Genomic DNA, 81,160 nt, shown 5'->3' with positions numbered 1-81,160 from the left:
TTTTTTTAGCATCCCCCCTCCTCTTTATAAACCCTTTATTATGTTCGTGCCTTCTTTTTTTATTTAACCCCACTCTCCACACCGCCCTCTCATATCAAATTAATATCTCTGGCCCGCCTCCCGGGGCCCCCCCCCGACAGATGTTCCGGATGTGTGGACCAACAGCTGACGTGCGGGTTCCGTCCTGAAGACCGGGCGACGCAGGCCGAGGGCCGGCTTGACGGCCCAGCGCAACCACGCGTCAAAAACTTTTTGCCATCAGCGAGCCGCGGAGCTCAGGCACCACGCCGCCGCAATTGGACACTCGAAAACCTTGGACAACCAAGGTGATGCAGACCAGCCACTCGTACCGGCTCAGGCGAACACCGCGCTCATCCCGCAAGACACGAGTCACATGAACGCTCCGGCAATCGCGAGGGAATCTCGCCTCGCTGGTCGCTACCCTTCCAAACATCACGGGTGTCATTCAAACGGACGAGGACAGGCACCTGGTGTCCCCCTAGCGTGCACTCGGGCGGCATGCGCTCAGAGGTGATGAAACCGGGCCATGGCAGCATGAGAGCCAATCGGCCATGTGCGCTTGGGAGAGGCAGATGAACCCGCACCTGGTCTGCGTAGGAGGCGAGGATCACGCCTTGAGAGTTCCCTTCCTCATCGCGCTGCGAGAGAAAGGCTTTCGCGTTACGGCGGTCTCGAGCGGTTCTCCCGTACCGTTTTTACGGCATGACATTTCGCATCACAGGTTCTCCTTCGACCGCTTTGCAAGCGGAGGCGGGGAATGGCGCACCCTCGGAACGATGCGCCGCTTGATGCAGGAGCTTCAGCCTGACATCATCCAGAGCTTCGACACCAAGCCAAATCTGTTAACGCCCCTTTCGGTACGGGGAACTGTTCCGGTCATTCGCACCATCAACGGACTGGGGTGGACGTTCTCATCGCTGGAGCCTCGGGCCCTGGCGTTGCGTCCGGTCTATTGCGCACTACAATGGCTTGCGTCTTCCTGGACGGCTGCGACCGTATTCCAAAATAGCGACGACCAACTGTTCTTCGAGCGCTTTCGGCTGATCGGTCGCGGAAGTTCGCGACTGATACGCAGTTCCGGAATCGATGTCGACGCGTTCGCAACGGTGCGCCATCTCGGGTCCTCAGCAACGAAGATGCGAAAGGACCTCGGCCTTCAGTCCGCCGAAGTGGTGATCTTCGTCGGCCGTTTGACGCGCCAGAAAGGCGTGGCGACCCTTCTCAATGCGATCCCTCGCATCCTGTCCGCAAGGCCCGCGGCACGGTTTGTGCTCGTCGGCCCACGAGAATCCGAAGGCTCATTCGCAATCGACAAGTCGGAGCTTGATCGGCATGCACCTCATGTGCTGGCCTTGGGTCCACGACGCGATGTCGCCGATCTCCTTGGCATGGCCGATGTATTCGCCTTTCCCACTCAGTATCGCGAGGGGGTTCCGCGTGTATTGCTCGAGGCGGGGCTGGCGGGACTGCCCATCGTGGCCTCAAGGATGCCAGGCTGCAGCGACGTCGTCGAAGACGGATGGAACGGCTACCTGGTTGCGCCGCATGATGCCGAAGCCCTCGCCTCGCGAACAATAGACTTGCTGTCCGACCGCGCGGCGGCCAAGGCGATGGGCGCCCGTTCTGTTGAACTTGTCCGGAGGCGATTTGCCCTGCCACTGGTGGTCGACCAGTACTGCGACCTTTACGACAACACACTCCGCGCGGGGCACATGCGACCGCTCCCTGCCGTTGGGCTTGGAGGCGGCCTCGCAAATCACCGAGGCGGGGCACATCAATGATCCGGGACGCCTTGCTCGCCCTGGGGGTTGCTATGTCCTATGCGACGCAACTAGGCGTTCCGGGATTGCCGCTCGGCTATGGCGAATTGTTCATCGCGATCTGGATCGTGCTGGCGATTGGACGAATACTCGCTGGCGGTCGTCTCCAGCTCACACCCGCTTTTGTCCAACTGGCGAGCTTCTGGCTGCTCCTGTCGCTCGCTTTGGGGATCGGCACGATCGTCGGTTATCTGACCACCGTTCTTTATCTGACCGGGTTTGTACATGACGTTATGGCATATGTGTTGCTGGCAAGCTTTACGTGCCTGGCCGCGGCGGAGCCGGACGCCGATCGGCATCTGCGCCGCAGCGCATGGTACGTGGTCGCGTTTGCCAATGGAGCCTTTGTGATACAGCTTGGCTTGGCTTATGGTGCGATCCACCAATCCGGCGTCGATCCCTGGTATTGGGACCGGTTCCGTGGCTGGTCAGAGAACCCGAACCAACTCGCGCTCTATTGCGCGCTCTTTGGCCCGCTGGCTTTGCATCTTGCCACGACCACGCGCAACCCATGGGCTCGTTTGCTTGCATTCTCATGCCTGCTCCTGACGTTCTATGTCGGCCGACTGACGAAGAGCGACACCTATCTCTATACCAGCATCCTGAGCTGCCTCATCTTCATCGGATTGCGGCTTCGTGCATGGATAGCAACGAGCGGCCGCGCCAGCATGCCCCGCCTGGCGGCAATTATGCTGTTGGCAGGCTCCTTCCCTCTAGCGCTTGCAATGACGCCGTACGCGCTCACCGAAGAGACCAGCGTCGCCAATTTTGCGAAGAGCCTTACCAAAGACGAAGGCGGGGAAGCGACCGTCGAAACGTTCGAACTCCGGCTTTATCTGTGGCAGGAGGCTGTGGAAAAAGGATTGAAATCCGGGTCCCTGGGACTGGGCCCTGGCCCCCACCTCGAGCGGCCTCCCGTGGCCGACCGTCAATTTCTACAGCGACCTTTCGAGGCGCATAACACCGTTCTCGACCTTTACCTGCAGGGCGGATTGCTTGCCGTGATGGCGTTGGTCTGGATCGTGGGCGCCGCCATGTCCTCCGCCTGGCGAGCGGGATTCGACGCCCTGCTGGTGCTCGGGGGATCGACGATAATCTTCAGCATGCCTCACCTGATCATCCGCCACCCGATCGTGTGGTTTTCGCTGGCTTTCTGCCTCGTTGCCGGAAATCCGACCGCACTTCGGCGGCAGCTTGCTGAACCGAGGGTGGCCTAATGTGTGGGATCGCGGGAATTCTATTGGCTTCGGACGCTCTGGACATAAAGCCGCTTGGAGCGATCGGGCGGATGACTGCATCGCTGCGTCACCGGGGGCCGGATGGCGAGGGGCTCTGGATCGACCGCGAAGCTGGAATCGCACTGGGCCACAGGCGGTTGGCAATTGTCGACCTGTCAGCCGCCGGGCACCAGCCGATGCATTCCGCCAGCGGTCGGTACGTGATCACCTTCAACGGTGAGATATACAATTTTCGCGATTTGCGTAGCGAACTCGAGTGTGCGGGCCAAACCTTTCAAGGTGCTAGCGACACCGAAGTGATGCTCTGCGCAATCGAGCATTGGGGGCTTGAGGCCGCCCTCAATCGCTTTGCCGGTATGTTCGTCTTCGCATTGTGGGATCTCAAGACAAGAACCCTGCATCTGGCCCGCGACAGAATGGGCAAAAAGCCCCTCTATGTCGCATCGACCCGAGATGCGCTGGTTTTCGCGTCTGAGCTGAAGGCGATCAATTGCTTTCCGGGCTTTTCTCCCGACCTTGATCTTGATGCCGCCGCGGCAATGCTTTCGACGGGATGGGTGCCGGACCATCGCTGTATCTGGCGAAGCGTGTTCAAACTGCCGCCTGGTTCTGTCCTTTCCGTCACGGCGGCGAATTTTGCCGAAGACCGCAGCGCGGACCGTCTTTCCCGATGCATTCACCGCTGGTGGTCGCTGGCTGCCGTCGCTGCCGATGGGCGACGGAATCCCGCCATCGGCACCGACGAAGATCTGGTTGACGAACTGGACAACCGGCTTCGGCTGGCTGTGCGGGAACGTATGATCGCCGACGTGCCTCTGGGCGGCTTCCTGTCGGGCGGGATCGACAGCTCAGCCGTGATCGCCTTGATGCAGGCCCAATCCTGCAAGCCGGTTCGCAGCTTCACGATCTCGTTCGGAGAGGGCGGCTTTGATGAAGCTCCATACGCAGCGGCCGTTGCCCGTCATCTGGGTACCGACCACTCCGAACTTCACCTCTCGCCAAGCGCCGCACGTGACGTCATTCCCGAGTTGCCCCAGGTCTGGGATGAACCCTTCGCCGATGAATCACAAATACCGACCTTGCTCGTTGCCAGGCTCGCTCGTCAGCACGTCACCGTAGCGCTGTCGGGCGACGGTGGTGACGAATGCTTCGCAGGATACGGCCGCCACTTTATGGCGGAGCGGCTGAAACGGCACCTGCGCCTGCCCCGACAACTGCGCCGAACCTTGGCGGCAGGGGCAGGGTTTTTCGCACGCGCCGGACGTGACGATGCCGTTGGCAAACTGCCGCTCTCTGCGAGCGCGAGGCATTTTATCCGGAGCGACCGAATGGAACGCCTCGCCCGGCTGCTCACGGCATCGAACGAAGACGAATTGTTTCAGCGGCTGGCGCGGCCACAAGCTGAAAACCTTGGATATCAGCGGCCGACCGAACCAACCCACGGCTACGGCGGTCCGCCGCTTGACGACCTGCTCTCCCGTCTTCTGTACGATGACATGGCGGGCTACTTGCCTGGCGATATCTTGGTGAAGCTGGACCGTGCCACCATGGCCAACAGCCTTGAGGGTCGGTGTCCTCTGCTTGACCACCGCGTTGTCGAATTCTCCTGGCGGCTGCCATCCAACATGAAAGTTCGTGATGGCGCCGGCAAATGGATCCTTCGCCAATTGCTACGCCGCTATCTCCCGCAGCACCTGATCGAGCGTCCGAAACAAGGCTTCGATGTCCCTATCGCTGCATGGCTGCGGGGTCCGCTGCGCAACTGGGCCACCGATCTTCTCGCCGACATGCGAACCGAAAGCAGTGACGTATTGGACACCGCGAAGATCGACGCCTGCTGGCGCGATCACATTGATGGCCATAACCGCTCGCGCGAATTGTGGTCCGCGTTGATGTTCCAGGCCTGGCGGAGCAAGGCCAATCGGCAAGCACAGCAAACCGGCCCAACTCATGAACGCGACCTGGCAGGAGTGTAAGATGGTAGGTTCCGCAATCAGCCCGATCCAGCTGCCACGGGTCAATCAACTACCAGCACCGGTTCTCGAAGGCAGAGTGCCCGTGCGGTCATTGCGTGAGTATGTCGAGCCGCCCACCGCGTCGCGCCAACTCTTCGTGATTCTGGCAAGGAGAAAATGGTCTATTGTTGCCTTCGCTGTGTTGGGCGGCTTGTTGGCGGGGTTGCTGGGAAGCCTTCGACCAGTTCTCTACGAGTCAACAACCCAGCTTATCGTCGACGCCCCCTCGCGCGGTTCACTGCCCGTCGGCGCCCCGTCTTCGCAGGACCTCGTTGATTCAAGCATAGATGACCACATCACGATGTTATCGTCGCAAGATCACCTGCGCCGCGTCATGGCGGCACTGCGCAAGACAGGTGCGGCGGAAACCGGACAGGACAATTCCGCGAGCAGGAATTCCCGGCTTGAACCGTCTGCCACCCCTCCCCCAAGGACACGCTCACTTGCCGGCGGTCTACTGGACTGGCTGTGGCCAGGGGCGGACCAGGTAGCCAACGGTCCACAAGCCGAGGATGCCTCCGAGTTGAGAGCTTTGCGGCGAGGCATGCGGGTCGGGCAGGAGCTGCGATCGAGAGTAATCTCCGTCGCTTTTGCCGATGACAGCCCCGCGCGGGCGGCGCTCGTGGCCAACACATTCGCTCAGGTTTATGTCGACTCCCTAGCGAAGAAAAGGCAGGCATCCGACCAGCAAGAGCTCGATGCGATCACCGCCAGTTTGCCCGGGCTGCAAAATGATCTGCAGGCAGCGGCAGACCGCCTTGAGAAATATCGGCTGAGCCACGGAGCCATCGACCAAGGCTCGGCGGACAATGCAGCCAGGGAACGGGCCGACCTCAGCCAGCAATTGTCGATGTCAAAGGCGGACCTCGCCGCTGTGGAATCTCGGCTTCGATACGTCCAGGGGCTTCGAGAGCATGGGGCCTCTCTCACCGCCTTGGCCGAAGCTATTGGCGCGCCTGAACTTGCCGACCTTGCGGCTCGACAGGCTCTCGCGCCGGCAGACCAGGAACTCAGAGCCACGACGCAAAGCAAGATCGAACAAGGCGTCGACAAGATTGCTGCCGATGCAAACATTTTCCGTGCACAGATCGCCGCTCTTGAAAGCCGAAAGAACATCCTGGATGCGGTCATGGCCGACACCGCCAGCCGGCTTTCCGGTTTGCGGGCTCTCGAGCCGCAGGTCAGCCTGCTGACCCAGCGATATAACGAACTCCTTGGTCGACAACAGGATTTGACGCGGCGTATCGGAGTTCCCTCAGCTGGAATTTCCATCCTGTCCGCTGCTTGGCCGCCGACTATCCCGCAGACCTTGCCAGCCATCTTCCTTGTTCCCCCTGGGATGATCCTATTCGCCATTCTGGGGGCGATGTACGTCACGATGCGCAATCATTTCGACCGGACTTTCCGTGGCGAGGCCGAGGCAGAAGCGGTGCTCAAGGTTCCCTGTGTGGGGCAGATTCCCGAAGCAGGCGGAATGCATGCCAAACAACTGCGAAACCTCGTGCTGGGGGAGCGCAGGTCCGCATATAGCCGCGCCGTGACGTCGTTGCTGATTGCGGCGGCACCAAATGCGCTAAGGGCTCGTTCGTCGTACACGGCGCTTGTCACCTCCAGCGTGCCGCAGGATGGCGGGACCGAGCTCGCGTGGAGCCTGGCGCTCGCCGGCACGCGACTGGGCGGTCGAGTTCTGTTGGTCGATCTTGAACGCAAGGGCGTTCAGCTCACGCTCGAGTTCCTGCACCAGTTCAGCGAACGCAAGAACCGCCATTCCTTCGCTGACTATGTTTGCAATCGCTGCGACCTGGAAGGTGCCGTTGCCAGGCTGCATGAAATCGGGATCGACGTAATGACCGCCGCTCCGTCGGACGACCTGCTGGCGCTGCTATCATGCGAGGACGGAGGCAAAGTGATGGCGGATCTGCACGCGACCTATCGCATCGTGATCATAAACCTGCCGTCGGCGCTGGGGCAGCCGGAAGCCAAATTTCTGCCAGGATGGGCGGACGTGGTTCTTTTCGCCATCCGGTGGAGGAAAACGCCACGCACCCTCGCTCGCGGGGTGCTGGAACTCCTTCAGGGCAACGGTTCTCTTGCGATACCTGTTGGCAGTGTCCTCACGCGAGTGAATCTGAAAAAACATGCCGGATATCGGCTCGAGGACAGCGCTGACCTCTTGCGCGAGCAAATAGCATGACGGCCACAGGCTCGTCCTTGGGCTACGGACGATCCTGGGGCGGTTCATCCAGGGAGCGGCCAGGACGATTCACGGTGCAGCCTGTCAGCAGAGCGCGTCATTCAGGTGAATGATGGCAAGGTCCGGTGTGCATCGTAGGCTGCGGCAATCCCCGATATTTGCCTCCCTCGGAAGCGCGAACCGATGGCACCAAGCGACCTTCTGAGACCCAAGACGGTTCCTGCGGCAGGCACAGCCATCATCGTTGTTCGGCCGAGCCCGATCGGCTCGATCATTCGTGCAGCAAGCGGAGTGTCGGCAATGGCGATTGTCGGCCAGCTCACCCTTCTTGCCGCAATCCCGGTTTTGGCGCGGCTCTATTCGCCGGCCGATTTCGGCATCTTTACGATTTATCTGTCGATCGTGAACATACTCGCCGGGGTCGCGGCATTGCGCTTCGAGGCTTCGCTCTATGGGGTCAAGGGGAACGCGCAGGCCTATGTGACGGTCAAGCTTATTCTCTTGGCTGTGTTCGTGACGACCGTCCTGGCCTTTTCGGCCGGACAGATGCTGTCGAACCTTGCTCCCAATCGCCTCGGCTCGCTCGCCTGGCTCATTCCGATTGGAATGGGAGGCGCAGGTCTGGTCGAAGCCATGAACTGCTGGAGTCTGCGTGCCGGGCTTTTGCGCGATTTTGCTCTCGGGCGCCTGATCCTGCCGGCAAGCATGGCTGCACTGCAATTGGCTTTCGGCATCGCCGAACTCGGCGGTGAAGCGATGATCCATGCCCATATTTTAAGCCAGTTCGTCTTCATCGGGGTGATCGGCTATCGGGTGATGAGTTGGGAGGATTTGCGTGGCATCGCCTGGGCACCTTGGCGTGCGGTATTGGAAAAGGCTCGGCGGGAATACAAATTTCCTCTGTTCGATATTCCCGCAACGCTCGCGAGCATAGCAATCAACAATCTTCCAGCAGTCCTTGTCGGCGGGCTGTTCGGCACCGCATTTGCCGGATATTTGGGCGTGGCCGCGCGGCTGGTCACCGGTCCGGTGACGCTGATCGCCACACCGCTCAGCAATGTTTTTGTCGCCGAAGCAAACCGGAACAGCAATCGTGGACACCTGCTTGGTGTGGCGCGCGGGCTTCTCCTGCTGGCCGCCGCCTTTACCGCGGTGCCGATCTTGCTGCTCGGCCTCGCCGCGCCCTATGTGGTCGTTCCGCTTCTGGGCGAGCCTTGGATGCCCACTGCGGAAATCATGACCGCACTGGCGCTGATGGGCGCGGCACAGGCGTTGTCGACTCCGCTCAGCGACGTTCCCGCTCTGTTACGGCGGCAAGGAACAAGACTGGTCATCGACCTCGCACGGGCGGTTCTCGTGTTTGGCCCGCTGCTCGCCGGCGCCCAGGCGGGCTGGCAGCCAGTCACCGTCATCTATTTCATGGCCGCCGGCGGCGCGTCGGGTTTCGCTCTGAAAATGGCAGCATCACTGTATCTGTTGACCCACGACCCTCAACCAGCAGGCGCTGCAACGTGCATCCAACATGAATGTCTCGAGGAAAAAACACCATGAATTCGTCGTCGGTTGACAACCTTCAAGCGGCAGTTGCGGTCACCCAGCATGACCGGGCCGATCTCTCGTGGTCACGCCCTTTTATCTCGGTCGGGATACCAACCTTTCGTCGACCGGATACGATCCGCAGGGCGATCGACAGCGTCTTGGGCCAGGATTACTCCGATTGGGAGTTGGTCGTGAGCGACGACGAGGGGCCGGAGGGCGAGACCTGGGCTATCGTGACCGACTACGCACGGAGCGAACCTCGCATCCGCATCATCGAAAACAGTCGAGGTCGCGGTCAGGTGGAGAACACCAACAACGCTATGCTGGCTTGCTCCGGACGATGGATCAAGTTGCTACATGACGATGACTGGCTTGCGCCAGGTGCACTCAGGACATTCGCCGAAATTGCCAAACAGTACCCCTCAGTCGCCTTCATGACGTCAGCCGCAAACATAATCGAGGACAAGCGAGTGCGATTTCGCCAAGTCCCCAAGCAGCAGGAACCGATCTCGCTTTATTCCAGCCAGCAGTGCCTGATGGACCTCTATCTGGTGCGCGCGACACGCTGCCTGGGGATTATTCCATCCACATTGTTGATCAACAGCGACGTCATTCGTGCCGGCTGCTTGATGCGCACGCACAAAGAGATTCCGGCCGGAGTGGATCAACTGTTCTTCGTGGATCTAGCCAGCCATGGGGACATGGTGGCGATAAGCGATCCGCTTACCTTTTACGATGCAACGAACCATCCAAGCATTACAACGTCAAAGAGTTTCCGCGAGGTCGACGAAGTGACCCTCGCCGTCAAACAGCTTAACTGGAATCTCATCAAGGACCGCAACCATCTCCCGCCTCCCGAGACATTGCTGCGGGCATTGCGGGTTGCTCGTATTCCCATGAGGTTCCACCAGCAGTCCTGGTTGACCACGTTCCTGGACGGGATTCAGATCTTCCGGCCTTCCGTCATGAAGGTGGCGGGCTGGCACGTGCTTAACCACGTGTTTGCAATCCGCCCAAGATTGGGCCGGGTGCGCACACGACGGCGGTAGGGTGAGGCTGGCGGACAAGCACGCCGGCAACAGATTGCGCGCGCACAAGCCTGTTGCGCGCGCGCATGGTACGGCCGTTACCTCACGGCAAGACGCATATGCGCCCAAGAAGAGCTACCAGTTCCGCCTGGCGCCGTGTTTCGGTCTTGGCGAAGAGCGACGCCAGCTGTGACCTTATCGTGGTCCGGCTCAAGCGCCGCTTGCGGGCTATCTCCAAAGGGGCATCGCCCTGCGCCAAGCGCAGCGCGAGTTGCGTTTCGGCACTCGTCAGACCAAACATTCTTTGCAGCGTCTGGGGATTTGGCCCGGACCTGTTTTCACGATCCAGCAGCGCCACGATACTCGTCGCGTCAGGCGTTGCTATGCCCTTCTCGTTCAAAATCAAGGGCCTGTCGCCCATACCGCGGATCACCACCCATGAAAGCGTGCCAGGAAGAAAATTCCCCGGCACGTTTGCGATCAGCCGCCTCAGAGCAACCGACACCTTGCCGGCCGTATCAGCTGCCTCGCCCTCGCGCTCCAAGGTGTTTTGAGCGGCTGAATTCCACTCCATGACCTTCCTGTCGCTGTTCAGGATCAGATAGCCACACCCGATGCGATCAAGCATTCTCACAACAGATGCAAGGCTGCTCTGCTTTGGCTCGACAGCCACGCCGTCGAACCTTTGTGGTGCTTGGTGCCAGGCGGAACTATGGCCACCCTGCGTTCTCAAGGCCGAGACGGGCTTTCCCCCGAAACTTCCATATTGGCGACCAAGAATTCCATCATGCTGCCTACCAACCAGTGCCATTTTCTTACCTCCCGCAAAACGGCAACGCCTCCCTGTCAGGAGGTGCCTTAAACATGTCAGTCAGGTCGCTTGGAGAGTTGCGGTCCGATCCGCCCCCGACAACGGACAAAATGCGCGCTACAATCCCGGGGAACAATCCTGCGGTCGGACTAGTCTGTACGCTTTTCGGTCTAATCTCGACGGACTAGTCAGAAGGTTATAGTCTGGCACATGCGTTTGCATTCGCTCAGTTTGCATCCGAACAGCTCAGGCAAGTTGCTAACCCACCTTGCCTCGATGTCGCTCCTGGTCGCGACACTTGCGGTCGAGACAGCGCTGCCCGCCTCCATGGCATACGACATCGGCTTTTTTGAGTTTGTTCCCACCATTATTGCCATCTCATATCTCGAAGATCGCCTGATTGCCCTTGCGGCAACGTTTGTGATGGTGACTGTCGGCTTGTTGGCGCGGGATGTCCTTCACAATCCAACCGACGTCGACGTTTGGATTAGGGCCATCCTGCTGCTGGTTGCAGGGGGGATGATCGCCCTGACTTTCCACCGGCAGAGGCAGGACTACCGCACCCTTTTGCGGGTTGCAGAGGCTAGACTCGTGGCCTTGGAGGCGACCGAAAACAGTTATCGCTGGGCATTTGAACGTGCCGCTATCGGCTTTGCCAATATGAGCGAGAACGGAGAGTTGCAACGATCCAACAAACGTCTTTGTGAGATGACAGGGTATGCCGAGGAGGAGCTTTCTAGTTTGCCAGTCAGGGCACTCGTCCATCCTGACGACAACCACACTTTGGCGGAAGCATTGACTCGCCTCAAAGACACGACTTCGTTCGGCTCGGAGATCCGTCTCCTGAGAAAGGACGGCACGGTTTTGTGGACAAGATTGGCGCTGTCTTTGGCCGTGCCAGCTGATGCTCTCCCTCAAAGCATCTTTGTAATGGTGGACGACATATCGGGAGAGCGAACCGCCCGCGAGGCACTCCGGGCTCAGAAGGAATGGTTGGACCTGGCGCTGTCGTCCAGCCGGTTGGGAACATGGCGCATAGACTTCGAGAGCGGATCCGTGAACGGCTCGGCCGCGTTCTGGGAAATGATGGGACTGGCACCCGCGCCGAGCCGTCCGCTGCAGGAACTGGCTGCGGTCGTTCATCCAGCCGACTTGCCTAATTTGACGGCCCCGGGAGAGCTTGCATCCGGCGCCAACTATGACGCGGAGATCCGCATCAGGCGAGCTGGCGGACATATCCGCTGGATTGCTCTTCGCGGACGGGACGAATTGCGCGATGGTCGTGCACAGCGAATAGGAGTCGCCGCGGATGTCACCGATCGGCGCATAACCATTCTGCTGCGGGCTGCGGCGAAGAAGCGAGAGCGGGCCATGCTTGAACAGCGCCACAGGCTCAACAATCTGTTTCCGGTGATCACGGCGCTTGTGAATATGGTTAGTGCCCCCGACAACGATATCGCCCGCTATAAGCAGACACTGATCCAAAAAATCGGCGCACTCCAGGCGACGCATCTGCTTCTTTCACGCGATGGCAACCTGTCGGCGTCCTTGCGCGACCTCATCGTTCAGGAATTGCAGCCCTACATGGGGACGCACAACATCTCGATCAGTGGGCCCGAAGTAAAAATCGCAGAGGGTTCGGCTGAGAGCTTCGCAATGATCGTTCACGAGCTTACGACCAATTCCGTGAAGCATGGGGCTCTCGGCACTCCGGCAGGCCGGATCGAGGTCATGTGGCAATTCACAGCCCAGGAGCCCGGCGCCGACATCGTGTTTGAATGGTCGGAATCGGGAGAGCGCCGGGTCTCCACCTCGGCTCGGCGCGGTTTTGGGTCGTTGATCATTGGAGCCGACGGTGAGCCTATCGTGGGTCACTCTTCCAAGCTTGAGATGCTGGCTCACGGACTGAAATATTCGGTCCGGCTGCCGCCAAAAGCAATCGGCGCTAGTTGACGTCTCTGGCGGCCCATGTCTTCAGCAGAACCGCGGCCTCTGTCCGATTTCGTGCCCCAAGTTCGCGCAGGACGGCGGCGGCATGAATCTTCGTCGTCGCTTCTGCAATTTCAAGAGAGCGGGCAATCTCTTTGTTCGAGTAACCTTCGGCCATCAACCTGAGGACTTCCTTCTGTCTGGACGTAAGCCTGCCCAGATTGTTGACGCTGGTGGTCCTGTGGGGCATTCGCGTGGGAGCCTCGGATGGAAGGCGTACCGGCTCCTTGGACCTTTGTGAAAGAAGTGCCGGAACGTAAATACGGCCGGCCAGGATTTCCTTCACCGCCAGGACCACCTCCTCGTCCGTTTGGGACTTTACGATATAGCCATGAAGTCCAATCGAGAGGGCAGTTAGAATCTCGGCGCGTGAATCGGTCCCTGAAACAATTGCAAACCGTGTGTCGGGATGAGCCGGTAAGACGTCGCGAAGATCGTCCTGGCCGGACAGTCCTGGCATGTTCAGGTCGATGACGGCGAGATCAACGGGCGCCTGATCTTCAAGCAGGCTTATGACGGTATCAAAACACGCCGCTTCGAATATTTCCAAGTCTGGAATGCCGGCCATCAATGCCAGTCGCAGCCCACGACGATACAAGCCGTGATCATCGGCGATGATAATACGATACATGAACCACCCACCTTTTGGCAGCCCGCATGTGTCCCTAGCTGCCGAACCCTCCCTTTGGATGGACTGTACGGTGACCCAACACAGATCAGCCGCCCGCTGATCCCCCGTATGTCGACGCTCGTCGCCGCCCATCCGCACATTTCAACCTGCTAATATAGCTTACAATCGCACACATTTCAGGGCCAGATAGCAAAGTGTTTTTTTCGTACGAACGGTAGCGATGCCCTTCCGAGAAGGTCGTTACCGGCGCCGGACATGCGCACAGCAGTTGCCAATCGAGCGGCTACAGCTCCCAGCTCTGATTGACCGCCCTGCCGCGCCCATGCCCTGCCGGCTGGAATATTGAAATCAAAACGCCGGGAAAGTGCCATTCAAATGCACGACGACGCCTTCTCGGGCGCCACTTACCATCGCTGCACCCGGAGAGGCGAAACCAACACTGGCGTACCTTCCGGCCGGTGGGCTGGACCCATCACACCGCGACAGTCGTATCAATAGGAGGACGAGATGAAAGCGGTCATTCAGTGCGGTGGAATGGGAACACGCCTTCGGCCTTTCACATCCATCTTGCCCAAGCCTCTCATGCCGATCGGTGCTCGACCGGTTCTTGAATTGCTTTTGAAGTGGCTGCGACGGAACGGCATTCAGGAAGTCTACGTCACGACCGGCTATCTGGGGCACTTGATCCGCACCGTATGCGGAGACGGATCACAGTGGAATCTAAGGATACGCTATACCCAGGAGCTGGAACCTCTCGGCACTATCGGCCCGCTCTCCCTGATCAGGGAGGAACTGGACGAGCCGTTCATTGTTCTCAATGGGGACGTACTTACCGATCTCAGTCTCAGCCGGTTTGTGGCATCACACCGGACTCACACGGATCCAGTCACCATAGCCACCGCTTCCCGCGTCATCAAGATGGACTTCGGCGTCATCGACGAGATCGACAATACTGTTAAAGTATTTCGTGAAAAACCGACTCTATCTCATCTGGTAAGCATGGGTATATATTGCATGAACCCAGATGTTTTCCGTTTTATACCTGACGGTATCGCCTTCGGATTCGACGACCTCATGCTGCAGATGATGCAAAACGGCACGAATGTGCACGTCTACAAACATGATGGGCTTTGGCTGGATATCGGACGCGTTGAAGATTTTCAAAACGCACAAACCATTGCCTGGGAAGAGCAGTCCGCATCGATCGAGGTCTCGGCAGCGGCCGCTTGAGGGCCGAACGCTCGGTCGCGCCAACATGAGGAGGTCGTAATGCTCTTGGTCAGCGCTCCTATTCTTGGCTTTCCGGAAAAGGCGGCCCTGGCCAAAGTTGTCGACAGTGGGTGGCTGACGATGGGGGACCAGGTACGAGCCTTTGAAGAGGCCTTCGCGGCCGTGCATGATGCGGTCGATTGCGTCGCCGTCAGCTCTTGCACCGCCGCCCTGCATCTCATTCTCCATGCACTTGGGATCGGCCCTGGAGACGAAGTGCTGGTTCCCTCGCTGACCTTCGTGGCGACCGCGAATGCAGTGCTCTACGTAGGAGCAACACCGGTATTCGTCGACATAGAGTCGGCCGAAGTGCCACTGATGTCTCTAAGCGACGCGGAAGCCAAGTGCACCGGACGCACCAAGGCAGTCATTCTCGTCCATTTTGCCGGCTACCTCGCCGACCGGGAAGAATGGCAGAGATTTGCCCGTGTGCGAGGACTGCATATCGTCGAGGATGCCGCGCATGCTCCCGGCCTTAAGGAGGTGGGGACTTACGGTGCGGCCGCGGCCTTTAGCTTCTACGGCAACAAGAACATGACCACCGCGGAAGGCGGGGCCGTTATCGCCCGGGATGCACAGCTCCGTGAAGCGATCCGCCAGGCTCGCGGACATGGGATGACCAGTGGCACACATCAGCGGCTGAACAGCCGCACGCCGCAATACGACGTGACGATGCTCGGTTTCAATTATCGCATGGACGAATTGCGCGCCGCTATCGGCTTGGTCCAACTTCAGAACCTGCAGGAATGGAATGAAATCCGGCGCATATTGGTCGTCCTCTATCGGCGTCTGATCGCAGATTATTGCTCGGCTGTGACAGTCCCGTTCGGCAAACCGCGGACCTCGGCCTACCACATCATGCCTGTCCTCCTGCCGCATGACGTCGACCGGCAAACGGTAATCGACCATCTGCGAACGAAGGGTATACAGACCACAATCCACTATACGCCCGTGCACCAGATGACGCTTTATCGCCAGATGTTCACTGAAATCCATCTGCCGAAGACCGAGGACTTCGCGCAGCGGGAATTGACGATTCCACTACACCCGCAAATTACGGCAAGTGCGATCGAGTCGGTGGTTGTTGCGTTGGCCACGGCGATTGAAGGCAGCGGGCGGGCGGGAGCCGCGGCATGAACGCACTCGACGTGACGATGCATCGGCCCGCCGTAGCTGGCACCAGCCACGGAATTGCCAGACGCGCTATGGACATCATCCTCGCCGCAGTAGCGGGAATGGTACTCGCTCCACTGATGCTCCTGATTGCCGTTGCACTCTTTGTCGAGGGCGGTTGGCCCGTGCTTTTCGCACAGACGCGCCTGGGTGCCGGCGCAAAACCGTTTCGCATGTACAAGTTCCGCAAATTCAAGACGACAGCCGATCCTTTCGGCCTTGCGCTGACCATGAACGATGACAGCCGCATGACGCGGGTAGGCCGTTTTCTCGCGGCAACGAAACTTGATGAGCTGCCCCAACTGTGGAACGTTTTCACGGGGGACATGGCAATTGTCGGGCCGCGGCCGGAAAGCCTTGCCTTCGCCGATTGTTTCCGCGGCGGCAATGAAGCTGTCCTACAGTGGAAGCCTGGCCTGCTCGGCCCAACCCAGGTTCTCTTCCGTCACGAAGCCTGTTTTTACCCGCCCTCCCTTGATCCGCTCCTGTTTTATCGAGAGGTCCTGTTCCCGGCCAAGGCAACGATCGACCTCGCCTACTATCCGCGGCGCACCATTGCATCGGACCTCGTCTGGATAATGCGGGGCTTCAGGGCGGTTTTCGGCGTGTCCCTGCCTCCCGCGGCAAGTGGGTAGAGTTGGCAAGTGAGGAGAGTTTGGCATGAATGGATTGTTGTTCGTTCGCCAGTTTGACGGCTCACATGATCGAAGGAGTGCACGGTCGTGAACTATCACGGCAGGAAGGTCCTGGTCACGGGTGCGGATGGATTTATCGGATCCCACCTCACGGAAGCGCTGGTGCGCGAAGGTGCCGATGTCACGGCACTGGCCCTCTACAACTCGTTCGACAGCCATGGCTGGCTGGATGATTTGCCCGACCACGTTCGAAGCCAGTTGCAGTGCATTCGGGGGGACGTTCGTGACAGCGCCTTCATCAACCGGATCGTGCGCGGCCAGGCGGTGGTGTTTCATCTGGCTGCGCTGATTGCGATTCCCTATTCCTATGCGGCTGCCCAATCCTATGTGGAAACCAATGTGCTGGGTACCGTGAATGTCCTCGAAGCGGCACGCCACTGGGAAACCGAGCGCATTGTGCATACGTCCACAAGCGAGGTTTATGGCACCGCTCTGACCATGCCGATCCACGAATCCCACCCGTTGCAGGGACAATCCCCCTACTCCGCATCCAAGATCGGCGCGGACATGATGGCGGCGTCCTATGCCAGGTCCTTCGATGTGCCGGTGGTGATCCTGCGACCGTTCAATACATACGGGCCGCGCCAGAGCGAGCGGGCCATCGTGCCGACCATCATAAGGCAGGCTCTGGACGAGAACTGTTCGGCGATCATGGTCGGCGACACCAGCCCTATCCGCGACCTTACCTTTGTGGAAGACACTGCGGCGGCATTTGTGGCGGCAGGGGCGGCCAAGCTTGAATTTGGCCATGCCTACAATGCCGGCAGCCAGCGCGCCGCCAGTGTCTCGGACGTTTTGGAGTTGGTGCTCGAGTTGAGTGGCACCAGGAAACCGGTCCGCCGCGATGAAAGCCGGGTGCGGCCGCAGAACTCCGAGGTTCGTGCGTTGCTCGCCGATTCCTCAAACCTTGAAAGTAAAGTCGGATGGCGGGCACATACGAGCCTGCGTGATGGTCTGGAAAGGACCATCGAGTGGTGGCGCTCGCGCCTCAGCGAAGGCCGCGTCCGTCGTGAAATGAGCTATATGACATGACCTTTCCGCGGCTCATACCGGCTGTGCTGCTGATGGCCGCTCTGCTGGCGCTGCACACAGCCGGAAACCGGCCGAGCGGTGCGGCAGGCACGGAGCCGTCAATGGATCTGCCCGCTTACCTGAAACCTGTCACTGATCCGGCGACAGGGATCAGCTTTACTCGGATTACCCAGCCCGGAGCTCTTGGCAGCGGAATTGTCTGCGGCAAGATATATTGCAGTCACCGATACTCGAGCGCGCAAGCGTGGAATGCGGATCAGAGCCTCCTCGTCCTCATGAACGGCTGCAACGGCATGTGTTTCCTCGACGGGAAAACCTACCTCCCTTTGTTTCACCGCAACAAGTCGGGTGAGTGCGAATGGCGCCCTCGAAAGGCGGAGATGATGATCTGTGTCGACGGTCAAAAGATCTCGACTTGGGCTCCCCGCACCAATCGTGAGGACATAGTGTATGCCGCAACGAAATATCGGGATCTCGAATTCGGCCCGTCCAAGGGAAATCCTAGTCGTGACGGCAACCGCATTGCCGTACGCGCGACCCGCGATGATGGAGCTGCCGTCGTCTTCGCATACGACATCGACCGGCGTCTGAAATACCCGGACATCGATCTCGCCCAGGTTGCCGGAACGACCAGTTCCTGCACCATTTCTCCGCTTGGAGAAAACATCCTGTGTTTCCAAAACCTGGTCGACGGCACCGAGCAGCGAGCCATTTTCGCAGTCGACGGCACCCTGCGCCAGAGGTGGAAGGACCATCATCGGCCCGGCCATGGCGATTTGACTCTCGATGCGGATGGTAGCGAGATTTACGTCGGAACCAGCAAATCCGCTCCGGACGAATATCAGGTGATCAAGCGTCGGCTGTCCGATGGAAAGGTCACGTCGCTCACGAAGTACGGTGAGGCCGAGCATACGTCGCTGCGTGCTTTGGACAGGCCCGAATGGGCATTTATAAGTTACGGGGGCAATCCCGATGAGGTTCGGAGCCATCCAAACTGGGCGCCATACACGCGCGAAGTGATCGCGCTGCGTGTTGACGGTCGTCAGGAGGTCCGACGCATCGTGCAGACGCGAAACGCTCCATTTGACTATTGGAGCGAGACACATGCCTCACCGTCCCCTGATGGGTCGCAAGTGATCTGGTCGAGCAATTGGGGGGTGCCTGGTGGGCCGGTCTACGAATTCGTCGCCCGTCTCGATTGGCCGCAGCAGCCGAGCTTGAATTAAAGGGAGATTGCCATCAATGGCCTTCGTTAGCCGAATTTTCTTTGCAGCGCTTGCCGGCTGCCTGGCCCTGGATATCGCAGCCGCGGCTGAAGCGCCGGTGGCCTACAAGCTTTCCCCCGGCGACACGGTAGAGATAGGAATTGCCTCCATAGCGGAACGAACGCAACGCGCGATTGTCCAGATGGATGGCTCGATCGCGCTGCCCGAGTTCGGGATGATCCCAGTTGGCGGGTTGACGCCGGCTGAATTGCAGACGCGCATGGAAGCGGTGCTGCCAACCAAGATCGTCCACCAGCGTCTGCCTGATGGACGGGAGCAAATGATCGTCATCAAGCCGAGCGACGTCACGGCCGTGATCGCGGAGTACCGGCCGATCTACGTGACTGGCGATGTGCTGACGCCAGGGCAGCAGGCTTACCGGCCACTCATGACAGTCCGGCAGGCGATTGCGGTCGCCGGCGGTTTCAGCCTTCTGCGGTCGCGGGCAAGCCAAAGCGGACCTGATCCCGTTGATCTGCGACGCGACTACGAGTCGATCTGGGGGGATTATATCAGGGACTACTTTCATGGCGCCCGTATCCGCGCCGAACTTCAGAACCAGGCAGAATTTGACATGCAGCCGCCGCAAGGTTCGCCCCTGTCGAATGCATTGATATCGGCGGTCGCGCAGGCGGAAGCGGAGGGTCTCAGAATTTCGCTGAACAATTTTCAACAGGAGCAAAGCTATCTCGACAAGACCGCCAAGGATGCCGAGGCTGAGGTCGAGGTTCTGCTCAAGCGCGAGCAGACGGAAGCGGCCGCGGTGAAACAGGATGAGGACGATCTGGCGCGGGTCACCAAATCGTTCGAATCGGGCAACCTGACCAACAGCAGGCTCGCCGACGTCAGACGTGCCGTGCTGATGTCGTCGAGCCGGGCGCTCGAGACGTCGGTCGAACTCATGAGAACGCGACGCCAGCAGGAAGACTTCGTCAGGCAGCAGGAACGCAATGAAAATCAACGAAGGATCGGCCTTCTGAACGAGTTGAGGGACACCGACCTTCGCCTCGCCGAGACCACTGCAAGGCTCCACGCAGCCAGCCAGAAGCTTCAGCCATCAGGGGCGTCCGCTCTTCCACTGCCGGTCGCCGGCGAAACCTTCCAGGCCCGGATCACAATAACCGGCGGGGCCGGCGACGCGTCGAGAAGTCGACCGGTCGACCAGGACACTGAGGTCGCGCCTGGAGACACGATCGAGGTGAGGTTCAGCAGCGACCTGCAGAGTGCGGCGATCCAGTAGCTACGCGGACGTGAACCTAGCCGGGAACGATGAGGCTGATGCCTCGCCTCACAGCATGAAGACATGGGCGACCTGAGAAATCGAGCATGGGAAAATCAAGAAAGCGGGTTTGTCGTGATTGGTGAAATAGATGTCGCCAGCGCCTACAGCACCGGCCGCACCGACTTCATGGGACTGAAGTTGGTTGTCGCGCCCGGCGTGCTCGTCCCTCGCCCGGAGACGGAATTGCTCGGCTGCACCGCCCTCAATGTGCTGCGTGAACTTAATCGGCCGGTCCCGCGTGTCGTCGACATGTGCTGCGGGGCAGGCAATCTCGCCTGCGCCATTGGATACAAGGTCCCCACCGCGCGCGTCTGGGCGAGCGATCTCACTGACAGCTGTGTAGAAACCACGTGCCGGAACGTCGCCCATCTTGGCCTGGCCGGACGCATTTCGGTGCTGCAGGGCGACCTGTTCAATTCCTTCTCGGGTCTGGAGCTCGAAGGCACGATCGATCTGGTCGTTTGCAACCCGCCTTACATCTCCGAGAAGCGGCTCGAAAACGACCGCGCGCATTTGATGGAACTTGAACCACGTGAGGCGTTCGCTGCCGGGCCCTACGGCCTGAGCATTCACATGCGGGTGATCAAGGAGGCGCGGCGCTATCTGCGGCAAGGTGGTATGCTGCTTTTCGAGGTCGGGCTTGGCCAGGACCGGCAGGTCATGAGTTTGGTTGAACGTTCCAAAGGCTACGAGAGCATTCGCACGGTTGCGAACAATGCTGGTGAAGCCAGGGTGGTTTGTGCACGAGCCAGAACGCCAGCGTGAGCCGCGCCATGGGTTTGCGCGCTCGGTTGGGAAGACGCCCTTATTACCATCGCCCGGCGATCAGTTTTCCTTGCTCACCACGTAACGTGCAATTCCCTGGATGGAATCGAAATTCTCAGGCAGAAGTTCACTGTCCTCGACAGTGATGCCGAATGTCTCCTCGACGAAGCCGATAACTTCAAGCACTCCAGTCGAGTCTATGATGCCCTGGTCGAGCAACGACGTTTCAACCTCCAGGGCACGCGGGTCGGCCACGTAGAAATTTGACGCCAGAAAGGCGCGTATCTGATCGCTGTAGGTGTCAATTCTGTTGTTCGTGCTCAGCATTGAATTGGCCTCCGATCCAAATGATTTCCAGGTATCGCTTTATGACAGCGCTATTTTCTTGAGCTTGCCCGTGTCCGTCATCGGTAGACTGGACACAATTTGGATGGACTTCGGAATCATGAAGTTTTCCAACCGCTTCTGACATTCCATCCGCAGCTGCTTTTCGCCTATGATCGTTCCTTGCTCCATGACGACAAACGCTTTCACTGCTTGCCCCAGCAGGTCGTCGGGAACTCCGACAACCGCGGCTTCCCGTACTCCCGGGATTTCCATCAGCACGTTTTCGACTTCCCTAGGCGCCACCTTTTCTCCCCGCGATTTTATGATCTCATCGCTGCGGCCGACAAAATAGAGGTACCCTTCCTCGTCCATTCGGCAGTAGTCGCCGGTGTACAGAACCTGCTCGCCGGGCAAAGGGCCAGGCTTGAGCTTCCTCGCGGTAGCCTCCGGCTTACCCCAGTAGCCCTTCATGACCGTTGCTCCGCGGATGACCAACTGGCCGACGACATTGGGACCGACCTTTCGGTCATCCTCATCGACAATCCACATTTCGGTGTTCGGGATGGCGATCCCCACGCTCAACGGTTTTCGCGCAAGATCTTCCGGCGGAAGATAGGTGCAGCGTTTGCATTCGGTCAGGCCGTACATCGAATAGATCCGGGCATCGGCAAACAGTTCCTGGAGCAGGCGAATGTGCTTGAGCGGCAGTGCCGCAGCAGTGTTCGTGACATACCTTATGCTTGCAAAATCATTTGCCTTCAGCGTCTTGAGATCCGACAGCGCGGCAAAGATGGTCGGCACGCCGGGAAAGCCTGTAACTCTCTCCCTTTCGATGATCGCAAGTATCTGTGCGGGGAAGGCAAACGAGCGCTCGAGGACCAACCGCGCCCCGGTACGGAATGCCATTATCATCTGATAGAGGCCGTAATCGAAGGCCAGGGGCAAGACATTGAGGATCACGTCGTCTTCGCCAAGCTCGAGGTACGAGGCGATAGACGCGCAGGCTGCCATCATGTTCCTGTGTGTCAGCATCACGCCTTTGGGTTCGCCGGTCGAGCCCGACGTGTAGATGATGGCTGCGAGATCGATATCGATGCGGCGGCGGGCCGGCGCTTTGCCGTGGCCGGCAGCCGCCTCATCCCAGCGCACGGCATGCGGCAATCCCCGGAGCTCGGCGTCGTCCACCTGACCGGAGACGATGAGCCGCCGCAGCGACGGACAGTTACGCGCCGGCTCAGTAAAGATCGGCTGCAAATGTTTGTCGGTGATCAATGCCGCCGGCAGGCAATCGTTGAGCAAATACCCCAGCTTGTCGCTCTTGGTGAGCGGATTGACGACGCACACAACGGCGCTCGCCTTGAGAACCGCCCAGAAGCTGACCACGGTCTCGACGGTGTTGTCGGCGAAGATCATGACGCGGTCACCGGGGGCGACCCCGGACGTGACGAGATGATGGGCGACCGCGTTGGAACGTGTCTCAAGCTCATCATAGGCGAGCCGGTGCCCGCCGCACACCAGCGCCACCTTGTCGCCGAGCCGGCCGGCCGAATGGCTGAGGTAGTCGTGCAGCAGAGGGACGGCGCCATGCATCATACCAGCACCTCTTGCCTGTGCAGGTGATCGACATCTATCCTGAGGTCGACCGCACACCCGCTCGAAGGGCGGCTTGCGACAAACTGCTGATGGAGGAGCTGCGTCGACAGCACGCCGACCAACGCCATGTTGTCCGAGTTGGACAGATCCCCATCGCCGGTCTTGGCAGCGCATTTGTCCAGCAGGCGCGCGACCGAGTTCGGATCAAAGACATTCGCCGCGCGCAGGGCAGTCTCCGAGAGTGCTTCGCGGACATAGGCGGGTGCGCTATCGCCGATGAAGCAAAGTGCGTTGGGCGCCCGGTAGGGTTGCTTCTTGCGGGCCACGACTTCCGCGGGCACGATCGATTTCGCCACACGCTTCAGCACGTGTTTCTCATCCAGAATGCGCAGCTTGTAGTCGGCCGGTAGCGAATTCGCCAAGGCCACCAGCCTGTCGTCCAGGAACGGGAACCGCCCTTCGACGGAATGGGCCATCAGCATCCTGTCTCCCTGCGAGGAGAGCAGGTAGCCCGACATCAGCGTCCTGATCTCAAGATACTGGTCCTGCGCGAGAGGACCCCATCGTTGAAACTCTTCGGGCAGGCGGCAGAGCAGGTCCGCCACCACGTCGTGACGCGCCGTTTCGGCGTGCATGTCGGCCGAGAACAGCCGTTTGATGGCGCTGGTGGTGCGCCAGCGGGTATCATGCGCGAAGCCGGGCGCGCCAAATGCATGGATACCATGTCCAAAGAACTGGCGCGCCATCGCCTGCTGCTTGACCGGCGAGCGGCTCAGATAAGGGTAGAGGCGTTCCAGCAGTCGCGCGCGTCGGGCAGAGGCGGGCTGCCGCCCCCAGAAGCGGCGGACCTTGCCTTCCCGGAACAGGTCGTAGCCGGCGAACATCTCGTCGGCCCCTTCGCCGGTCAGCACGACCTTGATGCCATGTTCGCGCACCAGCCTCGAGAGAAGGAACAACGGCGCCGGCGCCGTCCTGAGAATCGGACGCTCGGCGTGACGGATCACATCTGGGAAGATGTCGGCGATGTCACTGCGCGAAACCATCACCTCGTGGTGCTCGCCGCCGCTCGCACTTGCAACCAGCCGCTGGTAACGGGTTTCATCATATTCGGCGTCAGCAAAACGCAACGAGAAAGTCTGGAACGGCGCGCCGGCGAAGCGCCTCCCGAGCATGGCGACAAGTGAGCTGTCGAGCCCGCCGGAAAGGTAGCAGCCGACCGGCACATCCGCCTTCACCATCCTAAGCGCCGTCGCGGCCTGCAAGGCGCCGCGCACTTCGTCCACCGCATCCTCCAGCGAGCCCCTGAAGGTGCCATGGGACAGGTCCTCGCTCTCGGGATAGCAAGGTTTCCAGAAAGCCTGCTCACGAACGCTGCCATTGTCGTAGATGCGGACATGGCCGGGGGTAAGTTCCTGTACTCCCTGAAATACGCCTTGCGGCGGTACGACGGTCCACAGCGTGAAAGTCTGGTCGACCCCCGCCGGATCGAAGGCCCGCGGTATCGCCGGGTCGGCTGCGAAGATGGCCTTAACTTCGCTGGCGAAATGCAGGCGGCCAGCGTGTTCGCACAAATGCAGCGGGCAGATGCCGAACCGGTCGCGCGACAGGACGAGGCGGCCTGTCAGCGAGTCCCAGATGGCGAGTGCCCACTGCCCGTTCAGCCGCTCGAACGCGCCCACGCCCCACGCGCGGTAGGCATGCACGACGACCTCCGTATCGCTGCGGGTGCGGAAACGATGTCCCAGGGCTATGAGTTGGTCACGCAACTCGACGTAGTTGAAGATCTCGCCGTTGAACACGATCCAGGTGGTATTGCCTGTGTCGGCGAGAGGCTGCTGTCCGGTCGAGAGATCGATGACCGACAGGCGGGTATGCGCCAGCCCCGCTCGCTTGTCGCGGTAAAGGCCGCTTTCGTCCGGACCTCGATGGGAGAGCGCGGCTGCCATTCTCAGAAGCGCGGCTCGTGACGGAGGCTCCGCAGCCGCTTTCAGCGCCACAATTCCGGCGATGCCGCACATGGGTCAATCCCTGTCCATCGCAGCGGACAGCTGCGGCCGTGCGTGAAGGTAGCGTGCGGCGCGGCGTTTGCTGACGATATCCTTATAGACCTTCTCGACCTGCTCGGCCGTGAGGCCGGCGGCGGCGGCGACCGCGCCGGCCGAAATTCCGTGATTCATGCCGTAGAGGCACAAATCCATTAACTGATAGGGCAAGGCGAAGTAGAACTCCTCCTGGGTTTGCGCCATGGAAAACGTGTCCGTGGTCGGCGGCCTTGTTCGGACCTCCGTGTCAATCCCGAGATATTCCGCCAGCTGGTAAACCTGGGTCTTGTAGAGATGGACGATAGGCATCACATCGGCGACGCCGTCGCCCTGCTTGACGAAGAAGCCCTGGTCGTATTCGAGCCGGTTTGGCGTGCCTGCCACTGCATAGTTGAGGCGGTCCGCATGATAATATTCGGTCATCTTGCGAACCCGCTGCTTGTAGTTGGTAGCAGCGACGATCTGCAGGTAAGCCGCCGGCGACAGACGCACGGTGTCGATCTTTCCGTCCGGATCCTCGACCGTAAGGCGCGTGATATTGAGGCCGCTGCTCTCCAGCACCGATGCCATGACCAGCTTGCATTTCCAGCCTTCGCCATATCCAGGGACGGCAGTTCGGATGGCCTCGATCTGTCGGGCGTAGGCGCCAATGCCTTCGAGCGCCGGCTCGATATCTTCAAGGATGGTGTCGATGCCAAGCTGCCCAGCGACGCTGCGGCCAAGCCTCAACGAGTCGCCTGACGAATCGCGCTCCGGCATGAACAGGCCCAGTACCTTGTACTTTCCGAACGCCCGTGCGCACACCGTTGCGACGACCGAACTGTCGATGCCTCCGGAGAGCCCGACGACCACTCCGCGACGCCGTTGTGTGCCGAGAACCTGTTCGCGCAAAGTCTCGACGATGCGATCGATCTCCAGCCGGGCATCGAGCGCCAGCACATCGCTGCTGAATTCGCCGATCAGGTCGATGACACTGCCTCCTGTTTGCGTGACTCGATTGAAGAGTAGGTCTCGGTCACAGCGTTTTCGATGAGTGGGCGATTGACGGTCAGATGAGGCTCCACGACCATGTCGATGTGGGTGCCGGCGATCGGAATGACGTCCAGATGGACGAATGCCCGATCCCACCCGAGTGCAAGGGGCATTCCGGGCCGCGCGCAACGGAACAAGGTGCCGGTGATCGGCAGTATCGGCCTAGGTTCTGTCAGCCATTGGAAGAAGGCCCGCGCCCGCAGAACCTCCTGCAGTTCCAGTTTGGTTCTGAAGCTCGTCGGATTGAACTGACCCTCGGCATAGCGGTCGAGGAAGCCGGCAAGCCGGGATTCGCAGTGCATTTTGACCGCGACCTTGGCAAGCGCGCGACACGCCACCCGACTAGCCGATATACGATTGGTTCGGATCCGGTGAAATGTCCGGGTAATGGTCTCCCAACGCTTGCTGCGCTCGCCAACCAGGCTGGTATCCAGAATGCCCGTGAACGCTACCGCTCGCCCTTGATCAAGCAGACGCGCGGCAACCTCAAAAGCGACCGCTCCTCCGAGCGAGTGGCCAAGCAGGCGAACACAGCCGGTCGGCTGCACGCGGTTGATATGATCAATTGCAGCTTCGACCATTGCGGCGACAGTGTTCTGACCTTGCAGGATCATGCCCAGGGCCGGATATCTGATGGGAGACACCCTGGCGACCTTGCTTATTGCTGATGCGAACGAAGCAAGGCTCGGACCATAGCCGACCGACCCGGGGAAAAGGAAAAGCAGCGGAGGCTCGTGTTTCCAGGCGGGCGCGTGCTCTCCGCCTCCTTGAGCGGAAATGACCGCTGCAACCATCTCATCGAAGCTCATTCCAACCGTGAAGGCTTCCAATCCGAGCTCTTGCCCGATCGCGCTTTCGATTTCCATCACGCAATGCAGCAGCTTCAGCGAATCTCCCCCCGCTTCATCCCAGCACCCCAGTGCGACCCGCGTTTTAAGGACCTTGGTCCAGGCACGCCGTACGATCTGATGAGCAGGAACTTCATTTCCCGCATGGGCGATTTGCGGTGGGGGCGTTGTTTCCCGCACCGAAAGGTCGATTGCAGCCAGCATTGCCATATCGATCTTTCCGCTGGCCAGCCGCGGTATCTCGGCGCTTGCATGGAGCCGCAGCGGGCAAAGCGCCGGCGGCAATTTTGTCCTGGCAAATTGGCGCAGCTCGTCGCAAAAACTGACTCCCGCCCTGCCGTGCGGTACGGCGAACGCAACCAGTTCATTCGCCGGGGTGACGATAACCACGGCATCCTTCACCGACGGCGCGCCACGCAGAACCCGTTCGAGTTCGGCCGGCTCAACGCGCCGCCCATTGACCTTTATCTGGCGCCCTTTGCGACCGATGATCCGCAACAGGCCATCACTCCCAATTTGCACAAGATCGCCCGTTGCAAAGATACGAAGCGTCTGGTCGGCGGGATCTATTTCAAACGGAACAACTGCCCCGTTTTCCCAATATCCGAGTGCGACATACGGGCTTCTGATCAACAGTTCTCCGATCTTGCCGGGCTGAACCGGGTAACCCTCTTCATCGACAATTGCGAAGCTGATTCCCGGAAGCAGCCAACCGACGGGAGCTGAGGAATCGAATTCCGGCCAATCGTGCGGCAAGAACCACTGCGATCCAGTCGTTTCCGTCGATGAATAGCCGATCTGCACCAGGCAAGTTGGCGGGACAGCCTTGCGCACCAGGCGGATGTCGGCCGAGGACACCTTCTCGCCTCCAATTCGGGCAACCCTGAGTGAACCAAAGGCGTCCGCGGGCTCATCCGCCAGGAGAGCGCGAAGCAATGCCGGCACCAGATACGTGATCGTCACGCCTTCCGATTGCATGCGGCCGCGAACCGAGCGCAGGCCGACGGCTTCGACCTCCACAAGCTGCAACGTAGCACCCGTAAGAAGAGCAGCAAGGATTTCCCGGCAACCGGCGATGGTTGCCGGGCCGGTCAGGGGCAGGAAAACATCCTGCGCATTGATGTGGCAGGCGTCGACATATTGCTGCACTCGGCACAGCAAGCTCCGCTGGCTGTTGACAATCCCCTTGGGGCGGCCCGTGCTGCCGGAGGTATAAAGCACCATTGCCGGTGCATCGACAGAAACGGTACGGTGTTCAGCTGGACGAAGCGTTGCCTGCAACGATTGCGCTATCTCGATCCGGGCAACGTGCTGGGGCAGATCAAGGCCATGGATGCCTTTGTCGCCAATTATGGCGGAGAGCCTCGCGTCGGCGACGATTTCGTTGATGCGCGAGTCCGGATCTCGCACGTTAAGCGGTACTGACGGTCGACCGGATGCCATGCTGGCCAGCATCGCAACTGTGTACCAGACCGAGTTGGCCTGAAGTATTCCAACCGCATTTCCGTCGGGAACGACGGCTTCAATCCGGCTGGCCAAGGCCTCGACCGCCCGAAAAAGCTCGGAATAGGTCAGTCGGTTGGTGCCGTCGCTGGCGGCTAATTTTTCGGAATAATGCCCGGCGATTTCCCTCAGGTGATCAAAGACCGGAATGTCGACGAAGCCAGTTCCCATCCGTTGATGCAGACGTAGAACGGGCCCGCCCTCGTCAAGAGCATGATCGGGAACTTTTGACCATCGACAAGAGACCACCGGTTGGTAGTCAGTCTGCACCGTTCGAATCGCCCTCGAAGATTCTAAATGCGCCAGAGACATAAGGGCCCCACGCTAGGATTGTTGCCGCTTATCGCCCCGCGGCATGATCTTTTCATCAATCATTCGGATGATGCGCCAGGCGGTCTTGATCGCTTGAATCGTTCGAAGTTGAGCATGCAAGCCTGCGCCCGCCCGGGCTGTGGGACTACCTTACCGAGGTGTCGGGCTGTGCGCTGCTGTCCGCTTCGCCGGCGCCTGAAACGAAGCAATATGCGAATACTTCTCCTCCAAGCTCATCCGTGACACGAACCCAGTTGTTTTCCCATGTCCGCAGGGTAACCTGGCGTCCTGTTGATATAGTCGCCGCCGTGAACGGGCTGGACGCATTGACATTACTCGCCGCAACTACGTCGTCCCCTTCCATTTGCTCTACCAGGTATGTTTGCATCACTGCTCCTGACTGCAGGGCATGGCCGGCTCAATTGCGTGTAGCTGGAGGCATGAACTCCCAACCGCAAGGAACGGATTTCGTTCCATGCAACAGGCAGCACTACCGCCGGCAGTCAGCGTTCAGACTGCCCTGGCAGGACCATGGCCTAGCCGCTGAATGACTTGGCCAGGACTGAGCTATGCTTTGGCGGAGATGGACCCTCGCGTTGCGAAGCCGCATACTTCTGGAATAGTGCAATCTTGTCGGGATAAGTGATCCGGATTTCGCTGTGACACCCCTCGCAGCGATATTTGGATGCAACCTGAAACCAGCGCCCGGGTTTCAGCAAAGCCAATCCGCAACGCGGGCATTTGAATGTCATTTCAAGAGGGCATAGATTCTGACACAGCGGCATTTCGCAGATTCCATAAGAGATAGCTAATGTTAGGCAACGGCAGCCGGCCGGAATCGTTCCTAGACGCCGTTCTTTTCGTTAGGCCGATGACCAACCCGGACGCCAGAGACTATTGGTTATCCGCGATGCCATATTCACTGACGCAGGCCTGAACTCAGGCGCATCCCGCTTTCATAGTGACGTCGAGCCTGAGCGCCGATCGAACGGTTGTCAGAAGGTTTTATGAGAACTTGTTCACCGGGCCTCGGCACCGAGCGTGATGGCCTCGGGGCGACGACGGGCCGCACGGTCGACGACACGACCTCTAATCCGGACGCTGAAACAACGCCGCGCGCCAGCATGTCGAACAGCACTACCGCGATCAGTGAAACAAGAAGGACGAAAGCAGCGCAACCAGGCGGCGACCCTTGAGCATCTCGCCTATATCGTTGTGCTCGGGAGCCGCGATCCCGATCGAACTTATGGATATGGATGCGCTGTTGAAAGCAACCGACGCATCCCTTGGCGAAATGCGTCGGTTCCAGAAGCTTATGCGTGGCGGATTTCCGTTCCCAGCACCTTCAGACATTCGCGGATGAACGCAGCAAGCGCCGTCCAGCCTTTGGCAGAAACCATTGTCCCGTCCACATAGGCCTCGGTCGGCGACAGGTCGATATAGGTGCCACCCGCCAGTGTCACCTCAGGCTCGCAGGCGCCGAGTGCTGCGACCTTCTTGCCACGCACCACGCCGTCAACAGCGATCAGGATCTGCACACCGTGGCAGATGGTGAAGATCGGCTTCTTGGCCTCGTGGAAATGGCGCACGATGGCCTGCACGCGCTTGTCGGTGCGGATGTATTCCGGGCCGCGGCCGCCCGCGCAGTAGACGGCATGATATTGATCGAGCTGCCTCTCGGCTTCCGAGAAAGTCTTGTTGATCAGCGCATAGTGGCCGAGCTTTTCGGTGTAGGTCTGGTCGCCCTCGAAGTCGTGCAGCGAGGTCTTGATCAGATCTCCGGCGTTCTTGTCTGGGCACACCACGTGGATGGTGTGACCGACGGCTTCCATGGCTTGCTGATAGACAAAGATTTCGTATTCTTCGGTGAACTCACCGGTCAGCATCAGTATCTTCTTGCCTGGCATGGCTCTTCCTCTCAGTGTTTGAGCTAGGCAGTGCGCGGACCGCGCCCTGCCTTTCGGTGAAATCGGATAGGGTTAGAATGGCGAGTCGGGGAAATAGTATTCCTTGGCGTTGGCTTGGGTGATCAACGGCGCGTCGAGCTTGACGGTGCCACGGACGGGTGCCTGGCCGATCAGGTTGGCGACGGTCATGTAGATCGCGGTCTTGATCATCGACGGCGGATATGGCGTCTCGACCGGCGTCATGGCGTCGCCGTCGATCACCTTCTTGACGATGTCCTTCATGCCGTTGCCACCGAGCGCCAGCTTGATATCGGTCCGGCCCGATTGCTTGACCGCTTCGAGCACGCCAAGCAGCATGTCGTCGTCATTGGCCCAGACCGCATCGATATGCGGGTACTTGGCCAGATAGTCCTGCATCAGCTTGAAGGCCTCGTCGCTGTTCCAATGCGCGTACTGGATGTCGAGGACTTTCAGGTTCGTACCCTTGATCGTGTCCTGGAAGCCCTTGATGCGCTCGTCGTCGATGACGGTCGGAATGCCGCGCAGCACAACGACGTCGCCCTTGCCGCCGAGCTTGTCGATCATGAACTTGGCTGTGTTGGTGCCAACCGCGATATTGTCGCCCGCGAGGTAAAGATCCTGGACGGAGGCGTCAGTCAGACCGCGATCGACGACGGTAATGAACGTGCCCATGTCCTTGATAGCCTTGACCGGCTGAGTCAGCTCTTCCGAGCTGTAAGGCAGGATCACCAAAGCATCCAGCTTGCGGCTGGCCGACAGGTCCTCAAGCGCGCTGACCTGCTCCGCCGCGGACGGCGACGTCTTCACGACCACTTCGACGTTCGGGAACGCGGCGTTGATTTCCTTGGCCGCCGCCTGTGCGTGATAGACGATGCCCGCCGTCCAACCGTGGTCGGCTGCCGGTATCGACACCGCGATGACCTTCTTGTCTTGCGCCATGGCCTGACCGGCCAGCAGCAGCGCGCCAAGTGTCGCCGCCGCAATCCATTTTCTACTGAACATTGTCTTCTCCCTTGGACCTATAAGAACGTTGATCCGCGTGGTCCGGACGCGGCGCTATTTCGAATTCGAAAACCGCTGGATGAGCATGGCGATGATGATGATGACGCCCTGAACAGCGGCAACGAGGTATTCCGAGACGAAGTCCGACAGCACCATGAGGTTGGCGATGAGCTCCAGGATGACGGCGCCGGCGACTGTTCCCCACACATGGCCCTTGCCGCCGCGCAGCGCGGTGCCGCCGATCACCACGGCTGTGATGACCTGCAGTTCCCAAAGCTGTCCGGTCGTCGGCGTTGCAGCGCCCAGGCGCGGCACGTAGCAGATCGCGGCAATGGCCACGCAGGCACCCTGGACGATATAGGCCACGGTCCGTGTCCTGATCACCGAGATGCCGGAATAACGGGCGACATCCTCATTGGCGCCGACCGCCGCGCATTTGCGGCCGTATTTCATCTTGTACAGGATGAAGGATGCGGCCGCGGCGACGGCGACGGATATGAGGATAGGAACCGGGATGCCGGCAACCGTGCCGAAATAGACAGGCCGGTAGGCCTCGCGCAGCGATCGGTCGATCGGTATCGTGCCGCCGTCGGTCAGATAGGTTATCAGCGCCCGGAAAATCCCCATCGTGCCCAGCGTGGCGATAAACGGTTCGATCCTGCCGACCGTGACGATGAGGCCGTTGGCAAGCCCGCACAGCAGGCCGACCAGGATCGCCACCGCCATGCCGGCGGGAATAGCCCAGATACCGGCATGCGGGGCCACCGTGTTCATGAACATGATGGTGATGCCGGTGATGAAGGCGGCCATCGAGCCGACGGAAAGATCGAGCCCGCCGGACGAGATCACAAATGTCGCGCCGACCGCGATAATGGCGATGAAGGCGCTGCGGGTGATGACGTTGGCGAGATTGGTGGCGGACAGGAAATCGGGGTTGATGAGGTAACCCACGACCAGGAGGGCCGCCAGCGCAAGGAAGGGCCCGATGTCGGTCCAACTGACATTGAGATCCAGGGGGCGACGCCTGGGTGCGGATTCGGTCATGACAGCCATTCTGTGCCTCCCTTGGCTTTTAGCCCTGGCTTGGGGCCACTGGTCGCCAGTACCGCCACGTTGCTTTCGGTCATTTCGGCGCCGCTGACCTCGCCGGTGATGCGGCCTTCGCGCATCACCAGGATGCGGTCGCAGATGCCGATCAGTTCCTGCATCTCCGAAGAGATGACGATGCAGGCCTTGCCCTTGGCCACAAGCTCCTGGATGAAGGCATAGATCTGCGCCTTGTTGGCGATGTCGATGCCACGCGTGGGCTCGTCGATAATGACCACCGAAGGATCGGTCAGCAGCACCTTCGCCAGCAGCAGCTTCTGCTGATTGCCCCCGGAAAGCTGGCCCGCCTTGGCGCCGAGGCTCTTCAGCCTGATGTCATATGTCTCCACGGCCTGTTCCAAGGCCTCCGCTTCGCGGCGCCGACCCATCGAGAGGCCGGGATGGAACAAACCGAGCGCCGACAGCGTCAGGTTAGGCGCCAGGCGCTCCTGCAGCAGCAGTCCCTTGCCCTTGCGATCCTCGGTCAGGTAACCGACGCCGGCGTCGATCGCCGCGCGCGGCGATTGGAAATGGATCGACTTGCCCTCAAGTTCGACCTTGGCGGCCGCCGGGCGCAGGCCGATAATGCCCTCGAAGAGTTCAGTTCGACCTGCGCCGACCATGCCGGCGAACCCGAGGATCTCGCCTTTGTGGACCGTGAACGACACGTCCTCCGCATAGCCGGGAACGGAGGCGTTCCTCACGCTCAGCATCGGTACATCCGAAGGCGCTGCGGTCCTTTCAGGATAGAGTGCGGCCAGTTCGCGACCGACCATCAACCGCGCCATATCCATCTGGCTCAGCGTCTTGCCGGGATAGGTGCCGACCATCTTGCCGTCGCGCAGAACGGTCACTTTGTCGGCGACCCGTTGCACCTCGTCCAACCGGTGGCTGATATACAGCACGGCGGTGCCGTGAGCCTTCAGTCGCAGGACGATCTCCAGAAGGCGCTCGACCTCGCCACCGGTCAGAACGGCGGTCGGCTCGTCGAAGATAACCAATTTATAGTCGTCAAGCAGAGCACGAGCGATCTGCACCATCTGCCGGTCTGCCAGCGAGACGTCTCGCACCAGTGCCCTTGGCGAGACCGCGCAGCCGATCTGCGCCAGTTTGTCGGCCGCCAGCCGGCGCATGGTGCGGTCATCCACGACAAGGCCACGCGAAAGCTCTCGCCCGAGAAACAGATTGTCGGTGACCGTGAGCCCCTCTGCGAGCAGGATCTCCTGATGGACCAAGGCGATACCGGCATCCTGTGCCTGGCTGGGCTTGGCAAATTTCACCGCGTGTCCGTTCATCGACAATGTGCCATGGCTTGGCTCGACATAGCCGGACAGCAGCCGCATCAACGTCGACTTGCCGGCACCGTTCTCGCCAATGATGGCGTGGACCTCACCGGGCAGGATGTCCAAAGTGACGTCCGACAACACCGTCACCGGGCCGTATTGCTTGGACAATTGCTGGGCGCGCAGCACCGGTTCGAGCGAACCATGCGCATTGCTGGACAACGTGCTCCCGCCCTCCCCGGCGATATTAGCGGCAATAGACATCCGTTCCGACCTCAATCGAATGCCGGGAGCAGGCGATCGCGCGAGTGCTCTATATGGATGCGCATCGCCTTTGCGGCGGCATCGGGATCGGCAGAGCCGAACGCGGCAAGAATCGCCTCATGTTCGTCAAGTGCCTCCTCGGTCACACGTGCATGAAACATCAGGCGGAAGATGTGGAAGTGCGTGTGCTGGTGGCCCAACGTCTCTCGGATGAGTTCGTTTTGAGAAAACTCCAAGATCTTGTCGTGGAAGATCGCATCCTGCCTGGCGAAGTTCGAATAGCGTACGCGATCATCCTTGCCGTCGCGGCGTGACATCACGCCGGCGGCTTCGAGCAACACATTGAACTTGGCCTCGTCCATCATTACGGCGGCCTTTGCGGCGCCATGCGGTTCGAGCAGCAGACGCATTTCGTACAATTCGTCGAAACGGCGCCGGGTGATCTGGGGTGCAGCACGATAACCGATCAAATGCGTCTTGAGGACGAGGCCTTCGCCTTCGAGCCGGCCAAGGGCTTCGCGGATCGGCGTGTGCGAGACGTTGAATTCCTTGACCAGGCTATCGACTGTAATACGTGAGCCTGGCGGGATTTTCAGCGCCATCAACTGCGCGAAGATGGCTTCATAGACATCTTCGACGAGACTGTTGGCGCGCTGGATGCGACCAACTCCAATGGTGGCGTCGCTTGGGTCGGGTAAGTTTGCGGTGTGCATATTTTGCCTCTTGACAGTCAGGACTGCTAACACGATGGTTCCGTCGATGCAATCCTATATCCTATACGATTTTAAAGCGGATATGTTTTAGGGGCGAGAGACACGCGCTTAGACCGTCCGATCCCAAGCCCAGTTCAATGCCTCCGTTTCCAGTCAGCCGCCGTCAAAGGACCGATCATGACCCTCTTCGCCGCCCTGCGGTTGCCGCGTGAAATCCTGTTCGGGAAAGGGCAGCGCCATGTGCTGCCGACGGTCGCCGCCCGGTTCGGCCAACGTGCGCTGGTCTGCACCGATGAGCGTTTCGCGGGCACAACGGTATTCGTCGACATCATCAAGTCCCTTCAATCAGCCTCGATCGAAGTCCTTGTGCATGACCGCGTTCTGCCCGACGTGCCACGCGACACGGTCGGCATCTGTGTCGAGGAAGCGAAGGGGTTCAGACCGGACATGGTGATCGGCATCGGCGGCGGCAGCTGTCTCGATTTCGCCAAATGCACCACGCTGCTTCTCAGCCATGGCGGCAAGCTCCAGGACTATTACGGGGAGTTCAAGGTGCCGGGTCCGACGCTGCCGCTGATCGCCGTACCCACCACGGCCGGCACCGGCTCCGAGGTGACGCCGGTCGCGGTGATTTCCGACCCGGACCGGACGCTCAAGGTCGGCATATCGAGCCCTCACCTTATCGCCGCAGTCGCCCTGTGCGACCCCGAACTGACAATGACCTGCCCCCCTGGCCTGACCGCGATCGCCGGCGCTGACGCTTTGACCCATGCGATCGAGGCCTTCACCGCCATGCGGCGCGGTGAAGACCCCAATCTGCCGCAACAGCATGTCTTCATCGGCAAGACTGACCTGACCGACCATTTCGCGTTGCTCGCGATAAAACTGCTTGGCCGGAGTCTGGAGAAAGCCTGCAGCGACGGCGCCGATGCCGACGCGCGTGCCGATGTCATGATGGGCGCTCTGGCAGCGGGCTGCGCATTCGGCACTGCCGGCACGGCGGCGGCGCATGCCGTGCAATATCCGGCAGGCGCCCTCACCCACACCGCCCATGGTTTGGGCGTGGCGACAATGATGCCTTACGTAATGACCTATAACAGCCGCGTCGCCGCTGACGAGATGGCAGAGATCGGCGCGGCACTTGGCTTGGAGACGAAGGCGAGAACCACCGCCCAGATGGCAGCCGCCACAATCGAGGAGATCAGGCGATTGTTCGCGGCGATCGGCATTACGCCAACACTGGCGGATCTAGGCCTCCCTGCCGATAAGCTTGACTGGACCGCCGAGCAAGCGCTCGGCATCGACCGCCTGATCAAGAACAATCCGCGTGCCTTCGATCTCGGCACGATGCGACGCCTCGTTCAGGCTGCCCATGACGGCGACCTCGCCGCCTGCGTTATGTGAAAACGGAACAAAGCGATGAATTTGAACGCTCAGCAGCTCGACCAGGATGGCTATGACGTGCGCGGTTTTTCACACGGACTCTACATCGACGGTACTTGGCGACCGTCCTCCGACGGTCGGCTCATCGATGTTGTCGATCCCTCCTCCGGGGCGGTGATCGCGGCGGTTCCCGATGCGACAGTCGAGGACGCCACCGCCGCCGTCGAGGCCGCGGCCAAAGCAGCTAAGGGATGGCGGGAGACGGCGCCGCGCAAACGCTCGGAAATCCTTCGGCGCTGTTTTGAGCTCATGGTCGAACGCTCCGAAACGCTTGCCATGCTGATTTCCCTGGAGAATGGCAAGGCGCTGCGCGACGCGCGCGGCGAGGTAGCCTATGCAGCCGAGTTCTTCCGTTGGAATGCTGAGGAAGCGGTCCGCATCACCGGCGAGTTCGGCACCGCGCCCTCCGGCAGCAATCGCATCGTGGTCGATTATGAGCCGATCGGAATTTGCGTGCTGATCACCCCGTGGAATTTTCCGGCCGCTATGGCGACCCGCAAGATCGCGCCGGCGCTGGCGGCAGGCTGCACTGTCGTCCTGAAGCCGGCAAGTGAAACACCGCTGACGGCCTATGCGCTGGCGGCACTCTACAGCGAAGCCGGCGTGCCTGCCGGTGTCGTCAACGTGCTGACCACGACCAGTCCCGGGCCGCTGACTTCGGCCATGCTCGCCGATCCGCGCGTCAGGAAGCTGTCCTTCACGGGGTCGACGGGCGTGGGCCGAACCTTGCTCGGCGAGGCTTCAAAGCATGTCATTTCCTGTTCGATGGAACTCGGCGGCAATGCCCCGTTTGTCGTCTTCGACGATGCCGATCTCGACGCCGCCCTCGACGGCGCGATGATCGCCAAGATGCGCAACGCCGGCGAGGCCTGCACCGCCGCCAATCGCCTCTATGTGCAATCGGGAATCTATGATGCTTTTGCCGACGGGCTCCGCAAGCGCATGGCGGCACTTAAGGTGGGAGCAGGCCCGAATGCAGACACAGAATGCGGGCCGATGATCACCAGAAAGGCTGTCGACAAGATCGACCGCTTGGTCAAGGACGCCGTGGGCCGGGGAGCCAAGGTGCTTTGCGGCGGGGCGATTTCGGAGGAAGAAGGATTCTTCTATCCGCCCACAGTGCTGTCCGATGTGCCGCCCGATGCGGAGATGGCGCACGAGGAGATTTTCGGCCCGGTGGCACCCATCACACGCTTCGACACCGAGGCCGAGGCGATCGCACATGCTAACAACACGGAATATGGTCTGGCCGCTTATATATACACACGCGATATTGGACGCGGCATGCGGGTGGCGTCGGGGATCGAGGCCGGCATGATCGGTCTCAACCGGGGACTGATGTCGGATCCGGCCGCACCATTCGGAGGCGTCAAGCAGAGTGGCCTTGGCCGCGAAGGCGGCCAGCACCACGGCATCGCCGAGTTCATGGAGGCTAAATATATTGCCGTCACCTTCTGAACCGGCAGTCATGTCAAAAGACCCTTTCCGCACCCGCGACCATGTGGCCGATTTTGACTATATTGTGGCCGACATAGTGACTCGCAGCGCGGAAACCCGGGCGAACCTGCCGATGTCGGCTGATATCGCCTATGGCGAGGGCGAGGCCGAAAGGTTGGACCTGTTCTTTCCGCCCGGCGAGCGCAGGGATCTTCCCGTGCACATCTTCATCCATGGTGGCTACTGGCGCATGTTCTCCAGAAGCGACTATTCTTATGTAGCGAACACAGTCACCAAAGCTGGGGCGATCGCGGTCATCGTCGACTATGCGCTGATGCCTGAAGTCAGGATGGCGGCAATCGTCGACCAGATCCGGCGTGCCAAACAATGGGTGCTGGACAATATAGCCGCCCATGGCGGTGACCCTGCCCGGCTAAGCGTAAGTGGTCATTCGGCGGGCGCGCACCTGGCCACATTCCTGTTCGAAAAGACGCCAATGCCATCGCGCATACGTGCGGCGCTGCTGCTAGGCGGCCTTTACGACCTCAAGCCCCTTCAGACGTCCTTCCTCCAGCCGCTAATCGGAATCACCGATGAGGAGGCAACTGCCTTCACCCCGATGACGCGGTGGCATGACCCGGAGACGGCAGCGACCATTCTCGTCGGAGATCAGGAAACGTCACCTTTTCACCAGCAGGCCGCCGACTTCGGAAAGCGCTTACGCGCGCAGGGGCACCTTGTCTGCGACCTCCGCCTGAATGACCGAAACCACATGAACAGCGTGCGTGATCTGGGCATCAGCGGCACACAATCTGGCGATTGCCTGATGGCGATGATCGAGGGAAACGGCCTATAGGACGGAAGCTGGGGAAAGTAGAGCCGCTTGACTGCCGGGCCAGACACTCCCGTCACTCAAGAAAGTACCGTCACGGGATCGCGGCAGCTACCGGCATCGGGCTGAGCTTTGCGGCAGGTGAAATCCGGCAGAGGACACAACCGACGATTCCTCATCGTCTTTCTCCACACTGCATGCGAGTGGTGCCGATCGACCATCGCGACGCCCACCGCTCCGTCGGCATCATCACCGCGGGGCTATGTGCACCAGTCCTTCTCCGAACAGCTGATGAACCTCATCCGCACCAATTTGCGAACTGGCAAACTGAGCATCGCGCCTTCGGACAGGCACCTTGCACGAGCGCCGAGAATGGTGCGGGACGCCGTCATTCGCAGGCCGGCCTCACCTGAATATCAGCGCACGCTCAGTCGGTCTGGATCCAGATCGACTTGGTCTCCAGATATTCATGCAGATGTTCGATGCCGCCCTCGCGGCCGTAGCCGGACATCTTCATGCCGCCGAACGGCACCGCCGGGTCGATGGCGTGGTACATGTTGACCCACACCGAGCCGGCCTTGATGCGGCGGGCGAGCTTGTGGGCGGTGCCCAGATGACTGGTGAAAATGCCGGCGGCCAGGCCGTAGGGCGTCGCATTGGCCCGCGCAACGGCTTCGTCGAGCGTGTCGAACGGCATCGCCGAAATCACCGGACCGAAGATTTCTTCACGCGCGATGGTCATCTTGTCCGACACCGCGCCGAAGACAGTCGGCGCGATGAAATTGCCGCCGTCGTAGATCTCGCCGGTCAGTCGCGAGCCGCCCGCTATCAGTTCCGCGCCTTCGTCGCGGCCGGCCTTGATATAGCCCACCACCTTGCCGGCCTGCCTGGCATTGATGAGCGGGCCGATTTCGGTTTCCGCCTCGATGCCATGGCCGATGCGAAGCCTGCCGGCAAACTCGGCTACCCGGCGCACGAATTCGTCATGGATCTCGCGCGCCACGAACAGCCGCGATCCGGCGATGCAGATCTGGCCCGAATGCACGAACACCGCCATCGCGGCGACAGGAACCGCCTTGTCGATGTCGGCATCACGGCAGACGATGATCGGCGATTTGCCGCCGAGTTCCAGGGAAACGCGCTTGAGGTTGATCACGCCCGCCCGCGCGATGGCCTGGCCGGTCAGCGTCGAGCCGGTGAAGACGATCTTGTTGACGTCGGGATGTTTAGCGAGCCACGCACCGGCCTCCGCCCCGGTGCCGGTGACGACGTTGACGACGCCGTCGGGAACGCCGGCTTCCTGCATCAGCCTGGCGATCAGCAACGGCGTCAACGAGGCATCCTCCGAGGGCTTCAGCACGATGGTGCAGCCGGTGGCGAGCGCCGGCGCGATCTTCCAGATCGAAGCGGCGGTCGGAGCGTTCCAGGGGATGATCGCGCCGACAACGCCCACCGGCTCGCGCCTTGTGAAGCTGACGATCTCGCCAGGGATCGAATTGTCTATGGATTCGCCATGCAGCGCGGTCGCCATGCCCGCATAGAAGCGCAGCATGCCGATGACGCGCCGCCGGTTGGCGAGCGTGCGCGTGATCGGCAGTCCCATGTCGAGAGTGTCCGAAACGCTGAGCTCTTCCCAATGGGTCTCGAAGAGATCGGCGATGCGCAGAAGCACGCACTGCCGCTCATAGGGCGAAAATTTTGACCATGGCCCTTCGAAAGCCGTGCGCGCAGCGGCCACCGCCGCATCGACGTCGGCCGCCGAGCCACGCGGCACGGTGGCCAGCACTTCGCCAGTCGCCGGGTTGAGCGCCTGCATCTCCTGGCCGGACCGTGCCGGAACCCACTTGCCGCCGACGAACATCGGCCGGAATTCGCCGTGGTAGAGCGCCGTGGCCTTCGCCCGCGGGTCGAAATTCAGCGTCATCCCTTCCTCCTCACAATTCCGTGGCGACTATGCCTCCCACGCCGGTCGACCTCAAACAAAGAAAGCTAAAAGGGCGTTCAGATAATCGGACTGTGCAATGTACGCGACTTCCCCGATGGTGCCGGCAATGGAGGAGCAGATATGAGACTTGCTGGCAAGGTCGCCATCGGCGGCAGACCTGGCCCGCTCGGCCTTTGGCGGTCTCGACATACTGGTCAACAATGCCGGCGTGGCCCAGCCGCCCTGGCGCTCGAGACGATGGACGAAGAGATGTTCGACCGGATCGCCAACGGCGGCGTCTCGCCTCGCCCGAATTTGACTTGGTGCAATGCTTCAAGGGCTGGGCGATTGCCGCCACCCGGGCCATGGCCGTGGAACTCGCACCGTTCGGCATCCGCGTCGTCGCCACCATTCCAAGCCTGTGCCATAGCGCCTGCCTGACGGCAGGCGGTTAGCCGCCGCCGCCCATGGTCACGGACATGAAGGCCCGGAAGGCCGCCGCTGCCGGTTCGATTGATCTGTCACGCGACCAGGCCAGGCCGACATCCATAGTGGGGATGGGCTCGACAAGCCCGCGCACTTCGATGCGCTGCCCCTCCAAGGACCAGGGGCGGTAAACCATGTCGGACAGGACAGTGACCCCCATGCCGGCAGCCACGAGCGACCGCACGGCCTCGACCGAACTGGTGGTAAGGACGGCGCGGAGCGAAAGCCCCGCGGCATCCCAGTAACGGGCGGCCGTCGTACGTGCCTCGTCAACCGTCAGCATGACATAATCTTCCGCCGCCACATCGGTGAGGCTGATTTCCTGTCGCGCGAGCAGGTGATGATCAGCCGAAAGCCAGAGCCGGCGGTTCGACCGCATCAAGACCTCCTGCGCCAACTCCTTGGTGTGCTCCAGGTTCGACACCAGCATCACGGCCATGTCGATGTCCCCGCACATCAACCCGCTTTCGAGAGCGTCTCGGGGCAGTTCCAGCACCTCGACCTCGATCTCGGGATAAGTCTTTCGAAACCGGGCGTAGTGGCGCGACATGTAGTAGCCGACGACCGTGTAGGTCATGCCCAGCCGCAGCTTGCCCGCCAGGCCTTTCCTATCGCGCAACGGGCTTCGGACGGCGGCAGCGACGGCCCCGGTGATAACCCGCGCATGTTCAAGAAACCGCGCGCCCTCCATCGTCAATCTTACGCCAGCGTGGTTACGCTCCAAAAGCCGTACGCCCAGGTCAGCCTCAAGCGTCTTTATCGCCGCAGTGACCGCCGATTGCGAGATGTTGAGTTCCACCGCAGCATGACTGACCTGTCCGCTCTCGGCGGTCGCGATAAAATAATCAAGCTGTTTCAAGGTGATGGTCATGGTGCGCTCCGGCCCAGAACCATTATCTGTTTTTTTGATATGACAATCAATAAACTACTATTTCACAAACGCCTTCGCATGCGCAAAAAATGCTGCAACGCCGCAAAGACGGCAGCTTCGAGGGGTAACAATGCGATGGCGGTGACGCTAAACTGCGACATGGGCGAAAGCTTTGGCCTCTACAAGGTTGGCGATGATATGGGCATGATGCCCATCATCGACGTTGCCAATGTCGCCTGTGGTTTCCACGCTTCTGATCCGGATCACATGCACGCCGCCGTCCGCAGCGCCAAGGCGAGTGGCGTCAAGATCGGCGCCCATCCAGGCTTGCCCGACATTCAGGGTTTCGGCCGGCGCGAGATGCGGATGACCCGCGAAGAAGTCAGGAACACCATCATTTACCAGGTGGGAGCGCTTGCCGGCTTCCTCAAGGCCGAAGGTGTGGAACTCCACCACATCAAGCCGCATGGCAGCCTTTACTTCATGGCCATGCAGCAGGAGGCAATCGCCCATGGCGTGTGTGACGCCGCAGAGGTTTTCGGCGTACCCCTCTTCGGCATGACGGGCACCCTGCATGAGAAGATTTATCAAGAGCGCGGTATCCCATTCGTCGCCGAGTTCTATGCCGATCTCGACTACGATGCCTCCGGCAAGCTGATCTTGACACGCGTTCATGACGCCAAGGACCCCGCAGAGATGGCCGAGCGGTGCGTACGCGCCATCAGGGAGGGCGAGGGCACGGCAGAGGACGGCAGTTTCTTCCCCGTACGCTGCGAAACCATCTGCGTGCATTCCGATACGCCGAACGCCATCGAAATAGCCAGAGCCGTGCGCACCGCAATCGCCCCCTGGCACTGAACTCGACCGAACCCGCCCGCGCGGGCGGTTCCAAATTAATCTGTCCGCAGTTTTCCGGAGCTTTTTATGGCCCAGATTCTTTCGCCTCTTCCCGGCACCTTCTATCGCAGCGCTTCGCCAGACCAGCCGCCCTACAAGGCGGATGGCGACGCGGTTTCCGCCGGAGACGTAATCGGTCTCATCGAAGTGATGAAGTCGTTCCACGAAGTGAGGGCCGAGACGGCCGGTACGAACATCCGCTTCATTGCCGACAATGAAGACCCCATCATGGCCGGCGCACCTATTGCGGATCTCGACTGATGCTGAAAAAGCTTCTGGTTGCCAACCGGGGTGAGATAGCGGTCAGGATCATCCGGGCCGCGCAAGATTTGGGGATCACCACCGTGGCGGTGTATTCGGCCGCAGACGCCGAGTCGCTCCACGTCCAGCTTGCGGACGAAGCGGTCAACATCGGCCCACCAGCGGCAAAGAAGTCCTATCTCAATGTCGAAGCAATTCTGAAGGCTGCCCGCGACACCGGTTGCGACAGCGTTCATCCAGGCTATGGGTTCCTTGCCGAGAATGCCGCGTTTTCCGACGCGGTCACAGGCGCTGGATTGGTCTTCGTCGGCCCGTCGGGAGATGCGATCCGGATGATGGGAGACAAGGTCTCGGCGCGATCCGCCGCCGCCGCTGCAGGTGTCCCTGTGGTGCCTGGCTCGGCTGGCCGGGTCGAGGGCCTCAAGGCTGGCCACGAGGTGCTGACCGCAACCGGTTTTCCGGTGATGATCAAGGCGGCGGCAGGCGGCGGTGGGCGGGGCATCCGCATCGCCAACTCGCTCGCCGAGTTCGAACAAGCCTTTCCTCAAGCCAAAGCAGAAGCCCTCGCCGCCTTTGGCGACGGTGGCCTCTACATGGAAAAGGTGATCGGCAAGGCCCGCCATATCGAGGTGCAGGTGCTGGCAGACGGAAGCGATGCCATCCACTGCTACGAGCGGGAGTGCTCACTGCAGCGGCGACGCCAGAAGGTTTGGGAGGAGGCGCCGTCGCGCGCACTTTCAGACAGGCTGCGCGAGGAGCTCTGCGCTTCGGCGGTCGCTTTGGCCAAGGCGGTCAAATACTCTGGTGCCGGCACGGTAGAGTATCTTTATGACGATGAAGCAGATCGCTTTTACTTCATCGAGATGAACACCCGTATCCAGGTCGAGCACCCGGTCACCGAAGCGATCACCGGCATCGACCTCGTTGCGGAGATGCTTCGCATCGCCGGCGGCGAGAAGCTGCGGATCCGGCAAGGCGATGTCTCCGTCAAGGGGCATGCGATCGAAGTCCGGCTCAATGCCGAAGACCCGGCGAAGGAGTTCGCTCCATTCCCGGGGCAAGTGGCCGAGCTTCGCATTCCCGGCGGTCCGGGCGTACGCTTCGATTCGATGCTTTACCAAGGCTATCAGGTGCCGCCCTTTTATGACTCGCTGCTTGCCAAGCTGATCGTGCATGCAGAGACGCGCGAGGCGGCGATAGTGCGCCTGATCCGCGCGCTCAACGAGTTGAAGATCGGCGGGCTCAAGACCACCAAGCCGCTGTTTCTTGCGCTGGCCGCCGATCCGGCGGTGCGGGCGGGAGACGTGCATACCCGCTGGCTGGAAGGCTGGCTCATCGAAAACGCCGCAGCTTTGGCGGGTTAAGGAGGACCGATGTCGATACGATTCAACTTCGGCGGTGACGAACATATCTTCGGCGAGGTGTCCGAGGAAATGTCGCTCACCTCCTTCTTTACCGGCCTTTCGATGACGAACGCGGTGCGTACGGCAGGCATCCGAGGTGTCACCGAGATCTGCCCTGCCAACGCCAGCTTCCAGATTCGCTTCAACCCCGACATCGTCAAGCCGCAGGATTTGCTCAGCGAACTGAAGTCGATGGAAGAGGCGGCCTCGAAGGCGGACCCGGTGCTGAAGACCCGGATCATCGAACTGCCGGTTTATTTCCAGGATCCATGGACGCGTGAAACCTGCTTGCGCTTCCGCGAGCGCCATCAGGACCCCTCCTCCACCGATCTTGAATATTCGGCCCGCATCAACGGCTACGCCACGGTGGAAGAATTTATCGAGGCCTATTCCGGCCAGCCCTGGTTCGTATCGATGGTCGGCTTCGTCGCCGGACTGCCCTTCCTGTACCAGATGGTTGAGCGCAAGAAACAGATTCAGGCGCCGAAATACTTGCGTCCACGCACCGACACTCCCAAGCTCACCATTGGCCATGGCGGCTGCTTCGCAGCGATCTATTCAGTACGCGGCGCTGGCGGCTACCAGATGTATGGCATAACCCCGGCCCCGATCTACGACCCGACCAGGAAGGTGCGCTACCTCTCCGATGACATGTGCCTGTTCAAGCCAGGCGACATCGTCAAGTTCAAGGCCATTGGCCGCGATGACTACGACGCCACGCTGGAGGAAATTGAAGCCAATCGGTGGCAGCCGACGGTTCGCGAGTGCACCTTCAGCCTGAAGGACTTCAACAGCGATATTTACGGCACCAATGCAAAGCTGATGGAGCTTATCAATGGCCGTTAAGGTAATCTCTCCCGGCCTCTCCACTTCCGTGCAGGACCTTGGTCGACCAGGCCACTATCATGTCGGCATTCCCGAAGGCGGCGGCATGGACCGCTTTGCCACACGCATCGCAAACCTGCTTGTCGGCAACAATCCGGGTGCCGCGGTGCTCGAAGCCACCTTCATGGGCCCCGAACTCGAATTCACCCAATCCGCGGTCGTCGCCGTCACCGGCGGAGAACTCCCCCCCAAACTCAATGGCGAGGAGCGGCCGACCTGGGAAAGTTTTCCGGTGAAGGCCGGTGACCGGCTTTCCTTCGGCTTCCTCAAGGGCGGCGCGCGCGCTTATCTGGCCGTCTCCGGCGGCATCGACGTACCCGTGGTTCTCGGTTCGCGCTCGACTTACATTCTGGGCGCACTCGGCGGCCATCAGGGCCGCACGCTGAAGGCGGGTGATGAGCTTCCCCTCGGCGAAGGTTCCGGCAAAGCCGGTCTTTCACTGCCTGCAAATCTGCGCCGCGCGGGCAATAGTCCGGCGGAACTCAGAATGCTTCCCGGGATGTACTGGCATCGGATCACCGAGGCTGCCGGCAATCGGTTCTTTGAGGAAACCTGGAAGGTCGCGCCCGAAGCCGACCGCATCGGCTATCGCTTCCGGGGCGGGACGCCGCTGGAGTTCGTCGAGCGCGAGCAGCCTTTCGGTGCGGGCTCCGACCCCTCGAACATCGTCGATGCCTGCTATCCCTACGGATCCGTCCAGGTGCCGAGTGGCACGGAGCCGATCGTTCTTCACCGGGACGCGGTTTCGGGTGGCGGGTACATGATGCTGGGCGTGGTGATATCGGCCGACATGGACCTTATCGCCCAGCTCCAGCCGCACACCCCGGCGCGCTTCGTTCCGGTGACGCTGGAAGACGCGCTTGCCGCGCGAACCGAACAGCGCGCCGCGCTGGCGCGTGCTGAAGGACATCTGGCCGGCTGACGTCAGCCGGAAAAATGCCGGCGGAGGAGCCGGTGGCGAGGAGATCGGCCGGCCAAAACCGACCGTGCGTGGCGGAAGACAAAATCCGGTGCGCGAAACGACAAGACGACGCCGGGCAACGGCGTGAATTTGGCATCCGAGCAGTCCGCTAGAGACCGCCGGAACCGACAGGGGAAGACATTTGCAACGTGACTGGCCGCAAGGCCGGATGCTTCGCGCCTTTCCGTCGGTAGAAAGAAGGAAAGGGTCATGAGTCATCTGAGCGCGGAGAACGTCTCGGTATCGTTTGCGGGGCTGAAGGCCCTGTCATCGGTAGACCTCCAAATTACGCCCGGCCGCATTAGTGGCCTCATCGGCCCGAATGGCGCTGGCAAGACCACGCTCGTCAACGTGCTGACCGGCTTCCAGGCACCGACGGAAGGCACCATCAAGCTCGACGGCGCAGCACTCACGGGTCTCAAGCCGCATCAGGTCCGGCGGCGCGGCATCGCCCGCACCTTCCAGGGTGGGCGGCTCTTCCGCGACTTGCCTGTGCTGGACAATTTGGAGGTAACCGGCGTTGGCCTGGGAATGAGCCGGCGCGCTGCCATCGCCGAAGCGGAAGCGATGCTCGACTGGATAGGCATCGGTGCGCTGAGCACCCGCATCGCCGGAACGTTGCCATATACGGACGAGCGCCGCGTCGCCATTGGCCGCGCCCTGATGGGACGGCCCGCATACATCCTGCTCGACGAGCCCGCGGCTGGCATGAGTGCACTGGAGGCGCGGGAGCTTTCGGCCCTGATAAGACATATCGCCAGCGATCTCGGCTGCGGTGTCCTGCTCATCGAGCACAATGTCGGGCTGGTGCTCGGCCTTTGCCAGCATATCGTTGTGCTCGATTCCGGAGCGATCATCGAGGAAGGCCCGCCTGCGGCCATCCGCGACAGCGAGAAGGTGCGCCACGCCTATATGGGCACGGCCGCGAACACCGACTTGCCTGTTCTGGAGGCGATGGAATGAGCCTGCTCGCCCTTTCCGATATCACTATTCGCTATAGCCGTCTCACGGCGGTCCGAAATGTCTCCTTCTCCATGGCCGAGGGAGAAATCCTGTTCATCACCGGCCCGAACGGAGCCGGGAAGTCTTCGCTGCTGCGCGCGATCGCCGGTGTTACGCCGGTGGCGGGCGGCCGGATCGACCTTGCAGGTCATGAGATCACCGGCCAGGCGCCGGAAAACATCGCCCGGCTCGGATTCTCCATGGTGCCGGAGGGGCGCGATGTCTTCGGCTCGCTGACGACCGAAGAGAACCTCCTGGTCGGAACCGGCATGCACGCCCGCGAACGCGGCTGGCGCAGCCGAGCGGCCGACGAACTCGAAGCCGTCTACGCAACCTTCCCGATGCTGAAAGAGAGGCGGCACGGGCAGGCGGGATTGCTGTCCGGCGGGCAGCAGCAAATGCTGGTCATCGGACGCGCGCTGATGACCAATCCGCGGCTTGTAGCCATTGACGAGCCTTCGCTGGGCCTCGCCCCCAACATCAACGACCAGGTCTACGAGCGGCTGATCGCGCTGCGTGCGCAGCGCCAACTCACGCTCCTGATCGTTGAGCAGAGCTCGGCCCGGGCGATGATGGTGGGCGGGAGGATGATCCTGATGCGTGGCGGACAGATCGTGCTCGATGGCGACGCGCGGACGCTCGGCAACGGCGAGGCGATCCAGGCTGCCTATTTCGGCTACGAGGACAATTGAGATGCTTCAGATCCTGTTCGACGCACTCTCGCTTGGCTCGCTGTACGCGCTCGGCGCGCTCGGCATTGCCCTCATCTTCGGCGTGATGCGGCTCGTGAACTTCGCGCATGGCGACGTCATCGCCTTCTGCGTCTTCGCGCTGCTATGGCCGTCAACAGACGCCATGGCCATCGTCTTCGCCGGCCAATTGCCGTGGTACCTGCTGGTGCCCTTCGTGCTCCTCTGCGGGGCCGGGCTGTCGGTGCTGTGCGAAATCGTCGTCTTCAGGCGGTTCCGCCAGGCAAATCCGGCAACCATGATGATCGCCTCCTTCGCGCTCGGTTTCGTTATTCGCTACTTCCTGCTCATGCTTTTCTCCAGTCGGCCGAAATCGATTTCGCTGCTGCCCGAATTGTCCCAGCCGGTGGAGATCCTTGGTGCCCGGCTTCCCCTCCTCCAGCTCATAACGATCGTCGCCACGATGGTCATCCTGATCGGCCTGACATTGTTCCTGCGTCAAACCCGCTTCGGCCTGGAGATGCGGGCGGCGGCCGAGAACTTCTCGATGGCCCGCATGCTGGGTGTGCGTGCGAACCGGGTCATCATGGGTGCGTTCGCCCTCTCCGGCGCGTTGGCCGCCGCCATTGCGCTGATCTTTGGCGCCCAGACAGGCACGCTGGACATCCAGATGGGCGCCTCGATCATGTTGATGGCCTTCATCGCCACCGTCATTGGCGGCCTCGGCAGCCTCGGGGGAGCCGTGCTCGCCGGCTTCCTGCTGGGTGCCGCCTCGGTGATCATGCAGGTCATGCTGCCCATCGACGCCCGGCCATTCCGCGATGCCTTTGTCTATGGAGCGGTCATCCTCGTCCTCCTCTTCCGCCCGCAAGGGCTTATTGCCGCGCGCGGCACCAAGGAAAGGGTCTGATTTCATGGCTGTCGCCGCCTCCCTAGCCAACTCTACCGCTCCCGGTGCCGCGGCTACCGAGCGAAAGCCCGCACGCTTCGCGCTTGCCCGCCGTACCGTCCTGACTCCGGTCCTGCTTTCGCTGCTGCTGCTGGCCATCGCGCTGATCACGGTGATGACCGGATCGCGGCCCTTCAACCAGACGGTGATCGACGTGTTCGTCCGCGTCATCCTCGTCGTGGGCCTATACATCTTTATCGGAAACTCGGGCGTTCTCAGCTTCGGGCACATCGGCTTCACCTGCCTTGGCGCCTACGCGGCCGCGTGGCTCACCATCAATCCGATGATGAAACGCGGTTCGCTGCCGGGATTGCCCGAATGGCTGCTGGCGACCCGATTGCCGTACTGGCAATCGGCTGTGCTGGCGGCATTGTTCGCCGCCCTCGCCGCTCTCATCTTCGGGCGGGTGCTGATGCGGCTATCGGGCATCGCTGCGTCGATCGCGACCTTCGCGATGCTCGCCATGATCAACACAATTTATTCCAACTGGGAGAGCGTGACCGGAGCGACCTCATCGGTCGTCGGCATTCCGATCGTGCGCGTGATCTGGCCGTATCTCATCGGCGCCGTGGTCGCAATCTTCATCGCCTGGGCGCACGCGATCTCCCGGTCCGGCCTGGCCCTTCGTGCTGCCCGCGACGAGCCCACCGCCGCCGCGGCTTCCGGAGTCGACATTCCCAGGGAAAGACTGGTGGCGTTCGTCGTATCAGGCGCGGTGATGGGGCTGGGCGGTGCGCTGATGGCTCATTCCATCGGCGTGGTCACACCCGATACATTCTATCTCGGTCTCACCTTCATCACCCTTTCCATGCTCGTCGTCGGCGGCATGGGCAGCCTGTCGGGTGGAGTGCTGGGTGTCGTCCTGCTGTCCGCCCTCATCCAGGCGCTGCGTTGGCTGGAGGCAGGCGTATCGCTCGGCGAGTCCACGTTCGCCCTCCCGAAAGGGGTTCAGGAAATAGCCCTCGGCGTCATCATGATCGTGATCCTCGCGCTTCGCCCATCCGGACTCATGGGCAACCGCGAACTCACCTTACCTCGCAGCAGTCGCAACAAGTGACCGGCGGCACAAGCCCGACCGGAAAACAAAAAAGGAGACGTGCATGGCATACAAAATGAGAATTGTCGCAACCGCTCTGGCCTCGATGTCCATCGCATACCCGGCCCTGGCCGATGACAAGACTATCGTCATCGGCTTCGCCACTGCGGAGTCGGGCTTCATGGAAGCCTATGACAAGCCTGCCCAGGAGGCGGCTTTGATCCGCATCGACGAGATCAATGCGGCTGGCGGTCTGCTTGGAAAGCAGATCAAGGTCGTCAAGGCCGACACCAAGTCCGACCGGGCCGAAGGCGCCAAGGCTGGCCTCTCCGTGCTCGACCAGGGTGCGGATCTCGTGGTCGTGTCCTGCGACTACGACTTCGGATCGCCGGCTGCGCTCGCGGCCGAGGACGCAGGCCGTATCTCCTTCTTCCTGTGCGCGGAATCGGTCAAGGCCGGCATCCAGGGTGTCGGCCCGCACAGCTTCTCCGCGTCGGTGCTGGCGGCCGTGCAGGGAGCGACCATGGCCGAGTGGGCATTCAAGGAAAAGGGCGCAAAGGACTTCTACCGTCTGCTCGATACCTGGACGGCCTACAACAAGGGCATCTGCGACGGCTTCGACTGGATGATGCCGAAGCTCGAAGCCCAGGGCGCGAAGCTTGTCGGTGAAGACACCTTCAAGAACGAGGATGCCTCCATCGCCGCGCAGATCACCCGCATCAAGTCTCTGCCGAAGGAGCCGGATGCGATCATGCTTTGCACGATGATGCCGGGCGCCGTCTCGGCCATCAAGCAGCTTCGCGCCGCGGGTATCAATTCCATGATCCTGAATGGATCGGGCGTCGACGGTAGCTATTGGCTCTCGGCTGTGCCCGATCTGACGAACTTCTACGTCCCCGTTCAGGGATCGATCTATGGCGACGATCCCAATCCGGCCGTGCTGAAGTTCAATGCCACCTACAAGCAGAAGACAGGCGCCGATCCCTCGAGCCAGTATGTCTTTCCGGGTTACGTCATGGTCGACGTCTGGGCCAAGGCGGTGGAGCGTGCAGGCACGGCCGATGCCGACGCGGTCGTCGCGGAACTGGAAAAGATGAAGAATGAGCCGACACTGTTCGGGCCTCGTACCTTCACGCCGGAACTGCATCACCAGAACCAGACGCGGTACCTGATCGTCGAGACCAAGGCCGGCAAGCCGGGTGTTGTAGGCAACTGGACGATTTCCGAGCCGGTACCGATGGAAGCCTTGCTCAAGTAGGAGAAGATGGGCCGGGTAAGCCCGGCCCTTCATATGCGGAAGGCCCTGTTCCTTTGGGATGACCGGGCCTTTCGTCTTTTGAGGATATTGCCTTTGAGCAAAAACCGAGGGCGGCCCGTTTGGACCGCCCTTGTCGCCCGATGAATCCAGATTTTCGCTACCCTCGCGCTTTGCGGTAGGAATCCTTGAGCGCTATGAGCTCCCCCGAGAAAGCGAAGATATCGCAGCCGTCGACTTCGATTTGCTGCCCCGCTGCCGTGGTGCCGACGAAGCGCCATGATGAAAGCCCGGTGTCGCCCGTCACGATGTGCCGTCCCCTGATCCACGCGGCTTTCGGGAAGGCATCGAACAGCGCTGCATAGGCGACGCGCACTGCGTCACGCCCCACATGCTTGCGCCCTTCGGCATCGGGGCCGGCCGAGCCGTGGAAAGCGCAATTCTCAACCATGCAGTCCATCAGCGCGCCCACGTCGCGAGCGTTCCAGGCCGCGAGGAACCGGTCGAGCACGGCGAGCCGCCTGGCTGCGAGATCGCCAGCCTCAACGACCTCGACCTCGAGAAAGGCGAGCGGCGCATCGCCGGCATTGATGACATTGTGGGCCACACCCGTCCGCCGCGAGTAGGGCACCCCTTGAGTGAGAGCGGCTTGCGACTGCGCGCCGTCGGGGCCTTCGAGACCGAGCTTGCCGTCCGTAAGCGGCACGATGACGTAGTCATGGCCATGGATGTGCCAGCCGGTCTCGGCCCCGGTGGCAAAGCGCCATTCGGTGACCCGAAAGCGTTCGTCGTCGATATGGACGACCGGTTCGGCTTTCATGCGGGTCATTCAAGCCCCTCCTTGGCAACCGCACCGGTCAGGCGCTCAAGCGTCCGGCCCATGCGCGCCATGATTTCCTTCACATCGTCTTCTGTCGAGATCATCGGCGGACAGAGCGCGAGCTGGTCGCCGATGGCGCGGAAGATGAGGCCTTCCTCGTGGCCGATTCCCGCTGCGATACTCCCTGCGCGCCCAACCTTGCCGAAGGGGCGTTTCGTCGCCTTGTCTGCCACCAGCTCCACGGCGCCGATAAGACCGGTGCCCCGCGCTTCGCCGACAAGCGGGTGATCGGCGAACGAGCGGATGCCGGCCTGGAACGACGTCTCAAGGCGGGCCGCGTTTCCGATCAAGTCCCGCTCCTCGAAGATGGCGAGGTTTTCGAGACCCACCGCCGTCGCGACCGGATGACCCGACGCCGTGAAGCCGTGGCCGAAATTGCCGATCGTTGCGGTGTTGTCGGCGATCGCCTGATAGATCGCATCGGAGAAAATGACGGCGGCAAGCGGCATATAAGACGACGTGATTTGCTTGGAGACCGTCATGATATCAGGCGTGAAGCCGTATTTCTGAGCGCCGAAAGGCGTACCAAGCCGCCCGAAACCACAGATCACCTCGTCTGCTATCAGGATGATATCATTTGCCCGGCAGATTTTCTCCACGCCTTCCCAGTACCCGACCGGCGGCGGCAGAACGCCGCCGGCTGCCATGAGCGGCTCTCCTATAAAGGCTGCAATGGTGTCAGCCCCTTCTTCCGCGATCGCCGCTTCCAGCTCGGCGAGCAGACGCGCCGTGAAGGCGGCTTCGTCTTCGCCTTCCATGCCGAAGCGATAGAAGTGCGGGCAGGTCAAATGGCGAACGGGAATCGCCGGCAGATCGAAGTCGCGATGGTTGACCGGCAGGCCCGTCAGGCTGCCGGAGGCGACGGTGATGCCGTGATAGCCCTTGGTCCGTGCCAGGAATTTCTTCTTTTTTGGCCGGCCCAGCGCGTTGTTCATGAACCACATCATCTTGACGATGGTGTCGTTGGCTTCCGAGCCCGACGACGTGAAGAAGACACGCGTCAGGTTTTCCGGCGTCATCTCCACGAGTTTCTCAGCGAGCCGGATGGATGGCTCATGCGCCTTGGAGGAGAAGGTGTGGTAGTAGGGCAGCTTCAGCATTTGCTGGTAGGCAGCGTCGGCCAACCGCTTTTCCGAAAAGCCGACGCCCACCGACCACAGCCCGGCGAGCCCTTCGATGTATTCCTTGCCGCGTTCGTCATACACACGGATGCCGTCACCGCGGCTGATGATCAGCGGCCCGGTTTCCTCGTGCTGACGCAGGTTTGTGTAGGGGTGCATGGAGGTGGCGATGTCGGCGGCGGCGAGAGAGTTGGAAAGCGCATCCATGGAAGTCCTCAGCGGCTTGGGGAAATGGTTCGGGCGGTGAGTGCAAGATAGTCCTCGATCCCATGCGTGTAGCTTTCACGATTCGGGAAATGAATCATGGCAGGCTGTTGGAATGGGTGTCGATGATCCGCCGCATCAGCGCGGCGACGTCGCGCGCATTCGGAGGATCGGAGTGGATGCAGACGGTGTCGAAGTCGACCGGGCGGATCGTACCGTCTGTCGTGACGAGTTCGCGTCGGGTAAGCGCCCCCACCATGCGGTGCTCGGCAAGCGTCAGGTCGATGGCCGACTGGACGCGCGGAATGATCAGGCTGCCGCCGGGAGCGTAGGCAAGATCGGGAAAGAACTCGCCCACGAAGGCGACGCCGAGTTCGGCTGCCGCCGTCTCGTGACAGGTTCCCGCCAGGCCGAAGAGAGGGACGCCGAACGGCTTGACCGCCGCGGCAATCGCCCGGGCAGTGTCCACGTCGTGCGCGGCCATGCCGTAGATGATGCCATGCGGCTTGACATGGCTGAGCTGCCCGCCCTCGGCGGCCAGCATTCCTGTCAGCGCACCGATTTGGTAGAGGAAGGCGGCTGTCAGTTCCTCGGGCTGAAGTTTCATCTCGCGCCGGCCGAACCCCTCGCGATCGGGAAGGGACGGATGCGCGCCAACCTGCTTTCCGTGCGAAAGCGCGAGCCGCACGGTCTTCAGCATCGTCCATGGATCGGAGGCGTGGAAGCCGCATGCGATGTTGGCGCAATCGATGTGGGGCATGATGCCGGCATCGTCGCCGAAACGCCAGTTGCCGTAACTTTCCCCCATGTCGCAGTTCAGGGTGACCATGGTTTGCTTGCCTCAGCCCAGAGTGTTCGACGCCCAGCCGTGGGCGATGTGGGGGAATTCCGGCGGCGGTTCGCGCTCGTGCAGCAGTCGAAGCACGCGCGGCGGCGTCAGTGGCAGCTGCCGCACCGGCTTGCCGATAGCGCGTGCCACAGCGCAGCCGATCGCCGCGCCCACGGCCAGGATCGGGACCTCGCCCGCGCCCTTGGTGCCTAGAGGCCCCATCGACGGAGCGCCCTCGTAGAGGTCGGCGGCGACCGGAACCACGTCCTGCGCCAGCGGCAGGCGATAGGTCTCGAAATCGTCCTGCGCGATACGTCCGTCAGCGGTGATCGTCACCTCCTCATGCAGGGCGTAGCCGAGACCCTGCACGACACCACCCTGTATCTGGCCCATGACCGCGCGCGGGTTGAGTGCGCGGCCGACATCCTGCACCACGCGATAGGCCAGCACCTCGACATGACCGGTGTCCGGATCAACCGCCACCTCGGCCTCGTGGACAACGAAGACGGGGATGTCGAGCGCATCGATGAAGTGCCCCATCGCGCAGCCGGACATTGCCGGAGTGTTCCTGGCGGTAAAGGCTCCGCTTCCGGTGACCGGGCCGGTGGTTGCCTGCGCATGGGCGACGACAGCGGGGATCGATATGCCGGAGCCGGGACGTCCCGCGATCTCGACACGACCATCCCGCAGCACCAAGTCTTCCGGTCGGGTCTGGAGCATCTCGCCGGCGGTCCGCAGCAGCTTTTCCCGCACTTCCGCGCAGGCAGCCACACTTGCCGCGCCGATGGACACGGTGGTTCGTCCGCCGCCAACGCCGACATCGAGACCGGCGGCATCGGTGTCGGCTTCGCGCACGATCACCTGGTCGGGAGCGAGGCCGAGTTGCCCGGCCACGATTTGCGGCAGGGATTGCACCATCGTGCCAGATCCGATCTCCACACCCGACGTGACCAGTGTTGCACTGCCGTCGGCGTTCAAATTCACCGTCGCCGCCGAAGGCCCGACGAAAACGAACCATGTGCCGACCGTGGTTGCAATACCATAGAGCCTGCCGTCGGCCTCGGCCTCTGATGTACCGGTACTGGCGCGCAGTGTCTCCATGCGATCGAGCATCGGACCCAGCACGTCGGCCTCGAAAACCTGGCCCGTGGCACCGAGATCACCATCTCCCAGGACATTTTTCTTCCGGAACTCCATCGGGTCGAAGCCTAGCGCATCACAGATTTCGTCGGTGTGTCGCTCCAAAGCGAATGTGTTGTAGACGCCGTTGCAAGCCCGGAAAGCACCGTTGGGTGGTGTGTTGGTGTATACGGCGCGGCTGACGAGCCGCGTTGCGCCAACCCTGTAATTGCCGCCCAGCGTGTGCGCCGTCATCGTCGTCAGAAAAACCTGTTCGCCTCCATACGCACCGCAGTCCATCAGCACGACCGCCTCGCGCCCGGCGATGTATCCTTCGGCAGTGACAGCGGACCGGATGCGGATTTCCGCATTCTCGCGGCAGAGGCAGGTTGCCATCTCTTCCTGCCGGGTATTTTCCAGGACCACCGTGCGCCCGGTCATCCGCGCCAGAACTGCAGTGATAGGCTCGATGGATGCATCGAATTTCAGGCCGAACCCGCCGCCGACAGGGGGTACAGTGACCCGCACACGCCCGGGCGGAAGCTGCATGACCCTTCCGGTGACGTTGCGCACGGTCCAAGGCACCTGCGTCGAGGTCTGTATGTGAGCACGGCCGTCCTCCCAGGAGCCGATGGCAACGCGCGGTTCGAAGGGCACATGGCTCTGCCGGCCGACGGTAAAGCTGCTCTCGACAATGCGTATGTCGGGACGGGCGAAGGCCGCATCGACGTCACCGCGGCTGGATTTTGCCTCCCATGCGATGTTGCCGGCACGTGCACCGCCCTCGGTGATCACCTCGTAGCCGCGCCAGCCCTCATGGACGAGACGGGCGCCGGGCTGGAGCGCGTCGGCCATGGTGAGCACCGGTGCCAGCGGCTCGACCTCGAGCATGATGGCGGCAAGTGCCGCCCGCGCCTGCTTCTCCGTCTCGGCGGCGACGACGGCGATTGGTTCACCGTGATAGCGGATCGTGTCGATGGCCAGGAGCGGATGGTCGGCAATGCCGATGCCGTAGAGCCCTGGCGCGTCGGCGCCGGTCGCCACCGCGCGCACACCAGGACAGCGAAGTGCCGCCGAAACGTCGAGCTTGCGGATACGCCCCGCGGGAACGGTCGACCGCAGCAGCACGGCATGCAGCATGTCGGGGCGAATCCGGTCGTTGGTGTATTTTGTCCGCCCGCGCAGCTTGTCCTGCGCATCGCGGCGGGGAAGATTCATCACCGTGGCGGACAGCTCAGACATGTATGCCTCCCACCAACTGGCCAGCCTTCCGCGCTTGGTCAAGGCAGTCGGCCACGGCGTCGACGATCCGCTCATATCCCGTGCAGCGGCAGATGTTGCCGGCCATCGCGGCCTTGATTTCGGGACGGCTCGCATGCGGATTGTCACGCACGAACGCCGAAAGGCTCATGACCATTCCTGGAAAACACATGCCGCATTGCACGGCATCGACCGCCTCGAAATTGGCCTGGAGCGGGTGCAGCGCCTGGCTTCCGAAACTCAATCCCTCGATGGTCGTCACCGCGCATCCCTGGACCAGTCCAACCGGCTTCAGGCAGGACGGCACCGCTTCGTCATCGACATGCACCGTGCACGCGCCGCAAAAGCCTTCGCGGCACACGGCTTTGGTCCCCGTCAGGAATCGTTCCTGCCGCAAGATGTCGACGAGCGGCGTCATCGGATCGCCATCAAAGCGGCAGTCCTCGCCATTCAGCTGGAATGTCACGGTCATGCCAGGCCCCCAGTCTTGAGAAGTGCGGCAACACCGCGTTTGACCAGCGGCGGAAGAACCTGGCGCCGGTACCAACCCTCCGCCTCCTTACCGCCGCGGCCCTGAAAATCATTGTGCTCCAGTGCAAGCTCGGCGGTGCGTTCCGGATCGAGCGCATAGGCCGGGCCTGCCCTCATGGCCTGTTCGAGCGCCGTCCAGCGCCGCGCTACCGGCTCCACCGAGCCGACGGCGATGCGACATCGTTTGTCTTTGTCTACCGCAAGCGAGACGATGGCGACCGGATAGTCGCCGGCTTTCCGAAGCGGCAGGCGGATATGAGCACTTGCGACAAGGTCGCGGCGCAGATGAATTCTCGTCACAATCGCTTCGGCCAGCAGCGCATGCCTGTCTTTGAGGAAATCTGAAATACCGAGAAGTTTTGGGCCTTCGAACGTCTCCAGTTCCACCGCCGCCTCACAGACGAGAAGCGCAGGGGCGAGATCGGCGGCGGCAAAGTCGAGGGCACAAAGGTTGCCGCCCACGGTGGCGACCTTTCGGATGCCGGGATTGGCCGCATTCTCCGCCGCGGCAACCAGACCTTCGAAGCCCACTGCCCCGTGCAACGCGCGGCCAAGGACTGCATGGGTAACGGCTGCGCCGATCACGACATGGTCCGGTTCGATTTCGACCTTGGACAAGGCGGGTATTCGGTGGAGTGCGACCACCGCCTCGGGAAGGTCGACCCCGCGCCGTGGATCACGCATCATCCAGGTGCCGCCGGCAAGCACCGCCGCGCCTTGCCGGCGTGCGGCCATTGCCTCTTCAAGTGTGCTGGCTGCGGTGAACGATCGTTCCACGCTTGGTGCCATCTGTCATACCCCTCGGAAGCAGCCAACTTTCGCGGCGCTGCAGCATTGTTGCTCCAGCTTTAGGCTCCTGTGAAATAGTAATTCTTTGAGTAGCGTATCGAAAAAACAGATAACTCTGCGGCGTGCTCTTTGGCGCTCAGGCCCAGTGAGCGACCGTGCGTTTCTCAAAGCTCTCACGGAACTGGGCGGTGGTTTTGGGGAGGAGTTCGCCAGTCTCCCAGTCGAGGATCACGGCATAGTGCCGAACCGCATCGAGCGTATCGATCTCGCCGGAGCGATATTTGCGCGCGACCTCCTCAGGATCCATGCGTGCCCAGTCCTTCCGTTTCGCCCGGATGTCGGCACGGCAGGCTTCGGTTGCCGTCCCGTCGATTTCGTACTGGCACAGGTCGCGGTCGATTTCGCGGATCACCACGCCGTAGTCAGTCTTGGCGCGCTCCAGAGACACGTAGTCGTCGATCACGTCCTCCATCACCTTGCGGGGCTCGCGCTGCAGTGGATCGCCGAAACCGCCGCCGCCGGCCGTCGGACGAGCGAACTGGTCGCCTGTGTGGACGGAGTAATCGGAGAATACGGAGCCGAGCCAGATCTCGGTCTCTTCTCCGGCGCGCTTCATGGTCAAGCCGTGGGGCATCGACGGCAGGCCTCCTTCGACACCCCAGACGACAGCGCGCTCGCGGTCGCAAATATAGGACATGACGGCATTTTCAGCCTCAAGCAGCAAGGAGGTCTTCTGCACGCCGACGCCGCCCCGCCATTTGCCAGGCCCGGCTGAATCCTGCTTGATCTGGAACTCGACCGTCCGAGTCGGATTCACCCGTTCGTTGCCTTCGTTCGGTTGCGACATCAACCCGGTTCCGAAGCAGGCGGTGGTGACATCGGCACCATCCTTGCCGTTGCGCCCGCCCCAACCGCCCGGCAGCCATTCGTAGAACATGAAGATCGGCTTTTCGGGTTTGCGCGCGTCCCGTCCCCCGGCCAGCAGATATTCGAGGTTGAAGGCGCAGGCGATAGCGCGTTCGGGCATGATCTTCGACCACATCTCGAAGATCGCGTTCATGATCTTTTCGAACGGCATCAGGAACCCGGTCACCGCCACCGGCCATTCCGCACTGACGATGCTGTTCTTTGGCGCAGTCACCTCGATCATCCGGTAAAATCCGCTGTTGAGCGGGAGGTCCGGAAAGAAGGTTTTCATGCCGGCGACCACGGCCGAGAAGGTCGCGCCCGGGGCGGAATTGTACATCGAGGCAATGGTCGAATGGCTTCCCGTAAAGTCGTAGTGGATCGTGTCGCCCTTGATCGTCATCTTGATGCGGATCGGGATCATGCCTTCGCCGGCACCGAGATCCCGGTCGATGTAGTCGACCGTCTCCCAAGTGCCGTCGGGCAGCTCCGCGAGACGCTTTCGCACGGCACGTTCGACGTAGTCCTGAACCTCCTCCATCCCGCGCATGACCTGGCCGCGTCCGTACTTCTTGACCAGCCGCAACAGTTCGCGCTCGGCGGCCTGCGTCGCCTGCGCCTGGGAATGGATGTCGCCAATGATCGACGCGGGATCGCGCGTGTTGGCCGCGATCATGTTGGCGACGTCGGAGCAGAAGCGGCCGCGCTGGAAAAGGCGCAACGGCGTGATCCGCAGGCCTTCGCGAAACATGTCGCGGGCGGTGACGTCGAAGGAACCCGGCACCGAGCCGCCGAGATCCGACCAGTGTCCGTTCGACTGGGAGAAGCCGATCAGTTTGTCTTCATCGAAGATCGGTCGGACGAGCCGAACATCGCTGAAATGCGTACCGCCGGCATAGGGATCGTTGATTGCGTAGACGTCACCGGGTGCCATATCGCCTTCGAAGACCCGGATCACCTCCTTGCATGTGTTGTGCAGTGTGCCGACATGGACCGCGATGTCGTAGTTGCCCTGGGCAACGGAGTTGCCATCGGCGTCGTGCAGGGCGTTCGAAAAGTCTCGGTTGTAGATGACGAAGGAATAGCAGGTGCGAAGCATCTGTTCGGCCATCTGGTCGACGGTGGTGATGAAGGAGTTTTTCAGCACCTCGAACGTTACCGGATCGAGGCCAGGGCTCGTTTCAATCAGCTTTGTCATGTCTCAGCCTTTCGTCACGATGAGAATGTTCAGGAAGTCGTCGACGGTGGCGCTCATTCCCGGCGGAACCACGGTGGTGGAATCGAACTGTTCGACGATGGCGGGTCCCGCAAAGGCAGCGCCGGCGCTGAGTTGGTCGCGTTCATAGACAGCCGCATCATGAGATACGCCGTCGAACCAGACGCCGCGGCGGCCGACCGGCTGTGGCTTGTGCGGCAAGACTTCATGCCGCGGCATCTCGGCTTTCGGTACGATGCCGATCGCCTTGACCGCGATGCGGAAGATCGACACCGGCGCCTCTTCGCGGCGGTAGTTGAACTCGCGTTCGTGCTCGTTGTGGAATGCCTCTATCAGCGAGCAGATGCTCTCGATCCGCGCCGGGGCTGACACCGCGAGCGAGCGCCACTGGCCCTGGTACATCATCTCGACCGTACGCTGCAGCGCCATGTCTTCGCGCGCCACGCCCTCATGGGTCAGGCGCTCAACCGCCTGTTCTTCCATCAGAACAAAGGCCGTCTGCATCTCGGCGGGCGAGACCGTCGAAGCATCGGCCATGAAGCTTTCGGAGAAATCATGCTGCACGTCGACGAGAAGGCAACCGAGCGCGGAGGTGACGCCAGGATTGGGCGGCACGATCACGGTTGGAATCGAAAGCTCCTTCGCCACGGCCGCTCCGTGCAAAGCGCCTGCACCGCCGAATGCGACGAGCGCAAAGTCTCGTGGGTCATAGCCCCGGCTGATGGAGAGAAGCCGGACGGCATTGCCCATATTGGCGTTGGCGACGGCGATGATCGCCTCAGCCGCCTGGTGGAGTTCCATGCCGAAGGGTTCCGCCACCGTCTCCTGAACCGCCTGGGCGGCCAGAGCGGGGTCGAGCGTGATCTTGCCGCCCGCAAGGCTGGTGCCGAGACGACCGAGCACGACATTGGCATCAGTGTTGGTGGCGGTGCGGTTGCCATTCTTGTAACAGGCCGGGCCCGGAAAGGCGCCGGCGGACTGCGGTCCGTTGCGCAAGCTGCCGCCCTCGTCCTGCCATGCCAACGAACCGCCGCCCGCGCCGATGGTCAGCACCTCGATGGAGGGGAAGCGGATCGGATATCCGAATTCGATGTACCAGTCTTTTGTGATGCGCGACTCCCCGTTCCATGCGAGCGAGACGTCGGTGCTGGTGCCGCCCATGTCGAAGCCGATCGAGTTCTGGAAGCCACAGAGATTTCCGATGAAGCGGCTTGCGATCGCACCGGCGGCGATGCCCGATCCTGCGAGCCGGGCTGAGAAATCCCTGACGCTTGCGGGTGTCATGACCCCGCCACCGCTGTGCAGCAACAGGAGATCTCGCTTGTATCCGGCCGCGGCAAGCTTTTCTCCGAGACGCGACACGTAGTCGACGACGACCGGGGCGCAGACGGCGTTGGCCATGGTGGTGGAAAAACGCTCGTGCTCGAAGATTTCCGGCATCACCTCCGAGGAGATCGAAACCGGCAGATCCGGCATGGCCTCCTTCAGAATCTCACGCATGCGGCGCTCATTGGCGCCGTTGACATAGGAGTTCATGAAGCAGACGGCGATGGACTTGACCTGCCGTTTCACGAGAATTTCCGCGACGCGGTGAGCGGCCTCTTCGTCCAGTGCTTCCAGGATCGTGCCCTCGGCACTGACCCGTTCCCGGACCGTCAGCCGGTCGCGGCGCGGGATATAGGGCTTGGCGACATCCTTGTAGGTGTCCCAGAGGTCTTCCTTGTTGGCGCGGCGGATCTCGACAACATCACGGAAACCCTCGGTGCAGACCATTGCGGTGCGTGGCAGGCGGCGGGTGATCAGCGCATTGGTGGCGACCGTCGTACCATGAGAGAACAGCGTCACCTCCGAAAGATCGATGCGGCCCTGCTCCACGCCATTCATGATCGCCTGCATGGGATCGTCAGGCGTGGAGGCGGTCTTCTCGATGCGGATCGCGCCGCTATCTTCGTCCATGATGCAAATGTCGGTGAAAGTCCCTCCGACATCGACGGCAACTCTTATTCTGCTCATGACAGTTCCTTCGCGGGATATTTGCGGGCAAGGCCCGGCTTTCGCCGCCCTTGCCGGGGCGGCGTCGCAATAGATTATGGGAATTGGCCCGGATTTCGCCGGGTCTAGTGCCGCTCTCTTGAGGTCGAAGCGCGGCCTGCCCGGTTCGCTGCTTCGCGACGGGTATCAGTCGGTGCGCAACCGAACCGCGTCCGGTAGTGCTTGCAGAATTGAGACTGGTCGGCAAAGCCCCAGCGGTAAGCAATCTCGGCAACGCTGCTGATGTTGGTCACCGACATCAGTTCCTCGGAGCAAAGTTCAAGCCGGGCGTCGCGGATGAAGCCGTTGATCGACTGGTTGCTGTCCTGAAAAAGAACCTGCAGGTAACGCAGGGAAATCCCGCAGGCATCGGCCACCGCCTGCGGGCCGAGGCCGGAATTCTTCAGATTGTCGCGAATATACTGCTCGGCACGATGCAAATGGCCGGCCCGGATCGACGAGATGCTGCTGTCCAGCACGCGATCGTCGCTCACGATCGACAGGCACAGCATTTCCAGGATGTGCCTGCCCATCATCTCACGAGCGACTTCAGTGATCTCATCGACATGGCCGATCGTGGTTCGCACCGTGTCAAGGAAGAGCGCGGCGACGCCTTGGGTTGCGTCGAAACTGAGCGCACTGAGCCGTTCGGCAGACCCGATCCGCGCCCGAACGCTCGACGACGGCACCTTCAGGACCCACAGCGCGTTTGGCTTACCGTGCCAGAATTCGTAAGGCGCATCTCCCCTCTCAACGAGGAAGCCCCCCGGACCGCAATTGACGGTCCTCGACCCTTGCGAGAAATTCACCTCCGACATCTCCGGGATGGTGATGAGCAGGCTGGCGTCACGTTCGTTGAGGAAGTGGCGGCGATGGCGGCGATAGCTTACGGCATCGCAGCGCATTTTAGACACGCTGACGAGCCCAAGCGAGAAGGTTTCCAGCGTGCCTGAAAATTCACGACGGTTCCGATACTCGGTGTCGAGCGGAAAATAGGCTTCGGTAACAGCGGCTTGCCAGGCATCACCGCCTGTGGGACCGCCGATCGTATCGACGACGTATTTCATTCCCCGACCTTTCTGATTGGCCCCGGTTAGCCCGGTGTTTTTCTGAAGATTACAGGAATCCGCCGACGCGTATTGGTCAAAAACGAATAAACTTATGTGGCCGTTTGGCCCAAGGGCCGGAGCTCTCGACGGTTTCAATTATCGTCACGGTCCTGGTGTGCAGTTGATCAAACCAGCCTTGGGCGCGCAAACCGCAGCTAACTTGGAGCCATGCATTCTTTTCGCACCCTCATTCAGGATAAGTTGGCCAGCGCCGGAATCGCCGCCATGTTCTGTGCCAGGCCGACAGTCACCGCCGCCTCGGCCATCACCCCGAGGATCTCGAGCGCGATGTGGGCCAGCGGACGCGTCTGGTGGCGCCGCCAACCAGACCGAGCGCCATCGGCATCTCGATCGTCCCCCGAGAAACCCTGTTTCGCCAAAAATGGTGACGATCCGCTCGGCTCCTCGGTCGTTTTGGCCCATGAGCCCAACCCTTCCACGCGCCGAAGCAACGCGCCGGCCTAGTCGGCCGCCGGGATAACCCGCCAAATCTTGTTGCCCACATCATCCGCGATCAGCAATGCGCCAGTTCGGTCGATGGCGACGCCAACCGGACGGCCGAATGCCTTGTCATCGTTGCTCAGAAATCCGGTGAGCACGTCCTGTGGCGGCCCCGACGGCTTGCCGTCGGCAAACGGCACGAAGATCACCTTGTAGCCGCTTCGCGGCATGCGATTCCATGAACCATGCTGGCCGACAAAGGCGCCATTCTTCATGTGCGGGCCGAACAGGTCGGCGGTGTTGAAGGTGAGCCCAAGCGACCCGGTGTGCGCCCCGAGTGCGTAGTCGGGCACGATCGCCTTGCCGACGAGGTCCGGACGCGGTGGCTGCGCCCTGACATCGATGTGTTGGCCGAAATAGCTGTGGGGCCAGCCGTAGAAGGCGCCATCCCTGACCGATGTCATGTAGTCGGGAACGAGGTCGCTGCCGATCTCGTCCCGCTCGTTGACGACCGCCCAGAGTTCCCCGCTTTCAGGGTTCCAGGAGAGGCCGTTCGGGTTGCGCAGACCCGACGCAAAGAGCCGCGTCTGCCGCGTTGCGAGGTCGATTTCGTGCACGGCGGCGCGGCCTTCTTCCTCCTCCATGCCGTTTTCGCCGACATTGGAGTTGGAGCCCACGGTGGCATAGAGCTTCATTCCGTCCGGACTGGCAATGACGTCCTTGGTCCAATGGTGATTGCGGCCGGCCGGAAGGTCGACGATCTTCTCGGACGGAGCAGTGATCTCGGTGGTGCCGTCGCGATAGGGGAAAGCGACGACCGCGTCGGCATTGGCGACATAGAGCTTGCCGTCGAGCAGCGTCATGCCGAAGGGCGAGAAGAGGCTGCTGAGGAGGGCTGTCCTGGTCTCAGCCACGCCATCGCCGTTCTCGTCGCGTAACAGCGAGATACGGTTGGCGCTCCGCACCTCGGCGCCAGCCCGGCTCTGGAACAGGTTCATGAACCAGCCACGTATGGAAAAACCTTCGTCAGGTTTTGGCGGCGCGTTGCTTTCGGCGACCAGCACGTCGCCATTGGGCAGCACGTGCAGCCAGCGCGGATGGTCGAGGCCGCCAGCGAATTCGTTGACGGCGAAGCCTTGGGCGGCGACCGGCATCTTGCCTTGGGGCCAAGGGGTCGCCTCGGCAACGTGGACCGTGGGTATCCAGGTCGGATTGGGTTCGGCGAGCGTCGGGTTTGGACCGTAGGTCTGCTCGATCGGAACGGTGGCCTGTTCGCGCGAGAAGAAGAACAAGCTCGCCCCCGCGATTACGACGAAGGCGACAATGACGAGTAAAACGCCGAGAATTTTTCGCATCAGATATTCCCGAGATTGGGACAGTGACGTAACGCCATCAGGGCGTTCCGGTTGCGGCGGCACGCGACATTTGCGCGAAATAGGCGGCCAGTGCGGCAATATCTTCGTCCGAGAGGTTTTTAGCAGCGTTGCGCATCAGATGGGCGAAGCGCGTGCCGCCGCGCTTTTCCTCGCGGAAAAGCTCGAGCTGGGTCGCAATGTATTTGGCGGGCTGTCCGGACAGTTCCGGATAGATGGGGTTGCGGTCCGGACGACCGTGGCAACCCAGGCATGCCGGAACGTCGCGCTCCGGGATGCCGCGTCGCGCGATCTCATCGGCACGCGCGATCCGGGCACGGTCCGGTTGCGTCGACGTTGCAGGCGCAGGCAGCGCGGAAAAATGCCGCGCGAGATCGGCGAGGAGTGCAGGGTCGACAGCGGTGACAGAAATTCCCATGACACCGCTCTGGCGGTGGCCGGCAGCGTAGGCTCTCAAACTTTCAAGAAGATAGGTTTCGCGCTGAGAGGCCAAGACGGGCGTTGCGGGGCTCCGGCCGAGCCCATCCGTGCCGTGGCAGCGGGTACAGTCGGCGAGTGCGCGCTCGAGGCCTTGTGTTTGGCCAGTCGACGGTTCGCTACTGCCATAAGCAAGGTCGCGCCACCGCGCCTCGTCCATCATCGGCAGTTCGCGCAGGAAGGCGACCATCGCCCAGACTTCATCGTCGCGCTGCTGCGTCGGCCAGGCCGGCATGCCGGTGAAGCGCACGCCGTGCTGGACGATGCGGAAGAGTTCGGCGTCCGTCCATTCGCCGACCTTGCCGACAAGGTCCGGCGGCTGCGGCAGCATCGCAAGGACGGCGGGCGAGCGCGGTTCCCCGGGCGCGCCGTGGCAGATGGCGCAGCCGCGCGCGAAATGGCCGGCAGCCGGCTGAATAGCGTAGCGCGGCAGCTCGTCCGGCACCTTGACCGTGAGTGCGTATGTCCGTACGGCCGAGCGCATGGCGAAGTGGAGGAACCACTCGGTCACCTTCCAGTGGCCGGTCGAGGCGCCAACGTTGAAGAAGCCGATCCAGGTCGCGAAAAGCACGGCGACCGGCAAAATCGCCAGGCCTATCGCCAAGTGTTTCCAGTTGACGTGCATCAGCCGGCCAGCCTCTCGGTTTTGCCGCCTAGGAGCCTGGCAAGCAGGAAGACGCCTCCAGCGAGGTAAGCGGCAGCGCCGATCATCAACATGATGATGCCGCCGAGCGCCTGGTCCTGTCCCGCCCCGAGCACGAGGCCGAAGCACGTCACATCGCCGAGGCCATAGAGCGGTCGCGAGGCGAGCGAGAGCAGCGCGCCAAGCAACGTCATGTGGATGGAGGTCAGGAGCAACGCGAAGGCGCCGGCAGCGTCCCTAGCCGGCGCATCGGAATTGCGCGGCGCCACGCACGTCAGCCACAGGAACAGTCCGGCGCCAAGGAAGGACACCTGCTCGATCATGGTGGCGATGGTCGATGTCTCGGCCCACTGGCGCGCAGCCGGCGCATGCCAGCCCCAGACGACAATCAGTTCGACGAGAGAGGCGATAAGGGGAGCGGCGGTGGCCACGGAGCGTATCGTCCTGGCAATACCGATCGCGATCAGCGGCGCCGCGATCGCGACGACGCCCATGTGGGCAAGCATGTGGGCCGCGAACGAGCCACGCCACGCATCGAGCAGCGGTCCCGCCCAGACCAGCGCGACGGTGACGAAGCCCAGCAACAGGCTTGCCGTCCTCATGAGGAGCATCCGTCGATGAAGAGCAGCGGCAGCGCCACGTAGAGCACGGCGACGAAGCTCAGGCCGCAAAGCAGCAGCGTGGCAAACCCCTGGAAGAGGTTGCGGTCCGTCGCTGTGGGATCGTCGTGCGGCGGATCGTTCGTGCCGAAGCCCCACTGCCTCCAGGCGAGCCACCCGGACAAGACGATCATCGCGAGTGCCGCCAGCGTCATAGCCACTATGCCAGCCTGGACGACAGCGAAACCGAGGTCACCGCGCTTTGCACACCAGATTGCGGCCAGTGCGTAACAGGCGAGGAAATGTCCGGCCCAGATCACGGGCGCGGTGAAGAGCGTCCAGAGCGTTTCGACCTCTTTGGGAATGATGCGCATCACCGTCTCACATCGCTTCAGGGAAAAGACCGATGACGGCGAAGGTGATGACAGCGGTGATCGCCATAAAATGCCAGTAGAGCGCGACGTTGTGCAGTTCCATGTCGTGCTCCCGCGTCAGGCGACCGGCGAGGCTGCGCGCAAGGCAATAGAGCTGCATGACGGATCCGACCGCGGCATGAGCAAGCGCCCAGATGACGAGAATCCAGACGATCGCCGGATAGACATGCGCGGTCGGCTGCATGTCATGCTGCCAGGGTCCGGCAAAACCGGCTGCAGAGGCAGCAAGCGTCAGCAGAAACGCGGCAACAAGCGCAACGCGTGCGCCGTCGATCCACCCGCTTGCGTTCAGTCGGCGCGCACCAAGCATCGCGACCCATGCGGCGACGAAGAGAGAGAGCGCGATCATCGGCCACCGCATACCGGGACCCGGCTGCCCCAGAGTGAAGTCGGGATGGATGGTCCAGTAGAAGAAATAGCCGAAGATGAGGCTGGCGAAGGCAGTTCCGTCGCCAACCATCGTAATGAACATCGCCCACCAGCCAACAGAATCCGGGCCGGAGGCATAGAGCGGCAAGCGCAGTCCAAGGCCGACATCCTTGGTCTTCTTTTCCGGGGTTTCGCCGGTGCCGGTCCAGAGCCACCACAAAATGGCAGAGAGCGTGCCGATGCCCGACAATAGGGCAAGGATCCAGAGTTCGAAGGTGAGCGCGACGAAGACGCCGCCGAGCAATGCGGCCGAGATTATTGTGATCGTGGTTGATGTCGCCACGCGCTGGCACTGCAGCGGATGGGCGTCGAGCACCGAGGTGATGAGCGTCTCGCGGCGATTCTCCTTGGCACTGCGAAGATAATAGGCGCCCTCATTGACCTTTTGCATCAGATCCGCCTGGTCCCAAAGCGGATACCGGCTCTCGATGATCGGAATGGATCGAACGCCCCAGTTCTCCTCGGGCTCGTTCAGCCATTCGAGCGTGCCCGCCTTCCACGGATTCTGCTCGCTGCGAGGTTCGCGATGCTTCGGCCGTACAACATCGAAGACAACCACCAGCACCCCTGCCGCGAAAACATAGGCGCCGATCGTGGAGATGAGATTCAGCCAGTCCCAACCGATCCCCTCGGGGTAGGTGAAGACGCGGCGCGGCATCCCGCGCAGGCCGCTGAGATGCATCGGAAAGAAGGCGACGTTGAAGCCGGCAAACATCAGCCAGAAGGCGGTGCGCCCGAGACGGGGCGAGAGCATCCGCGCATTGATCAGCGGATAGTAATAGTAAACGCCGGCGACCAGCGGGAACAGCATTCCACCGATCAGCACGTAATGCAGATGTGCGACGATAAAATAGGTATCGTGCGCCTGCCAGTCGAACGGCACGAGCGCGACCATCACGCCGGTCAGCCCGCCGATGACGAAGATAGCGAGCCCGCCAGCGCCAAACAGCATCGGCACCGAGAAGATGACACGTCCGGCCAGCATGGTGGCGATGAAGACGAAGATCTGCACGCCGGTTGGAATCGCGACCGCTTCCGAGGCGGCCGAGAAGAATGCCAGCGAGATCTGCGGCAGGCCGGTCGCGAACATGTGGTGGACCCAGAGGCCGAACGATAGGAAGCCGGTGCCGACAGCGGCAAGCACGATCCAGGAATAGCCGACGATCGGACGTTGCGAAAAGGTTGGCACGATCATCGCCATCAGCGCGATGGCGGGCAAGAAGATGATGTAGACCTCGGGGTGCCCGAAGATCCAGAACAGGTGCTGCCACAGCAGTGGGTCGCCGCCCCGCGTCGGGTCGAAGAACGGCCAGTCGAACATGCGCTGCATCTCAAACAAGATGTCGCCGGCGATCAGCGGCGGAAAAGCGAATAGGATCATGCCCGCGACGATCAGCAGGTACCAGGCGAACAGTGGCATTAGGTTGATGCGCATGCCCGGCGCGCGGCACTTCATGATGCCGACGATCAGTTCGACCGCCGCAGCAATGGAGGCGACTTCGATAAAGGAGAGGCCCAGCAGCCAGATGTCGGCACCAATGCCGGAATATGCCTTGTCAGTGGCAAGAGGCGGATACATGAACCAGCCTGAAGAGGGAGCGGCGTCGAAGAAGATCGAACCGCAAACGAAGACACCGCCGATCAGAAAGCTCCAGAAGCCGAAGGCTCCGAGACGGGGAAATGGCAGTTCACGCGCACCGAGCATCGGCGGCAGCAGAAAGATCGCGACAGCCTCGAAGATGGGCACGGCAAACAGGAACATCATCACGGTGCCGTGCAGCGTAAAGGCCTGGTTATAGAAGTCGGCAGAGAGGAAATTGTTTCCCGGAACCGCGAGCTGCGTGCGCACAAGAAGCGCCAGAACGCCGCCAAACAGCATGAAGGCAAAGGCCGCACCCCCGTACCAGAGGCCAACCTGCGTATTGTTGACCGAAGTCCAGTAACGCCAGCCGATCGGCGTCTTCCAGACGAGGCGCAGCTGTTCTTCCTCGATCTTCTCTGCGGAGGGCAAGGCGTTTCGCTTGATGCGGGCTTTGAGGGTTGTCATTCGAGTCCCTTCAGCCAGGAGGCGATTTCGGCGATGTCCTGTTGGGGCAACATGTTGAAGTCGGGCATCTTCGAACCCGGCTTGATCAAATGCGGATGGGCGATGAAGCTACGAACGGCCTCATCGTCGGCGGGCAAAACGCCGGCACCAATCGTTCCCCGCGAACCCATATGCGAGAGATCCGGGCCGACACCACCCTCAGCTTGTGTGCCCGCAACGCGGTGGCACGCGCCGCAGCCGTTGCGAAGGAATATGTCGCGTCCGGGCAAGGATGCGCCGGGCGAAGGGTTCGCCCGCACAGCCAGCCATTCCCGGAAGGCAGCGGGCTGCATGGCGACGGCCGTGAAGGTCATCAGCGCGTGCGAGGTCCCGCAATATTCCGCGCAAGGGCCGCGGTAGGTGCCAGGTTTGGTCGCCAGCAACGAGAGCCGATTCACGCGACCCGGGATCATGTCCATCTTGCCACCGAGCGCGGGAATCCAGAAGGAATGGATGACGTCGGTGCTTTTCAGCAAGAACTCGACGCGCTCGCCAACCGGCAGCCTGATCTCGTTGGCGGAAAGAATAGGAACTCCGCCGTCAGCCAGGTGGTAGGCGACCCGCCACCAGAATTGCTCACCAGTCACTTCGATCCTGAGACCATTGGCTTCGCCGGCTCGTGCGAAAGGTCTCAGTCCAGGCATCAACCAAAGCGCATAGCCTAGCAAGAGAAAGAGGAGTAGCGAAGGAATGGCTGCCCCGCCCCAGAAAATCAGCCGGCTTGCAATACGCTCGTCTATGGGAGTGCGCTCATGACGTGTCGCGTGGACCAGAAGACCGATGACCGTCAGCCAGATAAAACCGCCAGCAATGGCCATGAGCCAGAAAAGGTCAGCGATCTGGCGCGCTTCCTCTCCGGCCGGATCAAGCGCCGACTGGGCTCCCGAGCAGCTGGAACAGGTTCCCAAGCATAACCACAGCGCGAGCCAGCGCACCGCAGCGAGTTTCGTAATCCGGGCGCTTGTGCTTGGAACTGTTGACGAATCTATCCCTCCAATCGATGCCCTTGCTCACAAACGCGCCCGCAACCGAGTGGTTGCGCCAAAACTTCAGTTTAGCGGCAATGGCCAGTGCTCATGCAATCTACGCGCCGGTTTCGTCATTTGTCGCGCCGGTAGGCGATTTCTTGCACTTTGCGGCGTTCGACGGCGTGCCCAAGCCGTCTCGAAAAGTGCCGTCTCCGCTCCAACCTGCGAGCAGGCGACTGAGCATTGGTGCGGGTGAAAACGTGGGCGCGCACCGAAGAGTTGTCGCCGGGCCGCCCGTCGATCTCGAACACCTCGATCAGGAACCCGCACCTCCGGCGCGGTTGCAACGCCAGTCCTGTAAATGTCCGCAACGCCAAGGGGGCGGCTCAGCCATCCTCCCTGGCGACCATTAGAAAAGGTTCGCGCTCCGGCGTCGTCACCGAAAAGCCCGAAGGGCCCACCGCGCTGAAAAAGCGATGGAACATGTCGATGAAGACACGCACGAAGAGTGGCTTTGCCGAACCGTACATGTCGGCGACGATCAGCGTCGGTGGCGGCAGTTCATCGAGGATTGGTCTTCGAACGATCTCCTCGCCATCGGCGGTGGCGCGACCGATCGGCCGCATGTTGAGGACGGCCATGCCGAAGCCGGATGCGACGGCCGAGCGCACCGTTTCATAAGAGCGCGTGCGAAAGCGCACCTCCGGCCGTTTCGCCAGCACGTCGAACAGGGTCAGGAGATAGGTCGCCGTGTGCGGCAGGTCGAGCAGCACCAGCGGCCGTGCCGCCAGTTCCGCCAGCCAGATGCCGTCGCGCGCGGCAAGGGGATCGTCTGCATTGAGCACGGCATGCGCCGGTACCTTGCAGATGCGGGTGACGCTGTCGATACCGATTGGACCGATGTCGTAGAGAATGGCCAGATCGATCTGGCCGGCGACAAGCCGTTCCTGCAACTGGACCTGGTCGGCCTCGACAAGGTCGATCTCGACATCGCCGACGTTGTCGAGGTAGCTGCGCAGCATCTCCGGCATGAACAGCGCGCCGAACGGCTCAAAGCAGCCGATGCGCAGGACCTTCGGCACGCGCCCGTTGAGGTCTCCGATCGACCGGTTGAACTCCGTTTCCGCCGCCAGCATGATGCGGGCGGCGGCGACGAAGCGTTGGCCGGCCGGCGTGATGGAGACGCCGCGCGCCGGCCGCCTGTCGAAAATGCGCGCCCCCATCCCGGCCTCGGCCAGAGTGATCGCCGCGAGGATGGAGGATTGCGAGATGTAGAGCGATCTGGAGGCCGCCAGCACGCTGCCCAGGCGGGCGACTTCGCAGACATAGCGCAACTGCCGAATGGTCAGATTCATGGCTCTTTGTTACATTAAATAGCGAATATTCCCCACAACAATACATTTTATGGTGATGAAAAAACCCGCCAGATTGCCCGGGCTGACAAGGCTGCCGGAAGAGCGGCCATGAAGTGAGGGGTTCGAACTGCATGCCGAATGGGCTGTCTCCCATTGCCGACGCCGATGATCTATGCCGCCTGGCTGCTGCGGAGCTTAGCGCCGCCTACCGCGCTGAATCGCTGTCGCCCGTCGAGGTGACGCTGGCGGCGCTGGATCGCGCCGAAGCGATCAATCCGCTTTTCAACGCCTTCACCATGATCGACCGCAAGGGTGCGATCGAGGCCGCAGGTGCTTCCGAGAAACGATGGCGGGCAGGCGAGCCGCTGTCGGCGGCCGACGGCATACCGACGACGCTGAAGGACATCGTCTGGGTCGAGGGCTGGAGCGTGCGTTACGGCAGCAGGACGACGACTTCCGCCGCCTATGACAAGGATGCCCCCGCCGTTGCCCTGCTGCGCAGAGCGGGTGCGGTCTTCATCGGGCAGACGACGACGCCCGAATTCGGCTGGAAGGCGATTACCGACAGCGGCCTCTGCGGCATCACGCGCAATCCCTGGAATGCGCAAAAGACTCCCGGCGGTTCCTCCGGCGGAGCGGCGGTGGCCGCCGCCACCGGCGCCGGCGTCTTCCATCTCGGCACCGATGGCGGCGGCTCGATCCGCATTCCGGCCTCGTTCACCGGCATCGCCGGATTGAAGCCGACCTTCGGCCGCGTGCCCGCCTATCCGTCCAGCGCGTTCGGAACCGTCGCCCATATCGGACCGATGGCGCGGACAGCACTCGATCTTTCCGTCATGGCCGGCGCCATGTCCGGCCGCGATATCAGCGACTGGCAGCAAGGCGTGGGAACGCTGGCGCCGCTTGGTCGGATCGAAGAAGTTTTGCGGGGCGCCCGGATCGGCTACTGGTCGAAGCCGCCTTCAGGAGCGCTGGATCCCGGGATCGCCGCCGTCGTCTCCCACGCCTTGGCGTGTTTCGACGCCTTCGGCGCGACGGTCGAGCCGATTGACCTTCCCGGTGGCGATCTCCTCGATCTGTTCCAGCATCACTGGTTCACCGGCGCCGCGGCGCGGCTGGCGCTGGTTCCGCCGAGCGAACGGGCGGGCATCGATCCGGGCTTCCTGGAGATCGCGCAGGCTGGGGCGGCGTTCGACGTCCATACGCTCGTCGCCGCACAGTTGGAGCGCGCCGAATTCGGCGCCGCCATGGACCGGCTGCTAGACGACTATGATTTCATCGTTTCGCCGGGGACATCGATTCCAGCCTTCGACGTTGGCCTTGAAGTGCCTCTGGGCAGCGGCCTCTCGCGATGGATCGAATGGGCGGCGTTCAGCTACCCGATCAATCTCAGCCAGCAACCGGCCTGCGTCATCCCTTGCGGCATGACCGAGGCGGGCCTGCCCGTCGGCTTCCAGATCATCGGCGCGCGCGGCGACGATGCCCGCGTGCTTTCGGCGGCAGTCGACCTGGAAGCCGCTTTCGTGCCCATGACCCACGCGTTTCGCCAGAAAGATCTGGTGTGAAAGATTTCGCATGAAGAAAAGACTCTAACCAACGCCAAAAAAGGGGAACTTTGCCATGATGAACAGACGTGCAATGCTGCAGGGCGTGGTCGGCACGGGTGCGGCCGGTGCCGCGCTTCTTGCCGATATGAACACTGCGGCGATCGCCCAGGACACCAAGCCCATTCCGGTCGGCTCGGCCCTGCCGATGTCCGGCATCGCCGCCGCCGACGGCATCGAGTTCAAGAACGGTCTCGAACTTGCCGCCGAGGAGATCAATGCGGCGGGCGGCATTCTCGGCCGGCCTGTCGAGATCCACATCGAAGACACCAAGGAAATGGGCGCCGACCTCGTCAGCCAGTCGATGCAGCGCCTGATCGACCGCTTCGAGGCACCGGTCATCATCAATGGCTATAATCTCGGCACCAACATGATCGAGATGGACGTCGCCGCCGACAACGACGTCATCATGATGCACTACAACACGCTGATTTCGCACAATGAGAAGTTCAAGACCGACCCTGCCCGCTATTACAGCTCCTTCCAGGGCGATCCGCCGGAGTTCTGGTATGGACCGGGCTGCCTGAACTTCCTCAAGACGCTTGCCGCGGACAGCAAATGGAAGGCGCCCAACAAGAAGATCGCCATCATCCCGTCTGCCAACGAATATTCGATCGTCATCGCCAACGCGATCCGCGACAAGGCCGCCGAATACGGCTTCGAGGTCAGCCTGTTCGAGACCGTTCCGTTCCCGACCAACCAGTGGGGACCAACGCTGGCGAAACTCCGCCAGGACCCGCCGGCGGCGATCCTGGTCACGCACTTCCTGCCGCAGGACCTGGCGCAGTTCATGGTCCAGTTCCTCGCCGAGCCGATCAACAGCCTGATCTACATGCAGTACGGACCATCGCTGCCGGCTTTCCGCGAGATCGGCGGCGAGGCGGTCAACGGCGTCGTCTATTCGACGGTGATCGGCTGCCTGCCGGACGACTTCTCCAAGCCGTTCCGCGAGAGCTACCGGGCCAAATTCGGCCCGAACTCGGCCTACATCACGGGATCGCAGACCTATGACGGCCTGTGGATGTGGGCGCTTGCCGCGGCAATCGCCGGTGGTCCAGGCGAACCGATGGACAAGGCGCAGACCACCAAGGTGGCCAATGCGATGAAGCGCCTGGTCTATCGCGGGGTCAACGGCACCTACCGGGCCGATCCGGCCGGCCAATCGGCCTTCTGCTATCCGACGCAGGTGGCCGATCCGTCGCTTGGCATGCCGCACCAGTTCCTGCAGCATCAGGATTACAAGACCGATCCGAAGCTGATCGCGCCGGCGCTCTATGCCACGGACAGCTTCATCCTGCCGCCATGGATCAAGTGACCGGACGCGGAAATGAAACCAACGACACCGGCCGGGCCCTTTGCCCGACCGGCTCCATTGGGTGAGAAATATGACTGAGGCCGCCGGTCCGATGCTGGTTTGTGACAGTGTGGTCAAACGGTTCGGCTCGCTGGCCGCCGTCGACGGCGTGTCGATGGTGGTCAATGCGGGCGAGATCGTTGGCATTGGTGGGCCAAACGGCGCCGGCAAGACAACCTTCTTCGACGTGGTGACCGGAATCACGCCGGCCAGTGGCGGCCGGGTGCATTTCGGCGACACCGACATTTCGGCGCTTCCGGCCGACCGCATCTGCCAACTCGGCATCGCCCGCACCTTCCAGCTCAATGCCGCCTTCGACAGCTTGACCGTTCGCGAAAACATCGAGATCGCCGCGTATTTCGGCCGGCAGCGGCGAAGGCTGGCCGGCTTCCGCCTCGGCGAGGATGTCCGGCAGGCAACGATCGAAGCGCTGGACTTCGTCGGGCTTGCGGCCAAGGCCGACGAGACCGTGGCGCGGCTGCCAGTGCTCGACCGCAAGCTGCTGATGATTGCCGGCGCCATCGCCACCCGGCCGAAAATGCTCTTCCTCGACGAGCCGGTGGGCGGGCTCAACGTCGCCGAGATCGACCAGATCATGGCGATGGTGCTGAAACTGCGCGACCAGGGACTGACCATCGTCCTGATCGAGCACGTCATGCGCTTTCTCCTGGCGCTCTCCAGCCGCGTGATCATCATGCACCATGGCAAGGTGATATTCGAAGGGCGGCCGGACAAGGTCGCCGAGGACCAGACCGTTGTCGAAACCTATCTCGGCCAGGGCACGCAGAAACGGCTGAAGAAATTCTTCGATGAGCAAGCCGCCACGACGAATCCGGCGGTGGGGGGAACGCCATGACGGGCGCAGCCGCAAAACCACCTGTCCTGCAACTCGACGGCATCGTCTGCGGCTATGACGGACTCGACGTGCTCAAGGGCATTTCGCTGACCGTTCATGCCGGTGAATTCATCACCGTCGTCGGCCCGAACGGCCATGGCAAGTCGACATTGCTCAAGACCATTTCCGGCCTGGTGCCGCTGCGCGGCGGTCAGATCAGCATCGACGGCCGGCGCCTGTCCGGCAAGCCGCATGAGACGGCGATGCTGGGCGTCGCCCACGTGCCGCAGGGCGATATGCTGTTCGCGCAGATGAGCGTGCTCGAAAACCTTTTGATGGGCGGCTATCTCGCGCCGGACAAGGCCGAGATCGCGCGTCGGCTGGACGAGGTCTACGCGCTTCTGCCGAAGCTTGCCGACCGTCGCAACCAGATCGCCTCGAGCCTGTCGGGCGGCGAACGGCGCATGGTCGGCATAGGCCGCGGCCTGATGATGGGCGGGCGCATCCTTTTGATCGACGAGCCGTCGCTTGGCCTCGCGCCACTGATCATCGATCAGGTCTACGACGTCATTTCGCAACTGAGCAAGGCTGGGCGCACGATCCTGCTGGTGGAGGAGAACCCGGCCCGGGTCGAGGACCTCGCCGACCGCCTGCATCTGCTCGACGACGGCGCCATCGTCTGGTCAGGCAAGCCCGCCGAACTGATGGCGCGCGACGAACTCCTCGCAACCTATCTCGGAGGCTGACGCCATGACCGACGTTCTCATGGCCATTCTCGTCGCCGGCTTCACCTCGGGCGCGCTCTATGCGCTGGCGACGGTCGGGCTGTCGCTGGTCTGGGGTTCGATGGGCATGCTCAACATGGCCCATGCGGCGATGCTGACGCTTGGCGGCTACGTCGCCTTCACGGTGATCACCTCACTCGGCCTGCCGGTCGCGATCGGTTTCGCCGGTGCCATCGTCGCGGGTGCTTTGGCCGGGGCCATCCTCTATTTCGCGATCGTTCGCAATCTCCTGCAGAACGACAAATCGACATTCGAAGCCAACGTCATGATCGCCACGGTCGGCATCGGCATCGCCCTCGAGAATGCAATCCTCCTGACCTATGGCGGGCAGCCGCTGAAGCAGCCGGTTTCGATCGCCGGTGCCTTACGCCTGGGACCGCTGACGCTGCCCTGGCAGAACCTTCTGATCATCGCGGTGGTGGTCGTCATGATGGTGGTCGTCTCGGCGGCGCTCGGCCGCACGCGGATGGGCCGTGCGATCCGGGCGACGGCGCAGAACCGCGACGCGGCGCAGCTCATGGGCGTCGCCGTCAACCGCGTCTACCTGCAGGTGCTGATGCTGTCGGGCGCGCTCGCCGGCATCTGCGGCGTCATGGTCTCGTCGATGACGCAATTGTCGCCGCCACTCGGCAACGACCCGATGCTGAAGGCCTTCATCATGTGCGTGGTCGCCGGTCTCGGCAATCTGCCGGGCGCCATCGCAGCAGCACTTGGGCTGGCGTTGCTCGAATCCTTCGTTCAGTACGCCTTGGGCGCCAGGTGGGGCTTTCCATCGCTGCTGTTCGTCGTCATTGCCGTGCTGATCTGGCGGCCGTCCGGCCTTTTCGGCCACGCCGAAATCCGGCGCATGTGAGGGGCATCATGACAGAGACACGTCCCATGTCCCGTTCCTCCATGTCCCGCTCGGCCAGGACTGATCTTGCCATCAGCCTGATGCTGATCGCGGCGGCGATCGCGCTGCCGTTCCTGGTCGACAGCCGCTACATCCTTGGCCAGATCGTGCTGGCGCTGTTCTATGCGACGATCGCCTCGCAGTGGAACCTCCTGTTCGGCTTCTCGGGCATCTTCTCGCTGGCGCAAATGGCGATCTTCGCCTTCGGCGGCTATGCGACGGCGATGCTCTGTTTCTATTTCGGCTGGAACGTCTGGGCAGCACTTGTGCCTGGCGCGCTGGGCGCCGTGCTGTTCTCGCTGGTCGTCGGCCTCGCCTGCCTTCGCCTGACCGGCGTCTATGTGGCGCTGCTGACGCTGGCGATCGCCCAGACGATGTATCTGCTGATCGTCACCGACACCGAATGTTTCGTCATGGTCGGCTCCGTCTGCCGCCAGTTCACCGGCGGCGCCGTCGGCTTTGCCCGCTTCGGCGACCTCGGCACCAGGGCCTTGCTCCGGGCGCAGTGGCTGGTCGGCAATTACGCCATCATCGCGGTGCTGTTCGCGCTCACCATGGTCTTCACCTACGCGATCGTCAAAAGCCCGATCGGCCTTGCCTTCCGGGCGCTGAAGGACAATCCGGGCTATGCGGTGGCCCGCGGCGTCAACCGCTTCCAGGCGCAGCTTCTGGTGTTCGGCATCTCCGCCTTCTTCACCGGGCTGGCCGGCGGTTTCTATGCCGCGCATTTCCAGGCGATCGGCCCCGGTGTGCTGTCGATGTCGCAACTTATGTTCATCATCGCCATCGTCGTGGTCGGCGGCGTCGGCACGTTCTGGGGACCGCTGGTCGGGACGGTGGTGCTGGTGCTGGCTGACGAATTGATGCGAGAGAGCGGCGAGTTCCGCACGCTCGGGCTCGGCCTGATCATCGCCCTGTCGGTGGTGTTGATGCCGAAGGGGCTGGTCGGCCGTTTTGGCGATCTCATCGACTGGCTCGGACGCCGTCGCACCAGCCCCGACAGCAAGCCGGCAGCAAGCAGCATTGTGCAAAGTCCGACCCCTGCTGGAAAGTGAGAGACTGACGATGTTCGATACGATCATAGTGGGCGCCGGCTCGGCCGGCTGCGTGCTGGCAAACCGGCTCAGCGCCGATCCTGCCCGCAAGGTGTTGCTACTGGAGGCAGGACGCGAGGCGCCGCTCGCCTCGGACGTGCCCTCGGACTGGCCGACCATGTTCAACACAGCCGTCGATTGGGGCTATTACACCGAGCCACAGGCCGGTTGCCGCGGCAGGCGGGTGTTCTGGCCGCGCGGCAAGATGATCGGCGGTTCCGGCGCACTGAATGCCATGATCTATATTCGCGGCCTGCCGTCCGATTACGATGGCTGGGCCGCCATGGGCTGCCCCGGCTGGGCCTGGGAAGACGTGCTACCCGTGTTCAAGGCCTGCGAAAGCAATGCCGAACTCGGCAACGACCCGCTGCACGGCGCCAACGGGCCGCTGCATATCGGCAATGTCGCGCATGTCGATGCCAACGAGCTTGCCTGGATCGAGGCCTGCAAGGCCGCCGGCTACAAGCACAATCGCGATTTCAACGGCGTCGAGCAGGAAGGTGTCGGCCTGTTCCAGTTCACCATCAAGAACGGCGAACGCTGGGGCACCGGCAAGGCCTATCTGCGCCCGGCGCGGGAACGACCCAACCTCACCGTGAAAACCGGCGTGCTGGCGACGGGCCTTATCGTGGAGAAGGGCCGGGTCAGGGGTATCCGCTATCTGGCAAACGGCGTGCCGGAGACCGCTTTCGCCGACACAGAGGTGGTGCTGTCCTCGGGCTCGATCGGCAGTTGCCAGCTGATGCTGCTTTCGGGCATCGGGCCGGCCGACGAACTCGCCCAGGTCGGCGTTGCTCCCGTGCACGACCTCCCGGGCGTGGGCAAGGATCTGCAGGACCACATCAACATTCCGATCACCTTCTATACCAAGGACAAGATCGGCGTCGGCGCCTGGACCAACGAGACGCTGCAGCGCGACTTCGCGGAATGGCAGACATCGCGCAGCGGTCCGCGTTCCTCACCCTGGGTGGCGGCGGGCGGCTTCGTCAAGAGCCGGCCCGACATCGAGCCGGACCTGCAGCTTTACGGCGCCATCAGCCCGCATCGCGACTATGTTCGGTTCCTTTCGTCCAGGCCCGGCATCACGCTGCACACCACGCTGCAGCGGCCAGACAGCCGCGGCGAGATTCGCCTGCGCTCGGCCAATCCAATCGAATATCCGGCGATCGACCCACGTTACTTCATCAGCGACGAGGATGGCTCGGACATTGCCACGCTGGTCGAAGGCATCCGCATCAGCCGGCGCATCGCGGCGCAGTCGCCGCTTGCCGAAATGCTCGTCGGCGAAATCACGCCGAGCGCCGAATGCGAGAGCGACGCCGAGATCGCCGACTATATACGCGGCCACTGCACGACGCTCTATCACCCGACCAGCACCTGCCGCATGGGTTCAGATGCGATGGCCGTCGTCGATCCCACGTCGATGAAGGTTCATGGGCTGGACGGGCTTTGCATCGCCGATGCCTCGGTCTTTCCGAAAATGGTGTCGGGCAACACCAACGCGCCGACGATCATGATCGCCGAACGCGCCGCGTCAATGATCCTGGCGGGCTAGGAAACAAAACATGACGACAGGCTGGAATTTCCACGAACTCTATCTCTGGCACGAGACCGGCAATGCCGCGCAGTTCTTTCAGCCGAGCCTGACCATCGAGCCCGGCGAGCATGCGGAGAATGCCGACACGAAACGCAGATTCCGCAATCTGATGGAGGTTTCGGGCCTGACCGAAAAATTGTCCAAGATCGCCTCCGTCGCGGTGAGCGAGGACGACCTCGCCCTGTTTCACGACCGCGACTACATCAGCCGTATCAAGCTGCTCAGTGACGGGCGCGGCGGCGATGCGAGCTATCTCACCCCCTTCGGCCATGGCAGCTACGAAATCGCCTGTCTGGCCGCCGGCGGCACGGCAGCGGTGATGGATGCGGTGTTGAGCGGCGATGTCGACAATGGCTATGCGCTGGTACGACCGCCCGGCCATCATGCCGAGCGCGGGCAAGGCATGGGCTTTTGCCTGTTCGGCAACGTTCCGGTCGCTATCCTGAAGAACCGGGCCAAACATGGCTTCGAGCGGGTCGCCAGCGTCGACTGGGATGTTCATCACGGCAACGGCACCCAGTCCGCCTTCTATTCGGACCCGTCGGTGCTGACCATCTCGATCCATCAGGACGGGCTTTATCCGGATGACAGCGGTCTTCACAAGGAACGCGGCGAGGGCAAGGGAGAAGGCTACAACATCAATGTACCGCTGCCGGCCGGCTGCGGCCACGGCGCTTACATGTCCGTCTTCGAACGCGTCGTGCTACCGGCGCTCAATCGCTACAAGCCTGATCTCATCGTCGTGCCGTCGGGCTTCGACGCCTCGGCGGCCGATCCGCTGGGGCGCATGATGCTGCATAGCGGCAGCTACCGCGACATGACGCGGATGTTGATGCAGGCGGCGGACGACCTCTGCGGCGGGCGCCTGATGATGTCGCATGAGGGCGGCTATTCGGCCTCCTACGTTCCCTATTGCGGGCTGGCGGTGATGGAGCAGCTGTCCGGCATCAGGACGCATATCGACGACCCGTTCCTGCCGGTCTTCGAAAGCTATGCCGGCCAACCCTTGCAGCCACATCAGGCGGCCGCTGTTTCCAAAGCGGAGGAACTTTTGGGCGGCATCGCCTAGAGCGATTCCTATTTTGAGAGAATCGTAGGATTCCCAAAGCCGGATGTTTGTGATTCAAGATGCTGGCTGGATTGGAGGCCAGCATCTGATGACGCGAGC

At 61.7% G+C, this 81,160-nt stretch carries 67 protein-coding genes; 36 read left to right on the top strand and 31 right to left on the bottom strand.

Translation table 11 applies throughout. From position 1 onward, the window contains the following. Positions 1-593 precede the first annotated feature (593 nt). From NKI66_RS28065 to NKI66_RS28040, 6 genes are all read left to right on the top strand, one after another. Positions 594-1,802 (top strand): glycosyltransferase family 4 protein, encoded by a 1,209-nt coding sequence (locus NKI66_RS28065; protein WP_023808941.1) that lies wholly within the window; start codon positions 594-596, stop codon positions 1,800-1,802. After that, entirely contained in the window at positions 1,799-3,058 is a 1,260-nt protein-coding gene (locus NKI66_RS28060; protein WP_023808942.1) for an O-antigen ligase family protein, read from the top strand. Before NKI66_RS28065 ends, NKI66_RS28060 begins: the two co-directional genes overlap by 4 nt. Continuing rightward, positions 3,058-5,055: an asparagine synthase (glutamine-hydrolyzing) gene (gene asnB, locus NKI66_RS28055; RefSeq protein ID WP_023808943.1), complete on the top strand. Its 1,998-nt coding sequence runs from the start codon at positions 3,058-3,060 to the stop codon at positions 5,053-5,055. The genes NKI66_RS28060 and asnB (NKI66_RS28055) overlap by 1 nt, the downstream gene beginning before the upstream one ends. A gap of 1 nt (position 5,056) precedes the next feature. Continuing rightward, positions 5,057-7,288: a GumC family protein gene (locus tag NKI66_RS28050; RefSeq protein WP_023808944.1), complete on the top strand. Its 2,232-nt coding sequence runs from the start codon at positions 5,057-5,059 to the stop codon at positions 7,286-7,288. Between the two features lie 300 nt (positions 7,289-7,588). Continuing rightward, on the top strand, positions 7,589-8,839 hold the full coding sequence (locus NKI66_RS28045; RefSeq protein ID WP_245486033.1) for an oligosaccharide flippase family protein: 1,251 nt from the start codon (positions 7,589-7,591) through the stop codon (positions 8,837-8,839). After that, positions 8,836-9,876: a glycosyltransferase family 2 protein gene (locus tag NKI66_RS28040; RefSeq protein ID WP_023808946.1), complete on the top strand. Its 1,041-nt coding sequence runs from the start codon at positions 8,836-8,838 to the stop codon at positions 9,874-9,876. Before NKI66_RS28045 ends, NKI66_RS28040 begins: the two co-directional genes overlap by 4 nt. Before the next feature lie 82 nt (positions 9,877-9,958). On the opposite strand, the gene NKI66_RS28035 is transcribed toward NKI66_RS28040, so the two are convergent. Continuing rightward, positions 9,959-10,666, bottom strand: a complete 708-nt coding sequence (locus NKI66_RS28035; protein ID WP_031212340.1) for a helix-turn-helix transcriptional regulator — start codon at positions 10,664-10,666, stop codon at positions 9,959-9,961. A 210-nt stretch (positions 10,667-10,876) separates the two neighbouring features. Here NKI66_RS28035 and NKI66_RS28030 point away from each other — a divergent pair, with 210 nt between their 5' ends. Beyond that, the gene (locus NKI66_RS28030) at positions 10,877-12,619 is read left to right on the top strand and encodes a PAS domain-containing protein (RefSeq protein ID WP_023808948.1); all 1,743 of its coding nucleotides are present in this window, start codon (positions 10,877-10,879) and stop codon (positions 12,617-12,619) included. Here the strand turns inward: NKI66_RS28030 and NKI66_RS28025 are convergent. Next, positions 12,612-13,286 carry a LuxR C-terminal-related transcriptional regulator gene (locus NKI66_RS28025; protein WP_023808949.1) on the bottom strand — a complete coding sequence of 225 codons (675 nt, stop codon included), beginning with the start codon at positions 13,284-13,286 and terminating at the stop codon, positions 12,612-12,614. The two genes, NKI66_RS28030 and NKI66_RS28025, sit on opposite strands and share 8 nt — an antisense overlap. A 507-nt stretch (positions 13,287-13,793) precedes the next feature. Between NKI66_RS28025 and NKI66_RS28020 the strand changes: the two genes are divergently transcribed. From NKI66_RS28020 to NKI66_RS27990, 7 genes are all read left to right on the top strand, one after another. Further along, on the top strand, positions 13,794-14,516 hold the full coding sequence (locus NKI66_RS28020; RefSeq protein ID WP_023808950.1) for a nucleotidyltransferase family protein: 723 nt from the start codon (positions 13,794-13,796) through the stop codon (positions 14,514-14,516). A 39-nt stretch (positions 14,517-14,555) separates the two neighbouring features. Beyond that, entirely contained in the window at positions 14,556-15,692 is a 1,137-nt protein-coding gene (locus NKI66_RS28015; RefSeq protein ID WP_023808951.1) for a DegT/DnrJ/EryC1/StrS family aminotransferase, read from the top strand. Continuing rightward, positions 15,689-16,363 carry a sugar transferase gene (locus tag NKI66_RS28010; protein ID WP_023808952.1) on the top strand — a complete coding sequence of 225 codons (675 nt, stop codon included), beginning with the start codon at positions 15,689-15,691 and terminating at the stop codon, positions 16,361-16,363. The genes NKI66_RS28015 and NKI66_RS28010 overlap by 4 nt, the downstream gene beginning before the upstream one ends. Before the next feature lie 87 nt (positions 16,364-16,450). Continuing rightward, positions 16,451-17,455 (top strand): SDR family NAD(P)-dependent oxidoreductase, encoded by a 1,005-nt coding sequence (locus NKI66_RS28005; RefSeq protein WP_023808953.1) that lies wholly within the window; start codon positions 16,451-16,453, stop codon positions 17,453-17,455. Then, positions 17,452-18,681 carry a hypothetical protein gene (locus tag NKI66_RS28000; protein WP_031212341.1) on the top strand — a complete coding sequence of 410 codons (1,230 nt, stop codon included), beginning with the start codon at positions 17,452-17,454 and terminating at the stop codon, positions 18,679-18,681. The genes NKI66_RS28005 and NKI66_RS28000 overlap by 4 nt, the downstream gene beginning before the upstream one ends. A gap of 16 nt (positions 18,682-18,697) precedes the next feature. Then, positions 18,698-19,960, top strand: coding sequence for a polysaccharide biosynthesis/export family protein (locus NKI66_RS27995; RefSeq protein WP_023808954.1), 1,263 nt, complete (start codon positions 18,698-18,700; stop codon positions 19,958-19,960). Between the two features lie 63 nt (positions 19,961-20,023). Further along, positions 20,024-20,767 (top strand): N5-glutamine methyltransferase family protein, encoded by a 744-nt coding sequence (locus NKI66_RS27990; RefSeq protein ID WP_050592622.1) that lies wholly within the window; start codon positions 20,024-20,026, stop codon positions 20,765-20,767. Positions 20,768-20,827: 60 nt separating this feature from the next. Here NKI66_RS27990 and NKI66_RS27985 read toward each other — a convergent pair whose 3' ends face one another. The 10 genes from NKI66_RS27985 to NKI66_RS27940 form a co-directional block, all read right to left on the bottom strand. Then, positions 20,828-21,094 (bottom strand): acyl carrier protein, encoded by a 267-nt coding sequence (locus tag NKI66_RS27985; RefSeq protein ID WP_013533122.1) that lies wholly within the window; start codon positions 21,092-21,094, stop codon positions 20,828-20,830. Positions 21,095-21,133: 39 nt separating this feature from the next. Then, on the bottom strand, positions 21,134-22,687 hold the full coding sequence (locus NKI66_RS27980) for a class I adenylate-forming enzyme family protein (RefSeq protein ID WP_031212342.1): 1,554 nt from the start codon (positions 22,685-22,687) through the stop codon (positions 21,134-21,136). Beyond that, positions 22,684-24,705 (bottom strand): asparagine synthase (glutamine-hydrolyzing), encoded by a 2,022-nt coding sequence (gene asnB, locus NKI66_RS27975; protein WP_023808957.1) that lies wholly within the window; start codon positions 24,703-24,705, stop codon positions 22,684-22,686. The genes NKI66_RS27980 and asnB (NKI66_RS27975) overlap by 4 nt, the downstream gene beginning before the upstream one ends. A 3-nt stretch (positions 24,706-24,708) precedes the next feature. Beyond that, positions 24,709-25,692 (bottom strand): NAD(+) synthase, encoded by a 984-nt coding sequence (gene nadE, locus NKI66_RS27970; RefSeq protein WP_032908690.1) that lies wholly within the window; start codon positions 25,690-25,692, stop codon positions 24,709-24,711. Continuing rightward, on the bottom strand, positions 25,689-28,424 hold the full coding sequence (locus NKI66_RS27965) for a non-ribosomal peptide synthetase (RefSeq protein WP_023808959.1): 2,736 nt from the start codon (positions 28,422-28,424) through the stop codon (positions 25,689-25,691). Before NKI66_RS27965 ends, nadE begins: the two co-directional genes overlap by 4 nt. Positions 28,425-29,737: 1,313 nt before the next feature. Further along, entirely contained in the window at positions 29,738-30,331 is a 594-nt protein-coding gene (locus tag NKI66_RS27960; RefSeq protein ID WP_013533129.1) for a DJ-1/PfpI family protein, read from the bottom strand. Between the two features lie 72 nt (positions 30,332-30,403). Beyond that, positions 30,404-31,354, bottom strand: a complete 951-nt coding sequence (locus NKI66_RS27955) for a substrate-binding domain-containing protein (RefSeq protein ID WP_023808960.1) — start codon at positions 31,352-31,354, stop codon at positions 30,404-30,406. Positions 31,355-31,408: 54 nt separating this feature from the next. Next, entirely contained in the window at positions 31,409-32,398 is a 990-nt protein-coding gene (locus NKI66_RS27950; protein WP_352440793.1) for an ABC transporter permease, read from the bottom strand. Beyond that, a complete protein-coding gene (locus NKI66_RS27945) occupies positions 32,395-33,987 on the bottom strand; it encodes a sugar ABC transporter ATP-binding protein (protein ID WP_352440669.1) in 1,593 nt (530 codons plus the stop codon). Before NKI66_RS27945 ends, NKI66_RS27950 begins: the two co-directional genes overlap by 4 nt. A gap of 11 nt (positions 33,988-33,998) precedes the next feature. Then, positions 33,999-34,700, bottom strand: coding sequence for a GntR family transcriptional regulator (locus NKI66_RS27940; protein WP_352440670.1), 702 nt, complete (start codon positions 34,698-34,700; stop codon positions 33,999-34,001). Positions 34,701-34,877: 177 nt separating this feature from the next. Here NKI66_RS27940 and NKI66_RS27935 point away from each other — a divergent pair, with 177 nt between their 5' ends. The 3 genes from NKI66_RS27935 to NKI66_RS27925 are packed head-to-tail and all read left to right on the top strand — an operon-like array spanning position 34,878 to position 38,436. Next, a complete protein-coding gene (locus NKI66_RS27935; RefSeq protein ID WP_352440671.1) occupies positions 34,878-36,104 on the top strand; it encodes an iron-containing alcohol dehydrogenase in 1,227 nt (408 codons plus the stop codon). A 15-nt stretch (positions 36,105-36,119) separates the two neighbouring features. Continuing rightward, entirely contained in the window at positions 36,120-37,601 is a 1,482-nt protein-coding gene (locus NKI66_RS27930; RefSeq protein WP_292561310.1) for an NAD-dependent succinate-semialdehyde dehydrogenase, read from the top strand. Positions 37,602-37,611: 10 nt separating this feature from the next. Next, entirely contained in the window at positions 37,612-38,436 is an 825-nt protein-coding gene (locus NKI66_RS27925; RefSeq protein ID WP_352440672.1) for an alpha/beta hydrolase, read from the top strand. Positions 38,437-38,839: 403 nt separating this feature from the next. On the opposite strand, the gene NKI66_RS27920 is transcribed toward NKI66_RS27925, so the two are convergent. Beyond that, the gene (locus tag NKI66_RS27920; RefSeq protein ID WP_352440673.1) at positions 38,840-40,336 is read right to left on the bottom strand and encodes an aldehyde dehydrogenase family protein; all 1,497 of its coding nucleotides are present in this window, start codon (positions 40,334-40,336) and stop codon (positions 38,840-38,842) included. Positions 40,337-40,656: 320 nt separating this feature from the next. On the opposite strand from NKI66_RS27920, the gene NKI66_RS27915 reads away from it, so the two are divergent. Next, complete coding sequence (locus NKI66_RS27915; RefSeq protein ID WP_281040467.1) at positions 40,657-40,791, top strand: hypothetical protein; 135 nt, start codon at positions 40,657-40,659, stop codon at positions 40,789-40,791. On the opposite strand, the gene NKI66_RS27910 is transcribed toward NKI66_RS27915, so the two are convergent. After that, a complete protein-coding gene (locus NKI66_RS27910; protein ID WP_127294331.1) occupies positions 40,788-41,693 on the bottom strand; it encodes a LysR family transcriptional regulator in 906 nt (301 codons plus the stop codon). The two genes, NKI66_RS27915 and NKI66_RS27910, sit on opposite strands and share 4 nt — an antisense overlap. Positions 41,694-41,828: 135 nt before the next feature. Between NKI66_RS27910 and NKI66_RS27905 the strand changes: the two genes are divergently transcribed. The 10 genes from NKI66_RS27905 (at position 41,829) to NKI66_RS27860 (ending at position 51,034) form a co-directional block, all read left to right on the top strand. After that, positions 41,829-42,551, top strand: coding sequence for a LamB/YcsF family protein (locus tag NKI66_RS27905; protein ID WP_127255327.1), 723 nt, complete (start codon positions 41,829-41,831; stop codon positions 42,549-42,551). Positions 42,552-42,617: 66 nt separating this feature from the next. Further along, a complete protein-coding gene (locus NKI66_RS27900) occupies positions 42,618-42,851 on the top strand; it encodes an acetyl-CoA carboxylase (RefSeq protein ID WP_013533152.1) in 234 nt (77 codons plus the stop codon). Beyond that, positions 42,851-44,215, top strand: a complete 1,365-nt coding sequence (locus tag NKI66_RS27895; RefSeq protein ID WP_128302547.1) for an acetyl-CoA carboxylase biotin carboxylase subunit — start codon at positions 42,851-42,853, stop codon at positions 44,213-44,215. The genes NKI66_RS27900 and NKI66_RS27895 overlap by 1 nt, the downstream gene beginning before the upstream one ends. Before the next feature lie 9 nt (positions 44,216-44,224). Then, positions 44,225-45,100, top strand: coding sequence for a 5-oxoprolinase subunit B family protein (locus NKI66_RS27890; protein ID WP_128302548.1), 876 nt, complete (start codon positions 44,225-44,227; stop codon positions 45,098-45,100). Then, positions 45,090-46,061 carry a 5-oxoprolinase subunit C family protein gene (locus tag NKI66_RS27885; protein WP_023808979.1) on the top strand — a complete coding sequence of 324 codons (972 nt, stop codon included), beginning with the start codon at positions 45,090-45,092 and terminating at the stop codon, positions 46,059-46,061. The genes NKI66_RS27890 and NKI66_RS27885 overlap by 11 nt, the downstream gene beginning before the upstream one ends. Before the next feature lie 249 nt (positions 46,062-46,310). Next, positions 46,311-47,063: an ABC transporter ATP-binding protein gene (locus NKI66_RS27880; protein ID WP_352440674.1), complete on the top strand. Its 753-nt coding sequence runs from the start codon at positions 46,311-46,313 to the stop codon at positions 47,061-47,063. Then, a complete protein-coding gene (locus tag NKI66_RS27875; RefSeq protein ID WP_023808981.1) occupies positions 47,060-47,794 on the top strand; it encodes an ABC transporter ATP-binding protein in 735 nt (244 codons plus the stop codon). Before NKI66_RS27880 ends, NKI66_RS27875 begins: the two co-directional genes overlap by 4 nt. A gap of 1 nt (position 47,795) precedes the next feature. Beyond that, positions 47,796-48,701 (top strand): branched-chain amino acid ABC transporter permease, encoded by a 906-nt coding sequence (locus NKI66_RS27870; RefSeq protein ID WP_027036291.1) that lies wholly within the window; start codon positions 47,796-47,798, stop codon positions 48,699-48,701. 4 nt (positions 48,702-48,705) lie between these two features. Continuing rightward, positions 48,706-49,797, top strand: coding sequence for a branched-chain amino acid ABC transporter permease (locus NKI66_RS27865; RefSeq protein WP_023808983.1), 1,092 nt, complete (start codon positions 48,706-48,708; stop codon positions 49,795-49,797). Positions 49,798-49,840: 43 nt separating this feature from the next. Beyond that, positions 49,841-51,034: an ABC transporter substrate-binding protein gene (locus tag NKI66_RS27860; protein WP_023808984.1), complete on the top strand. Its 1,194-nt coding sequence runs from the start codon at positions 49,841-49,843 to the stop codon at positions 51,032-51,034. Between the two features lie 157 nt (positions 51,035-51,191). On the opposite strand, the gene NKI66_RS27855 is transcribed toward NKI66_RS27860, so the two are convergent. The 17 genes from NKI66_RS27855 to NKI66_RS27775 form a co-directional block, all read right to left on the bottom strand. Next, complete coding sequence (locus NKI66_RS27855; RefSeq protein ID WP_023808985.1) at positions 51,192-51,860, bottom strand: nuclear transport factor 2 family protein; 669 nt, start codon at positions 51,858-51,860, stop codon at positions 51,192-51,194. Then, positions 51,857-53,239 carry an aspartate aminotransferase family protein gene (locus NKI66_RS27850; RefSeq protein WP_023808986.1) on the bottom strand — a complete coding sequence of 461 codons (1,383 nt, stop codon included), beginning with the start codon at positions 53,237-53,239 and terminating at the stop codon, positions 51,857-51,859. The genes NKI66_RS27855 and NKI66_RS27850 overlap by 4 nt, the downstream gene beginning before the upstream one ends. A gap of 94 nt (positions 53,240-53,333) precedes the next feature. Beyond that, complete coding sequence (locus tag NKI66_RS27845) at positions 53,334-54,065, bottom strand: LamB/YcsF family protein (RefSeq protein WP_023808987.1); 732 nt, start codon at positions 54,063-54,065, stop codon at positions 53,334-53,336. A 12-nt stretch (positions 54,066-54,077) separates the two neighbouring features. Then, a complete protein-coding gene (locus tag NKI66_RS27840; RefSeq protein WP_128302551.1) occupies positions 54,078-56,426 on the bottom strand; it encodes a xanthine dehydrogenase family protein molybdopterin-binding subunit in 2,349 nt (782 codons plus the stop codon). Further along, positions 56,419-56,916, bottom strand: coding sequence for a (2Fe-2S)-binding protein (locus NKI66_RS27835; RefSeq protein WP_023808989.1), 498 nt, complete (start codon positions 56,914-56,916; stop codon positions 56,419-56,421). Before NKI66_RS27835 ends, NKI66_RS27840 begins: the two co-directional genes overlap by 8 nt. Beyond that, a complete protein-coding gene (locus tag NKI66_RS27830) occupies positions 56,913-57,764 on the bottom strand; it encodes an FAD binding domain-containing protein (RefSeq protein WP_023808990.1) in 852 nt (283 codons plus the stop codon). Before NKI66_RS27830 ends, NKI66_RS27835 begins: the two co-directional genes overlap by 4 nt. A gap of 136 nt (positions 57,765-57,900) precedes the next feature. After that, positions 57,901-59,868, bottom strand: coding sequence for a hydantoinase B/oxoprolinase family protein (locus NKI66_RS27825; protein ID WP_023808991.1), 1,968 nt, complete (start codon positions 59,866-59,868; stop codon positions 57,901-57,903). A 3-nt stretch (positions 59,869-59,871) separates the two neighbouring features. Continuing rightward, positions 59,872-61,899, bottom strand: a complete 2,028-nt coding sequence (locus NKI66_RS27820) for a hydantoinase/oxoprolinase family protein (protein ID WP_023808992.1) — start codon at positions 61,897-61,899, stop codon at positions 59,872-59,874. Between the two features lie 104 nt (positions 61,900-62,003). Then, complete coding sequence (locus NKI66_RS27815; protein WP_023808993.1) at positions 62,004-62,984, bottom strand: AraC-like ligand-binding domain-containing protein; 981 nt, start codon at positions 62,982-62,984, stop codon at positions 62,004-62,006. A 233-nt stretch (positions 62,985-63,217) separates the two neighbouring features. Next, complete coding sequence (locus NKI66_RS27810) at positions 63,218-63,406, bottom strand: hypothetical protein (RefSeq protein ID WP_352722989.1); 189 nt, start codon at positions 63,404-63,406, stop codon at positions 63,218-63,220. Positions 63,407-63,487: 81 nt separating this feature from the next. Continuing rightward, a complete protein-coding gene (locus NKI66_RS27805; protein WP_023808994.1) occupies positions 63,488-64,822 on the bottom strand; it encodes a PQQ-dependent sugar dehydrogenase in 1,335 nt (444 codons plus the stop codon). A 37-nt stretch (positions 64,823-64,859) separates the two neighbouring features. Then, complete coding sequence (locus NKI66_RS27800) at positions 64,860-65,942, bottom strand: c-type cytochrome (protein WP_352753685.1); 1,083 nt, start codon at positions 65,940-65,942, stop codon at positions 64,860-64,862. Further along, a complete protein-coding gene (locus tag NKI66_RS27795) occupies positions 65,942-66,562 on the bottom strand; it encodes a cytochrome c oxidase assembly protein (RefSeq protein ID WP_352753683.1) in 621 nt (206 codons plus the stop codon). The genes NKI66_RS27800 and NKI66_RS27795 overlap by 1 nt, the downstream gene beginning before the upstream one ends. Beyond that, entirely contained in the window at positions 66,559-66,933 is a 375-nt protein-coding gene (locus tag NKI66_RS27790; RefSeq protein WP_127294296.1) for a hypothetical protein, read from the bottom strand. Before NKI66_RS27790 ends, NKI66_RS27795 begins: the two co-directional genes overlap by 4 nt. A 7-nt stretch (positions 66,934-66,940) precedes the next feature. After that, complete coding sequence (gene ctaD, locus NKI66_RS27785) at positions 66,941-69,469, bottom strand: cytochrome c oxidase subunit I (RefSeq protein ID WP_128302556.1); 2,529 nt, start codon at positions 69,467-69,469, stop codon at positions 66,941-66,943. After that, on the bottom strand, positions 69,466-70,443 hold the full coding sequence (gene coxB, locus NKI66_RS27780; protein WP_352753680.1) for a cytochrome c oxidase subunit II: 978 nt from the start codon (positions 70,441-70,443) through the stop codon (positions 69,466-69,468). The genes ctaD and coxB overlap by 4 nt, the downstream gene beginning before the upstream one ends. Before the next feature lie 419 nt (positions 70,444-70,862). After that, positions 70,863-71,831, bottom strand: a complete 969-nt coding sequence (locus NKI66_RS27775) for a LysR family transcriptional regulator (RefSeq protein WP_352753678.1) — start codon at positions 71,829-71,831, stop codon at positions 70,863-70,865. A 131-nt stretch (positions 71,832-71,962) separates the two neighbouring features. Between NKI66_RS27775 and NKI66_RS27770 the strand changes: the two genes are divergently transcribed. The 8 genes from NKI66_RS27770 to NKI66_RS27735 all read left to right on the top strand — a co-directional run bounded on the left by NKI66_RS27770 (position 71,963) and on the right by NKI66_RS27735 (position 81,061). Further along, positions 71,963-73,396, top strand: a complete 1,434-nt coding sequence (locus NKI66_RS27770) for an amidase (protein WP_352753676.1) — start codon at positions 71,963-71,965, stop codon at positions 73,394-73,396. A 55-nt stretch (positions 73,397-73,451) separates the two neighbouring features. Further along, entirely contained in the window at positions 73,452-74,750 is a 1,299-nt protein-coding gene (locus NKI66_RS27765) for an ABC transporter substrate-binding protein (RefSeq protein ID WP_352753674.1), read from the top strand. A 70-nt stretch (positions 74,751-74,820) separates the two neighbouring features. Further along, entirely contained in the window at positions 74,821-75,645 is an 825-nt protein-coding gene (locus tag NKI66_RS27760) for an ABC transporter ATP-binding protein (protein WP_352753672.1), read from the top strand. Further along, complete coding sequence (locus NKI66_RS27755) at positions 75,642-76,370, top strand: ABC transporter ATP-binding protein (RefSeq protein ID WP_127294286.1); 729 nt, start codon at positions 75,642-75,644, stop codon at positions 76,368-76,370. Before NKI66_RS27760 ends, NKI66_RS27755 begins: the two co-directional genes overlap by 4 nt. A 4-nt stretch (positions 76,371-76,374) precedes the next feature. After that, the gene (locus tag NKI66_RS27750) at positions 76,375-77,262 is read left to right on the top strand and encodes a branched-chain amino acid ABC transporter permease (protein ID WP_023809005.1); all 888 of its coding nucleotides are present in this window, start codon (positions 76,375-76,377) and stop codon (positions 77,260-77,262) included. Positions 77,263-77,288: 26 nt separating this feature from the next. Then, positions 77,289-78,356, top strand: coding sequence for a branched-chain amino acid ABC transporter permease (locus tag NKI66_RS27745; RefSeq protein ID WP_352753671.1), 1,068 nt, complete (start codon positions 77,289-77,291; stop codon positions 78,354-78,356). Between the two features lie 10 nt (positions 78,357-78,366). Beyond that, complete coding sequence (locus tag NKI66_RS27740; RefSeq protein WP_128302562.1) at positions 78,367-79,950, top strand: GMC family oxidoreductase; 1,584 nt, start codon at positions 78,367-78,369, stop codon at positions 79,948-79,950. Between the two features lie 10 nt (positions 79,951-79,960). Beyond that, a complete protein-coding gene (locus tag NKI66_RS27735) occupies positions 79,961-81,061 on the top strand; it encodes a histone deacetylase-like amidohydrolase (RefSeq protein ID WP_352753669.1) in 1,101 nt (366 codons plus the stop codon). The last annotated feature ends 99 nt before the right edge of the window (positions 81,062-81,160 follow it).

The organism is Mesorhizobium sp. M0518 (assembly GCF_040321125.1).
In the GTDB taxonomy this organism is placed as follows: Bacteria; Pseudomonadota; Alphaproteobacteria; order Rhizobiales; family Rhizobiaceae; genus Mesorhizobium.
Note: the sequence above shows the minus strand (reverse complement) of the source record. Positions and strands in the feature narration are given on the sequence as shown.

What these genes read in the sequence shown, in the direction of transcription:
- NKI66_RS28065 (WP_023808941.1), top strand. Translation starts at nt 594, where the DNA reads ATGAACCCGCACCTGGTCTGCGTAGGAGGCGAGGATCACGCCTTGAGA.
- NKI66_RS28060 (WP_023808942.1), top strand. Translation starts at nt 1,799, where the DNA reads ATGATCCGGGACGCCTTGCTCGCCCTGGGGGTTGCTATGTCCTATGCG.
- asnB (WP_023808943.1), top strand. Translation starts at nt 3,058, where the DNA reads ATGTGTGGGATCGCGGGAATTCTATTGGCTTCGGACGCTCTGGACATA.
- NKI66_RS28050 (WP_023808944.1), top strand. Translation starts at nt 5,057, where the DNA reads ATGGTAGGTTCCGCAATCAGCCCGATCCAGCTGCCACGGGTCAATCAA.
- NKI66_RS28045 (WP_245486033.1), top strand. Translation starts at nt 7,589, where the DNA reads ATGGCGATTGTCGGCCAGCTCACCCTTCTTGCCGCAATCCCGGTTTTG.
- NKI66_RS28040 (WP_023808946.1), top strand. Translation starts at nt 8,836, where the DNA reads ATGAATTCGTCGTCGGTTGACAACCTTCAAGCGGCAGTTGCGGTCACC.
- NKI66_RS28035 (WP_031212340.1), bottom strand. Translation starts at nt 10,666, where the DNA reads ATGGCACTGGTTGGTAGGCAGCATGATGGAATTCTTGGTCGCCAATAT.
- NKI66_RS28030 (WP_023808948.1), top strand. Translation starts at nt 10,877, where the DNA reads ATGCGTTTGCATTCGCTCAGTTTGCATCCGAACAGCTCAGGCAAGTTG.
- NKI66_RS28025 (WP_023808949.1), bottom strand. Translation starts at nt 13,286, where the DNA reads ATGTATCGTATTATCATCGCCGATGATCACGGCTTGTATCGTCGTGGG.
- NKI66_RS28020 (WP_023808950.1), top strand. Translation starts at nt 13,794, where the DNA reads ATGAAAGCGGTCATTCAGTGCGGTGGAATGGGAACACGCCTTCGGCCT.
- NKI66_RS28015 (WP_023808951.1), top strand. Translation starts at nt 14,556, where the DNA reads ATGCTCTTGGTCAGCGCTCCTATTCTTGGCTTTCCGGAAAAGGCGGCC.
- NKI66_RS28010 (WP_023808952.1), top strand. Translation starts at nt 15,689, where the DNA reads ATGAACGCACTCGACGTGACGATGCATCGGCCCGCCGTAGCTGGCACC.
- NKI66_RS28000 (WP_031212341.1), top strand. Translation starts at nt 17,452, where the DNA reads ATGACCTTTCCGCGGCTCATACCGGCTGTGCTGCTGATGGCCGCTCTG.
- NKI66_RS27995 (WP_023808954.1), top strand. Translation starts at nt 18,698, where the DNA reads ATGGCCTTCGTTAGCCGAATTTTCTTTGCAGCGCTTGCCGGCTGCCTG.
- NKI66_RS27990 (WP_050592622.1), top strand. Translation starts at nt 20,024, where the DNA reads ATGGGCGACCTGAGAAATCGAGCATGGGAAAATCAAGAAAGCGGGTTT.
- NKI66_RS27985 (WP_013533122.1), bottom strand. Translation starts at nt 21,094, where the DNA reads ATGCTGAGCACGAACAACAGAATTGACACCTACAGCGATCAGATACGC.
- NKI66_RS27980 (WP_031212342.1), bottom strand. Translation starts at nt 22,687, where the DNA reads ATGATGCATGGCGCCGTCCCTCTGCTGCACGACTACCTCAGCCATTCG.
- asnB (WP_023808957.1), bottom strand. Translation starts at nt 24,705, where the DNA reads ATGTGCGGCATCGCCGGAATTGTGGCGCTGAAAGCGGCTGCGGAGCCT.
- NKI66_RS27965 (WP_023808959.1), bottom strand. Translation starts at nt 28,424, where the DNA reads ATGTCTCTGGCGCATTTAGAATCTTCGAGGGCGATTCGAACGGTGCAG.
- NKI66_RS27960 (WP_013533129.1), bottom strand. Translation starts at nt 30,331, where the DNA reads ATGCCAGGCAAGAAGATACTGATGCTGACCGGTGAGTTCACCGAAGAA.
- NKI66_RS27955 (WP_023808960.1), bottom strand. Translation starts at nt 31,354, where the DNA reads ATGTTCAGTAGAAAATGGATTGCGGCGGCGACACTTGGCGCGCTGCTG.
- NKI66_RS27950 (WP_352440793.1), bottom strand. Translation starts at nt 32,398, where the DNA reads ATGACCGAATCCGCACCCAGGCGTCGCCCCCTGGATCTCAATGTCAGT.
- NKI66_RS27945 (WP_352440669.1), bottom strand. Translation starts at nt 33,987, where the DNA reads ATGTCTATTGCCGCTAATATCGCCGGGGAGGGCGGGAGCACGTTGTCC.
- NKI66_RS27940 (WP_352440670.1), bottom strand. Translation starts at nt 34,700, where the DNA reads ATGCACACCGCAAACTTACCCGACCCAAGCGACGCCACCATTGGAGTT.
- NKI66_RS27935 (WP_352440671.1), top strand. Translation starts at nt 34,878, where the DNA reads ATGACCCTCTTCGCCGCCCTGCGGTTGCCGCGTGAAATCCTGTTCGGG.
- NKI66_RS27930 (WP_292561310.1), top strand. Translation starts at nt 36,120, where the DNA reads ATGAATTTGAACGCTCAGCAGCTCGACCAGGATGGCTATGACGTGCGC.
- NKI66_RS27925 (WP_352440672.1), top strand. Translation starts at nt 37,612, where the DNA reads ATGTCAAAAGACCCTTTCCGCACCCGCGACCATGTGGCCGATTTTGAC.
- NKI66_RS27920 (WP_352440673.1), bottom strand. Translation starts at nt 40,336, where the DNA reads ATGACGCTGAATTTCGACCCGCGGGCGAAGGCCACGGCGCTCTACCAC.
- NKI66_RS27910 (WP_127294331.1), bottom strand. Translation starts at nt 41,693, where the DNA reads ATGACCATCACCTTGAAACAGCTTGATTATTTTATCGCGACCGCCGAG.
- NKI66_RS27905 (WP_127255327.1), top strand. Translation starts at nt 41,829, where the DNA reads ATGGCGGTGACGCTAAACTGCGACATGGGCGAAAGCTTTGGCCTCTAC.
- NKI66_RS27900 (WP_013533152.1), top strand. Translation starts at nt 42,618, where the DNA reads ATGGCCCAGATTCTTTCGCCTCTTCCCGGCACCTTCTATCGCAGCGCT.
- NKI66_RS27895 (WP_128302547.1), top strand. Translation starts at nt 42,851, where the DNA reads ATGCTGAAAAAGCTTCTGGTTGCCAACCGGGGTGAGATAGCGGTCAGG.
- NKI66_RS27890 (WP_128302548.1), top strand. Translation starts at nt 44,225, where the DNA reads ATGTCGATACGATTCAACTTCGGCGGTGACGAACATATCTTCGGCGAG.
- NKI66_RS27885 (WP_023808979.1), top strand. Translation starts at nt 45,090, where the DNA reads ATGGCCGTTAAGGTAATCTCTCCCGGCCTCTCCACTTCCGTGCAGGAC.
- NKI66_RS27880 (WP_352440674.1), top strand. Translation starts at nt 46,311, where the DNA reads ATGAGTCATCTGAGCGCGGAGAACGTCTCGGTATCGTTTGCGGGGCTG.
- NKI66_RS27875 (WP_023808981.1), top strand. Translation starts at nt 47,060, where the DNA reads ATGAGCCTGCTCGCCCTTTCCGATATCACTATTCGCTATAGCCGTCTC.
- NKI66_RS27870 (WP_027036291.1), top strand. Translation starts at nt 47,796, where the DNA reads ATGCTTCAGATCCTGTTCGACGCACTCTCGCTTGGCTCGCTGTACGCG.
- NKI66_RS27865 (WP_023808983.1), top strand. Translation starts at nt 48,706, where the DNA reads ATGGCTGTCGCCGCCTCCCTAGCCAACTCTACCGCTCCCGGTGCCGCG.
- NKI66_RS27860 (WP_023808984.1), top strand. Translation starts at nt 49,841, where the DNA reads ATGGCATACAAAATGAGAATTGTCGCAACCGCTCTGGCCTCGATGTCC.
- NKI66_RS27855 (WP_023808985.1), bottom strand. Translation starts at nt 51,860, where the DNA reads ATGACCCGCATGAAAGCCGAACCGGTCGTCCATATCGACGACGAACGC.
- NKI66_RS27850 (WP_023808986.1), bottom strand. Translation starts at nt 53,239, where the DNA reads ATGGATGCGCTTTCCAACTCTCTCGCCGCCGCCGACATCGCCACCTCC.
- NKI66_RS27845 (WP_023808987.1), bottom strand. Translation starts at nt 54,065, where the DNA reads ATGGTCACCCTGAACTGCGACATGGGGGAAAGTTACGGCAACTGGCGT.
- NKI66_RS27840 (WP_128302551.1), bottom strand. Translation starts at nt 56,426, where the DNA reads ATGTCTGAGCTGTCCGCCACGGTGATGAATCTTCCCCGCCGCGATGCG.
- NKI66_RS27835 (WP_023808989.1), bottom strand. Translation starts at nt 56,916, where the DNA reads ATGACCGTGACATTCCAGCTGAATGGCGAGGACTGCCGCTTTGATGGC.
- NKI66_RS27830 (WP_023808990.1), bottom strand. Translation starts at nt 57,764, where the DNA reads ATGGCACCAAGCGTGGAACGATCGTTCACCGCAGCCAGCACACTTGAA.
- NKI66_RS27825 (WP_023808991.1), bottom strand. Translation starts at nt 59,868, where the DNA reads ATGACAAAGCTGATTGAAACGAGCCCTGGCCTCGATCCGGTAACGTTC.
- NKI66_RS27820 (WP_023808992.1), bottom strand. Translation starts at nt 61,899, where the DNA reads ATGAGCAGAATAAGAGTTGCCGTCGATGTCGGAGGGACTTTCACCGAC.
- NKI66_RS27815 (WP_023808993.1), bottom strand. Translation starts at nt 62,984, where the DNA reads ATGAAATACGTCGTCGATACGATCGGCGGTCCCACAGGCGGTGATGCC.
- NKI66_RS27805 (WP_023808994.1), bottom strand. Translation starts at nt 64,822, where the DNA reads ATGCGAAAAATTCTCGGCGTTTTACTCGTCATTGTCGCCTTCGTCGTA.
- NKI66_RS27800 (WP_352753685.1), bottom strand. Translation starts at nt 65,942, where the DNA reads ATGCACGTCAACTGGAAACACTTGGCGATAGGCCTGGCGATTTTGCCG.
- NKI66_RS27795 (WP_352753683.1), bottom strand. Translation starts at nt 66,562, where the DNA reads ATGAGGACGGCAAGCCTGTTGCTGGGCTTCGTCACCGTCGCGCTGGTC.
- NKI66_RS27790 (WP_127294296.1), bottom strand. Translation starts at nt 66,933, where the DNA reads ATGCGCATCATTCCCAAAGAGGTCGAAACGCTCTGGACGCTCTTCACC.
- ctaD (WP_128302556.1), bottom strand. Translation starts at nt 69,469, where the DNA reads ATGACAACCCTCAAAGCCCGCATCAAGCGAAACGCCTTGCCCTCCGCA.
- NKI66_RS27775 (WP_352753678.1), bottom strand. Translation starts at nt 71,831, where the DNA reads ATGAATCTGACCATTCGGCAGTTGCGCTATGTCTGCGAAGTCGCCCGC.
- NKI66_RS27770 (WP_352753676.1), top strand. Translation starts at nt 71,963, where the DNA reads ATGCCGAATGGGCTGTCTCCCATTGCCGACGCCGATGATCTATGCCGC.
- NKI66_RS27765 (WP_352753674.1), top strand. Translation starts at nt 73,452, where the DNA reads ATGATGAACAGACGTGCAATGCTGCAGGGCGTGGTCGGCACGGGTGCG.
- NKI66_RS27760 (WP_352753672.1), top strand. Translation starts at nt 74,821, where the DNA reads ATGACTGAGGCCGCCGGTCCGATGCTGGTTTGTGACAGTGTGGTCAAA.
- NKI66_RS27755 (WP_127294286.1), top strand. Translation starts at nt 75,642, where the DNA reads ATGACGGGCGCAGCCGCAAAACCACCTGTCCTGCAACTCGACGGCATC.
- NKI66_RS27750 (WP_023809005.1), top strand. Translation starts at nt 76,375, where the DNA reads ATGACCGACGTTCTCATGGCCATTCTCGTCGCCGGCTTCACCTCGGGC.
- NKI66_RS27745 (WP_352753671.1), top strand. Translation starts at nt 77,289, where the DNA reads ATGTCCCGTTCCTCCATGTCCCGCTCGGCCAGGACTGATCTTGCCATC.
- NKI66_RS27740 (WP_128302562.1), top strand. Translation starts at nt 78,367, where the DNA reads ATGTTCGATACGATCATAGTGGGCGCCGGCTCGGCCGGCTGCGTGCTG.
- NKI66_RS27735 (WP_352753669.1), top strand. Translation starts at nt 79,961, where the DNA reads ATGACGACAGGCTGGAATTTCCACGAACTCTATCTCTGGCACGAGACC.